This window comes from Tyzzerella sp. An114, assembly GCF_002161055.1.
Classification (GTDB): Bacteria; Bacillota; Clostridia; order Lachnospirales; family Anaerotignaceae; genus Fimicola; species Fimicola cottocaccae.
In genome coordinates this window covers 1-82,960 of record NZ_NFLT01000008.1, presented here as the reverse complement: position 1 = coordinate 82,960, position 82,960 = coordinate 1, and the positions used below count along the sequence as shown (strand labels likewise).

Below are 82,960 nucleotides of genomic sequence, written 5' to 3'. Positions count from 1 at the left end.
AAACTTTTCCTTCATCTGCAACTAGTGTCATTTAATCCCCCCTATCGTACCACAGTCCAGTTTTTGGACTGTGCTATACTTACATCACATTCAGACGCTCCACCTGCACCTGTAATAGTGATAGTTTGTGGTTCTTGACCCGTTAGGTCTGCCAAGCAATAACCAAAAATTCTGTTTAATTCTTCAGCTGTAAATGCTGTACAGTTCGAGAAACTAATTGACTTATTGATACTACCTTTAACAATATTGACTTTTTTTAATGATTTACAATTATTAAATGCGTTAGTATTATTTGTTGATTTTGAAAAATCTAATTCTTGCATTTTCCACATTTTTTCACAGCCAGAAAATAATGATGTGGCATTTGTTGTTGTACCCCAAATTGGTGATATTAGTAATTTAGAACAATTAGTAAATGCATTAGCACAGTTACAATCAGTAACTTTAAAAGGTGTAACATCTTCCAACATTTTACTATTGTAGGCAAACCATGATATATTGTTAACATTAGAAACAGAACCATTTTTAAAATCAACAGATTTAATATTAGATTGACCGATATAATCTTGTAAATTTGTCTTGTTCTTGATGTCTATTTCAGGTACAGAGACAATTCTAACATTACCCTTATAATTTATTACAACATTACATTCGTCATTTATAGTGCCAAAATCAACATAATATAAATTTGAACCGTTTACACTGAGTTCCGTACAATTTTCTAAATTTAATTTAAGAAATTCTGTGTTGTTAGTATAAAAACTACGTACGTCTGTCACTAAATTTGTTTCAGGAATTATTACATTTCTAACGGTATTAGTTTCTAAAAAATATCGTAGAGATGTAAACATTATTTTTCCATACAATTCAAAACTGATTAGTTTTGTGTATCTTAACGACTTCCAAGTAAAATTATTTACAGTTACTAAATACGATATAATTTCATTTATATTTATGATGTAATCAGGGTGGTCTGCGTCATCGCTATTTAATGTTACGTTTGTAATTGTTCCTTTTTCAGCCTGTACTATAATTAACGCCTGTCTATTACCAGTTGTATTATCAAAATACGTTTCCGCTACATTGTTAACAGTAAATTCAAACTTGGCTATCTCGTTAGCTTGAAATGATTGTGTTGTGTTTTCGGTATCGCCCCACGAAACTGTAAAATGTGTGTTGACTGTAAATGCATAAAAACTACCTTCGTCAGGTACAGACATTACCATGAATATTTCATCTTTTGCAGTATCGTGTTCGGGTAATGGTATCCATGTAGACGGTCTTTTCCATGCAAATAATGAATAATCTACACTCTCACCGCCGCCAGTAATACCACTTATTTCACCCGCCATTTCTGACGGCAGTAATAAATCAGTTTTGCCTGTTTTCCCTCGAATAGCTTCAGCAATATCTTTGTAATTTTTATAATCAGTAGTTACTATTCCCATTAATAACCCACCTCATCTCCATTGGGTATCGCATTAAGAACATCTTGCACAATTTCCTGTTTATCGGTTTCAGTAAAATAATCAGTGCCTTTAACAGGTGTTTTCCCCTTTAAACCTGTAAAATTAAACTGAAAACTACGGGCCAATTCTGTTCCACCTACTACAACATTAACTGCCGGTGTTCCTGTTGTATCGTCAACAGTCGCTGTTGCACCTGTGATTGTTGCACTCTGACCTGTTGGTCCTGTTGGTCCCGTTGCTCCCGTTTCACCCTGTGGTCCGGTGTCTCCCTGTGGTCCCATAGGTCCTTGTTCGCCCTGCGGTCCGGTTGGTCCCACTTCTCCTTGCGGTCCTTGAGAACCTTGCGGACCTTGCAGACCCTGAGGACCTCTTTGACCAGTTGGTCCCTGTGGTCCGACAGGTCCACTAATATTTACAGGTTCTGGATTAGGCAATCCACTATTATTGCTCCAGGATAATACTCCCGTAGCAGATACATTAGGATAGAACACGCCTTTTGATGGATTAGCGGCAAAGTAATCTGCTAAACTCTGTTCAATCTGTTCTGGGAACTCAACCTCAACAACAGTATTAATTCTATCCATTATCTGCTCATATACTCCTGGAGCTTCTATCTCCCCCATGCTTTTGGGTTTAATGGACTCATTAAGTCGTATAGTGGCTTTATTTGTGTATATAACAGTATCATCAGATTTTACAATCCCAACACCTACGTTATAGCTGCCCTTTTTTAGCATAGGCAAATAACATTTATTAGTATCAGTTAGAATTATTGGATAGTTGCCGACATATACAGTCTTCTCACCTTCGTTCCACTCATCTGTTAAAAAATTAAAATGAAGTGTTATGTAATTATTGCTATCTGCCACTAACAGTTGTTGATTAGTGGCAATAATAGAGGCTCCGGACACATCAAAATATAGGTCCATAATTTAACACCTCCGTATCCTAAAAATGATTAAAGCATTTTATATGCTTCTGCTAATTTGATTAAAACAGGAGTATTACAAGGAATTGTCTTATATCCTCTACTGTCTTTTGTATCTCCATACTGAACTACAAGACCATTATCTTTTACACCATGAATAATAATGCTATCGCCTTCATACTGTGGGTATCCGTTAGCCACTTCAATTTCATGTTCATCAACTTCAATAGCTTTTCCATCGCCATATTCAAGGGCAAATTTTGCTCCATCAGTTCCATGCATAACATTATCATCTGTTTTATATAAATAATTCTTTTTGCTGTCTTTTGATGTATACTCTTTTCCTGCTTCTTTATAAATAATTCTCATAAATAATCTCTCCTTTTCAATTAATTAAAATCTATAGTCTGCCAGACATACCTCATCAATGTATAAATCTAATTTTTTAGTCATTTCTTTATTAAATCTTATTACCATCTAAATCATACCCTCTTTTGGCAAGAAGGTTTATAACTTCAGCTCTGTAGGTAACAGGAACAAGTGTTATATCTTTGTTTGTATCATCACAAGTTCGCTTTTTATTTATAACAAGATTAAAATACAGCTCTAACATTAAATATTACCTCCTAACTCCAATATAGCTTCATAAAGTGTTGCTTGTACTTCCATGTCGTTTAATCTATTTTCTAAATTTTGCTCGTACTGGTCGGCTTGTGCTGTCATAATAATAAGTTGTTGTTCTTGTATAATATCAAGTTGTGTCGGTTCAAGTTCAGTAATTCCAGGCTTTTCAAACTCATATCGTATTGTATTATTCTCGTCAAGATACATTACTGTCTGATAGCCTTCTTTGGATTGTGTGTAGTCTATTTCTTCATCAATCCATATACAGTAATTTTTTTGTAAATATTTTTGACTTTCAGATTTCGAAATTATGGTGTTATAGGCTGTTATTTTTCCGTTTTCGTTAATATAAACTAGCATTATTCTGTCACCTTGTCATAACAAATTGAAATATCCTCTATAATTACATAGCCATTTTTGGCTGTATTATTAAAAGATATTCTTAAAATTAAACTAGGAATATAATTTTTTATTGAAAATAGTGTAAAATCCGAAAAACCACTAACTTCTTCAGTTGTTGTTGCTTTTATACTTTTTCCACCTAAGGATATTCCAGGCTCGTCTCTATCTGTACTATCTGTAATTGTTCCAGTAGGTTGATTTGAATAAATACCAACAAAAGAATGTTTATTAGTACTGTTTACAAAACCAACATCATAAAAATTAAAAACACATTGATTATATGTTTCGTGAGCTTCTTCAAATTTTAATTTATATTTTATTCTTATTTTAAAAGAGCCACTTTTTAATGGTTGAGAAAATAGGTCAAAATATATTTTCTTATAAGTTCCTAGTCCTGTTATATGTGTAATTTTTAAATTTTGATTTTCAATTATTTTAAATTTAATATTATCACTAGAAATTGAATAATATTTTTTAAATCCGTTATTGATTTTCCCAAAAACCGTATCTGTCCTACTGTCTTCACTCGTCCCAATTTTACTATCAATACCATTTACAGTATTAACAACATTAGCTGTTGAATTTTCCTCCATATACTCAACAAGCCAGTCCCAAACCTGAAACATAGTATTTAAGTTTAACTCTTGAGCCTTTTCCCCTGGTGTTCCTATTTTTTCAACCATTTCTGTCATAAGTGCATAGGCTTCATATAAATTTTGATAGAGAACAACCAAAGCACCGTATTCGTTACTACTTTCAACAGTATTATCAGACATAAGACTTTTAACAACGTGAATTGTAAAAGGCAAAGTTGAAAGAATTTCAGTATTATCCTTAAAAATAACTATCTCAACAGACAAATCCTGTGCAAGGGCAAGAGCCTGTGTTGTAAGTTCAAATTGACATCTGCCTTTTTTAGAGTCTGTTATAACTCCCTCATTGTAAAACTCTTTACCGTCTGCCTTTCTTCCATATATTCTTACCTCATGCCCTGTAAGGTCTAAAATAACACCATTGTCAACAAGAATAACATCAAGATATCTGCTTTTAGTGTCATTTTGTTTTGCTGTAATAATATCGTTGAATTTCCTTTTAACATCAATAGTAACTTTGTTGTAAACCTGCAAATCAAATCCACCTCCATTCAGGCTCTATTTCAATTTTTGAAACATTTCTACTAAATGAAATACTGTTAAAACCTATATTAAACACAGGAAAATCCCTACTTTTATACTTATTATTTTGGCTGTTTAATTCCACACTATCTTTGTATACTTCCATATTTGAACTATCTATTGTGATATAGTCCTCTATACCTTCCAAAACATACTCATTATCATTTACAAAAAGTGTAATATCACCGCTACCATATACAGTTATAACAGGCTCACTTTTTTCTGTACCTTTGTTATATATTTCCGTATCTTCTGTAATTACTAAAAAGTCATCAGTCTTATTTACACTGTACTTTAAAGGGTACACATCAAACTGTATTAGAAAATCATTTATATTTAAAAGAATATTGTTTATAGGTATCTGATTTTTAATAAATGCCCTATAAACAAAATCTTTTTCACTGGAGAATATAACTTCACCATAACCATTAAGCCAAGCATAAACCTCATTTATACGGTTTTTATCAAGTAATATACATTCAATTTCCTTTGTATAATTTTCATAAACTCCCGTATCCTCATGTAATACACCGTTTCGCCCTTCAATTTTAATTTCTTTGACACGTTTTTCAGGTTTTATAATAGGTGGTGCTTTCAGCATTACAACTCCCATATCAAGAGAATTTATACCATTAAAAACAAAATACTGATATTGCATTATGCACCTCCTGTGGCTTTGTCTTTAGACTTTCTTATAAATTCAACTTCTCTTAAAAAGTCTTTTATGCTTCTGTCGTTACTGTTTTCTACTTTATCAATATAAATATTAATATCACCTTGTTTAATGTTTTCTGTTTTTGAATTATAACGGTCAGCTTCTGGCTGTGTTAAAACTCTTTCGCCTTTATGTAAAATAGCTCTGTAACCGTCAAAAGGAACTTCACGAAGCCCTGTTCTATGACTTCCATTATCTTCATCATTTGAAGAACCATAAGCTGATTTTATTATACTTTTTATATTGTCTGCTATATCTCTTGCCTTTAAATATAAACTATCTTCATTATCTTCAAGTCCGTCTATCATAGCAGTTATACTATCAGCTCCAACTTCAAAAGTAGTTTCCTTTATTACACTTAATTCATCATCTAAGTTTTTATTAAAATCTACTGATAATGTTTCCAGTTCTTCTTTATAGAATTTTTCTGCTATTTCTTTGCTTTTTTTCTGTTTTTCGTCCCATAAAGCTATATAATTTTCAAAATCTTCATCAGACATTTTTAAAAGTTTATCAGCATAACCAATAGCGTCATCAATATCCATATCAGCTATTTCAGCCATTAAATCTTCTGAAATATTTTTCTCCTTTAATTTATCCATTGTTTCAGAATATTTATCTAATTTTGATATATAATCCTCAAGATTTTCTATTTTATACTGTATGTTCCCTTCCTCATCTTCTTCCGTATCAAACAAATCAAAGTCAGAAAGGTTTTCACTCATTTTATCTTGCTTATCAATAATATCATCAACAGCGTCTTCATATTCTTGTTTTATATCATCAATAGTAGCTTCATATTCTTTCTTAAAATTTTCAAGATTTTCAATTTGACTTTGAAGTAGCTCTTTTTCCGCTTCTTCTTGTTCCTTGATACGTTCTTCGTTCCACTGTTCCTCTAAGTTAGAAATTTGTTCAAGTATATTTTCTTTTTCCTCTGCTTCTGCTTTAGCTAACTGTTCGTATAAATCTTGTATTTGTTTTTCACGTTCTTTGGCTGTCTTTTCAGCTTGTCGCTTTTGTGCATTTTCCTCAATTTCAGCTATCTTATTATTAAGTGTCTTTGTTTTTTCCATTATAAGATTACCAAGATTTTCAATAGCTTTTAAAGCGTAGCCCTTTCCTTTTTCAACACCTTTAGCTATACCTTGTGGAAGCATAACTCCAACTTCATTCTCCATTCTATGTGACGGAGAACGAATATCAAATACTCCTTTTATTTTGGAAATTACACTTTCTCCTAATCCTCCAACTTTTTCAAGTAGCCAGTCTTTAGCTCCTGTAATACCATTCCACAAACCTTCTACTATGTTTTTTCCTATGTTAAGCATAGTTTCTTTTATATTACTGAATGTATTTGATACACTTGTTTTTATTTCTTCAACTTTAGTTGAAACTGTTGTTTTTATATTATTCCAAACCTCTGAAAGTTTTGTAAATAACTCTTGAGCTTTAGCCTTTACAGTATCCCAATTCATATAAAGGGCAATACCTGCTGAAACAAGAAGTCCTATAAGTGTTGCTATTGCTCCAAAGGGGTTAGCTGTCATAACTGCGTTTAAAAGTCCCTGTGCTGTTGTAACTCCTGTTAAAACTGTTTTAAATGACATAAACAAAGGAACTATTGTACTTATTATCTGAAAGGCAACAAAACCTGCCACAGCTCCACCAAGTACAGGAATTATAATATTAAGATTATCAGTAACAAAATTTACAGCGTTACCAATACCATTAAATACATCATCAGCTACACTTTGTATTGTAGGCATATTTTCATTTACCCAGTTAGCAAACTCATTAAGTTTAGGAAGTAGTTTTTCTCCTATTGGAATTGCAATACCTACTTCAAGTTGTCGCCCTATGCCTGTAAATGCACTTTCTAAGCTATCATATTTAATATTGTTTATTTCTTCCATGGTGGACTTTGTGCGGTCAAACTCTCCATTTGTATTTGTAAGGGCATTTACAGCACTTTGTCCCATATCTTCCCACATAGTACCGAAAAGATTTACACCAACTGTATTTTTTACAACCTCATCATCACAGTTGTTTAATGCTTCCGCTACTTGTCTAAAGGCTTCATTGGCACTCTCTCCGCCTTCGGCAAACTTAACTTGCATTTCATCAGCATTAAATCCAAGTTTTTCAAAGGCTAAAACTGTTGTGTCGCTTCCGTCTTTGGCTTTTATACCAAACTCCTTTAAAGCGTCCCCAAGTTTATCAATATCAAATACACCGCTTTCAGCACCGTTTTTAATCATATTAAACATATCTTCGGCACTAAAGCCTAATTGACTAAAATGTACTGAATACTCATTTATACTGTCCAAAAGATTTCCGTTTTTGTCCAAACCTGCTTGACTTCCCTGTGCTATAAGGTTGAAGGCTTGTTCACTGGTCAATCCAAACTGTTTCATCATCATATCAGCTGTTCTTGTGCTTTCCTGCACTTCAAAGCCGAATGTATCTCTTAATGCAATAGCCTTTTGAGTGGTTTTTTCAAGTTCTTCACCTGTTAGTCCTGTCTGATTTTTAATCTCTGCCATAGCCTGTGCAATATCTTCAAAACTTTCACCAAAATTATTAGCATATATATTTTTAAGACTCTGTTCAAGGCTTTTCATTTCCTCATCTGTTGCACCTGTTTGAGTTTGAAGTGTATTATAAGACTGTTTAAGCTCATCAGCTTTTTTAACACAATCTGCAATAGTATCAACTGTTTTCTTTATAGTTGCACCAATAGCAAAGGCTTTTGCAAGATTTGAAAGACTTGTTTTTAAATTTGTGTTTGAAGTTTCAGCCTGATTTGCTTCATTTCTGAATGTTTGTAAATCTCTTATGCCCTGTGTTCCATTTACAACAATATCTGTAAAAAGAGAACCAAGGTTCACTCCTGCACCTATAAGCTATCACCTCCAAACTTTTTCCTGAGAGCTTTTCTGTCAGGTTCTGTCTGCTGTAATAAATAACACTCTTGAAGGTACTCTCTGCCCTCTTTTGACTGTGACATTTTATATATATAAGCGTCACGTAAAAGGACTTTATATGTATAACAATCCAGTTCTAAAACTTCATTAAAATTAAGTCCTGTATAGTCTGATATATACTTTAATTCATCTGTTTCAGCGTAAAAATATTGTTCTTCTGTTGGTTCATTTTGTGGAATATGGGGGAAAATCACTCCCCCATAATATCAAAGCTATATTGTAAATAGTCCTTTAATATATAAAGGGCTGTTGTAGGTTCTTCAATCATATTTTCAATTTTTGTTTTTGAAAAATGCATTTTATTTATATTTCTATTGAAAATATCAGTAAGTAGGCTGTAAAGCTCATTAAAGGCTTCATCATCTGTTTTTGTATCAGCCTTTGTCATTTCCATTAAATTTATCATCATAGCCCTTGTAGGTGGTTTTATTCTCAAAACCTTGCCATTTGTAAGTTTTATGCTGTAATGCTTATTCTTAAGCTGTCCTAAATCTATCAAATATAACACTCCTTATGCTTCTAATGCTGTTATTGAGTTGTCCTTCTCTTTATAAATAATTAAAGTTCCTTCATCATCATGGGGCTGTCCTTTAAACTCTGCATTTATAACGGTTTCTTTATCTTTTGCAAAAGCAAGCTCAAAACCTGCTTCATTAGAGCCTACAATGGTAACTCTTATATCTCCGTCAACTTTATCTTCATGTACAAAATGAATTACATATTTTTTACCGTTATAATTACCTGCACCACCTATTTTTACAGTTCTTGTTTTCTGTTGTGCTTCCTCTGTGGCTCTTGCTGTACTACATAATTTTTCTAAAGTATTACCGTTCCAAGTCATAATACCGCTTTTAAGCACTGCTTCCTCTGCTGTTATAAGTTTCTTTGAAACAATGCCCAAATCATCTTTAGCTTCATAGAATGTTGGTGTATACGTAAGAGTTGCTCCACCCTGTATAAGTCCCAAGAGCTTTTCTTCTGTTTCAATAGCTGTATCTTCTGGAATTGTTTCTGTAAATTCATCAATGTATAATTTTCCGCTACCAAGTACAATTCTTTCACCCATTTTTATAAATTCACCTCTTTATTTTTAACACTTAATATAAAATATCCTTTAAAGTGATGTGTTTCTGTTCCATAGTTGTATATATTTCCTCCCCCTGATTGAACTACCGACAAAATATTATCAGTCAAAGGCTTATCACCCTTTGTGAGTATTACTTTTTTAACATCATCAAGTATATTCATAGCCTTTACAAAGTCCTTTGATATGGCTGTAATTTCAAGCCTGTATTCTTCCTTTACAGTATCCGCCCTTTGTGGAATTATTGTATATACAACAGTGTCTAAATCATCAATACAAGCACCATAATAATTTACTGAATAGCCTGTACTATTTAATATTTTTGAAATATCCTCTGTTACTTTTTTAATCATTAGTCAAAATCCCTTCAAAATTTTCAAGTATAAAATCTCTGTTTTCTTCTATAGCTTCCCTTAAAAATTGTTTAGGGTGCATACCTTTTGTGCTATGCCACTTACCTTTTCTATCTTGATATGTCCAAGGTACTTCCTTTCGTCCATTTCCTTCTATGGCATAAAGTCCAGTACCTTCATGTACATAAATAGCAATTTCATTATTTGAGCCTACACGACCTGTAAAAACACCGTTTTCATATGTAACTGTATGGTCAATACTTTCTCTTATGTGACCTCTTTCCCCACTTCCGTCACCTATGGGACACTTTTCCTGTGCTTCTTGAACAAGAGTTATGCAAACATCATCAAGAGCCTGTATAATTCTTTCAGGAAGTATATTTTCAATTAAATTATCAATATTTACTGTGATACTGTCATTTGTCAAACTATCATCTCCAGTTCAAGTTGAGTGTATCGTGTTAATTGGTTTATGTTATTTATAAAAAATTCATCGTCCGCAACTAATTTATAATTTTTATGTAAGTTAAAACCCTTATAATTAGTAAGTCCTCTGTATATGTGTTGTAAATACACTAAATCACCATTTAAAGCTGTAACATTTGAATAATTAACAGCAACCTGAATATCATCTACATAAACCCAACTTTCATTTTTTATTCCAAACTGGTCTTTTTCAAAATTCTTTTCGTATAACTCAAAAGTTTTCATCTGTCTGTTTATCACAATATCCCCCACTTTTTATTTTTGCTGTATTTAATAGAATTAAGCTGTTTTAATATATAGTGTGGGTATTCATCAATATAACTTTCAGACACTCCACTATAACTTTGTGAAGAAAGTCCCTCTGTACCAAATCTATTAAGTTTTACAACTGCCATATCAACAAGAACATTTATCATGCTTTGATTGTTTTCATCAAAAGTGATATTTGTATAATCAGATATTTCAATTATTGTTTTATCAATAATAAGGCTGATTAAAGCCTCATTTGTATTTCCTGATAACAATTTTATCTGTTCTAAAATTTCCATTAATCAGCCCTCCTAAATTAATTAATTATCCAGCCTGTTTTGTAAGTTTAACTGAATATGTGTCATCAACAAGAGCCATAACTCCATAACGGTCATAAACAACTGTATTATCTTTGGTTTCAACATCTCTATCCTGCTCAACAGAGCCTTCTTTTTTTACAAAAAGTCTTACAGCGTCCTTTTTTGTTATATATGCTGTTTCTGCTGGTACAAGTTTACTGAATAATACAGGTAAACCACATATTGTGCCAAACTGCCCAGTATAAAGAATTTCTCCTTGTTTACTTGATATAAAATCAGTATCTTTTCTTATTAATGCTCTTAAATCATTACCCATAATAACAAACATATCTTCTTCAACCTCTTTGTTAAGGTCTGCCAAAGCGTCAACAACTGCTGAATAGCCAAAAGCTGTATACTGATAATTATTTGATATTTTAGCTACTTCCTCCATATATTCAGTTTTAATTTCATTTGACATTAATGTTGATGCACCATTTGTAAGAACATCTAAAAGATAAGGGTCTTTCATAATATCCATATCGTTATAAACAAAGGTTTGCTGGTATCTGTTTACTTCATATTCTTTTGGTTCGAATGTTACTCCACCTTTTGTTGTATTTTTTGCACCTTTAGCAAGTTTTTCAACTTTACCTGTGTATGTATACTTATTTATAACCTTTTTCATACCTGCTGTTTCTGCAAGGCTATAATCAGTAGTAAAAAGGCTTCTAACGTCAAGTTTTGTATTGACCAAATCAGTCATTTTATTTTCAATTACAATATTGTCATATCCTGTTATTGCCATTTAAAAATTCACCTCATTTTTTTATAAGTTCCATATATAATTCTTTATTATTTTTAAAAATTTCGTTCTGCTCTGATACAGACATTTTTTTAAACTGTTCTTTTGTAATAGTTCCATAGTCTGTGCTACCCTCAGAACCTTTTATTTTCCCACCAATATTTTTTAATCTTTTATCAACTTCATTTTTAACTGCTTTTTTAAAGAGTTTTTCAAGGCTGTTTATTTTCTCAAGACATTCTTCCTCGTCATCACTTGTCACAATGAAATCTGCAAAACCTGCGTCAAGTCCTCTTGAATTTAAAACCTTGCTTATTTCAGCTTTTGTATTAGCTAACTTATATTTTGAAAGTTCCTCTTGTAAGTCTTGTATAGCTTGACTTGTTTCAGCCTGTCTTCTCTGCTCTGCGTCAAGTCCTTCAAGTCCTTTTTTCTTTTTATCTTTTTCAATGCCTTTTAAGGCTTCTGCTATAAGTTTTGTTACATCTTCTTTAGTAAGACCCTTTTGTCCTTCTTCGGGGTCTGCTGGGTCTGTTACTGTTGGGTCTGTCGGGTCTGTTATTGTTGGGTCTATATCATTATCCATTTTCAATACCTCTTTTCTTCATCTCAAGTTTTGTTAATATTCTTATTCCACATCTACAACGTGGGTGATGTATAGGTTCAAGGTCCTCAAGGGGGATAGGATTTTTCTTTGTTTCCTCTGCCAGTCTTGCACACAAATCACAATGTTTGTCATCATCTATATAAGCATAGTAGCCTAGTTTATAGCCTTTCTCTTTACCTTGATTAATTCGCCCTTGATTTATGGTTCTCATAATTTCAGTTCTTGCCAGTCTGTCGGCTTCATTGTATGCTACACCGTGTCTTGCCATAAGAGTTGCTATAACTCTGTCCATTGTGGTTCTGCCTGCCACAGCAGATGAAATTTCTCTTTGAAGTGTATTTATAAATTTTCTTCTATTTCTTTGTATACGTGTTTTAAAGTTTGCACCTTTAAAATTTGCATTTATAACTTCAAGCATTTTTTCATCATTGGTTAAATTCCAAACAACAGCACCTTCCATATTTGAAGGCTTTCCAAGTACTGAAATATAAGTATCTTCAAGTATTTTTGTTATAAGTGCTATTTCCTTATTTTCTCTTTGACCTGTAATATTTTCTATACTTTTTAAAAGCTCTTTAAATCTCCCATATCTATAAAGGTTTGTAGTGCTTATTCCGTCATCTGAAATCATATTGTAATAAAGATTTAAAATATCATTTTTAATCAATTCTGCCTGCTCTTTATATAGCTTTAAAAGTTCTTTTTTCGCCTTCTTAGATTGACTGTTATATGTATTACCGCCTAAACGCTTTTCCCAATATTCCTTATTAGTCATCTAAACCACCGCCGTATATATCAATACTGTTTGCTTCCTTTACCCTTTCAACTTCCTTATCTACATCGGTGACAAAAGGAATTTGACTTAGTAATGTTTCATCAGAAACAAGATTTCTTAATTGATTTATTGTTTGAGCTGTTTCAAGAACATTTTCAGGAAGGTTAATAGTAAATATAATTTTTATATCATCAGGTACAGTAAGGCTTTTTATTTCCATATATTCAAATATTAATTTATTTCTTTGTCTTATGGATTTTTTAAACTTTCTTTGTTTATTTGAAATATTGTTAAGAGTTCCTAAAAGTTTGTATCTCATAGCAACACCGCTAACATTATTAGCAAAGTTATTATCCGACATATCAGGTGTAAAGCTAAGTTTATGAATATCAGATACAATTCTGTTTTTTATTTCTTCATTGTTAGAGCTTTGTTTTAATATGAATTGTGGGTTTAAGTTTTCACCATAAAAAACCCTGCTTTCTTTCATTTTTTTAATATCTTCTGTATCAACATAATCTGTATTAAAAAACAAATAAGCATTATTAAAATAGTCCTGCTCGTTTATTGTGTCGCTTTCTATATAGTCATAAGCGTCAATAAGACTTACAATATTCTCAAAGTCCCCTCGTCTAATATCGTTGTTTTCATATATCACAATAGGAATATCAGTAAATATATTTGCTGTTTCTTCAATCAAAGAACCGTTTCTGTATTTTCTTATACTTTCTTTATTGTAAATTTCAACATAATTAGTTTGAATATTGTCTACTGTTGTAACTGTCCAAAATCTAACAGCATATATAAGATTTTTTTCAATACTGTTTGAATAAATAAGAACAACTTCTTTGTTGTCGAAAGTATGAAACTTTAATACTCCTTCTTTATCTAAATATAAAAGCTGTATTCCATAGCCATATTCTGCACAGGCTGTGGCTATTTTTATGTTTTCTCCTTCTTCATCAGCTGTATTAAGTATGTTTAAATACTCTGTAATATCCTTTGTATCACTTGAATAAGTTACAGGAGAACCAAGAAATACAGCTGTATTTGTTGTTACTATATAATCAGCGAAAGAATGATACAGTTTATTGTTGGGTTTAGATTTATCATCAAAAGTTCTCATTCTTATTTTTTGATTTTTGTTTTTATAGTAATCATCAAGTTTTTTCAATCGGTTAAGCTCACTACTACAAAAAGCCTTTATATAATAATCAGCGTCAGAATAATTTATACTTTTATCCTCATCAATGTAATACACTCTTTCACCTCCTTATAAGCCGAAAAGTGTTTTGTCTATTTGCCCCATACCTTTTCTTTTGTCTACAATCTGTATTGCATATCTTAAAGCGTCCATAAAATGATTAAATGTATCTATGGGCTTATTAATATACTCATTTGTGTTTTTGTCTTTCTGCCAAGTATAATTTTCAAACTCTGTTTTTGTTTTAGGGCATTTTGAATGGACATATATTTTATAGTTCTGTAATTTTTGTATGCCATAATTAATACTGTCTTGACCTTTTTCACAGGCTTTTATTTTTCTAACTCCTGCTCTTTTAATTTCTTCAATACTCTTTTTCTCTGCACTATCTGCAATTATTATGTTTTTTCCATAGCCTTTTGCTATTATGATATTTGCTATCTCCTCATTAACAAGACCTGTGTCACCGTATTCATCTATTACATACAATTCTTTATTATTTGTATCTACCAAAGCCACAATAAAAGCTGTTGTGTCATTTACAAAACCAAAATCAAGACCTGCTATTGTAATGAAACGCTTTTCTTTTATAAGTCCATTTATATCAAAGTCAATAAACTCAACATTTGTATATACTCTCTTATCCAAAGAAGCAAACTTCCCAAGGGCATATATACAGTAATAAGCGTAGTTTGTTTTTTTCATATTATTTAGAGTCTCAATATAACTATCAGGAAGAAATTTATTATCTTTATATGTGGTATGAAGTATAAAAGCATTGTTTTTATTTTCCTTAAAAAAATTTAAGTAACACCAATTAGCTTTACTTATAGGATTAAAACTTAATATTATTTGTAAATTGGGTGAATTTGCTCTTAATCTTAAGTCAAGCTGTGTATAGTCATTAACATTAAGCTCTGTTGCTTCCTCAATCCATATATCAGTAATATCTGTTATTGATTTAATTTTTTCAGGGTCATCAATACCACTACAAAGAAAAAAACTTCCATTGGGTAATTTAACAGTTAAATTAGTTTCATTGACTTTACAACGCTTAAGTATTCCCATATCACTAAGTATTGATTTAATAAGAGAAAAGCAACTTTCCCTTAATGTTCTTTGTACTTTCCTTACAACTAATATTTTTCTTTTACCTTTAAGGGCTTTTAATATAATTTTTTGTGCTATAAATACGCTTTTACCACTGCCAGCTCCACCATAATAAACTTCAACTCTGTTTTTATAACTTCCAACATAAGGCTTATATGTACTATTGATGTTTAAATCAACATTCATCAAAATCACCATTTATATTGATATTTATTGTATTGTCTACATCTCTTAACCTATCATCAAACATTCCCAAGTGTTTTCCTAAAAGCTCCAAGGCTTTTAATTTGTTATACATACCTATTTCCTTTTCAGAACCACTTCCATTTTCTCCACAGTATTCTTTTATCTTTACAGATGATATACAGGCTGTATCTTCTCTTGTTGCTGTTTTTAAAAGTCCGCCATTTTGAAAGTCTAATAAATCAGAAGGATTTACAAAAGCAATCTTTGCCAGTTCTTCAAGAACTCTGTCTTGACTTATGCCAGTTCTTACACTTCTTTTTGCCATAGCCTGTGCAATAGCTTTTTTAATCTCTTTATCTTTCATAAGTCTTGTTGCTGTATCTTTAGCAGATAAAGGAGAATACCCAGCACGTATAGCTGATTGTGTCTGATTAAGGTCAATCAAATATTCCTCAACAAATCTTTTCTTTTTATCTGTCATTTTTGTTTCCCACTTCACCACCTTGTATTTTTATACAGTCTTTTTTACACTTTCTTATATATGTATTTTTATTGATTTTTAAAGTCTTAGAATAAATCAACAAAACATACTTCTTAAATAAAACTTTGTATAATACTGTATATTTGCCTTTATATTGTCTTTTTAACTTTTACATAATACAGATAGTGTCAATTTCATATATAAGCCTTAAAGCCTTTATTTTAGCCTTTTTTAAAAACATTAATTTTTGAATTTCACCTCTACTCAATATGTAAATGTTATTTTTTTAATATTTGAATTTTTTCATAGCCTTATCCTTTTCAGCCTGTTCAATTCCTATATAAATAAGGGTTTCTCTAGGTGTTGAGTGATTAAATATTTTTTGTAGTGTGGCAATATCTCCTGTATTTTTGTAGTAGTGATAGCCAAAAGTTTTCCTCATTGAATGGCAAGCAATATTATCTTCTTCAAATTCAATAGCAACTTCTTTTAATATTTGAAAAGCTCTCTGTCTTGTAATAGGCTTTTTTCGTCCTTCCTTTGTAACTCTTGAAGGTATAATATAATCATCTGGCATCATATTTTTGCAGTACCATTTCAATTCTTTTTTAAGCTCATCACAGATTATAAGTTTTTGAGTTTTACCTGTTTTTCCTTCTTTTAATATAAAATGGCTTTTACCTGTAACATCTTTAGCTTTTAACTTAAGTATGTCAGATACTCTAAGACCGCTATAAATACCCAGCATAAAAAGAATGAAGTTTCTTTCATTTGTAAGTTTTAAAAACTTGCATATCTCCCTTACTTTTTCCCTTGATTTTATAGGGCTTACACTGTTTATTTCTATCACCTACCTTTAAATTTAAAAGGGAGGTTTTCACCTCCCAAGTTGAAAAAAATAATTAAGGAGTTTTTATGGCAATTAATACCATTGAATGAGAACTGGCTTTGTTCCTCACTCAAGAAGGAATATATCATACCTAAAACGAACAAAACGAACAACTTTTATTTTTTTTGCAAAATAAAAAAAGCCCTTTAACAGGACTTTTTAATATTATTTTTATGAAAAAATCTTTTTGCAGTCATTCTTATACTATCCCTTGTATTATATCCCCCCATTTTTCTTGCTGTTCTCTCCCAGCTCATACCGTCTACATATTTATATCTTATTATTTGTCTTATAAAACTGTCAGGAATTGCACTTATATAATTTTCAATCTCAACTGTTTTTTTAATAAGTTTCTGTTCTAGGTCTGTAAGCCTGTCTATATATTCCGCTCTTAAGACTTGCTTTTCAATATATGTATTTGTATCAGCTGATATAATACCGTCATTTCTCATTTTATTTACTTCATTTTTAAGGTGAAAAATCCTTTTTTTAATATCTTCTGTTTCCTTTTTAAGATTTACATACTGTCTTAGTGTTTTCTCGTCCATTTAATACCTCTTTATTTTATTAAAAATTAAATTTGTAAAATTTCATCAATTTTCTTATTATATTTACTCCATTCTTTTTCTTTCTTTTGTAATTTTTTGTTTAAATCCTTCAATTCTCTTTCTAGTTTAACACCTTTATTTAAAACGTCTTTAGGTATATCAATTATAGAAATATTATCGTAAGGCTTTAAAAACTCTATATATGCAGAAAGAGTTTCCGAATATCTTGCAAATAATTCTTTATGTTCCTTCGAATTTTTTTGAATTCGATAAAACAATATATCCTTTTCAAATCCTTTTAGTTTAGAAGCTAATTTCCATTCATGAAGTTCAATCCAATATATTAGTTCTTCTTTTGTTGCTTCTTCCAATTTCATTTTTTCTCCCCTTCTAGTATTTTTAAGTATTCATATAGTGCATATATTATAGTTAAATCTAATGTAGATATTTGTTGTGGCTCGTGCTCTTTTCGATAATTATATTTATATATTTCAGCTTTTAACGCAAATCCTATTTTCATAGGTTCTAGACAACTCGGTTTTTTATTATCAGGTTCAGGAATTTTAATTATCATACTATTATCTATCAATCTATCTTCTTTAAAATCATAATTAGTCATAAGCTACTTAAAGGCTTTTAAATATTCTTTTTTTGTAATAATTTTATAAAAAAAGTTATTAAAAATAGTTTTTTCTATAGCTTCTATTTTCTCGGCAACACTTACTTTTCTAGAATTTATATTACAGAAAATTTCTAAAGCTTCTAAATCTTTCATTTTTTGCTACCTCCTACACAAAATCAAGTCTATAATTCTTTTCTTTTTCATTTTTGATATTTATAATATTTTCTCGGCTCATCTCTGCAATTCTTCCACCAACAGCCACATCAATATTAAATATTTCTGAAATATTTTTCTCTGTTGAAATTATTGTCATTTTATTGTTTATGTATCTGAAATTTAATATTTCCATAGCAATTCTAACATCAGCACTTGAAGGAATTTCGTTTCTATCAGTCTTAAACAAGTCATCAATATATAAAACTTCAATACTTTTAAGAGTTTCTCTCAAGTTTTCACCTTCTTCATCAAACTTTTTCAGTTTATACACATCATCAAGCCAAAGCATATATTTGACATTATGACCTGTTTTTATAAGCTCTCTACATATGCCAGTACAGATATGAGTTTTTCCTGCTCCGCTCTGTCCTGCTATAAAGAACCAACCTCTTTTATTTTCTAAAAACTCATAGGCTGATTTTTTAATTTTGCCTTGCCACTCACTGGATACCTTATAATTATCAAGTGAATATTTTTTAAGTATAGCTGAAAGACCGCTTTTGTTTGCTTTATTCATATTATTTCTTAAAGGCATACAGGAACAATCAACATATCTAACAGCACCGTCAATTATTTCAGCTGTCCAACCTCTATTATTGCATTTTGTACAGTTATAGCCGTCATTTAATAAATTCTTAACTCTGCTGTTTGTTCTGTCACACTCAGCTTGCAACAGCTTAGTAAGTCTGTCCGATGTATCCATATTCTTGTTCATTTCCTTGATTTGTTTCATTTTCTCCTGTATATCCATAGTTTGAAACCTCCTTCTTTAGTGGAAAAATACCTGTCCAACCATTAACCATAGACTGTTCAAGTATCTTAATTCTATTTTCAACAGATACAGGTTCAAGTTTTTCAAGTTTACTTACAATCAATTTTAAACCGTGTTCAGTTAAAGGCTTTTTAAGTGCTTTTCTATGGTCTGTAAAATCAACAAGGGCTTGTTCAAAAGGCGAAAGTTCTTTTTCTTTTTTATTATTTTTCTTTTTAATATTGTTTTGTTTAAGCTCGTCTTGTTTATTAATAGTCCCTTTCTGTGGTTCTGTCTGTGTCCCTATTTGTGTTCCCTTTTGTGGTTCTGTTTGTGTTTCTTTAAGAACCACAAAAGAATTCATTTTATATATAGCAGACTTATTTCCTGTTCTACTTATAAAGTCTATAAGACCTGCTTGTTTTAAATTATTTCTGGCATTAATTATGGCTTTCTTTTGTAAACCTGTCTTAATTTCAAGCACCGCAATAGCTACTGTAAAATTATCCTGCCACCCTGTTTTATTTGCTATGTGCATTAATGCGTGCCACAAAACAATACCAGCAGTAGACAGTTGATTTACTTCCAGCCAATCGTAAAATGCTTTAATTTCCAAGATATAATTCAATGCCCTATACCTCCTGCAATATTAAATTTTTAAATAAAAACTGCAATATAAAATAAAACAATTAATACAACTGTAAATATACAAAAAATGTATCTTAAAGCCTTATACATTTTTAAACTTGTCTCTGAAACTTCATCTAAAAAGTTATTAGAGTCCTTAGCTTTTTCTAATGCTTCATCACTTACTTTCTGTGTATCAAAACATAATTTTTCTAGTTTCAAAAATTTAGTGTGATACTCCTCATTTGTCTTAATAACCACTTTTTCAAGAATTTTATTTCTCACTTTTAAAATATTACATTCCTTTTTAAGCTGTCTTATCTTTTTGTTTTTTCCGTTTGTTCTTGCTCTGTAACCCATTTTTAATTCCTCCATAATAATTAATCTAAGTAAAATCTTTCATTAAAATATTTTCTTGGAACTCGTCCTGCAACTGTAATAAAGCCTTTTTTCTTTAATTCATCATTTAATTGACGTATTATAGCATAGGCTTTACCGTCTGAAATATGTAATATTTCCATAACTTCTTTCACTTGTATGTACTTATCACTAATCATAAAAATTTCACTCCAAACTAAAAAAATCTTTTAAAAACTCAATTTATAATGTATAATATATTTATGTTTGATTTTGTTTTTGCTCCTTTTGGGAACTGCAATTCCCTTAGGGGCTTTTTATTTTCTTCTTTTTCTCTCCCTTCTTTTTTTACTTTCAATATTCTGTTCCATTGTCAACATACCTAAAAAGAACATTGAAACAAAAGAAATAATTAAATCCATTGACATATTAACCACTCCTTATTCAACATTATTTTTTTGTTCCCATTGCCATAATATTTGTAAAACAAGAGAATTTCTTGACATTCCTCTTTTTTGTGCAATATCCTTTAATATTTTTTGCAAATCTTCAGGTACCCTTATTGTCATAATATTAGCCATTTTTTCACCCCCCTCACCATATTTCTAAGTGACATCACTTTTAAAAAAATATATCATACATTCAAAGTGATGTCAACTAGCAATATTGTTTTATCTTCAAAAATATGTAATAATGAAATCATTAAGAAACCATTTTGAAGGAGTGACATATATGGCAACAGATAAAAGAGCTTTTACAATGCGTATGCAACCAAAAAACTTTGAAAAAATAAAATTTATATCAGAACACAATAAACGCTCAATAGCAATGCAAATTGAATATCTTATTGAAAAATGCATTTTGGAATACGAAAAAGAAAATGGAGAAATATTAAATATTCCTAACAATCAAAATATTAAAGAAAATAAAATTGATGATACAATAGAAAAAGAAATTGAAGCCTATCGTCTTGAACTGGAGGCTGAAAGAAAGGTAAAAACATCATCAGTATCAGAAGATACAAAAAGAAAAAACGCTTAAAGAAAAAACATTTAATAAAAAAATAATTTTCAAAGGAGTGTATATACCATGAAATTAAAATTAATTACAACAACATTACTTTTATCAGCAACAATGGCTGTAAATGCTTTTGCTGGAATTAGTCTCAACATTGACAATGTACCTCTTGTAACAGATGTACCGCCTGTAATTGTTGACGGAAGAACTCTTGTACCTGTAAGAGCAATATTTGAAAAATTGGGAGCTGTGGTAAACTGGGAGCCTACAACTCAAACTGTAACAGCTACATCAGGAGAAAAAACAATAACATTAAAATTAAATGATACATCAGCTTATGTGAATAACGAACTTAAAACTCTTGATGTGCCTGCACAGATAGTTGAAGGAAGAACAATGGTTCCTGCTCGTTTTGTAGCTGAAAGCCTTGATTGTCAAGTTTTATGGGAGCCTACAACTCAGACTGTAAATGTAAATACAGTTCCACAGCCTGTTGAAAATACACCTGTTGAAACTGTACCTGAACAGCCACAAACTACACCTGAACAGCCACAGACTGAGACAGTCAAAAAAACTGGTGTTTATGTAGGTAGTCTTGAGTCTGATAAATATCATCGTCCAACTTGCCGTTGGGTAAAGAAAATAACACAATCAAATCTTATAGGATTTGACTCAAAATCAGAAGCTGCAAGCAAAGGCTATTCACCTTGTGGAACTTGTAAACCTTGATTTTTAAAATCTTGGCATATATAAAATTAATAAAGGAGTGTATATACTATGAAAAAAAGATTATTAATTGTACCTTTTGTTTTAGCTTTATCGTTAACAGCTTGTAACTCATCAGATAGTAATACTACACAAAATACTTCTGATACACAGCAACAAACTGAAACTGTACAAAATGAGACCACAGAAAACGAAGCTACACAATCCGAAAATCAGGAAGTAGAACAAGAAGAAACTGTTCCTGAGCCTAATACAAGTGAAATGGTTGATTATATATACTATCAAGCAAAAGATGAAATTGAAACAAATGGTCTTTCTGAAGAAAAAAGAGATGAAGCCGTAAAATTCTTAGTAGACAACTATCCTAATTATTTTGTTGATAATGAAACAATGGAAAAAACTATGTATTATGGCTGTTATCTTGATATAGGTTGTAGAGATGACGAACTTCCTTATAGTGATTTAGGTACTGATGCATATCAAGTTATAAAATATGTATATCGTGGTGCAGAAAAAATTGAAGATAACGCTACTCAAGAAAATCTTAAACAAATAAAAGAAAGTCTTGAAGAACTTGGTTTTTCAATATCATAATTAATTGTAATTCCCCCTATTAATTAGGGGGAATTTAAAAGGGAAGTGATTTAATGCCTGCATATAAAGATAAAAACCGTGGGACATGGTTCTGTAAATTTTATTATACAGATTGGACAGGTAAAAGAAAACAGAAGAAAAAAGAAGGTTTTAAGACTCAAAGAGAAGCTAAAGAATTTGAAATGGAATTTATAAAAAAGTCTAACGCTGATTGTTCAATGTTATTTAGTAGTCTTATCGAACTTTATTTCAAAGATTGTGAAAGCAGACTTAAACCAACTACACTAGAAAATAAAAAATATATTATAAACTTAAAAATACTACCATATTTTAAAGATATGCCATTAAATAAAATAGATACAACCACCGTCAGGAACTGGCAAAATGAATTAATATTACATAAAGATGATAACGGTAAATCCTACTCACAAACCTATTTAAAGACTATAAATAATCAATTATCCGCTATATTTAATTTTGCTCGTAAATATTACAAATTATCAGAAAATCCCGTTGTTATATGTGGAAGTATAGGAAAAAATAACGCAGACAGTATGCAGTTTTGGACACTTGAAGAATTTAAGCAGTTTATTTCTGCTGTTGAAGATAAACAACTCTCAAAAGTAATTTTTGAGCTTTTATTTTGGACTGGTATGCGTTCAGGTGAATTATTAGCTCTTACATTGAATGACTTTGACCTTAAAGAAAAAACCGTAAGTATAAGTAAAAATTATTCAAGACATAATGGTCAAGATTTAATACTTACACCAAAAACACCAAAAAGTAAAAGAATAATAACTATACCTAACTTTATATGTGATATGATTGAAGAATATTTAAAAACTTTATATGATTATAAACCAAGTGAAAGGTTATTTCCTGTAACAAAATATTATCTTAACCATGAAATGAACAGGGGCTGTAAGAAATCAGGTGTAAAACACATCAGAGTACATGACTTAAGACATTCACACGCAAGTTTATTAATAGAACAAGGTTTCTCACCGTTAATAATATCTGAACGACTAGGACATGAAAAAATACAAACTACACTACAAACATATTCTCATTTATACCCAAACAAACATAATGTTGTAGCTAACAGATTAGATGAATTAAACAAATAGTACGCTTTTAGTACGCTTAACAAAAATAAAACCGCTAAAAACCTTTATTTTAAAGGCTTTAGCGGTTTTAATCATTTTATTCGAACTCGCTGTGGTAATATTTACCATTAAATAAAACAGCTGTTTACTCTATAAAAAAGATAACATTTGTATTAAGGTTATTATTTTAATTTAGCCATAGATTATCCAATATACTAATCCATACATCTGACAGTAGAAGTTTGCTAAAAGCAGACTTCTTTTTTATTTGAAAATTCGAAAGGAGAATATAAATTGAATGCTAAAATAATAGCTGTTACTAATCAAAAAGGCGGCGTAGGTAAAACAACAACATGTGCAAATCTCGGTATAGGTCTTGCACTTTCAGGCAAAAAAATTTTGCTCATTGATGATGACCCACAAGGAAGTTTATCAATAAGTCTTGGATATTCATATCCAGATAAATTAACAACTACCCTTTCAACCATAATGAGCAAAATTATTACAGATATTAAATTTCAATCCAATGAAGGCATACTTAATCATCACGAAAATATTAGTTTGCTTCCAGCTAACATAGAACTTTCAGGAATGGAAGTATCTCTTGTAAATATAATGAGTCGTGAAACAATTCTAAAACAATATATTGATAAAGTTAGAAATCAATATGATTTTATAATTATTGATTGTATGCCTTCTCTTGGAATGTTAACAATAAATGCCCTTGCCGCAGCAGATAGTGTAATAATCCCAGTACAAACACAATATCTTCCGGCAAAGGGACTTGAACAACTTTTGCAAACAATATCAAAAGTTAGAAGACAGATAAATCCAAAATTAAAAATTGATGGTGTACTTCTTACAATGGTTGATAATAGAACAAATTTTGCAAAAGATATATGTTCACTTATAAGACAGACTTACGGAAATAATATAAATATATTTAAAACCGAAATACCATATTCCATAAGAGCTGCTGAAATAAGTGCCGAGGGTAAAAGTATTTTTTCTCACGACCCTAAAGGTAAAGTGGCATTAGCTTACAAAAATCTTACAAAGGAGGTGTTAGAAATTGAAAAGCTCTGCAAAAAACATAAGTCTGACATCATTAGATGATTTATTTTCTACAGAAGAAAGTAGAATAGATAATAATCGTGAAAAAGTTTGTGAAATACCATTAACAGAACTATTTCCCTTTAAAGACCACCCTTTTAAAGTCATAGATAATCAAGAAATGTTTGATACTGCTGAAAGTATAAAAGAATATGGTGTTCTTGTTCCGGCAATAGTTCGACCTCGAATAGAAGGTGGATATGAGCTTATAGCAGGTCACAGAAGAAAAAGAGCTTGTGAAATTGCAGGGCTTGAAACAATGCCTGTTATTATCCGTAATCTTGATGATGCTGCTGCAACAATAATTATGGTTGATAGTAATCTGCAAAGAGATTCCATACTTCCAAGTGAACGTGCTTTTGCTTTTAAAATGAAATTAGAAGCAATAAAAAGACAAGGTTCACGAACCGATTTAACTTCTGTCCAAGTTGGACAGAAGTTAAATGCAAAAAGTGCAAGAGAAACGGTTGCTAAAGAAGCTGGAGCAAGTGCTGTTCAAGTACAGCGATTTATTCGTCTAACGGAACTCATACCCGCCCTTCTTGAAATGGTAGACCAAAAAAAGATAGCTTTCAACCCTGCCGTTGAACTTTCATATTTAAAGAAAGAAGAACAGGAAAATTTGATTGAAATAATAGAAATGGAACAGTCAACACCTTCTCTTTCTCAGGCTCAACGTCTCAAAAAACTTAGTGCTGAAGGTAAATGTTCCTTTGAAGGAATATATGCAATTATGAGTGAAGAAAAAAAGGCAGCTTTAAATAAAGTAACTCTGACAGGTGAAAAAATTCAAAAATATTTTCCTAAAAACTACACACCACAGCAAATGGAAGCAACTATTATTAAACTTCTTGAGAGTTGGCATAAAAAAAGAACACATCAACAAGAACGATAAAATTTTGAAAGGATTTGATAAATATGGCTGTTTTCAGAGTTGAAAAGACTAAAGATTACACAGTTATGGCAAATCACCATTTAAGAAATACAAAACTATCTTTAAAAGCAAAGGGATTATTGTCTTTAATGTTATCTTTACCAGAAGATTGGGACTATACAACAAAAGGACTTTCTATGATATGTAAAGACGGAGTTGACAGCATAAACGCAACAATTAAAGAACTTGAAAAAAATGGATATATTGTGCGTAAAAGACTTAGAAATGAAAAAGGTCAACTCTCTTCAACAGAATATACTATATTTGAAAGACCACAAAATATTGATAATTCAGATAATAAAAATGATGATGATAAACATAAAAGGGATTATCCTGAATTGGATAAACCTATGCTGGAAAAACCTGTACTGGAAAAACCTATATTGGAAAATCCAATCTTGGATAAACCTATACAGGATTACCCTAAACAGGAAAAACCTATTTTGGAAAATCCCGCACAATTAAATACTTATATATCAAATACTAATTTATTAAATACTGATTTATCAATTACTAATCAATCAAATCCTAATCAATCAAGTATAGATAAATCAGAAACTGAAACTAAAGATATGATAGGATATGATGATATTGGATTTAAAAATATACAAGAGATTAGAAATACTATTTTAAATAACATTGAATATGATTTTCTAAAAAAACGATATAACAACGAACGTTTAGATGAAATTGTTGATTTAATGGTTGAAACATTATGTTCTTCAAAAGCTGTAATGAGTATTGCTGGAAATAAACACCCTTCTCAGCTTGTAAAAGATAAATTTTTGAAAATAAATAGTTCTCATATAGACTATGTTTTTGAGTCTCTTTCAAAAACAACATCATATATCAGAAATATTAAAAGCTATTTATTAACAGTATTATTCAATGCACCTTCAACAATGGGTAATTATTATAGTGCTCTTGTTAATCATGATTTACATAATACATTATAAAAATTAAAATTTAACACGCTTTTTTTAAAGCGTGTTTTTTAATAAAAAGGAGGTAGTCAATAGTGCAGGAAGATATAGAAAATAGGTCAATAGCCCTTGCAATAAAATCAACTAAACTTACTACACAAATTTTAAAAATTGCTATTTTAAAATATCTCCAATCAAGAAAAGAGAAACATTCTAAAATTCCTCATGGTAAACAAAGCATTAAAAAACTTGCAAGACAAAATCAAGGAATGAGCAATATTCAAGTAAACGATAAAAATATTAAATCCTTTGAACGTATTGCAAAAAAATATGGTGTTGACTTTGCAATAAAAAAAGATAAATCAACTCTTCCACCTAGATATCTTGTTTTTTTCAAAGGTAAAGATGCAGATGCTATAAATTCAGCTTTTACAGAGTTTACAGCAAAAAATTTTAATAAAAGTCAAAAACCATCTGTTATTTCACAGTTAAGAAAATTTATACAGCTTGTAAGAAATTCCTCACATAATGTTGTCAAAAATAAAAACAAGGAACAAAGTCTATGAACACTAAAATTAAAAAAATTATAATATTAAATTTACCTTGTTTTGTATTTGGACTTATGTCAACAAAAGTATATAAGGCTTGGAGACTTTCTGAAGGCTATGAAATATCTGATAAGTTTTTAAATTTTTCAGATAGTTTTTCAAAAGCATTTCAAAGTCCCCTTCCCAGCTTTAATATAAAAGATTTAATGTTTGGTATTTCAATAGCTGTTATACTACGTTTTGTAATATATGTTAAAAGCAAAAATTCAAAAAAATATCGTAAAGGAATTGAATATGGTTCAGCTCGATGGGGAAAATCAACAGATATAGAACCTTTTATAGACCCTGTTTTTCAAAATAATATAATACTTACACAGACCGAAAGACTTATGATGTCTAACCGCCCAAAAAATCCAAAATATGCAAGAAATAAAAATGTTATTATTGTCGGTGGTTCAGGTAGCGGAAAAACAAGATTTTGGCTAAAACCTAATCTTATGCAGTGTCATTCAAGTTATGTTGTCACTGACCCGAATGGTAATTTACAATAAGGATAAAGGGAGTGCGCACCCTCAAGAAAGGAGGTTACACCCCATGAAGAAACAGCCGGACAAGGGAAAAATCACAGCCCTGTACGAGCGTCTTTCCCATGACGATGAACGAGCCGGGGAAAGCGTTTCGATAGAAAACCAAAAGCGCATTTTGGAGGACTACGCCCAAAAGAACGGCTTTACGAATATCCGGCACTTCACCGATGACGGAGTGCGGGGAACTACTTTCAAGCGTCCGGGGCTGGACGCTATGCTGGAAGAAATCCGGGCGGGAAATGTGGCTACGGTCATTATCAAAGACCAAAGCAGGATTGGCCGTGATGTTGTCGAAGTGGGGCTTTTGAAGCGCACCTTTGACGAGTACCATGTACGCTTTATTGCGGCAAATGACAACCTTGATACCGCCAACGGCTTTGATATAATGTCAATTTTCCGAGATGTGATAAACGAGTGGTATGTTGCCGACACCAGCCGGAAAATCAAGAGCGTGTTCAAGTCGAGAATGGAAAAGGGCTTGCGCTGCTCCGGCAGCGTCAGCTATGGCTACCTTGCGTCCAAGGAGAACAAGGGCGAATGGGTAATCGACGAGGAAGCCGCAGCCGTTGTGCGCCGTATCTTCCACAGCGTTGTTGCCGGGGAGAGTATCGCCAGCATAGCAAGGGCACTCCGCGCCGAGAAAATCCCTATCCCGTCCGAGCATTGGAAGCGGATAGGCGCACCCGTCCGGTCGGCGAAGTACACAGACCCCTACGCATGGTCAACAACAACTATCAGCTATATCCTCAAACGCCCGGAGTACACAGGGCGCAAGGTTTTAGGGAAAACCGTCTGCGAGAACTACAAGACCAAAAGCACCCGCAAGACCGCGCCGGAGGAACAGTATATTTTTGACGGGGAAATCCCCGCCATTGTGGACGAGGAAACATGGAACACCGTCCAGCGGCTTATGGGAACAAAACGCCGCGCCCCCAAGCGGCAGAACACCACAAACCGCTTGACCGGGCTTCTCTACTGCGCCGACTGCGGCGCGAAGCTGACCCACCGCAGCAGCCTTGTGCAAGGCAAGTATCTGGACGACGCTTTTGTGTGTTCCAGCTACCGCCAGCTTACCCGCGACTGCACCATGCACTATATCCCCACCGCGAAAATGGAAGCCGCCATTCTTGCCGCAATCCAGCGCGTGAGCTGGTATGTACGGCACAATGAAGCGGAGTTTATCGAGCGTGTGCGGAAAGCCACCGACCAGCACCAAGAAAATGCCGTCAAGGAGTACCGGCAGAAAGTGAGCAAGGCGCAGCGGCGGTATAAGGAGCTGGACGGGCTTGTAAAAAAGCTGTACGAGGGAAACGCCACAGGCAAGATACCCGATAAGCACTTTACCCGTCTGCTTGCCGAATATGACGAGGAACAGACCGGGCTGGAAGCCGCTATCGCACAATGGCAGGAAGCAATCGAGAGCTGGAACGCCGACAGGCTGAAAACAGATAAGTTTATCGAGCTTGTGAGCCGCTACACCGACTTTTCCGAATTGACAACGCCCATGCTCAACGAGTTTATCGAGAAAGTGGTTGTCCATGAGGGCGAGGGGCGCGGGAACAGCCGCCGCCAGCGGATAGATATTTACCTCAACTTCATCGGCGCGTTTGAAGTCCCCGCCCATATCGTTACCCCAATGGAAGCCGAGGAACAACGCCGCCAGCAGGAGGAACAGGCGGCAAAGGAAGCCCGTTCACAGGAGCTTGCCAAAGCGCGGGAGGAAAAGCGCAAGGCAGAGAAGCGGGAGTTTACCGCGAGGAAGAAAGCGGGCTTGCTGACCCCGGAGGAACAGGCGGCAGACGAAGCGCGGTTAGCCCATAACCGGGCATGGCAAAAGGAATGGCGGAAGAAACGGAAAGCCGCCGAGCCGCCCAAGTCCCCAAAGCCGAAATCCTTAAAGGAGCTTGCCGCGCTGCAAAAGGCCGGAGCCGACCTCACGCCGGAGGAAGCAGAACGCCTTGCCGCTTACCGCGAGAGGAAAAACCGCCAGCACAAGGCATGGTATGAACGGCAGAAAGCAGCGCAGCCGCCCAAGCCCCGGACGCTCAAAGAGCTTGCCGCCGCGCAAGTCGCGGGACAGCCCCTCACGCCGGAGGAAGCGGAACGCCTTGAAGCCAGCCGGAGCCGGAAGAAGAACGCCTACCAAGAACTGAAAGCCCAAGCGGAAACCGACCCCGCCGCAGCCGCCGAGCTTGCAAGGCGGCGGGCTTACCACTCGGAAGCCACCAAGAAATCCCGCCAGAAGATGTACGAGGAAGCCGCAGCCGGAAACCCCGCAGCCCAAGCCCGGTATGAGAACTTCCTTGCTGCAAGGCGGGAGAACTACCACAGGAAGAAGCACGACGAGAAAGGAGAACAAATCGCATGAGAAGATTGATTGATAACGGGAACCGCCCCATTACCCCAAAGCCCCATATCGGCCACTACGGGCGGCTGCGGAAAGCCTATCTGGAACAATACCGCCACCGCCTTTATACCGCCCTTGTAGCCAGCGAGAAGTTATATCCCCACCTTGCGGAAACAGACCGGGCGGTGCGGGATATGCTGGACTACCTCATGCCCCGCCTTGCCAGAGAAGCGGGAGCCACCGAAACCCTTAAAGCCGCCGACCCGATGAAATGGGTAGGATTGATGAACAACTGCAAGGCGAGAGCCGAGGAAATCATCAGGCATGAGCTAATCTATGTCTGACGGTCAAGAGCCGGAAAAATCGGAAATCTTGCGATAACAGCCGCCCCGACGAACCATTCCCCGTCCGGGCGGTTTTTATCGTCAAAAACGCTGTTTTCTCCAAGTCAAGAGCCGGAGAAAACACCCGAAAAATGCCCCTATTGCGTAACAGGGGCGCAGAAAGGAGCTTGCATGAGAACAGGGCTTACCAAGCAGGAAAAGACCACCGATATTTGGTTTGACGAGAAAGACCCCCTTATCCATATCCGCACCCACAACACCGCCTTGAAAAAGCGTCTGCTTGCATACAGCCGCCGTTATCCGGCGATCTGCCAGCAGACTGACGCAGACCCGGAAACGGGCTGCATGGAGTTTGACATTGAGAAAGGCCGCTTCTCTTTCCGTCTGACCGCCCCATACAGCGAGGAACGGCGGGAAGCGGCGCGGCGGTATGCCAGAGAGAGCAACGTCGCCGACAGGCTGAAATAGAGTTGAAATGTTCATAGTTTTGTGCTATACTTTTTCTAAAAGCAGAGTAATACTGCGGAATTGATTGGAGGACAACACAATGGTTACATTTATGAGATTAAGATAAAACCGCGAGTTATGTTGCGGTTATCCGTATTGCATAACTCGCTTATTGAAGCAGAGATGTAATTACGGAGGAAAAACAAATGAATAATAATTTATCACGCTTTGCAGACAGCAAGGTTTATTTTCAATGCCCAATTTGCACAAAATCAATGGATATACAAGGCAATAGCCTAATTTGTAGACATGGACATTGCTTTGATATTTCAAGATATGGGTATGTAAATTTGTTGTTAAAATCATCGCCCAAAACCAACTACAGCAAGCGGTCTTTTGACAACCGGCACCAAATTTTGGAGTATGGCATGTATGATGTTGTGTTGGAGAAAATCATACAGTTTATTTCTGATACGCCATCTATAAGAAACATTTTAGATGTTGGTTGCGGCGAGGGTTTCTATGCAAGGCAGATACAGCAAAGAACAGAACGAAACATCTTTGCCTTTGACTTGTCAAGGGAGGCAATACAGATTGCATCAAAAAAAGACAAGCGCAAAGCAGTGAAGTGGTTTGTTACTGACTTATCAAAAATCCCTTTGAAAGACGGAAGTATGGATTGTATTTTAGACATATTTTCGCCTGCACACTACAAAGAATTTCAGCGATTGCTATCTCCTAACGGATATGTTGTGAAAGTAATTCCTACGAAAAATCATTTGAGGGAAATCAGGACTAAAGTGCAAGCACACTTGAAAAATCCAGATTATTCAAATGAGTCTGTCGTTGAATATTTTGAGAAATATCTTAAAACCATTTCAAGAGAAACGGTTTCAGCCACCGTACAGTTGTCATCAGAACAAAGAATGTCGTTTATTGAAATGACGCCGCTTCTCTTTTGCGTTGAAAAAGATTGCGTTGATTGGCGTACTCTCACACATTTGACAATCGAAGCTGATGTTTTAATAGGAATGTATTAAAGGGCGTATTGATATTTAATATTCCCATTTATTGAGCAGAACGGAGTAAACCAAACACCCTAATCAAAAGGACAGCCGAGGAAATCGACTGTCCTTTTTCTATGCCGACAGGTAGAAAGGAGTGACCACCCATGACGAAACCGAGAGAAAAAAAACGCGAGGAATTGCAAGCCGAGATTGAGGACGGGAAGAAGAAAATCCGGCAGCTTGAAAATCGGGAAAAGGTGTTGCGGCAAAAGTTATCCCAAGAGGAACGCCGGACGCGCAGCCACCGGCTGGTCGTCCGAGGCGCAGTCTTTGAGAGCATTGTGCCGGAAGCCAAGACCATGACCGATGAGGAAGCCGCCGCCTTTCTCCGGCTTGCCCTGACGAGCGAGGAAGCGCGGGCTTATCTGAAAAAACGCACCGAGGGCGGGAAAAGCGAATAATCCCTTTCACTTATACACCCTTGCGGGCGTGTGCGCTCTGCCGAGGGCTTATCTCTCCACACAGCACCTTGCTATGTTCCGAGATTGGCGGCTTTGCCGCAGACAGGGGAAGCTACACTTCCCCTGCGACAGCTTGCGCTGTCTACCCCTTTGTGTACTTGTCGGAAGCAAACACCTTGCGTTGCAAGCTGTTCACTTCCGACAAGTCTGAATGACGCTCTAACGGAGGTGATACCCATAGCCATTTACCATTGTAATATCAGCATAATCAGCCGGGGCAAGGGCAAGTCAGCCGTTGCCGCAGCCGCCTACCGAAGCGGCGAGAAAATCACAAACGAGTGGGACGGAGAAACCCACGACTTCACAAGAAAGCGCGGCGTAGTCCATACGGAAATCCTGCTGCCGCCCCATGCCCCGCCCTCTTTCTCTGACCGCGCTGCCCTCTGGAACAGCGTGGAGCTTTACGAGAAAGCCGGGAACGCCCAGCTTGCAAGGGAGATTGACGCGGCACTCCCCATAGAATTATCACGAGAGGAACAGATACGGCTTGTCCGGGAATACTGTTCCTCTCAATTTGTTTCCAGAGGAATGTGCGTTGACTTTGCTATCCATGACACCGACAGCGGCAACCCCCATTGTCATATCATGCTTACCATGCGCCCCCTTGACGAGCGCGGCGCATGGGCGGCAAAATCCAAAAAGGAATATGACCTTGACGAAAACGGCGAGCGCATACGACTTCCAAGCGGCAGATACAAGACTCACAAGATAGACCTTACGGGCTGGAACGACAAGGGCAACGCCCTTTTATGGCGCAAGGCGTGGGCGGATATTTCAAACGCCTATCTGGAACGCGCCGGAAATGCGGAGCGTATCGACCACCGCAGCAACGCCGAGCGCGGCATTGATGAAATCCCCACCGTCCACATGGGCGTGGCGGCTTGCCAAATGGAGAAGAAAGGCATTGTGACCGAGAAAGGCGAGCTTAACCGGAATATCCAGAAAGCAAACCGCCTTATCCGGGAAATCCGGGCGCAGATCGGCAAGCTCAAAGAATGGCTTGCCGGACTGCTTACCGCGAGGGAAACCGCGCCGGAGCAGCCCCCGCAATCCCCCGGCCTTGCAAATCTGCTGATGAAGTATTTGAGCGTTCAGAGAGAAAAGAGCCGGAAGTATTCGCAGAGTTGGCAACGGCAGCACGCAGCCGACGAACTGAAAACCGTAGCGGCGGCGGTCAACTACCTTTCCGAGCATGGTATCTCTACCCTTGACGAGCTGGACGCAGCCCTTTCCTCTGTCAGCGAACAGGCCGACGCTATCCGGGCGGGAATGAAAACCGCCGAGCAACGCATGAAAGAGCTGCAAAAGCTCATTGAGTACGGCAGGAATTATCAGACCTACAAGCCCGTACAGGACGAGTACCGGCAAATCCGCTGGAAAGGAAAACAGGAGAAGTTTGCGGAAGCCCGCCGCGCCGAGCTTACCCTTTGGAACGCGGCAAACCGCTATCTCCATGCCCATTTGCCGGAGGGCGTGAAAACCCTGCCGATCTCCGCATGGGAGAAAGAATATGCTGCCCTTAAAGCACAGAGGGAAACGGAATACGCCAAGCTGAAAGGCACCCGCAGCGACCTTTCCGAGCTTCAAAATATCCGCAGGTGCGTGGATATTGCGCTCCGCGCCGACCAGCCGGAACAGACGCGGACCCGCACCAAGCGGCACGAACAGGAGCGATAAAGAGAAGGACGGGCAAGCTATCCGGCTTGTCCGTCCTATGTACCGCCTGACAAATAGGGAGTTCATTATCGTTTTATTTCCAAGCAATAGAATGACGGCCTATTCGGATACATTTTATCGGGAGTATTCCAAATCTCTGCATCATCAATTTCCTTGATATGTTTTGTAGTAAGTTCATCAATGGAAACTGTTTGCTTATGAATTACAGGTCTGTCCTCAAATTCATAGTAGTCCATTAACCATACATGCCAGAGTTCTATTGAAGTCGTATTCTGCAAGGCATTTTTTATATATTCAATAATTTGCTTTGCCCGACCCTCTGTAAAGTAGTTCCATTCCAGACAAACCCCATTTTTCTTGTCAGAATAGTTCTGAACATCTTGAAAGGAATGCAGAAAATAGTTATCATCTGCACCACCGTCATACATTGTGCCATTATCAAGATTTATTTCAAATGGATAGTCCTGAACGGGCGAAACTTCCGTCAAGAGAAAATCCGAAGCAATAAATGTGCATACGCTCATAGAATTTCTTCACCAACTTTCGATTTATTGTTATTGTACTTCAAAACCATGAATACTTCAACCACCGGAGGTATCAATCATGTATTACACCCAAGAACAGATAGACCGGGCGAACCAAGCCGACCTTGTTTTGTTCCTGCAATCGCAGGGAGAACCGCTGGAACGCGCCGGACAGGAATACCGCTGGAAACGGCACGACAGCCTGACCGTCCGGGGCAACAAGTGGTATCGCCACAGTCAGAGCAAGGGCGGCGGCCCCGTTGATTTTGTTATGGAGTTTTTCGGAAAGAGCTTTACCGAAGCCGTGGAACTTCTCACGGGAGAAAAGGGAGCCGCACTGCCGCAGGACTCCCCGCAATTCCGATTGCCGCCCCGCAGCCCCGACAACCGAACAGCGAGGAACTACCTCACAGCCGCCCGCCGCATTGATAAAGATGTGGCGGGCTTTTTCTTTGCCAGCGGCGATATTTACGAGGACGCAGCCTACCACAACGCCGTATTCGTGGGGCGGGACGAGGACAGAATACCGCGCTACGCCCACAGCAAGGGAACGGCGGGAAACTTCCGGCTTGATGTGAAAGGCAGCGACAAAGCCTTTAACTTCTGCTACCGGGGCGAGGGCGAAAGATTGTTTGTCTTTGAAGCCCCCGTTGACCTGCTCTCTTTCCTCTGCCTGTTCAAAAAGGAATGGCAGAAGCAAAGCTATCTGTCATTGGGCGGCGTGGGAGAAAAAGCCCTGCTCCGCTTTCTCTCTGACCGTCCGAACATCAAGACCGTTTTTCTCTGCCTTGACAGCGACGAAGCCGGAAACGACGCTTGCAGCCGCCTTGTGAAGCTCATGCCGGAGGGCTATACCGTCCACCGGCTTATCCCTCTTTTCAAGGATTGGAACGAGGTATTGCAGCACCGGGCAGAAATCACAGACGGGAAGTATTTGCGAGAAGCGGTCTACGGCTTGAAAGAGCCGCCGCAGGAAGAAACCGTTGAGATTATCCGCATGAGCGAGGTGGACACGCAGACCGTCGAATGGTTATGGGAGCCGTATATCCCCTTTGGGAAAGTAACCATTGTGCAGGGCAACCCCGGCGAGGGCAAGACCACCTTTGCCCTACGCCTTGCCGCCGCTTGTACCAACCGCAAGCCGTTCCCCCACATGGCAGTGCATGAGCCGTTCAATGTGATTTACCAGACTGCCGAGGACGGTTTGGGCGACACCATCAAGCCCCGCCTTATGGAAGCCGAAGCAGACCTTGACCGCGTTCTCGTGATTGACGAGAGCAAACAGGGGCTTTCCCTTTCCGATGAGCGCATAGAGAGAGCTATCCGGCAGACCGGGGCGCGGCTGATTATCCTTGACCCCATACAGGCGTATATGGGCGAGAAAACCGACATGAACAGGGCAAACGAAGTGCGCCCCATGTTCCGCCGCCTTGCCGATGTTGCCGAGCGTACCGGGTGCGCCGTTATCCTTATCGGGCACTTGAACAAAGCCGCCGGAGGGCAGAGCGCATACCGGGGCTTAGGTTCTATTGACTTCCGCGCCGCAGCAAGGAGCGTCCTGCTGATCGGGCGCGTGAAGCGGGAGCCAAATGTGCGCGTTATCGTCCATGACAAATCTTCCCTTGCGCCGGAGGGCAAGCCCGTTGCCTTTTGCCTTGACCCGGAAACAGGCTTTTCATGGATAGGCGAATACGACATAACCGCCGACGAGCTGCTATCCGGCGCGGGCGGGAACACCGCCACCAAGACCGAGCAAGCCGAGAAACTGATACTTGACTTACTCGCAGACGGGAAAGAACTTGCCAGCGAGGACATTGATAAGGCCGCAGCCGAAGCCGGGATTTCTGCCCGTACCGTCCGGGCGGCAAAGAAAAACCTTGACGGGCGCATTACCTCAAAGCGTATCGGCGCGGCATGGTATCACGCCCTCAAAAAATGAAGTGGCAAAATCCAAGTGGCAAAACCCAGATACCTTGCCACTTTGCCACTTCGCCACTTCAACCCTCAACCACCGCCCCATGTGCTGCCGCATGGGGCTTTTCTCATAGAAAGGAGCAGCCTATGAACAATGAAACCAGCAAGACCAGCGCCCCCGCAGCCGCTTCCCCTCTGACCGCCAAACCCGACCTTGTGAAGAACATCGGCGGCACGACCTTTGACATTCATATCCATTTCAGCGAAACCAGCCGGGAAACCTTTACGGACAAGGTTGTGCGCCTTATCAAGAACGACAGCGGCGATGAAACCGCTTAAAAGCAAGATACTTTTTTCTTGTTCCTTATTGACAAAACCCGAAAGGTACTGTAATAAATGAATGTGGGAAATTATTACAACTTAAAGGCTATAAAATTAAAATACTTAATACAATAAATTTCAAAAAATCTATGCATTACAATCCATTTTCATATATAAAAAGTGAAAAAGATATTTTAAAACTTGTCAATGTTCTGATAGCAAACACAAAAGGTGATGGAAAGACTGGTGAAGATTTTTGGATTAAAGCTGAAACTCTTCTTTATACAGCATTGATAGGATATATATACTTTGAAGCTCCTGAAAATGAACAAAATTTTTCAACACTCATTGAATTTATAAATGCAATGGAAGTACGTGAAGATGATGAAGATTTTAAAAATCCAGTTGACATTATGTTTGATGTTCTTGAAGCTAAAAATCCTGAACATTTCGCAGTTAGGCAATATAAAAAATATAAACTTGCTGCTGGAAAAACAGCAAAAAGTATACTTATATCCTGTGGTGCTAGATTAGCTCCCTTTGATATTAAAGAACTTCGTGAATTAACTTCTTATGATGAAATGGAACTTGATACTTTAGGAGATAAAAAAACAGCTTTATTTTTTATAATAAGTGATACTGATGATACATTTAATTTTATTGTATCAATGGCATATACTCAGCTTTTTAATCTTTTATGTGATAAAGCTGATGATGTATACGGTGGAAGGTTGCCAGTTCATGTAAGATGTTTAATAGATGAGTGTGCAAACATTGGTCAAATACCAAAATTAGAAAAACTTATGGCAACAATTCGTTCAAGAGAAATATCAGCTTGTATTTTTTTACAAGCACAAAGTCAACTTAAAGCAATATATAAGGATAACGCTGAAACAATTATAGGAAACTGTGACAGTATGGTTTTTCTTGGTGGTAAGGAAAAAACTACTTTAAAAGATGTTTCAGAAAGTTTAGGAAAAGAAACCATTGATATGTTTAATACTTCTGATACCCATGGAAATCAAAGAAGTTATGGAATAAACTATCAAAAACTTGGAAAAGAACTTATGTCTATTGATGAACTTGCTGTTATGGACGGAAATAAATGTATATTACAACTTAGAGGTGTACGCCCTTTTCTTTCAGAAAAATATGATATTACAAAACACCCAAACTATAAATATTTATCCGATTTTGATATAAAAAATACTTTTGATATAGAAAAATATCTATCCACAAAACTAAAAATTAATGATAATGATATTTATGATATATATGAAATAGACCTTACAGATTACTGATATCCTTAAATATTGTTAATAATAAGTAGCTTTGTTATAATTTTATAAAATCACTTTATTATTATGGAGGTCAATATAATGAATGTTGTTTATAAATATCAATCTACAATACCATACAGCTTGCATGATATGTTTGTATCTAAAATAGAATTTATAGATAATAATATAAAATTCTATTTTGAAAATGGATACATAGAATTAAAAGAACCTTATAAACAAGTTGACGGAAATATTATAATTGAAGATTTTGATTTAGATTTTTCTTGTGTATACTTTTTAAGTGAAAATGGACAATATGGCGATTTTAAAGGAAAAAAGATGGAGTTTTTAGACTTTATCAAAAACTATAATAATTTTTATTTTGAAGTGTTAAATGAAATGTATGGATATAACCAAGTTAATTATTCAGGTTATTTATCACTTCCTGATAAAGAAAATTTAATTGATATATGTATTTCAATATACTATAAGGGCAATATAATTTATGAATTAAAAGACTAATCTATAAATATTAAGTAATAAAAATAATAAAAAGCTGGAAAAGAAAATCACTCTTTTTCAGCTTTTTTATTTATAAAAAAATATAATTTTAAAGGAGAATGATACTATGGAATTTTTTAACTCAACAATTGATGTATTGCAGACACTCGTTGTCGCTCTTGGAGCTGGTCTAGGCATTTGGGGTGGAATTAATCTCTTAGAAGGATATGGAAACGACAATCCCGGTGCAAAATCACAAGGCATGAAACAGCTTATGGCTAATTAGATGTAATAAAAAAGCGAAGAAAGGGAAAACACAATCCAGACGGAACCGGCGGTGCGGTCAAGAAATATTGTGGAAACGCAAGATTTCTGCTATAATGGGTGCAGAACACTTGACGATGGAAAGAGGGACGGGAAGCCTATGAACATCAGCTATCAGCCATTATGGAACACCCTGAAAGAGCGTGGCATGAGAAAAGAGGACTTGCGGCTTGCCGCCGGTCTGACAACCAACATGATTGCCAACATGGGCAAGGGCGAGCATATCAGTATGAAAACGCTGCTGCGTATCTGCGAAGCCCTGAATTGTGAGATTACCGATGTGATTGAGTTAGTATCAGACGAGCCTGCTTCCACAGGAGGTAAGGAACATGAGCGAATTGAAACCAAGAATAACAGAAAACAGAATTGACTATATCCTTGTCGGAGATTACTACATCCCGGATTTGAAACTTCCGGAAGAACACCGCCCCATCGGAAAGTATGGACGGATGCACCGGGAATATTTAAGAGAAGTCCACCCATCCAGATTGAATACATTGATACTGACCGGAGAATTGTGGACATATCTTGTAGACATGAACGAACAGGCACAGGAACGGTCAGACACTATCATGGAACAGCTGAAAGCTGCCGAGGGCGTGACAGAGGAATTAAAGCGTACCTGTCAAATGGAATGGGTGCAGCGTTGCAATAACATTCACAACCGGGCAGAAGAAATTGTTTTGCATGAGATGATTTATTCATAACGGTATGGTAGAATGATTATTACAAATTAGAAGTTGTAAAGGAGACTTTGTATGGGTAGAAAAGAAATAACAACAAAAGAAGATTTAATGAAAGTAATAGAATTATTCGAAAATACTGGAATTACATACTGGTTGGATGGCGGATGGGGTGTAGATATTTTAGCTGGTAAACAAACAAGAATTCATAGAGATATAGATATAAATTTTGATGCTCAACATACGGAAAAATTGTTAAATGTGCTTTTGAATCTGGGCTATAAAATTGATACAGACTGGAAACCGGTTAGAATAGAGTTATATAGTGATGAACTTGGTTACTTAGACATTCACCCGTTCGTTTTAAATGAGGACGGAACTTCAAAACAAGCTGATTTAGAGGGTGGCTGGTATGAGTTTGAAAAAGATTACTTTGGTAGTGCTTTTTTTGAAGGAAAAACAATTCCTTGTATATCCTTAAAAGGTCAAAGAGTTTTCCACTCAGGTTATGAATTAAGAGATAAAGATAAGCATGATATTTCAATTCTTGAAAGTTTATCAAAATAACATTGCTGTAATTTCTAAGATAAATTCCACTTTATCGCTTTGAAATTTTAACTGAATAACCACAGCACAAACCGCTTCTACATGGGAGCCAACAAACCATGCAACAGCGGTTTTTCCTTACCTTTTTTTCCTCTGGCTGATAGGCGTTCCCATTTTCTTTGATTTTTTGAGAATCCGAATCAGCCAGCGAAATTCTTCGTCTGACAGATTTTTATAGTTGATGCCGAGCTGCTTGCAGTAAAGGACAACCAACTTTTCATCCCGGCTGCCCTTGAAATTTTCGACCGCTTCCAGATTTTCTTTCAGTTCATCGGCAACAGTGGTCTGGGGCGCACTCTCACTGTCCTTTTTGTGGGCTTCCCGAATATCACGGATAATCCGGTTGAGGTCATCCAGAACCATGTGGCTGAAATACTCATCATCGCTGATATGGGCAGCTTGCAGCACCTTCAAATGCGGGTCATCTTCGCCGGGGCGATACCGTTCAATGATTTCATGCCGGACGGTATCGACAAGGGCGTTGAGGTTTTGAATCTGCATGGTGGCAATCCCGTCCACATAAATCTCAATATCTGCAAGAAACTTGATAAAATCTTTATGTGTGGCAAGCTCACAGAGCAGACGGTTGTTAATCCGACCGCTTTTCAGAAGTGCGACCATCTCATCATTCAAATGCAGCTCCGTCAATGGCGTGTTGATCTGCTCCCTGTTCTCTGTCCGGCACAGCAGATAATCAACGGAAACTCCATAGAAGTCTGCCAGCGCGATAAGGTTGCCATGATTGATTTCCTTATAATCCTCTTTTTCATAACTTCCAAGAGCTGATTTGGAAATACCCGTCAACTCTGATAATTCTTCCAGATTTAAGCCTTTGTCCTTGCGGAGTTCCCAAAGGCGTTCCTGTATGCTTGTCGCTCCTTTCATGGGCACACGCTCCTTTCCGGCGGTTTGATTGCTGCCGCTTAACTGGATTATATCACACTTTCCGCAATCGTGGAAATTTCTGATTTTTACCCTTAATTCCTACTTTGTGGACATACGGCACAGGGTACAAAAATGTTCTATGATACAGGTAGTTCATCGATGGATTATTCCAATCGAATGACCAGCCTGTGTGGGATATGCTTCCCCGGCGATGTAGTGCCATGACTTTTGGCAGGGATGTGGAGGAATCCTGACCAAAACGAGCGTACCAAAGGGAGCAATACGCCGCTGTGAGATTCAGGGGAGGAACGACACCAGGGAGAACTGGCGAACTGACACCGAAATGATACCGAAACACGACAATCTGATAGGGGGATAGTCTACCCTATCGCTGATACTTCGGGAGATTTTAAGCGGCTCTATGACCGTAATTTTGCCGAAAAGCGCCCCGAAACCATACACTAAAACGGGAGGAAGCGCAATATGCCGAGAATGAGCAAAAAGAGGAAGTATGAGCTTTCCTTTTACCTCAATGACCGGGGGCGTGTCACTTACAACGAATTATGCCGGAAATGCCAGCATGGGTGCAAGCAGAGCTTCCGGGCGGTTGTGATTGACTGCCCCCGTTATTTATCCAAACGAGCAAAGAAAAAGGAGGAACACACAGAATGAATTTTGAATTTATGACGATAGACACACCATTGCCGCCATGTATGCCATTTCCCAGAGCGTTGACAGGGTTTCCAGTTAGCAGCACCGCAAAGGTTATGTACTGCCGGATGTTGGACGCTATGCTCTCCAAAGGGCAGGAGGACGAGAACGGAATCCTGTTTGTTTGCTTCCCTGTTACAGCCATTGCCGCAGTCCTGTCCCGCAGCCCCATGACGGTCAAGCGTTCTTTGAATGAACTGGAAACCGCCGGACTTATCATGCGGGTGCGTCAGGGCGTGGGAGAACCGAATAGGATTTATGTGCTGATACCGGGAAAGGAGGACGCCGCCCTTGCCTGATACCTCAAAGCTGGAAAAGCTCAACCGGGAGCTGGAGAAAAGCGAAAAGAAACTGCGGAAAGCTATCAATGATGAAAAGGCATTGCAGCACCAGTTAAAGCAGCTTACCCGAAAGGAACGGACACACCGGCTCTGTACCCGTGGCGGTATGCTGGAAAGTTTTCTGCAAGAGCCGGAACGCCTGACAGATGATGATGTCATGCTGTTGTTGAAACTCATTTTTCACAGACAGGACACGCAGGAACTATTGAAAAAAATGCTGGAACGGGAGAAGCCGGAAACCCCTTAGTTTACTAAGGGCGCAATTATACACCACCCAGAGGTTGGTGCATTGCGTTCTCCGAAGGCTCCTCGCCGGAGGGCTGTGATTTTCCGCAGTCATGGTCTGCTTCAAATCAAACAGGGGACGCTACGCTTCCCCTGCGCTGGCTGCCGCCAGCTACCCTTTTGTGGACTTGCCATCTGGGGACACCTTGCATTGCAAGCTGTTCCCAGCCGACAAGTTTCATAAAATATGCTATCTTTTCGATAGCCAATGAAGTATAATGAAGATGACAACAAATCGGAATTTGAGGGGATAAATAAATGGAAAAAGGAAGAATTGTTATAGTCGCCGGAGCACCTGGAACAGGAAAAAGCACAGTATCAGCAATCATTGCTGAAGAATCTGATATGGAAAAATCTGTGTATATGCATACCGACGATTTTTATCATTATCTTAGAAAGGGAGCAATTCCTCCCCATTTACCGGAATCAAACGAACAAAACTTGATTGTAATAGAGGCTTTTTTAGAATCAGCAAAGCGTTTTGCCCGTGGTGGATACGATGTAATTGTAGACGGTATTATCGGCCCGTGGTTTTTAAAGCCGTGGTTAAAAATTGTGCAAGAGGGTTATGAAGTACACTATATCGTTTTGAGAGCTAATAAAGAAGAGACCATGAGAAGAGCGATTAACCGCTCAAAATTAGACAGGAAGACTAACATTGAATTAGTTGAGGTAATGTGGGAGCAATTCCATGATCTTGAAACATACGAAGTGAATGTTATAGACACAACAAACCTGTCCGTTAAAGATACAGTTTTGAAAGTAAAAGAAAGAATTACAACCAGAACCGCATTACTTCATTAGATTTTTTCAAAGAAGGCATACAAATCCCAGTTTGTCAGCTTCACATCGGGTCAACTTGCCCCGAACTTTTACAACTAAATACCAGCCGCCCACACAGCGGCACACCGAGCAGGAAATCTGAAAAAGGTCTCCTGCTTTTTTTCTGCCCAAAATGAGGTGGTAAAACGCCACCCCATCCACCAATTACCGAAAGGAGGGACACGAAATGCCCTGTCCACACAACGAAATCACGATTGTGCAGCGCAGCCAGCGACAGTCTGCGGTTGCCGCCGCTGCTTACCAGAGTGGCGAAAAGCTGTTCTGTGAATACGACCAGCAAGTGAAGCACTACCCGGAAAAGCGTGGTATCGTCCATAATGAAATCCTGCTCCCGGCAAATGCCCCACGGTCATATGCAGACCGCAATACCTTATGGAACGCCGCCGAAGCGGTGGAAAAACAATGGAACTCCCAGCTTGCAAGGCGGTGGGTGCTTACCATCCCAAGAGAGATACCGCCCGACCAGTACGCTGTCCTTGTCCGGGAGTTTTGCCAGCAGCAGTTTGTTTCAAAAGGCATGATTGCTGACTTTGCCATCCATGACCCCCATCCGCCGGGACACAATCCCCACGCCCATGTCCTGTTGACTATGAGAGCAATGGACGAACATGGGAAATGGCTTCCCAAGAGCCGCAAGGTTTATGACCTTGACGAAAACGGGGAACGGATAAAACTTCCGTCCGGCAGATGGAAAAGCCACAAGGAGGATACGGTTGACTGGAACGACCAGAAATATTGTGAAATCTGGCGGCATGAGTGGGAAGTCATCCAGAACCGCTATCTGGAAGCCAATGACCGCCCGGAGCGTGTGGACTTGCGTTCCTATGCCAGACAGGGGCTTGATAAAATCCCCACTATCCACATGGGGCCAGCGGTCAGCCAGATGGAGAAACGAGGGATACAGACCAACATCGGCAACCTAAACAGGGACATTACCGCCGCCAACCGGCTCATGCAGTCGATCCGTCAGATAGTGCGCCACCTGAAAGGCTGGATCGCAGACCTGAAGGAGAAAAAAGCCGTCCTGCTGGAAGCCTTGCAGGAAGCGAAGGAACCCACCCTGCCGGAGCTGCTGGGCAAATATCTGGATTTGCGCCGGGAGGAGCGCACCGGCTGGACGAGCAAAGGCCAGCTCAAAGGCACTGTAAATGACTTCAATAAGGTTATGGATGCCATTCGCTATCTGCGGGAAAAGGAGCTGTCCACCGTGGAGAGTTTGGACGCCTATCTGGATACCGTCAGCGAGCAGGCCGTTTTCATCCGGGCAGAGATGAAGCCGAAGGAAAAGCGCATGAAGGAGATCGACACCCTGCTTTCCCATATCGCCAACTTTGAAGCCCACAAGCCGGTTCATGCGGAATATGCCGCCATCCGGTTTAAGAAGCCAAAGGAACAGTTTGCCGCCGCCCATCGGGACGAGCTGGACGCCTACAATGCCGCTGTCCGCTATTTCAAGGTGCATTTGGAGGGAACCAAGTACAGCACCAAGAAATTGAACGAGGAACGGACGCAGCTTGCCGGAGAAGTGGCCGAGTACAGGGAACGCCTGTCGGCGGTGCAGGAGGATGTAAAAATTCTCCGGGATGTGCGCCACTGGCTCAATCAGGTGCTTCCGTCCGAGCAGTACCGCCAGACCGCCGAGCCGGGTAAGAAACCGTCCATCCAGCAGGCAGTCAAAGGCCGGGCGCAGCGTATCCGGGAGGAACAGGCCGAGAAACGCCAGCAGCCCCGCACAGAGAAAAAACAGGATATGGAACTTTAACAGGCGCTTGCCATTTTCTTTTCGAGAATGACAGGCGCTTTTCTTATTTTCAGGAGGATTTAGTTGAATGTATTTGAAGCTGTCAAGCAGTCTGTTACCACCCGGCAGGCTGCCGAGCATTTCGGAATCCGGGTGGGCCGGAACGGGATGTGCGTCTGTCCCTTCCATGCCGACAAAAACCCAAGCATGAAGGTTGACCGGCGCTTTCACTGTTTCGGCTGTCAGGCAGACGGGGATGTGATCGACTTTGTTTCCCGTCTGGAAGCTGTCAGCCCCAAGGAAGCCGCCCTTATGCTGGCGCAGGCGTTTTCCGTCCCCTATGAGGACAAGGAGCTGCCCCACAGGAACCAGAGGACGCCCCGACAGGAACCCCCCGAACAGCGGTTCCGCCGCATGGAGCGTTACTGCTTCCGGGTGCTGTGCGACTACCGAAACCTGCTGCGCCGCTGGAAACAGGACTATGCCCCCAAGACGCCAGACGAGGACTTCCACCCGCTGTTTGTGGAAGCCCTGCAAAAGCAGGACTATGTGGATTATCTGCTGGATGTGCTGCTCTCCCCGGACATGGAGGAACGGGCAGCCCTTATCATTGATTGTGGAAAGGAAGTGAGCAATCTTGAAAGACGAATGGCAGAGCTTGCCGCCGGAGATACGGCAGGCCGCAGAACAGACCATACAAGAAGCACCGCCGCCCCGGAGCGTTGAGGAAGTCAAAGCCATGCTGGAAAGCACCGAGAAAGGGGGCGTCCGCAACAGTATCCGAAACTGCCTGACCGTCTTTCAGAATGACCCGCTGCTTTCCGGGGCAATCGCAAAAAATCTGCTGACCGAGCGAACCGACATCATCAAGCCCATCGGCTACCACCGTACCGGCACCGCCATCACGGACACGGACATGAATTATCTGCTCCTGTATCTGGAAGAAACCTATGGGCTGACCAGCGAAAAGAAGATTGCCGCCGCCATCGGGATCGTTGCCAACGAAAATGGCTATCACCCCATCCGGGACTACCTGAACGGCCTGACCTGGGACGGAACCGAGCGTATTTGTACCTGCCTACACCACTTTTTAGGAGCCGACAGCGACCAGTACACCTATGAAGCCCTGCGGCTGTTCCTGCTGGGAGCCATCCACCGGGCATTTCGTCCCGGCTGCAAGTTTGAGGTCATGCTCTGTCTGGTGGGCGGTCAGGGAGCCGGAAAATCCACCTTTTTCCGGCTGCTGGCCGTGAAAGACGAGTGGTTTTCCGATGACCTTCGCAAGCTGGACGATGACAATGTGTACCGCAAGCTGCAAGGCCACTGGATTATCGAGATGTCGGAGATGATCGCCACCGCAAACGCCAAGAGCATTGAGGAAATCAAGTCTTTTTTGAGCCGACAGAAGGAGGTCTATAAAATCCCATACGAAACCCACCCGGAGGACAGGCTGCGGCAATGCGTGTTTGGCGGCACTTCCAACGCCCTTGACTTCCTGCTCCTTGACCGTTCCGGCAACCGGCGCTTCCTGCCGGTCATGGTGTACCCGGAACAGGCGGAAGTTCATATTTTGGACGATGAAGCCGCTTCCAGAGCCTACATGGAGCAGCTATGGGCGGAAGCCATGACCATTTACCGCAGCGGGGATTTTAAGTTGTCTTTTAGCCCCGAAATGGTGCGCTATCTCAAAGAACACCAGCGGGATTTCATGCCGGAGGACACCAAAGCCGGGATGATCCAAGCCTACCTTGACCGCTATACCGGCAGCATGGTGTGTTCCAAGCAGCTTTTCCGGGAAGCCCTGAACCACCCCTTTGACGAGCCAAAACAATGGGAAATCCGGGAGGTCAACGACATTATGAACCATTGTGTCACAGGCTGGCACTACTTTTCCAATCCCCGGATGTTCCCGGAATACGGCAGGCAAAAGGGCTGGGAGCGTGAAACCCCGGCAACGGATAGCAGCAACGGAGCCGAAAAAATCCCGGAGGGATTTGTGGAGGTCACAGAACAGATGGAGCTTCCTTTCTGAAAATCCCACCCCGTTGCCGACTTTGTTGCACTCCCGTTGCCGGGCTGGTTGCCGGGGAAAGCCCCATAACTGCGGGCTTTTTCCCCTATCAGCAACCAAAGCAACAGAAAAATAAAAGAAAATATAAATTGTAACCAAACCGCCAGACAGAGATGGTTTTGAGGTTTTTTGAAGCCCGTTGCCGGACTTCGTTGCCGACCTTCTCCTTGTCTGGCTATTCTATTATGGAGGATAACTGCCTATGGCAAAAACGAAAACAGAGATTCATGTTACCACAGTTTTTGATGGCGAACTGGACGCAGCGGATGTCTTTGTGAGCCTGATTGCCCAAAAATATGGGCAGAATACCGGCAAGGAAAATCTTGCGAAAACACAAGATTTAGGATATAATAAAGACGAGGTTCAGAAGAACCGTGTTCCGTCTGGATTGTGCGGGTAAACGGTTATGATGAACGGATACGAATACACAGGCATGGACGCAATTCTGGCGGGCAGCTTCCGGGCGGCCATCTATTGCAGGCTTTCCAAAGACGATGACCTTGACGGGGAGAGCGCCAGTATTGCCAACCAGCGAGATATGCTGGAAAGCTACTGCGAAAAGCAGGGATGGGAGGTTGTGGCAGTCTATCAGGACGATGGCTACACGGGGCTGAACATGGAGCGCCCCGACCTGAAACGGATGTTAAAGGCCATCGAGCGCAGGCAGATAAATCTTGTGATAACGAAAGATTTATCGAGATTAGGCCGAAACTACTTGCAGACCGGCACACTGATCGAGGACTTCTTCCCCCGTCACGGCGTCCGCTATATCGCCATGAATGACGGTATCGACACCATGCGGGACAACAACGACATTGCGCCGTTTAAGAACATCCTGAACGAGATGTACAGCAAGGATATTTCCAAGAAGGTACATTCCTCGTATCTTCTGAAAGCCCAGCAAGGCCAGTTTACCGGCTGTGTGGCTCCCTTTGGGTATCGGAAAGACCCGGAGGACAAAAACCACCTGCTGGTGGACGAGGAAACCGCCCCTATTGTCCGGCAAATCTTCCTTTGGGCGCTGGAAGGACACGGCCCCAACTTCATCCGGCGCAGGCTGGAAGAACAGAAAGTGCCTTGCCCGACATGGTGGAACCGGGAACGGGGCTTCCGCAATGTCCGCACCAAATGGGAAAAGAAAGACCCGGAAAACGGGCGGTATATGTGGGACTTCTCCGTGATAAAAGACATCTTGATGAATCCCGTTTATACCGGGGCGATAGCTTCCCAAAAGAAGGACTACCGCTTCAAAATCGGCACCATTGGCGAGAAGAAGCCGCAGGACTGGATCGTGGTGGAGGAACGGCACGAACCGTTGATTGACGGCAAAAGTTTTGCCATCGTGCAGGACAAGCTGAAATCCCGCCAGCGCCCCCGGCAGGACGGGGAAACCAGCCTGTTTGCCGGGCTTATCAAGTGCGGCGAGTGCGGCAAGTCGCTGACCATCCGCACCACCCACGCCAAGCACCCGCAGCAGATTTATGCCTGTAAGACCTATGGGGCGTTCGGCAAGAACCACTGTTCCCAGCACCGGGTAGAGTACGACACCCTTTACTACCTTGTCCTGAACAAAATCCGGGAGTGCGCCAAGGCTGCCCTGACCGATGGGGAAGCCATTGCCGGGAAGCTGACCAACACCTGCGAAGCCGAACAGAAAGGCCAGCGGGAAGCGTTGGAGCGTTCCCTGACAAAAGACGAGGAACGGATTGAGGTTCTGGAAAAGATGGTGCTGCGGCTCTATGAGGACATGGTTGCCGGGCGGATCAGCGAAGCCAACTTCAATCTCATGCTGGACAAGACGCAGAAAGAACAGGCCGAGTTGAAAGAACGGGTTGCACAGGGGCGCAAGAAACTGGCTGATGAAATGCGGCTGGCAATGGACGCCAAACAATGGGTGGACGCCATTCAGGAATATGCCGACATCACGGAGCTGGACGCAGCCACCCTAAACCGCCTGATTAAAGAAATCGTTGTCCATGAACACATCGACAGCGATAAGACACGACACATTTCTATCGAAATTCACTTCAATCTCAAACCCATCCCGGAGGTGGAACAGGTCAAAGGATGACCTGTTCCCGCCGGGGCGGTTCTAAAACAATTCCATATATTTTTTGACACGCCGCCGCCCGCCATCGAGCAAAGTTTTACTCCTAATTAGGGATAAAACAACTTATGGCTGGAGGTGGTGTCGCCCTTATAGGTATGACTCTTGTTCCTCTTCTCTCTGGATTATTTGGATAAAAGGTAATATATTATGCAAAGTATACTGGAAAGCATTACAAAATGGCTTAAAGAACTACTGATTACCGGAATTACTGGAAATTTTTCTGGTTTATTTGATAATGTAAATCAGAAAGTTGGTGAAATAGCTAATGATGTTGGAAGAACACCTTCACAGTGGAACAGCAGTATTTTTTCAATGATACAATCATTATCAGAGAATATAATAATACCTATTGCAGGTATTATTTTAACTTTTATTATGTGTTATGAGCTTATACAAATGATTACAGAAAAAAATAATCTACATGATATAGATACATTTATATTTTTTAAATGGATATTTAAAACTTTTGTTTCTGTAATAATAATAACAAACACTTTTAATATAATTATGGGTGTTTTTGATATGGCTCAACATGTTGTATCCCAATCATCAGAAATAATAACAAGTCAAACAAGCATTGATATTTCTACTGTAATATCTGACTTGGAAACGAAACTTGAAGAAATGGAACTGGGTATTCTTATAGGACTATGGTTGCAAAGTTTTTTTATAAATTTTACAATGCATATTCTTTCAATATGTATTTTTATTGTTATATATGGTCGTATTATAGAAATATACTTAATGACATCACTTGGACCTATACCCTTCTCCACTATGGCAAATCGTGAATGGGGAACTATGGGACAAAATTACATAAGAGCATTATTTGCTATTGGATTTCAAGGGTTTCTTATTATGGTATGTGTAGGAATTTACTCAGTACTTGTTCATTCAATATCAATCAGTGATGATACTATATCATCAGTATGGACTTGTATGGGATATACTGTTCTTCTCTGTTTTAGCTTATTTAAAACTGGTACATTATCAAAAAGTATATTTAATGCCCATTAATTAAACTCACGCCTGTCTTTTGGCAAGCGTTTTTATTTTTTAAGGAGGTTTTTTATGGCATATGTACAGATACCAAAAGATTTAAGCAAAGTAAAGACAAAAGTTATATTCAATCTTACAAAAAGACAACTTATATGTTTTTCTTCTGCTCTCATTATAGGAATTCCTATATTTATATTACTTAAAAATAGTATAGGTATAACTTCATCAACATTTATAATGATTTTTTCAATGATGCCTTTCTTTTTAATTGCAATGTATGAAAAACATGGTCAACCTTTAGAAGTAATATTAAAACATTATATATATGCTCGTTTTATAAATCCAAAAATAAGACCTTACAAAACTAATAACTTTTATACAGTTATGATAAAACAATACGAAATTGATAAAGAAGTTAGCAATATTGTTAGAAACAGAAAATCTCTAAAAAAATAATATACCAGATAATATAAGGAGGTTAAAAATATTGTCAGAAAGTAATAACAAAATAAAATTAACAAGAAAAGAAAAACAAAAATTAAATACAATTATTTATAAAGCAAAATATAAAAACAAAAAAGAAAAATCCGCTCAAGATACTATACCATATATATCTATGTATCCTGATGGTATATGTCATGTTAAAGATAATTTTTATACAAAAACAATGGCTTTTCAAGATATAAACTATCAACTAGCTCAAAATGAAGATAAAACAGCTATATTTGAAAGTTGGTGCGATTTCTTAAACTACTTTGACAGTTCAATAAAATTTCAATTTTCTTTTGTTAATATGAAAGCTGATTCAAATAAATACAAAAAAAGTATTGAAATAAAATCTCAAAAAGATGACTTTGACAGTATTCGCAAAGAATATACAGAAATGCTATATAATCAGCTTTTAAAAGGAAATAATGGTTTAACAAAAACAAAATATCTAACCTTTGGACTTAATGCTGATAATATAAAAACTGCAAAATTAAGACTAGAAAGAATTGAAAATGATTTATGGAATAGTTTTAAGAGACTTGGAGTTTATTCAGAAACTTTAAATGGTAAAGAACGTTTAAAACTTATACACGATATTATTAGAATGGACGGAAGTGAACCTTTTATATTTCAGTGGAACCAACTTGCAAATTCTGGATTATCAACTAAAGATTTTGTTGCTCCCTCTTCCTTTGAATTTAGTGATGGAAGAACATTCAAAACAGGAACAAAATATGGTGCTGTATCTTTTCTTCAAATACTAGCACCAGAACTCAACGATAGAATATTAGCTGATTTTCTCGATATAGAAAATAGTTTAGTAGTAACAATGCACTTACAATCTGTTGACCAGACAAAAGCAGTTAAAACAATTAAAAGAAAAATAACTGATTTAGATAAAATGAAAATAGAAGAACAGAAAAAAGCTGTCCGTTCAGGTTATGATATTGATATTATTCCCTCTGACCTTGCCACATACGGTTTAGAAGCAAAAAAACTTCTTTCTGATTTACAAAGTCGCAACGAAAGACTTTTTGTTATGACATTTACTATTGTAAATACAGCAGATACAAAAAAGGAACTTCAAACAGCTATTATGCAAACATCTGGAATAGCACAAAAACATAATTGTATGCTTGTTCGTCTTGATTTTCAGCAAGAACAAGGCTTTATGTCTGCTCTCCCTATTGGTCTTAACACAATAGAGATACAAAGAAGTCTTACAACTTCAGCCACAGCTATTTTTGTTCCCTTTACAACTCAAGAACTTTTTCAGACTGAAGGAGAACCTCTTTATTATGGTCTAAATGCTCTCTCAAATAATCTTATAATGATAGACAGAAAAAAATTAAAAAAGGTCAAGTAATAAAGATATCTCCATTAAGTAATCAGTATATCAATCCTATGGATATTAATCTAAATTATTCTGAGGAAGATAACCCTTTAGCTTTAAAAAGTGATTTCATACTTTCTTTATGCGAGCTTATTGCTGGAGGAAAGGAAGGTTTACTTCCTGTTGAAAAAAGTATAATAGATAGATGTGTAAATATGATTTATACAGATTATTTATCAGACCCAAAGCCTGAAAAAATGCCAATTCTCAGTGACCTATATAATGCTTTGGAAAAACAAGAAGAAAAAGAAGCAAGCCATATAAGAGCAGCTCTTGAAATTTATGTGAAAGGCTCTCTAAATATTTTTAATCATCGCACTAATGTTGATATAAATAATAGACTTGTATGTTTCGATATAAAAGAACTGGGAAAACAACTAAAAAAATTAGGAATGTTAATTGTTCAAGACCAAGTCTGGAACAGAGTAACTACAAATCGTGCTGAAAAAAAGTCAACTCGTTACTACGTTGATGAATTTCATCTTCTTTTAAAGGAAGAACAGACAGCTAACTATTCTGTTGAAATATGGAAACGTTTTAGAAAATGGGGAGGCATACCAACGGGTATAACCCAAAATTTAAAAGACCTTTTATGTTCAAGAGAAATTGAAAATATATTTGAAAATTCTGATTTTATATATATACTCAATCAGGCAGCAGGAGACAGACAAATTCTTGCAAAACAACTTAATATATCACCTCATCAGCTTTCATATGTAACACATTCTGGAGAAGGTGAAGGTTTACTTTTTTATGGAAATGTTATATTGCCATTTATTGATAAATTCCCTAAAGATACTGAACTTTATCGTATTATGACAACAAAACTTTCTGAAGCATCAACCCAATAATAAGGAGGTGTTTTATGTCTGTAAAGAACAAAAGATATTATAATTCTTTTAGAAAAATATCTCCCCTTAAATTCACAGAAGAAGAAAGAAAGGACTCTACACTTTCAAAAGATATAGAAAAAATAGAAAAGAAATATGATAAACTTAATAAAAAACACTCTAAAATTCCCAAAAAGAAAACAGCTAAAATAAATCATTACTTTGACTTGAACACAGGTACAAATAAAGTACGCCTTTATTTTGAAGAAACCGAAAAACAAAAACCCAATTCAAAAATTTACACTAATGTCAAATCAATACCAAAAAGATTTTTCAGAAACAAAATAAACAATGAACTATCAAAATATGAAAAAGATAATACAGCTCTGGAAGCTACAACCACATCAGAAAAAATTATTGAAACCACATCAAAGCATACAAAAAATACATTTCATTCCCATTCTCTTAGACAATATAAAAATTTTGAAAAAGCTGAAAAAGAAACTATAAAAGCCGAAATAGATTATATTTATAAAAAAGATATAAAAAAAATCCCTCAAAATATTAAAATCCTATTTCTAAAATGTATCAAAAAAGGGCTTTAAAGAAAAAATATATGGCTTATCGTTATGGAAATCAAGGAGAAAATACAAACAAAAATATAATAATAAACTCTATATCAAATTTTAAAAATGCTACCCTAAGACTTTCTAAATGTATTATAAATAATAAAAAATTACTTCTAATATCAATATTTCTAATTTTTATTATTTTATTTGTTAGTAGCATTATATCTTCTTGTTCAATTATATTTAAAGGAGGTATTAATAGCATAATAAGTACATCTTACACTTCAGAAGATGAAGATATAATAGCAACAGATAACGCTTATACAATACTTGAAAATAAACTAAAAGAGCGTATTGACAATATAAAAACAGAATATCCTGGATATGATGAATATCGTTTTGATGTTGATGTTATAGGACATAATCCCCACGAATTAGCCTCATATCTTACAGCACTTCTCCATTACTATAAAAAAAGTCAAGTTAAAGAAGAATTACAACGTCTTTTTGATTGTCAATATAAACTGACAATAACAAAAACTGTTGAAGTGCGATACAGAACAAAAAGAAAAACTGATAATAACGGTAATTCATATAGTGTTAGAGTTCCCTACAATTATTATATATTAAATATAAAACTTGATAATTTTTCAATATCTAAAGCCGCTGAAAATTTTCTTACAGATGAACAGTTTGAAATGTACACTGTATATCTTGAGACAAAGGGAAATAAACCTTTAATTTTTGGTGGTGGAACATCAGATTTATCACCTTCAACAGATTTGAGTGGTGTAATATTTGAGTCTGGTTCCCGTGAAGGCAATATTGATATTGTAAATATTGCTCTTTCTCAAGAAGGCAATTTAGGTGGTGAACCTTATTGGTCTTGGTATGGTTTTAAAAGTCGTGTTGAATGGTGTGCTTGTTTCGTTTCTTGGTGTATTAATCAAGCTGGATATAGCGAACCAAAATTTGCAGCTTGTCATGCTCAAGGTATCCCACAGTTTAAATCAATGGGACAATGGGTTCAAGGAAATTATAACTCCCCTGCTCCCGGAGATATTATATTTTTTGACTGGGAAAATGACGGTCATTCTGACCATGTAGGCATAGTTATTGGAACAGATGGCGAAAAAGTCTACACTGTTGAAGGAAATAGCGGTGATGTGTGCCGTGTCAGAAGTTATGATATTAATAGCAATGTTATTTTTGGATATGGTTTAATGAATTAAGGAGGATTATATGAATAATAAGATAAGAAAAATTTGTACACAGATAAATAAAATAAAATTTAAAATTGAAGAAGAGCAAAAAAAACTTAATGACTTGGAAAAACAAAAAATGGAGCTTGAAAATATGGAAATAGTACAAATAGTTAGAAGCACAAAAATGAATACATCAGAACTTTCTACTTTTTTAAAAACATATAAAAATTCTAAAGTATTACCGCCAATCACATATAAACAGGAGGAAAACAGTAATGATTAATATTAAAAAATTAATGTTTTTAACACTATTATTTTCAATATTGATTTCAAAAAATATTTTTGCTGATAATAAACAATATTCCATTACTCCTGAGGGAAATCTTACACTTATTGATGATATTGAAGAAATAGAAACAACTAACAGAGAATTTATAACATTACAATCTAAAAATGGCAATTACTTTTATATTGTCATTGATAGAACAACCGACAAAGACAATGTATATTTTCTTAATCTTGTTGATGAAGGAGACCTTTTATCTCTCATTGATGATAAATCAATAATTGAAGAATATAATAAAAAATGTTCCTGTCAAGAAAAATGTACTGATAAAAACAAAGATAAAAACTGTTCTGTCTGCATTGATGATATTAATAAATGTGAAGGCTTAGAAAAAATTGTTGAAGAACAAAAACCTCAAGAAGAGCCTAAAAATAATAAAATAAGTCCAATACCTATTATAGCATTTCCAATAATATTACTTTTTGTTGGGATTGCTATTTTTTATTTTAAGTTTATAAAATATAAAACTCCAAAGGATAATAGAAAAAGCACTCTTGAGGAATATGATTTTGATGAAGATGATGAAGAAAACAATTAATTTTAAATAAAGGAGGTATTATATGAACCCAAAATTTCAAATGTATTCTGAACTTTCAGAAAAAATACAATCTGAAATAATCAGAAACTTTGAAAACTGGACTGGATTTCTAAATACAGTCAGTCGTTTATACAAATATTCTTACTACGACCAAATTATGATTTATGCTCAACGTCCTGATGCAAAGGCTTGTGCTGAATATAGTCTTTGGAATAGAAGAATGAACAGATATATAAAATATGGCTCAAAAGGTATAGCATTAATAGATACAAGAAGCTATGTTCCAAAATTAAGATATGTTTTTGATATTTCTGATACGGGCGAGAGAAAAAAATCTCTCTCCCCTTATTTTTGGGAAATTAACGAATACAACAAAAATTCTGTAATAGATATGTTAAATAATGAATATGACACTGATAAAAACAATCTTCCAGACCTTTTTTACAACATTGCAAATATTATTTCAAAAGATTATTATGATAATAACAGAGAAGATATATATAACATTACACAAAACAGTTTTCTTTCTGAATATGACAATGAAAATATAAAAATATCTTTTGAAAATGCCCTTTCATCAAGTCTTTACTATGTTTTTATGAAAAGATGCGGATTTGATACTGAAGAATATTTTGACAACGATGATTTCAGAAATGTTTTTGAATTTAATACAGCTGAGGCAACTTGTCTTCTCGGTACAGCAATAAGTGAACAATCGGAGAAAATATTAAGAAAAATAGCTATTACAGTTTATAAATCAGAACAAGAAAGGAGAAAAAACTATGATAGAAATAACTTACTCAATGAAAGGTCGTTACATGATACCAAATATAACAGCAGAGAAAACAGAAACAACATTTCCGGGGAAATATGGCAGAATGAGAATGGACTATCTGAAAAATCACAGGAAAACTCTATTCAATATATTAGTTCTGAAAGGGAAAATTTACAGCCATATAATGGAAATAGACAAGACAGCCACAGAACGCTTAAATCAAATAATGGAAGAATTACAGAAAACACAAATACCACCAAGCAAAATGAAAAATCAAAGAGAGTGGATAGCTCACATGAACAATCTAAAATCTCAGGCGGAAGAAATAGTTTTGACAGAGCTAATTTACAGTTAAATCTTTTTACACATAAGGAACCGGATAATATATCCGGTTCTTTATCTTTTTTTGAGAAAGAAATTGAAAACGAAATACTTTCTGGAACAGGAACTGAAAATGGTAAAAATCGCATATATGACTTTTATAAATCAATGCCCTCAGAAGAGTCTGCAATACAATTTATAAAAAATGAATATGGAATTTATGGACATAGTCATACATTTTCTGACAATACAAAAGGGTTTATTGAATATAAACCTTCTCTTGGAATGTGTATTCATAACTATGACAATAATTATGCTAAAACTATAAACTGGCAAACAATAGAAAAATATATAGCTAAATTTATAAAAGAAAACAGATATATTGATAATACAATTAATAAAATTACTGAAACTGTGCCAGAAGATATTAAAAAAGATACTGTTAAAACTGATATATATGATAATTTTGTTATAACAGATGACTATTCCGAAGATAGAAGTAAAAAAGAGAAATTTCAAGAAAATATAAATGCAATAAATGTTTTAAAAACTATTGAAAATGAAAAACGTTATCCCTCAAAAGAAGAACAAATTATACTATCAAAGTATAATGGTTGGGGAGGTTTGGCAGACGCCTTTGACTCTAACAATAGTAGTTGGTCTAAACAATATGAAGAACTTAAAAATATACTTGATGAAAATGAATATGAGAACGCCTTAGCTTCAACACTAAATGCCCATTACACAGACCCTTTTATAATAAAATCTATTTATAAAGCTATTGAAAACATGGGATTTGAAAAAGGAAATATTCTTGAACCTGCTTGTGGTACAGGGCGTTTTTTTGGAATGCTTCCTGAAAGTATGAATAAATCAAATCTCTATGGAGCAGAACTTGACAGTATAACAGGAAGAATAGCAAAATATCTTTATCCAAAGGCAGATATTCAAATTAAAGGCTTTGAAAAAACAGATTTTCCTGATAATTTTTTTGATTTATGTATAGGAAATGTCCCTTTTGGCAATTACAAACTTACAGAAAAAAGATATGATAAATACAACTTCCTTATACATGACCATTTTTTTGCAAAAGCTATTGACAAAGTTCGTTCTGGAGGAATTATAGCTTTTATAACATCAAAAGGTACCTTAGATAAACAAAATACAAGTGTAAGAAAATATATTTCCCAAAGAGCGGAACTTCTTGGAGCTATAAGACTTCCTAACAATGCATTTTCCAAAAATGCCGGTACTGAAGTTACAAGTGATATTATATTTCTCCAAAAAAGAGAACAATTAATTGATGATGAAAAAGACTGGATAAATATAGGACAAACACATGATGGTATACCTATAAATATGTACTTTGAAAAACACCCTGAAATGATACTTGGCAAAATGGAAATGAAAAGCGGACCTTTTGGACAGGAAAGTGTATGTGTTCCAATACCAGATAAAAGCCTATCTCAACAACTGGAAGAAGCTATCAAAAATATTAAAGGTTTTATAGAACCTATTGAAATTCCAAATATTGAAAATGATATGGAAGTATATATTCCAGCAGACTCAAATGTAAAAAATTTTTCTTATACAATAATAGATGGAGATGTTTTTTATCGTGAAAACTCAGTAATGATAAAACAAGATATAAATCAAACTGTAAAGGAAAGAATAAAAGGTCTTGTTGAACTTCGTGATTGTGTAAATAAACTTATATATTATCAATTAGAAGATTATAGCGATGAGATAATCAAAGAACAACAAACAAAGTTAAATAATATTTATGATACTTTTACATCTAAATACGGTCTTATAAATAGTCGTGGAAATAGTAATGCCTTTAGTGATGATAGCTCCTATTATCTATTATGCTCCCTTGAGGATATTGATGAAAAAGGAAAATTAAAATCAAAGGCTGATATGTTTACAAAACGCACAATTAAAAAGCATACACCTTTATTGTCAGCTGATACAGCCAGCGAGGCTTTAGCTCTTTCAATATCAGAGAAAGCCTGCGTTGATATTGAATATATGATTAACCTTACAGGTCTTTCAAAAGAACAAATTGTACAGGATTTACAGGGAGTTATATTTAAAATTCCTATAATTGATAATACAAAAGAAAGTGAACATTATGTTACAGCCGATGAATATTTATCGGGAAATGTACGTGAGAAACTACAAAAGGCTAAAACTGCCCTTATTAATGACTCTTCTTATGAAATAAATGTAAAAGCTCTTGAAAAGGCACAGCCAAAAGACCTTGACGCTTCTGAAATAGATGTACGTCTTGGTGCAACTTGGATTAATAAAGATTATATACAACAATTTATGCATGAAGTATTTTCAACACCTTATGCATACAAAAAACATATTGAAGTTAAATATTGCCCCTTTACAGCGGAATGGAATATAACAAATAAAAATTCTATTAGTAGCAATGATGTTGCTTCATATGTAACTTATGGAACAGATAGAGCTAATGCATATAAAATATTGGAGGACTCTTTAAATTTAAGAGATGTAAGAATATATGATACAGTTACAGACATAGACGGTAAAGAACATAGAGTTTTAAATAAAGATGCCACTACCCTTGCCCAAGAAAAACAACAACTTATTAAAAATGAATTTCGTGATTGGATTTTTAAAAACTCTGAAAGACGACATACATTAGTTAAAAAATATAATGAAATTTTCAATTCAATTAGACCTCGTGAGTATGACGGAAGCCATATAAATTTTGGTGGTATTAATCCTGAAATATCACTAAGACCACATCAAATAAATGCAATAGCCCATATTCTTTATGGTGGAAACACCCTTCTTGCCCATGAAGTTGGAGCTGGAAAAACTTTTGAGATGATAGCGGCAGCAATGGAAAGTAAAAGACTGGGATTGTGCAATAAATCATTGTTTGCTGTACCAAACCATTTGACAGAACAGTGGGCAGGAGAATTTTTAAGACTATACCCTTCAGCTAATATACTTGTTGCTACAAAAAAAGATTTTGAAACAAAAAACAGAAAAAAGTTTTGTGCCAGAATAGCCACAGGAGAATTTGACGCAGTTATAATAGGTCACAGCCAATTTGAACGTATTCCCGTTTCTTTTGAACGCCAACAAAATTTTATTAAAGAACAGATAAATGAAATAGTTGAAGGTATTAAGGACTTAAAATTTAAAGACGGAGAGTATTTTACTGTAAAACAACTTGAAAGAACTAAAAAAAGTCTTGAAGAAAAACTTAAAAAACTTGAGGCAACAGAAAGAAAAGATGATGTTGTAACTTTTGAACAGCTGGGTGTTGATAGACTTTTTGTAGATGAAGCACACAGTTATAAAAATTTATTTCATTATACAAAAATGAGAAATGTAGCAGGACTTTCAACATCAGATGCCCAAAAATCCAGTGATATGTTTTTAAAGTGTAGATATATGGACGAACTGACAGGAGGAAAAGGAATAATTTTCGCCACTGGTACTCCTGTGTCTAACTCTATGACAGAACTTTACACAATGCAGAGATATTTGCAATATAACACATTAAAACAAAATGGTCTTGCACATTTTGATTGTTGGGCTAGTACATTTGGTGAAACTGTAACAGCAATAGAGCTTGCTCCTGAGGGTACAGGATATAGAGCAAGAACACGTTTTGCTAAATTTTTTAATCTTCCTGAGCTTATGAATATGTTTAAAGAAATAGCCGATATAAAAACTTCTGACCAATTAAACCTCCCTACTCCCAAAGCAATATATCATAATATAGCTGTGAAACCAACAGAAATACAGAAAGAAATAGTTGAAGATTTATCAAAACGAGCCAATGAAGTTCACTTAAATAAAGTTGACTCATCAATAGACAATATGCTAAAAATAACATCAGACGGTAGAAAACTTGGACTTGACCAACGTATTATAAACCCTATGTTGCCTGATGATGAAAATAGCAAAGTAAATATCTGTGTTAATAATATATATAAAATATGGGAGGAAGGAAAAGACGAAAAACTTACACAACTTGTTTTTTGCGACATATCAACACCAAATAAAAAGCATAATTCTTTTAATATATATGATGATATAAAAAATAAACTTGTTAAAAAAGGAGTTCCTGCCAATGAAGTGGCATTTATACATAATGCTGAAACAGAATTTCAAAAGAAAGAGTTATTTTCAAAAGTCAGAAATGGAAATGTTCGTGTGTTAATAGGAAGTACACAGAAATGCGGTGCAGGAATGAATGTACAAGATAGACTAATTGCCCTTCATGATATAGATTGTCCTTGGCGTCCGGGAGACCTTGTTCAAAGAAGCGGAAGAATTATAAGACAAGGCAATAAAAACAAGGAAGTTCATATTTTTAGGTATGTTACAGAGTCGACATTTGATGCCTATCTATGGCAAACTGTTGAAAATAAACAGAAATTTATATCACAGATTATGACCTCAAAAAGCCCTGTACGCTCTTGTGAGGATATTGATGAGTCAGCCCTTTCCTATGCTGAAATAAAGGCTCTCTGTGCCGGAAATCCTAAAATTAGAGAGAAAATGGATTTAGACATTGAAGTTTCAAAACTTAGACTTTTAAAGGCTAATCATTTAAGCAATCAATACCGATTAGAAGATAAACTTTTAAGATATTTCCCTGAAAATAAAGAAAAAACAAAGGTTTTAATAAAGGAATTAAAAAAAGATATTGAAACTTTTAATAAAAATACATTGCCTGAGGGTAAATTTTCTCCAATGACAATAAACAATATAGTATATGATGACAAAGAAAAAGCGGGAAATTCACTTCTTGAAATGTGTTCTCAAATAAAAAACAGTAATCCTATTGAAATAGGAAACTATAAAGGATTTTCTATGTATATATCCTATGATGTATTTTGTGATGAATTAAAACTCACTCTTAAAGGTTCTGTAAGTCACAATGTAAATTTAGGTACAGACTCAAGAGGAAATATAACTCGTATTGATAATGTACTATCCTCACTGCCTAAAAGACTACAAGAAACAGAAGAAAAACTTGAAAATCTTATAAAACAGGAAAACTCTACAAAATTGGAAATTAGAAAAGTTTTCCCTAAAGAACAGGAATTGAAAGAGAAATCAGCAAGACTTTCAGCTTTAAATCTAGAATTAAACATGGATACAAAAGAAGATATTGAAACAAATCAGCAGAAAAATAAACCTTCAGTTATTGAAGCACTAAAAAAATCTAGCAATATTGTAAAAGAACCTAAAAGTATAAATATAAAATCTAAGGAGGTATTATTGTGAATGGAAGGAAAAGAAAATCCCAAATACATTTCAGAGTATCTGAGTATGAACGCTCTATTATTATTGAAAAAATGAATGAAGTCGGTATATTAAATATGGGGACATTCCTTCGTAAAATGGCTTTAGAAGGATATATAATCCATATTGATTTATCTGATATAAGAGAGCTTTTAAGACTTCTTAGACGTGTTTCTAATAACTTAAATCAATTTACAAAGCGTGCCCATGAAACTGGAAATATTTATATTGATGATATAAATTACTTAAATACACAGTTTAAAATTTTATGTAAAAATTCAAACGATATTCTTATAAGACTATCTTCTCTATAAATTTATAAAACCAATACCGGAAGCCTTTTAAATTGTTGGCTTTCGGTATTTTTTTATTTTGGAGGTATTTTATGGCAACAACACGCTTTATAGCAATGCATATAAATAAAGGAAAAAGTATTGCTCAATGTATAAAAAACAGAATAGATTATGCAATAAATCCTGATAAAACAGAAAACGGGAAATATATAAGTTCTTATGGCTGTAACCCTGAAACTATACAGGGAGAATTTTTACTTTCAAAAAGTGTATATGCAAGTAAAACAGGCAGAGAACAGAAAAATGATGTTATAGCTTATCAGATAAGACAATCTTTTAAACCGGGAGAAGTTACACCACAAAAGGCAAATGATATTGGATATAAACTTGCTATGAAATTTACAAAAGGCAATTATGCTTTTATTGTGGCAACTCATATTGATAAATCTCATATACACAACCATATAATATTTAACTCTACATCTCTTGATTGTAATAAAAAATTTAGAGATTTTTTAGGCTCTGGAAAGGCTATAAGAAAAATATCAGATTATATATGTATTGAAAATGGTCTTTCAATTATACAAAATCCAAAGAAAACAAAAAGTAATTATGGAAAATGGTTAGGTAATAAAAAACAAACATCTCATTCCGAAAAATTGAGAATTAAAATTGATGAAGCTCTACAACAAAAGCCTAAAAATATAAATGAGTTTTTTAATATTATGAAAGAATTAGGTTATGAAATAAAAACTGGAAAACATATAGCTTTTAAGAGTAGTGAACAAAAGAAATATATACGTCTTAATTCTTTAGGAAAAGGCTACACTCAACAAGATATATTTAATAAAATTGAAGGAAAAACACAGTATTTTAACAAAAATATTTATGAAAAAAATATTAATTTTATAATTGATATACAAGAAAAAATTAATGAAGGTAAAGGTGAAGGCTATGCCCATTGGGCAAAAATTTTTAATGCAAAACAAATATCAGCTACTTTAAATTATATCTCTGAAAATAACATACAAAACTATGATGTTCTTGATGAAAAAGTTAAAAAAATAAGTGAGTCCTTTAATAATATTTCTGATGAAATTAAGGACAGAGAAAAACACATGAATGATATAAACCAACTTAAAAAACACATAATAAATTATTTAAAAACAAAAGATATTTATAACACTTATAAACAGAAAAATTTTTCAATAAAATTTTATGAAGAACATAAAGAAGAACTTATTATTAATAAATCATCAAAGGAATTTTTTGATAAATATAACATAAAAAAATTACCTTCAATTAAATCTTTACAATGCAAATATACGGAGCTTTTGTATGAAAATAAAAAGGCTTATAAACAATATCATAAATTAAAAAAAGATATGAAAGAATTACTTATTATAAAATCAAATATAGATTATATTTTAAATGGTCAGTGTTCAAAAAAAGAGCTTAAAAAAACAGAAAAAGAAATATAATTATTATACTAAATTTAATATATGAGTATGTTTTTCGCCACATAATTTATTATGTGTTTTTAGGGGGATTGGGGCTTAGTCCCCAACAAGCAGAAAGGCAAAGTGGGTACCACTTTGCCCTGCTTGCCAATACTTTTAGATAAATTTTAATATAATTATAACATCAAAATAGTTTGTATATTATGATTTAGGCGAACCTATGAAAAACAAGGGTATTTTTAGAGTCAAAAAAAGGGGGTTCGCCTGAAAAAAACAGGTCTAAAATAAAAAATATTTATAAAAAACAAAAAAATATTGATATATATGTATATTTAATATATAATATGTAGTAAATATAGATAGGAAATATAATGTTTTTGTATTGTAAATAGTATATTTTCGCTATTGCAACTTGCACCCCTCACGGGGACGGAAATCTTACTGAGTCGGCTGTTTTTTCGGCAAAAGGGAATTGCAACTTGCACCCCTCACGGGGACGGAAATTTGAAGAAGAAAGAGCAATAGTCACAGATATACCGGATTGCAACTTGCACCCCTCACGGGGACGGAAATATGTATTGCATTGTGTCGCTAATATCTAATTTTTATTGCAACTTGCACCCCTCACGGGGACGGAAATTCAACATCAACTTTATCCGTTGCAAATAACATATTATTGCAACTCGCACCCCACACGGGGACGGAAACACATTCTTAAATGAATTTATAGAACTACCAGAAACGAATTGCAACTTGCACCCCTCACGGGGACGGAAACTTCTGTATTAGTCATACATATTTCAGTTTTTTTCAATTGCAACTGGCACCCCATACGGGGACGGAAACCCCCAAGATACTGTACAATCGCCTGTTGTTTCAAATTGCAACTCGCACCCCATACGGGGACAAAACAAAAAGACACATATTTATGAAAAACCTTTCGGTCAACATAATATGTGTCTTTTAATTTTTTTAGTATTTGTATATAAATATTATATACATAAATTTTCAATTATAATTTCATTCATATCATCGTATGAATTCCAATACTCTTTTTTTATATTTAGCTTTGCTTTCAATGCTATTTTCTTTAACAATTCCATTATATCATAGGAATTTAAAGAAACAGTTTTTTCTATCCATTCATCTGTCACAGATATAATTTTATGTGCTGTAACATTTCTTACATTAGTTTCAATATTTTTTAAAGTTTCCAAAGTACTTATAAAATCAGTATCATTTGAAAGACTAATTAATATAATATACAACTGTGCAGATGTCAAAAATGTTTCTTTTATCTCTTTATATTCTTGTGATAAAATTTCTTTAATCATTTTGCCTTTTTCTGTTTTTTCCATTTGTTCAATATTTATTCTATAAACAGATTTATTATCTTTAATACAGAAATCTTCTTTTTTTATGTTATGATTTATTGAAAGACATTCTTCAAGTAAATTCATAATAACGGGAGTTATACCCCTTATAAAATCAGAATAATTTCCTTGTCTTTGCCTTAACTGTAAGTATAAAAGATATTCAAAAATATCTTTTTTTGTGCCATTTGTCTGTATAGGCATAATATTGAAATCTTTATTTTTTAGTGCTTTTGACACTCCACTTTGATTTAACATTATACGATTATATCCTGCATTGATAAGTGAATAGGCATCATCAGAAATAAATTCTTTAATATCTTCTGCAACTGACAAAGCACCTTTATAGTCGTATGATTTTATTAAACGGACTATCATTTCTTTTTTTATTTTCGCCATTAAATTTAACTGCTTAACCTCAACACATCTATTTTCAAAATCTATTTTATTATCGTCATTTGTTTCCCACCATAGTTCCAAATCAAAACTTTTAGGGTCTTCATTTTTAGGATTTTCTTTTTTATTTGGTGAAGATACTTGTATAGCTGTTATTTTATGTTTCGCCAATGTGGCAATAACATTTAAAGCACTTTTCATAGCTGGTGTCCCTGAAGATATATTCAAAAGTATTTCATAATCTTTATATTTATTTTTTATATCATCAATTATATTTTCAAAATCTTCATAAAAAGCATCAAAAATCTGTACATCGGTTAATTCTCTTCGCTCAATTGGCGGTTCAATTTTAAATTCATATCCCAAAAACTCTTTTAATTTATTGAGAGATTCTATATATCTATTGTCTTTGTCATGTCTTTCTGCCATTTCTTTTGACAAATATATATACACAACTTCCGGCTTATAACAACGGCATATATGAAGTAATGCACCGTCATGGCAACTTGCAATAGGGTCATGTCCCCCTACCGGTGAAAATAAAACGTATTTGCTCATTATATATTAACCTCCACAATATCTATGCTACAAAGACCAAAACTATATATTTTTTTATTATATTTTGTCTTTTTTATCATATGTGGTGAAACACCCATAAGAAAATCTTTATTGTGTTTATGTTTATTTCTAATATCTTTAGATAAAGTTTTATCTATAATTTCACTAACTGTTTTTACAGCATTTTCACCAAGTAATGGATAAGTTATTGTCTTTGATACAAAACCACTTCCACCACCCATATAGAACATTGTACCGTCAAGTTTATCACCTGATTTGAATTTATTGTTAAAACATTTCATATAATTTTTACCAAATGTATTTATTGCTTCCATTATATAATGTTTTATATTATTCTCTTTAAAAATAGTAGTGTCAACAGTCATATCAAAAATTATTTCTGTGTCTGGTTTTATACATTCTCTAAGTAATTTTAATTTATTAATATTCCCCTTTGGAGTTTCATCTATTTTTCTACATAAAATTAAATTATCTGTTGAAATAGGTCTGCTGTCGCTTATTCTTATTCCTGCCATAATATCATTAACCATATTATCAATACGTTTTTTATCTTTTTCAGCCTTATTAAATACACTCTGCTCGATAATTTTCATTTCTTTTTTTAGATATGAATTTTTATGCTTAAATTCAGCTTTTTGAACATCACTTTTATATTTATTAAAATTACTATTATTTTTTAATATTTCACTTCCAAGTATAATCGTTCTTAAAGCCCCCTTAAGGCTACTACCTGGAATATACACATCGCCGAAACTATCCTTTATAAAAGTGCTTATTTCAGTTTCTGTTCCTTTTATAATATCTGATGTTTCAGAACAGTCTAATATATAGTCTGTCCATTCTTTCCATACATTAGGTGATATTTTGTTTATTCCAAGCCATGTCATAAAATCAACAGATTTTTCAGATAACATATAATTATCAAATTTATCCTGAAAGTTATTTTTAAAAAACCAAGTATACATTTTATTTATATTGGGAATATAGACCTTATTTTTATCTCTATCAAGTATATATTCTTTTTTATTTATACTATTTCCCGAACCTATGAAAAGAGGTCCTATAACTTTAAGTTTTATTTGATATGTTTTTAAATAATCCCTCATCATTTCACCTCCAAAAATAAAGGCTTACAATAGCGATATACTTTATGTCCGGAATTATATGAATTTCCTGAAACATCAAAAATACCGCCCTCAAAGGGTTTTGAAAAACATGAACCGCTTTGAAAAACAAAAAAATCACGTTTTTTTCTATACTCATTGCTGTAAGTATCAGAATATATAAACCCGCTACGTTTTATCAATTTATAATAAGAATTATATACTGCCTCTTTAATCTCATAATCCTTTGCCATAGATATGGATAAGGATATATAAAAAGGATTTTCTGCACCAACAGATACAGACAACATTTCTTCTTTAAAAGAAAAAATTCTAAATGTAAATCTTCCAAATCCGGAACTTCGTTTTCCACCTATGCCTGCAAATGATAAATTTTTAAACAAAATATCAAATTCTTCTTTTATTTCTTTAGAGCCAAAACCAACTATTATATAAAGTCCGCTATTTTCAAAAAATTTATATGTTCCTACAAAATATGGTTCTGCTTCATCTTTATTTCTCAAAGCTGACAATGTTCTGACTTCTGATTTACCCATATTTTTGATATATTTATTCTCAGAAAAAGGATTTATATTGCCTTTAAAATATTCGTCTATTTTCTTAAAAGGTATATATTTAAGTTTTTTAAACTGTTTTTTTATTACAGAGTCCCCTTCTTCTTCTGATTTTACAGGAAATATAGGTTTAGGTATATACATTTTATTATTTACATAAGGCATGGCATCGGATATTAAAAGTTTGTTATTCTCAACATAATTTACAAGTTTTTCAGGTGTCACAATACCACTATCCACAGCTTCACAACAAAGGGCAGAAAAAAGTGTATCAGCCATAATCATATTTGTGCTATCACTTAAAGAACCTTCACCAAAATGTACAGCTGTTAAAAAAGTAAGTTTATAAATATAATAATCCATAAATTACACTTCCCTTAATTCTTTTCTACATTCCTCAATTATATCGCTATTTATTACATTACCTGTTACTTCTTTTATATCAAGGTTTGTAATATTTACTTTTCCATATCCTCTTGAACCATTACCGCCTAAATAATCATATTTTAAAAGTTTGAAACCTTCTGAAAGCAATTTAATATCATCTATAATATGTTTTATTTCATCAACATTATAAATTATTGAAAAATTAAAGACAGAACCTCTTATAACTCTTTCAATCTGTCTTGGAGTTGCAACAGCATTTAATCTATTTATATTATTTTCTATTTTTATCTCTGTTGCATTATGTATTCCCATTTCTTTGAAATATTCCATATTTGACAATGTCATATCCGAAAATATAAGTCTACTTTTTTGTATATTACCTTTTTTTGATGAACCAAAAACTCTCAATATTTTTTCGTCATCTTCATCATGATTTTGAGTTATAAGATATTCATTATGTTTTCTTGCTAAAAGATAGCGGAGTTTTCCTTTAAGACTACTTCCTGGAATAATGGGAAGGTCACTTTCCAAATCTCTTATAACTGGTGAGTCTATGGCACCAATAGCAGAAAAAGGGGCAGAACCTCCTATATGCATACCTGTCAACACTTCAATTTTTCCTGTTATTTCAAGTTTTGTATACATTCAAATTCCCCCTCAATCTTTACCACCATAAAATTTATGATATGCAACTAATGCTTCCATATAATTACAAAACAATATAAGATTATCTTTACTTGTGCCTATTTCTTTAATCTCTCCCATAAGATTTGCCTTATTAACAAAGTTTTTAACTAAAGGTTCTCTTCCTGCTTCATAGGCAATACGCATTTTTAAATATTGTATTCTGCTTAAAAATTCTTCTGAAAGTTCTTTTTCTTTATATCTTTGAACATCATTATATAAAGCTGAAACCATAGAAAGAATATTTCTTATTTTTGAAGTTGTAAGATTAATAACCAATTTTCCATTTTTATTTTTTTCTCTTAAACTACGTATTACTTCTTCAGCTTTATCTGTATAGTTCAATTTATTAATAGCCATAACTTATTCCTCCTCGCTTCTTATGCTATACACATACAAATATATTGCTGTTATAAGCTGTTTTCTATCAGTATCATTTTTAATCCAATTAAACATATTTTTAGCAAATTTATTATATTTTTCAATTGATTTTTCATTTCCTTTTCTATTTGAAGGTTCAAGTCTTGCAAGAGTATAAGCAAAACGAGGGATATTTATTTTTTCTTGACTATTTCTTATATATTCCAAAAGATTATAAATAAAGGATTTTCCTCTCTCGTTTCCACTATCGTCAAAAAATTCTGATATACATTTATATTTTTCGTTAAGTACAGAGTTTTTAAATTCATTCCAATTATATGTGCCTGTCTCATCAAAAATTGTAACTGCGTTTTTATTTTCATAAGACTTTGAATATTCTTCTAAATATCCCGTTTCTTTAGCCATGGCTGATATAGGATATTTTGAAGGATATATTCCTATACCGGCAGATAAAGTCAATGTATTTTGACTGAATTTTGAAAAAGCTGTATTAAGGTCGACAGCAAATTCTATAACATCATTCCAAGCACCAACAACAAAAACATCATCTCCACCACTATATACAATAGCTATATTTCGCTTTGGATTTTCCGATTTCGATATTATATTACAATCACGATTTTTTAGAATATTATTTATATTAAGTTTAAAAAATAAAGCCAATTTTCTTGAAAATGTGGCTGTTCTTGATATAGTTACATATTTATTGTTATTCTCAACATTATCAAAACCATTTACAAAGGCTTTTCCAAGATTATCAATATCAGCTCTTAAAACAGCTAATCTTTTAATACCCTTTGAGTTATTAGCTAAATCTTCAAATGTATCTCCATTTTTATAGTCCCCTACCCAAAGTTTAGACGCTATATTCAAACCTGTATATCGCTCATTTTTACAGTAGGCTCTTACATAGCTTTCTTTATTTTTTATTCTTATTAAAAGTTCCTCTTTACTTTCAGCAACTAAAAATCTATTTGAAGGTAAAGGAAGACCGTCATTTGTTTTATTATTATCCACAACAACAAAAAATGGTTTTTCTTGAATTTTTATAGAAAATTTATTCAGTCTATCACAAATATAACATATATCATCTCTGTTTAAATTGTCTGTTCTTTTACAAATCTTACATTCCCTTGTTGAATTAAATTCATTACTATTATTAAGTTTCAATATATCTTCAGCATTATATCTCATTGATTTACTCTTTGAAATCATATTTGATATAGTTTTAAAAATATTGCTGTAACTTCCTTTTGGTACGTTCTTTAAATCATTAGCAGAACATTCAGCCATACCACCAGCAATATATAAAGCTGTTGAAAAATTATCAATAAAAAATTTATTCATACTTTTTTCAAAATCAATTATGGCTTTTTTTGTTCTATCTGTATTATCAAGTAATATATATGCGTGTCCACCACCACAATATATTAAATTAGTTCTGCAAAGACCTGTCATTTCTAAAATTTCATCGGTCATATATTCCATTAAAAGTTCTATATAAAAAGACCTTGCCCTAAGACTTTTTAAAGCACCTTTACTTGTTATAGTATATATAAAATCCTGTATTCCTGAAATATCCATACTATAAATAATAAATGCTTTTTCATTATAAAACTTTTCAGCATTTTCAAATAAATAGCTTTTATAATCTACAATATTATTTTCTTTCAAATAATTATAAATACAGTTTCCAAAGCCTGCTGTCATCTTTACATGGTCAAAAAGAGATATGTCCGCTCTCTCTGCTGTTGATGTTGAAGAAGGAACAAAGGAAAGACAACTTTCCAATATTTCCAACATAGAATTTGAATAGCTATTATTATATTCAATAGATTTTAATGCTTCCTTAATTCTTTGAATACAACTGTTGTAAAAACTCTCAGTATATTGAATATCTTCTTCTGTTGGATATTGTATTTTATCAGTATCCATAAGAGTACATCTATATTTAAAATTTTGATTGTTTCCGTTAAGTATATTAAAAATACTTTCAAGAGGGAGATTTCTTACAAAACCCCCTGTCCCGTCATATTTATCCCTTCTATCAATAGATGCTGAAATATTATCCGCTATATATGATATATATGCAAAAGAGTCTTTTGAAACATTACTACTTTTTAACAGTTTACCGTGATGAAAATTTACTTGTTCCCAAATATCTTTATCATAAATTTTACATACATCTTTTAAAAAACCTGTACCGCTTACAGAGTGATTTCTACGGTCATTATATCTATAAAGCACCTTTCCTATATCATGAAGCAAACAACCTATTGTTATTTTAACATTACTTTCATTCATCAACTATTCAGCTCCTTTTCTCTATTGCCAATGCTCCCATTCCAATGGCGGATTTTATACCAACACCGCTATATTCACCAAAATATAGAAGCAAATTTGCAAGATTTACAAGCTGTTTAGGGCCTGTTATTTTTAATGTTATTTCACCTGAAAAAGAAGGTATTTTTGCACCTTTAAGATGAAAATACCTACTTTTCAAATTGTACTGTATAACAGAAATATATTTTTCAAAATCTTCTATCAATTCAGGAGTAAAAACAGAATAATTATAGCCTGCACTGTCAAATTTTGATACTAAACTATGAAATATATGTTTTACAGTGGGATAAAATATATATTCATTCTGACTTTTAAAAGAACAAGGTGAAATAAATTTCAATTTTAAATATCTTTCTTCTTTGCCTAAAAATTTATCATCAACAAAAGAATTAATATCAATACTTTCAAATTTTTTTGATACAATTTCAAAACAACAATCTATATTTTTTATATATACCCTGTCAAAACTATCTTCCAATAAAGGTAAAATTATATTTTTATATGCTTTTTGATTTAGAGTAGATACAATCCATAATATTTTATCATCAAATATCTGTAAAAACTGGGAATAAGGTCGTATATTTGATATATGCATTTCCTCGCCATAATCAAAAGATATATTCTCCATTATGATACCTTGAAAAAAATATGACATATTCTGTGTAATATACTGATTTTTATCTTTTTTCAGTTCAATAATAATTTTTGAAAGCATTTTTTCACCTTTTTTCTGTATAAATATGGTTTTATTTTACCATTTTAAATTACTATGTACAATAAACTTACAGTATATTTTTGTAATTAATTGAATATTATATAATATTTAGGCGAACCTATAAAAAACAAGGGCATTTTTGGAGTCAAAAAAAGGTGGTTCGCCTGAAAAAAACAGGTCTAAAATAAAAAATAGTTATAAAAAACAAAAAAATATTGATATATATGTATATTTAATATATAATATGTAGTAAATATAGATAGGAAATATAATATTTTTGTATTGGGAATAGTATATTTTCGCTATTGCAACTCGCACCCCTCACGGGGACGGAAACAGAAATTTTAAGATGCTTAAGGTGGTCCCACTTGTATTGCAACTCGCACCCCTCACGGGGACGGAAACTCTTTATAAGAATTATAAATAGTTTTTGAATTTTCATTGCAACTCGCACCCCTCACGGGGACGGAAAGTTTAAAGCAACCATTAATTGTTTTTTAGGCTTAAATTGCAACTCGCACCCCTCACGGGGACGGAAACATTATTTTAGAAAATTGAGCTGTTGTCATTTTCGATTGCAACTTGCACCCCTCACGGGGACAAAACAAAAAAGACACATATTTATGAAAACCCTTTCGGTAAACATAATATGTGTCTTTTTATTTGTTCATTATTTTATATAATTGTTATTCTACTCCTAAAGCTTTAAAAACAGCATCTTCTGCACTGTTATAAAATATAAGATTGAATGAACCTATAAGCTCTGCCGGTACAGCTCCCAAATCAACAGCCGAAGTTATAGGAATAAGAATTTTTTCGCCCCACTATCAAGACATACTTGTAAAGCATTTGCCAATTCATCTACTTTTATTATAGAGCCACTTATACTTATTTCTCCCAATACAGCAAGGCTACTTAATACAGGTTTTTCCAAAGCAATAGAGCAATAACATCTTTATCTTTAAAATTAATTCCGGCAACTTCATCAAAAGCTACACAATCCCATAATCCAACTAATCCAACTGTTTTTCTTGCCATATTGTAAAAAAGATTTGCAACTAAAGGCAACATACGAGCTAAAAGCAACCATTTTTCACTCTCTATAAGTTTATCTGATTCCATTTCTATGGTGTTATAGTATTGTCATTATTTATCTCAATATTATCAGGCAAAGAAATAAAGCCTATTTCAAGATTAAAACAACTATTAGTTTAATATTAATTCTTATTGGAAGTTCATTGAGTTGAAAAGAACTGTTTTGAGTATGATTAGAAGTACGTTCACTATATTCTTTATCATGTTCCCCTCTACTATGTTTAAAATACGGTTTTCTAATATCATCTTTAGCAATAGAAACATTTTGACCACATATATCACGAATAAACATACCACATTTTGAAGAAATCTTTCAACAATAATCTTTATATATTTTCGACAAATATTCTTTTCCAACCATGTTCTGGACACATAGAAACTTGTGTTAATGGCATGAAAATTCTAACTCCTTATTAAAGAAAATCATATTTATTTAATAAAAAACTATTTTTATATAATTTTATGTATATCTAATTTTAAGTAAACAAAAAAGGTAGAGTGATAAACACCCTACCTTTTTATTATAGCTTATATTTTTGAGCCTTGAAAAACAGAAATTCTGTGTGCAAGTGATGCTAATTGAGCACGAGTTACAGTTCCTTTTGGATTCATTGTATTATTTCCTTCTCCATAGAATATACCTATATTTGAAAGAATTTTGAAAGCTTCAGCTCCTTCTTTTGACATAGCATATTCATCAGCAAACTGCAATTCTTTTAATTCTGTTTCATAAGATACATTTAATGCATCAAAATATTTTACTATCATTATAGCAATATCTTCACGAGTGTATGGCAAATCAGGATTAAATTCTTCTTCTGAAATTATAGATTTTGATTTAGCCCAGTTGACATCTGCACTGTACCACTGTCCATTTTCAACTTTATATCCACTTAAATCTTCTTTTGATATTCTTGCTAAAACAGCCACACACATTGCTCTTGTACTTATTAAATCAGGTGCAAAATTACCATTTCCTACACCATACATTATTCCTTCTTTATATGCCCAATCAATATCTGAATTATACCAAGATTTTTTAAGAACATCTTTAAAGTTTTCGTTCAATTCTTCTTTAGGTATTGAAGGTGTTGGATTTAAAGGAATTTCTTCTGGTTCTGTTGGTTTTACATTATTATTTGGATTACTTGGTTTTGTTATAGTTCCACTACTTGAACCACCTGAACTTCCACCACTTGAACCGCCTGAACTTCCACTACTTGAACCGCCTGAACTTCCACTACTGATATTCATAGTATAATTCTGTGCAGTACGTTTCAAACTATTATTTTTATCTCCACCAACACGGAATTCAGCAGCTATTGTATGTGTTCCATTTCCTGCATTTTTGAATGTTTGTGATGATATTGTAATTTTTGTACTTCCTTCTTCTGCTATATAGTCCACATCTCTTTCAAGTCTATAACCATCAAGCCAGAAATCTATAAATTCAACTAACTCACCTTTAGATTCAAATACATAATCTTGATAATTTGTAATTTCCTCTGGAAGTGATGTTTCAATTTCATATCCTGGGTCAATAGAATTCATTACGTTTTCATCTGTATTATCAAGAACTTCTAAAGTAAATTCAGCAAAAGCATCTGGAAATTCGTATACTTCTCCATCATTTCCATAATATGAATCTGTACTAAATAAAGCTTTAACTTTAAATTTGAATGTTCCAAATTCTCTAGGAACACCATAAACTTCGCCAGCTTGAGTAAATGTAACCCCCTCTGGAAGTTCACCTTCTACAAGTTCAAATTTTGTATCTACATCTTCATATTTATTTGTTGTCTGTATTATAGCTGAATAAGGAACATATTTAACAGCCTGTGGTATTTCTGTTGTATATATTGCAGGGTCTCCCATAAGACCTGATAATTCTATAACAACATCTTCTTGTCCATCAGCTGATATTGTAAGTTTACCGCTGATTTCACCATTTCCAACCATTTCTTCAATAGGAACAGGAAGTAATCTTATTTTAGCACCATTGTCAAAATATCCATATATATTTTCTCTTATACTCTTTTCTGTAAAAGCTGAAAGTGTATCGTTATTTTCACCACCAACAGTCCAATAATCATCTAATTTTACATTTACGGCATCTGTAAGAGTTACATTTAATCCTGTTAAAGGTGCATCTCCAATATTAGCTATAAAAATGTCATGTTTATTTCCATACTGGCTATTTAAGAACATTTCTCTTTTTGCACCATCATGTCCATTTATTCCATTTACAAAAAGTTTAGGACCACCAACAAATTTTTTAATAACACTTATACAGAAGTTTCTCTGATTTTGATGATTTTTAGATGTAGTTGAATAGAATAATCTTCCTTCTGAGAAATCTTGAGAGCTAACTTCACTCTCTTGAAGTTCACTAGAACCTTCAACATAAACATTTATATCATCGTCTTTACTAAAGTTTAAAATTGTATTTGAAATATCAAATGTTTCATCTTCTACAAAAACAGTCTGAAAGCCATTATAATAATAATCATCTTCATATGAACTTAACTCTATTGTAGGAACGTCCGTTATTCCCCAAACCCTAAATTCTGTTTTTTTATCATTATATTTATTACTTGTAAATGTTTTTATTTTTATATTTGAAATTTTACCATCTTTATATAATATAGTAAAATCAACACCATCTCCGCCAAAATTATCTGTATAACCAGTATTTAAAAGTTGAGTTTTAATATCCTCTTTGTTCTCAATTTCAGAATAATCGTTAAATTTCCCTTTAACAATTTTTGTTATTACATTATCATAACGTGACTTTAATGTTAATATATATTCTGCATCAACAGGATATTCTTTGTAAAGCTCCATATTTATTAAAATACTATTATCAGAAATAATATTTATTGAAGAACTTTCTACATATTCATATTTGCCTTCTTCATTAATAAATTCTAAGGAACCATCTATTTTTTCAATAATAGATTTATTTCCTGTAAATGCTCTTACATTTATGTGCTCAATCTCTCCATTATCATAAAATACAGTAAAATCAACACCATTTCCACTAAAATTGTCTTGATAACCTTTATAACTAAAAATTTCATCACTTATATCTTTTTCATTTTCTGCATCAGATAGACTATTAAAATTACCCTTAACAATTTTATCTATATGTAATGGAGGTTGACTAAAATTGCTAAACCACAAACCATACTTATCATCAGCTGAAAACTCTTTATAAAGTTCAAATTCAAAATATATACAACCATCATTATAATAGTGTCCTTTTACTTCATTAATCTCATTAGCAAATCTATAATAATAATAACTATTTTTATCAATAACTAGTAAATTTGCATCACCTCTATATTCTTGAGTATCACAAAAATACATAATAGGACATAACGAAATTATGTCACCATTAAAATTTTTTGAAACTATAGTAATAATATTATCTTTTTTTGATTTATCAATTTTATATCCAGCATTGATATCAGACATATTTTGAATATTAAATACTTTATCTGTAATATTTTTAGAAGAATCTAAATCTTCAACTTTTTCAAAATAACCTTCATAAAATTCAATATTGGCGTTCTCAGTTATTTTATTATTAAGTCCCACACTTAAATAATAATCTTTATCTATATGATAATTTGAACTTATATAAAACTCATGTGTTATATAATTTCTTATACCTATATCTTCTAAATAAGAATTAATATTACTCATATTATTAATATAATCATATAAATAATTAAGTTTAGTTCTATTATTATTAAACTGTTCATATAATGAATATTCTATTGAATCTCTTAAATTAGTCATTTTAACATTTATTTCATAACGTTTATTATTCAAATCAATCTGTTTTCCGTTGCCAACTATAATTTCAAATAATAACGAATCTCTATATATATCTATAAAATTGTCTTTAACTCCATAAAACATAGATTCTTCAATCAAAGATACATTAAGTCCTTCGTCATCTCCAAGTAACCTAAATTCTTCTCCCTCGCGTAAATTTATTTTTTGTCTAACAAAAACTTTATCTTGAGGTTTTACATCTAAACCTGCTATGGCAGAGAGTTCAACAGAGTCTAAAAGAAGTGGAAAATACCCTGTTAAATCTAAGTCTAATTTTGTTTTCTCTAAAGGAAGAAGTGACATAGGACTTATACCTAAATTATTTGTAAATTCTTTAGGTTCTGGATATGCCGGAACATATTCTCCTCCAACATATACACCAAATTGTCTTAACATATCATCTCTTGTCACTTCTGAATGTACCCTAAATACATGACCGCCTATTTCAACTGTACTTTCAGGTGTATCAAACCATTGTACAGTTGTATCGCCATTATACTTAAATTGTACTTCATAAGGGAAAAAAGCATTGTCCTCAAGCTCTATTGTATACTCTCCATTTTCATCAAAAAGTTTATAGAGATAAGGTGACTCTAAAGCCTTTTCCTCATCGTTTCCTACTGTAATTTCTGTATTTAACAGATTATATATTACAGTAGTTTTCTCAGCTACTACTTCTTTAGGAATTTCTTCTTTTAATTCTTCCTTAGTAGTATCTTCGATTTGAGAAGTATCTTGATTTGAAGGTTCTTCTTTTGAAACTTCTTGTTCAAAATTCTCCTCTGTTTCGGAATTGCTTTCCGTATCAGAAATATTTTCTTCTGTTTTTTCAGTTTCAATTTCTTCAACTTCAGTTTCTTCCAAAACTTCTGAATTTTCTTCCTCGTTTACAGCTTCAATAGGAATACTATTTTCTTCCTCAGCAAAAGCTGTAACAGGAACCATTGAAAATATCATTGTCACAGTAATAATAATAGACAACCATTTTTTCAATAAATTCATAAACATCTCCTCCTTTTTTTATTTTACAAAACAACTATAAATAAATTTATAGTTGAATTTTGTCTAAATAAAACAATATGTACAATCATACATTGTTTGCCATATCAATAAGCTCATCTATTGAATAAATTTTACTTTCTCTTATATTTCCGTCCATATAATCAAAAATAAATTTGTTATCAATAATATCAAATAAATTAGGTAATTTTGCTATTGTATTAAAATCTTTATCCAATAAAAGACCGTATCTATTTCCTTCTGAGGATATGTATTCTGTTATTATATAATCTCCTACTTCTGTTACATATGTAAGATAAGCATCTTTTTCAAGTTCTTTTATTTTTTCTCCAGTTTTTAGGTCATATACTATCGGAGTATCATGCAAATCTGATGTAATTTTTGCATTTTTAGTAAAAAATTCTTCATACAATGTTAAGTCTGGTTTTTCTCCCTGTCTTTCATCAATAACACTTCCGTCAACAGCAGAGTATTCTACAATTTTTCCATCATTGTATATAACCTCTAAATAAGAACCTTTTTCATTTCTTCTATATTGTTGGTCATAAACTTCACTTGAATTTGGTATATCAACATCACAGATGATTTCGCCACTATCCATATTATACAAACGGAATTTGTCATATCTAAATAACATAATTGTAGACCAATCTTGGCTTATTCTACTTTCATCGTGAACATACATAGGGTCATATTTAAAAATTTGAGTATCTTCATGAGTTTCTTTTTTCATCACCTTTATAACAGGTGTATTTCTGCTGCCAATAATAGCATTATCATTAGCTAAATAAACAAAATCACAATTATAGTCATTTTTGTTATCTGATATTTTTACAGCTTGAGAATTAAAGAAATTAAATTTATTTTCTTTATTTGAAGTAATAACATCAGATTTTCCTATTGAAAATCCTGTTATATCTGTATCTGTATATGCAACTTCTGTTTGTTCTCCTGTTTCTGGGTCAATTTTAACAAGTATATTTTCCATTGAAATATATATACCCCTTTCATCTGCTTGTACAGAAAAAGGACTTGTAGACTCAAAACCTCCTGTTTGAATATATTCTTCTGTATCTATAACAGCAAATACAGAATTTTCACTATTAGTAGCTGAAAAGGCAAAGTATTTTCCAAAAAATCCGCCTTCAAAATGTGTAAAATCAGAATTTTCAAAAAGTTCTAAATTTTGGTCATTACTGTCTATATTGAATATAGTTAAAGAACCATCAGCAAAACTAGCTGCTAACCATTTTCCGCTATAATCCAAAGCAAATATATTATCATTAGGATTTGCAAATCTATCATTTGAGGCTACTTGTTGATGATGATTTTCAAAAGATATAACTTTTTTAATGTTTCCCGTTGAAACATCATATATAGTAGCTATATTTTCATCTTTATACACAGCAGCAACAGTTTTTCCATCTCCTGATAATGATATTTCTGTTGCATGATTACCCTTCCATATTTCAGATTTTTCTGAAATATTATAAGCTGTTATTCCTTCTTCTCCGGCATATATAATTATATCTTCATTTACAAAAACAACATCTGATAAAGCAGACTCCTCAACTTTTAAAGATACTATTAGCTCCTCTGTTTTTAAATCATATATAGCCAACTCATAAGCATATATAACACCCATATATGTGCCATTTGGAGATGTGGTAATTCTTAATGGTTCTGATGGTAAATTGATTGTTGAATGAGATTTATATCCATCAGATAAATCATATACTCCTAAAGCATCTGTGAGAGCTTTCTGTGCTTCCGGTATATATGGTAAAGAAAATATATTTTTTTCATGTGGTAATGCTTTCAATGCATAATCTATTGCCTCAATAACATTTCCAGAATTAAGAGAATTAGCCGAATACTCTGAAAATACATAATAACTTTTTAGCTTTTCCATTTGTTTTAACCCTGTGAAAGTTAACAATCCGCCCAAAATAAATAAAATAGAAATTAATAGTCCAGTTATCACACATAAATGTTTATATCTTTTGGTTCTTTTATCATTATTATGAAGATTTTTAAAATCAAATAACATTTCTTCGGCTGATTGATAACGTAAATTAGGATTAGGGTTCATAGCCTTTTTTATAATATCAGCAACAGCAGGGCTTACATTATAATTAGAAATAGGAATTATATTTTCAATATTTTTATCTGGTCTATTACCAGTAATCATATGATATAAAGTAGCTCCAAGACTATATATATCAGAACGTGCATCTATTAATACTTGATTTTTATTGCTAGTAAAAGATATATTGGATTTTTGTTTATCCTGCATTATTTCTGTTGTATAGCTATCCATATCAGCTGTTTCTAATAATTCTGTTTTTTCGTCATTTTTAATTCTTTCTGTAATATCTTCTTCAGAATAATCAATACCATAATGTTCAGGTGAAGCATATCCTTTACTATATCCTACCTTAACAGCACCATCTTCCCCTAAAAAAAGAGCGATATTAAAATCTATTAAACGTATATCATTTTCAGGTGTAAGCATTATATTAGCTGGTTTTATATCTCCATGTAAAATTCCATGAGGAGGTCTACTGTGAAGATAACAAAGAGCTTCCAAAAGCTCACGTGCCCATTCTATAACTTGTGGTTGACTAAACCTTTCTCCCCTTTTTAATATTTTGTCAAAACTCTCACCCTCTATGTAATCCATAACAGTATATACAAATCCATCTTCTTCAATGAAATCATATACCTGTGGTATATATGAGTGACTAAGATTTTTTAAAGTGTCAACTTCTCGTCTTAATACTTCTGGCTTAGCTGTTAAACGTCTTTTATCTGCTTTTAAAACTACATATTTACCCAAACGAATATGTTTTGCAAGATAAACCACTCCACCTCCACCTGAACCTATTTCTTTTTCTATTTCATAAATAGAAGAAATGACTTTTTTCATAACTCCTCCAGTCTATGGTATAAAATTAATTTAATTTCGTTTTTTACCATATTCCATTTCAAGATTTTTTTTGAGTCTTTTTTTTAATAATAAAAGTGAGATAATAGATATTATCAATACAATAAAAGTGATTATGATAATACTTATTCCCAAATAAAATATTATTTCGCTATTATATAACTCCATAATTAAATCACCTATAATTATTATTTAAATTTAAATATGTAAAATATTAATTTTGTTACAAATATTTATGTTAAAATTATATCATTACATTTTTTTCATAACAATATGTGCCAATATATGTGACTTTTTTAGGTTATATTTATGTCACATATTATCAAAAAAAGCTACTATTTAAAAATAGCAGCTTTAATTTTGTTTAAAATACAGTTTTATTAACATAAATATAAATACTTGTAATATTATCTCTACTACCCCTATTCTTTGCAATATTTACAAGAGTTTGAGAAATATTTTCAGGTTTGCCCATATAACTTTTTATATCTTCATCAGAAATCATATTATATAATCCATCACTACATATTAAAAATGTATCTTTATTCCTTAACATTCCTTTTTTAAAATATTCTTCAGGATTTTCAAATACTCCAAGACAATTATATAAAATGTGACTTTTATTGTTATTTTTACTTTGTTCAATTGTTATTTCACCATTTTTAATAAGCATATTTATTAAAGTTTGGTCTTCAGTAAGTTTTTCAAAATATCTTTTATTTTTAATATAAATTCTACTATCACCTGCATGAATAATAAAATATTTTTTATTATATATAAGGAGTAATGAAAATGTACTACCGCTTTTCTTAACATTTTTTTCATGGCACATATTAATTATTTTATCATTTATACATCTAAATAAATTTCTAAGCTCGTTTTCCCAAAATTCATCTTCAATTTTGTAAGAGTATTCTGATAAAATTTCTATTTTGCTATCCCACCACAATAGTACAGTTTCAATGGCTATACTACTTGCAACATCTCCACAGGATAATCCTCCCATTCCATCTGCAACACAGAATACACCTATATTTTTTCCATTTATACTTCCAATTTTAAAAATATAATTATCCTCATTGTATTTGCGAAAATTACCTATATCAGTAGAGCAGTCTACATAAAAGCTAACCATTCCATTACCACCTTAAATAAAAAATATTATATATATGTAGTAAATAATACTACCCATAAATATACCTATTGCATATCTAAAAAGTCCATCTCTTTCACCGTCAATTCCATTATATTCAACAAATTCTTTAAAAAACACACATGTCTTGAGCCAATAATATATTTTCTTAAATCTCAATAAAAAATTTTTTCTAAAAATCATTATAATAAGAGCTATTAAACCATTTAATATTATTGATATAATTGTAATGTACACTATATTAGGAAACCCTGTAACAGCTCCAAGTGCAAATAATAATTTTATATCTCCTGCACCCATCATTCTTAATTTAAAAAAAATTAATAACCATATAGGAAAAATAAAACCTATTAAAGAATTTAGTCCATTATTTATTAAAATATTATATATAAAACCTAATAATATAAATGTAAAATTAAGTTTATTCTTTATTTTACAATATTTTAAATCTTGATATAAAGCAATGCTTATAAGTATAAAAGTCAGTATTAAAATTACATAATTGTAGTATCCATTATATATGTACAATAAATTCTTCATTTGCCATTCTTACCTTATATCCGTCAAAAAGTTCTATACTTTGATTTGATGGAATTCTTTCTAAATTATCATTTATATATGTACCATTTTTACTTTCAAGGTCTATTATATATAAACTATTATTTTCAATAAAAACATCTGCATGAATTCTACTAACTTTATTATTATTTATACTGTAACCATAAGCACCAGGAGTTTTACCAAATCTCAATTTTCCTCTTATATAAATTTTTTCACCTATTATATTTTCAAAATATGGATATATACAATTATAATCTTCCATAAGTTCTGTCCCATCAGAAAAATCATCTATAAAAATATCTG

The 82,960-nt window shown here is 34.4% G+C and carries 85 protein-coding genes, 5 pseudogenes and 1 CRISPR repeat array; of the genes and pseudogenes, 43 read left to right on the top strand and 47 right to left on the bottom strand.

Features of this window, described 5'->3' with window-relative positions; all coding sequences use genetic code 11:
* Positions 1-41: 41 nt before the first annotated feature.
* The 31 genes from B5E58_RS09145 to B5E58_RS13360 all read right to left on the bottom strand — a co-directional run bounded on the left by B5E58_RS09145 (position 42) and on the right by B5E58_RS13360 (position 20,530).
* On the bottom strand, positions 42-1,448 hold the full coding sequence (locus tag B5E58_RS09145; RefSeq protein ID WP_088109365.1) for a hypothetical protein: 1,407 nt from the start codon (positions 1,446-1,448) through the stop codon (positions 42-44).
* On the bottom strand, positions 1,448-2,338 hold the full coding sequence (locus tag B5E58_RS13890; protein ID WP_275532723.1) for a hypothetical protein: 891 nt from the start codon (positions 2,336-2,338) through the stop codon (positions 1,448-1,450). Before B5E58_RS13890 ends, B5E58_RS09145 begins: the two co-directional genes overlap by 1 nt.
* Before the next feature lie 89 nt (positions 2,339-2,427).
* The gene (locus tag B5E58_RS09135; protein WP_088109364.1) at positions 2,428-2,766 is read right to left on the bottom strand and encodes a hypothetical protein; all 339 of its coding nucleotides are present in this window, start codon (positions 2,764-2,766) and stop codon (positions 2,428-2,430) included.
* 91 nt (positions 2,767-2,857) lie between these two features.
* On the bottom strand, positions 2,858-3,010 hold the full coding sequence (locus B5E58_RS13465) for a CD1375 family protein (RefSeq protein WP_158097720.1): 153 nt from the start codon (positions 3,008-3,010) through the stop codon (positions 2,858-2,860).
* Positions 3,010-3,381 carry a hypothetical protein gene (locus B5E58_RS09130; protein WP_088109363.1) on the bottom strand — a complete coding sequence of 124 codons (372 nt, stop codon included), beginning with the start codon at positions 3,379-3,381 and terminating at the stop codon, positions 3,010-3,012. Before B5E58_RS09130 ends, B5E58_RS13465 begins: the two co-directional genes overlap by 1 nt.
* Positions 3,381-4,550 (bottom strand): BppU family phage baseplate upper protein, encoded by a 1,170-nt coding sequence (locus B5E58_RS09125; protein WP_158097719.1) that lies wholly within the window; start codon positions 4,548-4,550, stop codon positions 3,381-3,383. The genes B5E58_RS09130 and B5E58_RS09125 overlap by 1 nt, the downstream gene beginning before the upstream one ends.
* 1 nt (position 4,551) lies before the next feature.
* On the bottom strand, positions 4,552-5,256 hold the full coding sequence (locus B5E58_RS09120; protein ID WP_088109361.1) for a phage tail domain-containing protein: 705 nt from the start codon (positions 5,254-5,256) through the stop codon (positions 4,552-4,554).
* The gene (locus B5E58_RS09115; protein WP_158097718.1) at positions 5,256-8,204 is read right to left on the bottom strand and encodes a phage tail tape measure protein; all 2,949 of its coding nucleotides are present in this window, start codon (positions 8,202-8,204) and stop codon (positions 5,256-5,258) included. Before B5E58_RS09115 ends, B5E58_RS09120 begins: the two co-directional genes overlap by 1 nt.
* A gap of 8 nt (positions 8,205-8,212) precedes the next feature.
* Positions 8,213-8,494 (bottom strand): hypothetical protein, encoded by a 282-nt coding sequence (locus tag B5E58_RS09110; RefSeq protein WP_242956639.1) that lies wholly within the window; start codon positions 8,492-8,494, stop codon positions 8,213-8,215.
* Positions 8,491-8,799: a hypothetical protein gene (locus B5E58_RS09105; RefSeq protein WP_088109359.1), complete on the bottom strand. Its 309-nt coding sequence runs from the start codon at positions 8,797-8,799 to the stop codon at positions 8,491-8,493. Before B5E58_RS09105 ends, B5E58_RS09110 begins: the two co-directional genes overlap by 4 nt.
* Positions 8,800-8,811: 12 nt before the next feature.
* A complete protein-coding gene (locus B5E58_RS09100) occupies positions 8,812-9,366 on the bottom strand; it encodes a hypothetical protein (RefSeq protein ID WP_088109358.1) in 555 nt (184 codons plus the stop codon).
* Between the two features lie 2 nt (positions 9,367-9,368).
* On the bottom strand, positions 9,369-9,737 hold the full coding sequence (locus tag B5E58_RS09095; protein ID WP_088109357.1) for a hypothetical protein: 369 nt from the start codon (positions 9,735-9,737) through the stop codon (positions 9,369-9,371).
* Positions 9,730-10,164 carry a hypothetical protein gene (locus tag B5E58_RS09090; RefSeq protein WP_088109356.1) on the bottom strand — a complete coding sequence of 145 codons (435 nt, stop codon included), beginning with the start codon at positions 10,162-10,164 and terminating at the stop codon, positions 9,730-9,732. The genes B5E58_RS09095 and B5E58_RS09090 overlap by 8 nt, the downstream gene beginning before the upstream one ends.
* On the bottom strand, positions 10,161-10,463 hold the full coding sequence (locus B5E58_RS09085) for a hypothetical protein (protein ID WP_088109355.1): 303 nt from the start codon (positions 10,461-10,463) through the stop codon (positions 10,161-10,163). Before B5E58_RS09085 ends, B5E58_RS09090 begins: the two co-directional genes overlap by 4 nt.
* Positions 10,460-10,771: a phage head-tail connector protein gene (locus B5E58_RS09080; RefSeq protein ID WP_088109354.1), complete on the bottom strand. Its 312-nt coding sequence runs from the start codon at positions 10,769-10,771 to the stop codon at positions 10,460-10,462. The genes B5E58_RS09085 and B5E58_RS09080 overlap by 4 nt, the downstream gene beginning before the upstream one ends.
* A 25-nt stretch (positions 10,772-10,796) precedes the next feature.
* Positions 10,797-11,579, bottom strand: coding sequence for a phage major capsid protein (locus B5E58_RS09075; RefSeq protein ID WP_088109353.1), 783 nt, complete (start codon positions 11,577-11,579; stop codon positions 10,797-10,799).
* Positions 11,580-11,592: 13 nt separating this feature from the next.
* Positions 11,593-12,162, bottom strand: a complete 570-nt coding sequence (locus B5E58_RS09070; RefSeq protein ID WP_088109352.1) for a capsid assembly scaffolding protein Gp46 family protein — start codon at positions 12,160-12,162, stop codon at positions 11,593-11,595.
* Entirely contained in the window at positions 12,155-12,958 is an 804-nt protein-coding gene (locus tag B5E58_RS09065; protein ID WP_088109351.1) for a phage minor head protein, read from the bottom strand. Before B5E58_RS09065 ends, B5E58_RS09070 begins: the two co-directional genes overlap by 8 nt.
* Positions 12,951-14,219: a phage portal protein gene (locus B5E58_RS09060; protein WP_088109350.1), complete on the bottom strand. Its 1,269-nt coding sequence runs from the start codon at positions 14,217-14,219 to the stop codon at positions 12,951-12,953. Before B5E58_RS09060 ends, B5E58_RS09065 begins: the two co-directional genes overlap by 8 nt.
* Positions 14,220-14,231: 12 nt before the next feature.
* Positions 14,232-15,458 carry a PBSX family phage terminase large subunit gene (locus B5E58_RS09055; RefSeq protein WP_242956641.1) on the bottom strand — a complete coding sequence of 409 codons (1,227 nt, stop codon included), beginning with the start codon at positions 15,456-15,458 and terminating at the stop codon, positions 14,232-14,234.
* Positions 15,448-15,957: a terminase small subunit gene (locus B5E58_RS09050; RefSeq protein WP_242956638.1), complete on the bottom strand. Its 510-nt coding sequence runs from the start codon at positions 15,955-15,957 to the stop codon at positions 15,448-15,450. Before B5E58_RS09050 ends, B5E58_RS09055 begins: the two co-directional genes overlap by 11 nt.
* Positions 15,958-16,225: 268 nt before the next feature.
* Entirely contained in the window at positions 16,226-16,789 is a 564-nt protein-coding gene (locus B5E58_RS09045) for a site-specific integrase (protein ID WP_330395631.1), read from the bottom strand.
* 185 nt (positions 16,790-16,974) lie between these two features.
* Complete coding sequence (locus tag B5E58_RS09040) at positions 16,975-17,376, bottom strand: hypothetical protein (protein WP_088109347.1); 402 nt, start codon at positions 17,374-17,376, stop codon at positions 16,975-16,977.
* A gap of 26 nt (positions 17,377-17,402) precedes the next feature.
* Entirely contained in the window at positions 17,403-17,753 is a 351-nt protein-coding gene (locus B5E58_RS09035; RefSeq protein WP_088109346.1) for a hypothetical protein, read from the bottom strand.
* The gene (locus B5E58_RS13460; protein ID WP_158097717.1) at positions 17,750-17,995 is read right to left on the bottom strand and encodes a hypothetical protein; all 246 of its coding nucleotides are present in this window, start codon (positions 17,993-17,995) and stop codon (positions 17,750-17,752) included. The genes B5E58_RS09035 and B5E58_RS13460 overlap by 4 nt, the downstream gene beginning before the upstream one ends.
* Before the next feature lie 3 nt (positions 17,996-17,998).
* Complete coding sequence (locus B5E58_RS13455; protein WP_158097716.1) at positions 17,999-18,151, bottom strand: hypothetical protein; 153 nt, start codon at positions 18,149-18,151, stop codon at positions 17,999-18,001.
* 13 nt (positions 18,152-18,164) lie between these two features.
* Positions 18,165-18,965 carry an ATP-binding protein gene (locus B5E58_RS09025; RefSeq protein WP_088109344.1) on the bottom strand — a complete coding sequence of 267 codons (801 nt, stop codon included), beginning with the start codon at positions 18,963-18,965 and terminating at the stop codon, positions 18,165-18,167.
* On the bottom strand, positions 18,892-19,593 hold the full coding sequence (locus B5E58_RS09020) for a helix-turn-helix domain-containing protein (RefSeq protein WP_088109343.1): 702 nt from the start codon (positions 19,591-19,593) through the stop codon (positions 18,892-18,894). Before B5E58_RS09020 ends, B5E58_RS09025 begins: the two co-directional genes overlap by 74 nt.
* 29 nt (positions 19,594-19,622) lie before the next feature.
* Entirely contained in the window at positions 19,623-19,952 is a 330-nt protein-coding gene (locus B5E58_RS09015; protein ID WP_088109342.1) for a hypothetical protein, read from the bottom strand.
* Between the two features lie 20 nt (positions 19,953-19,972).
* Positions 19,973-20,149, bottom strand: a complete 177-nt coding sequence (locus tag B5E58_RS09010; protein ID WP_334293190.1) for a DNA-binding protein — start codon at positions 20,147-20,149, stop codon at positions 19,973-19,975.
* Between the two features lie 240 nt (positions 20,150-20,389).
* Positions 20,390-20,530, bottom strand: coding sequence for a ribbon-helix-helix protein, CopG family (locus B5E58_RS13360; protein ID WP_143597249.1), 141 nt, complete (start codon positions 20,528-20,530; stop codon positions 20,390-20,392).
* Positions 20,531-20,681: 151 nt separating this feature from the next.
* Here B5E58_RS13360 and B5E58_RS13705 point away from each other — a divergent pair, with 151 nt between their 5' ends.
* From B5E58_RS13705 to mobQ (B5E58_RS08935), 15 genes and pseudogenes are all read left to right on the top strand, one after another.
* Positions 20,682-20,990 carry a hypothetical protein gene (locus B5E58_RS13705; protein ID WP_088109341.1) on the top strand — a complete coding sequence of 103 codons (309 nt, stop codon included), beginning with the start codon at positions 20,682-20,684 and terminating at the stop codon, positions 20,988-20,990.
* A gap of 48 nt (positions 20,991-21,038) precedes the next feature.
* Positions 21,039-21,695: a copper amine oxidase N-terminal domain-containing protein gene (locus B5E58_RS09000; protein ID WP_088109340.1), complete on the top strand. Its 657-nt coding sequence runs from the start codon at positions 21,039-21,041 to the stop codon at positions 21,693-21,695.
* A gap of 48 nt (positions 21,696-21,743) precedes the next feature.
* Positions 21,744-22,286 carry a hypothetical protein gene (locus tag B5E58_RS08995; protein ID WP_088109339.1) on the top strand — a complete coding sequence of 181 codons (543 nt, stop codon included), beginning with the start codon at positions 21,744-21,746 and terminating at the stop codon, positions 22,284-22,286.
* A 53-nt stretch (positions 22,287-22,339) separates the two neighbouring features.
* Positions 22,340-23,413, top strand: a complete 1,074-nt coding sequence (locus B5E58_RS08990; RefSeq protein WP_088109338.1) for a site-specific integrase — start codon at positions 22,340-22,342, stop codon at positions 23,411-23,413.
* A gap of 273 nt (positions 23,414-23,686) precedes the next feature.
* On the top strand, positions 23,687-24,508 hold the full coding sequence (locus B5E58_RS08985) for a ParA family protein (RefSeq protein WP_088109337.1): 822 nt from the start codon (positions 23,687-23,689) through the stop codon (positions 24,506-24,508).
* Entirely contained in the window at positions 24,465-25,400 is a 936-nt protein-coding gene (locus B5E58_RS08980; RefSeq protein ID WP_088109336.1) for a ParB/RepB/Spo0J family partition protein, read from the top strand. Before B5E58_RS08985 ends, B5E58_RS08980 begins: the two co-directional genes overlap by 44 nt.
* Before the next feature lie 23 nt (positions 25,401-25,423).
* Entirely contained in the window at positions 25,424-26,395 is a 972-nt protein-coding gene (locus tag B5E58_RS08975; RefSeq protein WP_088109335.1) for a DUF6017 domain-containing protein, read from the top strand.
* Between the two features lie 62 nt (positions 26,396-26,457).
* Entirely contained in the window at positions 26,458-26,928 is a 471-nt protein-coding gene (locus B5E58_RS08970; RefSeq protein ID WP_088109334.1) for a PcfB family protein, read from the top strand.
* A pseudogene (locus B5E58_RS08965) lies at positions 26,925-27,455 on the top strand (type IV secretory system conjugative DNA transfer family protein); the annotation flags it as partial. The gene B5E58_RS08970 and the pseudogene B5E58_RS08965, both read left to right, overlap by 4 nt.
* 49 nt (positions 27,456-27,504) lie before the next feature.
* Entirely contained in the window at positions 27,505-29,865 is a 2,361-nt protein-coding gene (locus B5E58_RS08960) for a recombinase family protein (protein WP_088109332.1), read from the top strand.
* Complete coding sequence (locus tag B5E58_RS08955) at positions 29,862-30,188, top strand: TnpV protein (protein ID WP_088109331.1); 327 nt, start codon at positions 29,862-29,864, stop codon at positions 30,186-30,188. The genes B5E58_RS08960 and B5E58_RS08955 overlap by 4 nt, the downstream gene beginning before the upstream one ends.
* A gap of 171 nt (positions 30,189-30,359) precedes the next feature.
* On the top strand, positions 30,360-30,656 hold the full coding sequence (locus tag B5E58_RS08950) for a hypothetical protein (protein ID WP_002592868.1): 297 nt from the start codon (positions 30,360-30,362) through the stop codon (positions 30,654-30,656).
* Between the two features lie 185 nt (positions 30,657-30,841).
* A complete protein-coding gene (locus B5E58_RS08945) occupies positions 30,842-31,675 on the top strand; it encodes a methyltransferase domain-containing protein (protein ID WP_002584969.1) in 834 nt (277 codons plus the stop codon).
* 131 nt (positions 31,676-31,806) lie between these two features.
* Entirely contained in the window at positions 31,807-32,103 is a 297-nt protein-coding gene (locus B5E58_RS08940) for a DUF3847 domain-containing protein (RefSeq protein ID WP_002592867.1), read from the top strand.
* A 237-nt stretch (positions 32,104-32,340) separates the two neighbouring features.
* On the top strand, positions 32,341-33,840 hold the full coding sequence (gene mobQ, locus B5E58_RS08935; protein ID WP_443080062.1) for a MobQ family relaxase: 1,500 nt from the start codon (positions 32,341-32,343) through the stop codon (positions 33,838-33,840).
* A gap of 65 nt (positions 33,841-33,905) precedes the next feature.
* On the opposite strand, the gene B5E58_RS08930 is transcribed toward mobQ (B5E58_RS08935), so the two are convergent.
* Positions 33,906-34,364, bottom strand: a complete 459-nt coding sequence (locus tag B5E58_RS08930) for a hypothetical protein (RefSeq protein ID WP_088109329.1) — start codon at positions 34,362-34,364, stop codon at positions 33,906-33,908.
* A 79-nt stretch (positions 34,365-34,443) separates the two neighbouring features.
* Between B5E58_RS08930 and B5E58_RS08925 the strand changes: the two genes are divergently transcribed.
* The 8 genes and pseudogenes from B5E58_RS08925 (at position 34,444) to B5E58_RS08890 (ending at position 39,954) form a co-directional block, all read left to right on the top strand.
* Positions 34,444-36,303, top strand: a complete 1,860-nt coding sequence (locus tag B5E58_RS08925) for an AAA family ATPase (RefSeq protein WP_088109328.1) — start codon at positions 34,444-34,446, stop codon at positions 36,301-36,303.
* 122 nt (positions 36,304-36,425) lie between these two features.
* The gene (locus tag B5E58_RS08920; RefSeq protein WP_087385489.1) at positions 36,426-36,617 is read left to right on the top strand and encodes a transposon-encoded TnpW family protein; all 192 of its coding nucleotides are present in this window, start codon (positions 36,426-36,428) and stop codon (positions 36,615-36,617) included.
* A gap of 35 nt (positions 36,618-36,652) precedes the next feature.
* Positions 36,653-37,900: pseudogene (locus B5E58_RS08915) on the top strand (VirD4-like conjugal transfer protein, CD1115 family); the annotation flags it as partial.
* A 78-nt stretch (positions 37,901-37,978) separates the two neighbouring features.
* Positions 37,979-38,401 carry a hypothetical protein gene (locus B5E58_RS08910; protein WP_088109327.1) on the top strand — a complete coding sequence of 141 codons (423 nt, stop codon included), beginning with the start codon at positions 37,979-37,981 and terminating at the stop codon, positions 38,399-38,401.
* Between the two features lie 106 nt (positions 38,402-38,507).
* A complete protein-coding gene (locus tag B5E58_RS08905; RefSeq protein ID WP_088109326.1) occupies positions 38,508-38,666 on the top strand; it encodes a Maff2 family mobile element protein in 159 nt (52 codons plus the stop codon).
* A 138-nt stretch (positions 38,667-38,804) separates the two neighbouring features.
* Positions 38,805-39,074 (top strand): helix-turn-helix domain-containing protein, encoded by a 270-nt coding sequence (locus B5E58_RS08900; protein WP_075877045.1) that lies wholly within the window; start codon positions 38,805-38,807, stop codon positions 39,072-39,074.
* Positions 39,034-39,411, top strand: coding sequence for a TnpV protein (locus tag B5E58_RS08895; RefSeq protein WP_075877044.1), 378 nt, complete (start codon positions 39,034-39,036; stop codon positions 39,409-39,411). The genes B5E58_RS08900 and B5E58_RS08895 overlap by 41 nt, the downstream gene beginning before the upstream one ends.
* A 51-nt stretch (positions 39,412-39,462) precedes the next feature.
* Positions 39,463-39,954 (top strand): nucleotidyltransferase domain-containing protein, encoded by a 492-nt coding sequence (locus B5E58_RS08890; RefSeq protein ID WP_009266803.1) that lies wholly within the window; start codon positions 39,463-39,465, stop codon positions 39,952-39,954.
* Positions 39,955-40,071: 117 nt separating this feature from the next.
* Here the strand turns inward: B5E58_RS08890 and B5E58_RS08885 are convergent, their stop codons facing one another.
* Positions 40,072-40,878, bottom strand: coding sequence for a helix-turn-helix domain-containing protein (locus B5E58_RS08885; protein WP_075877043.1), 807 nt, complete (start codon positions 40,876-40,878; stop codon positions 40,072-40,074).
* A 483-nt stretch (positions 40,879-41,361) separates the two neighbouring features.
* Between B5E58_RS08885 and B5E58_RS08875 the strand changes: the two genes are divergently transcribed.
* From B5E58_RS08875 to B5E58_RS08770, 20 genes and pseudogenes are all read left to right on the top strand, one after another.
* Positions 41,362-41,550 carry a hypothetical protein gene (locus tag B5E58_RS08875; RefSeq protein ID WP_020989947.1) on the top strand — a complete coding sequence of 63 codons (189 nt, stop codon included), beginning with the start codon at positions 41,362-41,364 and terminating at the stop codon, positions 41,548-41,550.
* Entirely contained in the window at positions 41,547-41,888 is a 342-nt protein-coding gene (locus tag B5E58_RS08870; RefSeq protein ID WP_003020305.1) for a DeoR family transcriptional regulator, read from the top strand. Before B5E58_RS08875 ends, B5E58_RS08870 begins: the two co-directional genes overlap by 4 nt.
* Positions 41,881-42,177, top strand: a complete 297-nt coding sequence (locus tag B5E58_RS08865; protein WP_009296086.1) for a DUF3847 domain-containing protein — start codon at positions 41,881-41,883, stop codon at positions 42,175-42,177. Before B5E58_RS08870 ends, B5E58_RS08865 begins: the two co-directional genes overlap by 8 nt.
* Before the next feature lie 296 nt (positions 42,178-42,473).
* Entirely contained in the window at positions 42,474-43,019 is a 546-nt protein-coding gene (locus B5E58_RS08855) for an AAA family ATPase (protein ID WP_088109324.1), read from the top strand.
* A gap of 205 nt (positions 43,020-43,224) precedes the next feature.
* Entirely contained in the window at positions 43,225-44,820 is a 1,596-nt protein-coding gene (gene mobQ / locus B5E58_RS08850; RefSeq protein ID WP_088109323.1) for a MobQ family relaxase, read from the top strand.
* A gap of 63 nt (positions 44,821-44,883) precedes the next feature.
* Complete coding sequence (locus B5E58_RS08845; RefSeq protein WP_088109322.1) at positions 44,884-45,525, top strand: CHC2 zinc finger domain-containing protein; 642 nt, start codon at positions 44,884-44,886, stop codon at positions 45,523-45,525.
* Between the two features lie 13 nt (positions 45,526-45,538).
* Entirely contained in the window at positions 45,539-46,831 is a 1,293-nt protein-coding gene (locus tag B5E58_RS08840) for a virulence-associated E family protein (RefSeq protein ID WP_088109321.1), read from the top strand.
* 241 nt (positions 46,832-47,072) lie between these two features.
* Complete coding sequence (locus B5E58_RS08830; protein WP_015536493.1) at positions 47,073-47,270, top strand: hypothetical protein; 198 nt, start codon at positions 47,073-47,075, stop codon at positions 47,268-47,270.
* 6 nt (positions 47,271-47,276) lie between these two features.
* Positions 47,277-48,941, top strand: coding sequence for a recombinase family protein (locus B5E58_RS08825; protein WP_088109320.1), 1,665 nt, complete (start codon positions 47,277-47,279; stop codon positions 48,939-48,941).
* A gap of 89 nt (positions 48,942-49,030) precedes the next feature.
* Positions 49,031-49,114, top strand: a pseudogene (locus tag B5E58_RS08820) (Maff2 family mobile element protein); the annotation flags it as partial.
* A gap of 13 nt (positions 49,115-49,127) precedes the next feature.
* Positions 49,128-49,997, top strand: coding sequence for a VirB6/TrbL-like conjugal transfer protein, CD1112 family (locus B5E58_RS08815; protein ID WP_088109319.1), 870 nt, complete (start codon positions 49,128-49,130; stop codon positions 49,995-49,997).
* A gap of 54 nt (positions 49,998-50,051) precedes the next feature.
* On the top strand, positions 50,052-50,435 hold the full coding sequence (locus B5E58_RS08810) for a PrgI family protein (protein ID WP_088109318.1): 384 nt from the start codon (positions 50,052-50,054) through the stop codon (positions 50,433-50,435).
* A gap of 31 nt (positions 50,436-50,466) precedes the next feature.
* Positions 50,467-52,712 (top strand): annotated as a pseudogene (locus B5E58_RS08805) (VirB4-like conjugal transfer ATPase, CD1110 family).
* A 14-nt stretch (positions 52,713-52,726) separates the two neighbouring features.
* Positions 52,727-53,296, top strand: a complete 570-nt coding sequence (locus tag B5E58_RS08800; RefSeq protein WP_088109317.1) for a hypothetical protein — start codon at positions 52,727-52,729, stop codon at positions 53,294-53,296.
* Positions 53,275-54,492, top strand: a complete 1,218-nt coding sequence (locus B5E58_RS08795) for a CHAP domain-containing protein (protein ID WP_088109316.1) — start codon at positions 53,275-53,277, stop codon at positions 54,490-54,492. Before B5E58_RS08800 ends, B5E58_RS08795 begins: the two co-directional genes overlap by 22 nt.
* Positions 54,493-54,502: 10 nt before the next feature.
* Positions 54,503-54,748, top strand: a complete 246-nt coding sequence (locus tag B5E58_RS08790; RefSeq protein ID WP_088109315.1) for a DUF4315 family protein — start codon at positions 54,503-54,505, stop codon at positions 54,746-54,748.
* A complete protein-coding gene (locus B5E58_RS08785) occupies positions 54,741-55,349 on the top strand; it encodes a DUF4366 domain-containing protein (protein WP_088109314.1) in 609 nt (202 codons plus the stop codon). The genes B5E58_RS08790 and B5E58_RS08785 overlap by 8 nt, the downstream gene beginning before the upstream one ends.
* Before the next feature lie 22 nt (positions 55,350-55,371).
* Positions 55,372-61,731, top strand: coding sequence for an SNF2-related protein (locus B5E58_RS08780; protein WP_088109313.1), 6,360 nt, complete (start codon positions 55,372-55,374; stop codon positions 61,729-61,731).
* Positions 61,728-62,063: a plasmid mobilization protein gene (locus B5E58_RS08775; RefSeq protein ID WP_242956636.1), complete on the top strand. Its 336-nt coding sequence runs from the start codon at positions 61,728-61,730 to the stop codon at positions 62,061-62,063. Before B5E58_RS08780 ends, B5E58_RS08775 begins: the two co-directional genes overlap by 4 nt.
* 71 nt (positions 62,064-62,134) lie before the next feature.
* Entirely contained in the window at positions 62,135-63,523 is a 1,389-nt protein-coding gene (locus B5E58_RS08770) for a relaxase/mobilization nuclease domain-containing protein (RefSeq protein WP_088109311.1), read from the top strand.
* Positions 63,524-63,906: 383 nt separating this feature from the next.
* Positions 63,907-64,348: a CRISPR direct-repeat array (repeat unit 33 nt; unit sequence ATTGCAACTTGCACCCCTCACGGGGACGGAAAT).
* A 146-nt stretch (positions 64,349-64,494) separates the two neighbouring features.
* Here the strand turns inward: B5E58_RS08770 and csm6 are convergent.
* From csm6 to B5E58_RS08695, 14 genes and pseudogenes are all read right to left on the bottom strand, one after another.
* The gene (csm6, locus tag B5E58_RS08765) at positions 64,495-65,829 is read right to left on the bottom strand and encodes a type III-A CRISPR-associated CARF protein Csm6 (protein WP_088109310.1); all 1,335 of its coding nucleotides are present in this window, start codon (positions 65,827-65,829) and stop codon (positions 64,495-64,497) included.
* Positions 65,829-66,956, bottom strand: a complete 1,128-nt coding sequence (gene csm5 / locus B5E58_RS08760) for a type III-A CRISPR-associated RAMP protein Csm5 (protein WP_158097715.1) — start codon at positions 66,954-66,956, stop codon at positions 65,829-65,831. The genes csm6 and csm5 overlap by 1 nt, the downstream gene beginning before the upstream one ends.
* Entirely contained in the window at positions 66,956-67,891 is a 936-nt protein-coding gene (gene csm4, locus B5E58_RS08755) for a type III-A CRISPR-associated RAMP protein Csm4 (RefSeq protein ID WP_088109308.1), read from the bottom strand. Before csm4 ends, csm5 begins: the two co-directional genes overlap by 1 nt.
* Positions 67,892-67,894: 3 nt before the next feature.
* Positions 67,895-68,560 (bottom strand): type III-A CRISPR-associated RAMP protein Csm3, encoded by a 666-nt coding sequence (gene csm3, locus B5E58_RS08750; protein WP_088109307.1) that lies wholly within the window; start codon positions 68,558-68,560, stop codon positions 67,895-67,897.
* A gap of 12 nt (positions 68,561-68,572) precedes the next feature.
* Positions 68,573-68,959 carry a type III-A CRISPR-associated protein Csm2 gene (csm2, locus tag B5E58_RS08745; RefSeq protein ID WP_088109306.1) on the bottom strand — a complete coding sequence of 129 codons (387 nt, stop codon included), beginning with the start codon at positions 68,957-68,959 and terminating at the stop codon, positions 68,573-68,575.
* A gap of 3 nt (positions 68,960-68,962) precedes the next feature.
* Entirely contained in the window at positions 68,963-71,284 is a 2,322-nt protein-coding gene (gene cas10, locus B5E58_RS08740) for a type III-A CRISPR-associated protein Cas10/Csm1 (protein ID WP_206608570.1), read from the bottom strand.
* A gap of 7 nt (positions 71,285-71,291) precedes the next feature.
* Entirely contained in the window at positions 71,292-72,038 is a 747-nt protein-coding gene (gene cas6, locus B5E58_RS08735; protein ID WP_088109304.1) for a CRISPR system precrRNA processing endoribonuclease RAMP protein Cas6, read from the bottom strand.
* Between the two features lie 686 nt (positions 72,039-72,724).
* A pseudogene (locus tag B5E58_RS13990) lies at positions 72,725-72,984 on the bottom strand (S16 family serine protease); the annotation flags it as partial.
* The gene (locus B5E58_RS13985) at positions 72,954-73,076 is read right to left on the bottom strand and encodes a BREX system Lon protease-like protein BrxL (RefSeq protein ID WP_242956640.1); all 123 of its coding nucleotides are present in this window, start codon (positions 73,074-73,076) and stop codon (positions 72,954-72,956) included. The pseudogene B5E58_RS13990 and the gene B5E58_RS13985, both read right to left, overlap by 31 nt.
* A gap of 585 nt (positions 73,077-73,661) precedes the next feature.
* Positions 73,662-77,978 carry an S-layer homology domain-containing protein gene (locus tag B5E58_RS08715; protein WP_158097714.1) on the bottom strand — a complete coding sequence of 1,439 codons (4,317 nt, stop codon included), beginning with the start codon at positions 77,976-77,978 and terminating at the stop codon, positions 73,662-73,664.
* A gap of 85 nt (positions 77,979-78,063) precedes the next feature.
* A complete protein-coding gene (locus B5E58_RS08710; RefSeq protein ID WP_088109300.1) occupies positions 78,064-80,925 on the bottom strand; it encodes a WD40 repeat domain-containing serine/threonine protein kinase in 2,862 nt (953 codons plus the stop codon).
* A 382-nt stretch (positions 80,926-81,307) separates the two neighbouring features.
* Positions 81,308-82,078 (bottom strand): PP2C family protein-serine/threonine phosphatase, encoded by a 771-nt coding sequence (locus B5E58_RS08705; protein ID WP_088109299.1) that lies wholly within the window; start codon positions 82,076-82,078, stop codon positions 81,308-81,310.
* 12 nt (positions 82,079-82,090) lie between these two features.
* On the bottom strand, positions 82,091-82,636 hold the full coding sequence (locus B5E58_RS08700; protein ID WP_088109298.1) for an A24 family peptidase: 546 nt from the start codon (positions 82,634-82,636) through the stop codon (positions 82,091-82,093).
* A partial coding sequence (locus B5E58_RS08695) for an FHA domain-containing protein (protein ID WP_143597248.1) occupies positions 82,611-82,960 on the bottom strand: 350 nt, incomplete at its 5' end. The genes B5E58_RS08700 and B5E58_RS08695, both read right to left, overlap by 26 nt.

What these genes read in the sequence shown, in the direction of transcription:
- B5E58_RS09145 (WP_088109365.1), bottom strand. Translation starts at nt 1,448, where the DNA reads ATGGGAATAGTAACTACTGATTATAAAAATTACAAAGATATTGCTGAA.
- B5E58_RS09135 (WP_088109364.1), bottom strand. Translation starts at nt 2,766, where the DNA reads ATGAGAATTATTTATAAAGAAGCAGGAAAAGAGTATACATCAAAAGAC.
- B5E58_RS13465 (WP_158097720.1), bottom strand. Translation starts at nt 3,010, where the DNA reads ATGTTAGAGCTGTATTTTAATCTTGTTATAAATAAAAAGCGAACTTGT.
- B5E58_RS09130 (WP_088109363.1), bottom strand. Translation starts at nt 3,381, where the DNA reads ATGCTAGTTTATATTAACGAAAACGGAAAAATAACAGCCTATAACACC.
- B5E58_RS09120 (WP_088109361.1), bottom strand. Translation starts at nt 5,256, where the DNA reads ATGCAATATCAGTATTTTGTTTTTAATGGTATAAATTCTCTTGATATG.
- B5E58_RS09100 (WP_088109358.1), bottom strand. Translation starts at nt 9,366, where the DNA reads ATGGGTGAAAGAATTGTACTTGGTAGCGGAAAATTATACATTGATGAA.
- B5E58_RS09095 (WP_088109357.1), bottom strand. Translation starts at nt 9,737, where the DNA reads ATGATTAAAAAAGTAACAGAGGATATTTCAAAAATATTAAATAGTACA.
- B5E58_RS09080 (WP_088109354.1), bottom strand. Translation starts at nt 10,771, where the DNA reads ATGGAAATTTTAGAACAGATAAAATTGTTATCAGGAAATACAAATGAG.
- B5E58_RS09075 (WP_088109353.1), bottom strand. Translation starts at nt 11,579, where the DNA reads ATGGCAATAACAGGATATGACAATATTGTAATTGAAAATAAAATGACT.
- B5E58_RS09070 (WP_088109352.1), bottom strand. Translation starts at nt 12,162, where the DNA reads ATGGATAATGATATAGACCCAACAATAACAGACCCGACAGACCCAACA.
- B5E58_RS09065 (WP_088109351.1), bottom strand. Translation starts at nt 12,958, where the DNA reads ATGACTAATAAGGAATATTGGGAAAAGCGTTTAGGCGGTAATACATAT.
- B5E58_RS09055 (WP_242956641.1), bottom strand. Translation starts at nt 15,458, where the DNA reads ATGAATGTTGATTTAAACATCAATAGTACATATAAGCCTTATGTTGGA.
- B5E58_RS09040 (WP_088109347.1), bottom strand. Translation starts at nt 17,376, where the DNA reads ATGGACGAGAAAACACTAAGACAGTATGTAAATCTTAAAAAGGAAACA.
- B5E58_RS09035 (WP_088109346.1), bottom strand. Translation starts at nt 17,753, where the DNA reads ATGAAATTGGAAGAAGCAACAAAAGAAGAACTAATATATTGGATTGAA.
- B5E58_RS13460 (WP_158097717.1), bottom strand. Translation starts at nt 17,995, where the DNA reads ATGACTAATTATGATTTTAAAGAAGATAGATTGATAGATAATAGTATG.
- B5E58_RS13455 (WP_158097716.1), bottom strand. Translation starts at nt 18,151, where the DNA reads ATGAAAGATTTAGAAGCTTTAGAAATTTTCTGTAATATAAATTCTAGA.
- B5E58_RS09025 (WP_088109344.1), bottom strand. Translation starts at nt 18,965, where the DNA reads ATGGATATACAGGAGAAAATGAAACAAATCAAGGAAATGAACAAGAAT.
- B5E58_RS09015 (WP_088109342.1), bottom strand. Translation starts at nt 19,952, where the DNA reads ATGGGTTACAGAGCAAGAACAAACGGAAAAAACAAAAAGATAAGACAG.
- B5E58_RS09010 (WP_334293190.1), bottom strand. Translation starts at nt 20,149, where the DNA reads ATGATTAGTGATAAGTACATACAAGTGAAAGAAGTTATGGAAATATTA.
- B5E58_RS13360 (WP_143597249.1), bottom strand. Translation starts at nt 20,530, where the DNA reads ATGGCTAATATTATGACAATAAGGGTACCTGAAGATTTGCAAAAAATA.
- B5E58_RS13705 (WP_088109341.1), top strand. Translation starts at nt 20,682, where the DNA reads ATGGCAACAGATAAAAGAGCTTTTACAATGCGTATGCAACCAAAAAAC.
- B5E58_RS09000 (WP_088109340.1), top strand. Translation starts at nt 21,039, where the DNA reads ATGAAATTAAAATTAATTACAACAACATTACTTTTATCAGCAACAATG.
- B5E58_RS08995 (WP_088109339.1), top strand. Translation starts at nt 21,744, where the DNA reads ATGAAAAAAAGATTATTAATTGTACCTTTTGTTTTAGCTTTATCGTTA.
- B5E58_RS08990 (WP_088109338.1), top strand. Translation starts at nt 22,340, where the DNA reads ATGCCTGCATATAAAGATAAAAACCGTGGGACATGGTTCTGTAAATTT.
- B5E58_RS08975 (WP_088109335.1), top strand. Translation starts at nt 25,424, where the DNA reads ATGGCTGTTTTCAGAGTTGAAAAGACTAAAGATTACACAGTTATGGCA.
- B5E58_RS08960 (WP_088109332.1), top strand. Translation starts at nt 27,505, where the DNA reads ATGAAGAAACAGCCGGACAAGGGAAAAATCACAGCCCTGTACGAGCGT.
- B5E58_RS08955 (WP_088109331.1), top strand. Translation starts at nt 29,862, where the DNA reads ATGAGAAGATTGATTGATAACGGGAACCGCCCCATTACCCCAAAGCCC.
- B5E58_RS08950 (WP_002592868.1), top strand. Translation starts at nt 30,360, where the DNA reads ATGAGAACAGGGCTTACCAAGCAGGAAAAGACCACCGATATTTGGTTT.
- B5E58_RS08945 (WP_002584969.1), top strand. Translation starts at nt 30,842, where the DNA reads ATGAATAATAATTTATCACGCTTTGCAGACAGCAAGGTTTATTTTCAA.
- B5E58_RS08940 (WP_002592867.1), top strand. Translation starts at nt 31,807, where the DNA reads ATGACGAAACCGAGAGAAAAAAAACGCGAGGAATTGCAAGCCGAGATT.
- B5E58_RS08930 (WP_088109329.1), bottom strand. Translation starts at nt 34,364, where the DNA reads ATGAGCGTATGCACATTTATTGCTTCGGATTTTCTCTTGACGGAAGTT.
- B5E58_RS08925 (WP_088109328.1), top strand. Translation starts at nt 34,444, where the DNA reads ATGTATTACACCCAAGAACAGATAGACCGGGCGAACCAAGCCGACCTT.
- B5E58_RS08920 (WP_087385489.1), top strand. Translation starts at nt 36,426, where the DNA reads ATGAACAATGAAACCAGCAAGACCAGCGCCCCCGCAGCCGCTTCCCCT.
- B5E58_RS08910 (WP_088109327.1), top strand. Translation starts at nt 37,979, where the DNA reads ATGAATGTTGTTTATAAATATCAATCTACAATACCATACAGCTTGCAT.
- B5E58_RS08905 (WP_088109326.1), top strand. Translation starts at nt 38,508, where the DNA reads ATGGAATTTTTTAACTCAACAATTGATGTATTGCAGACACTCGTTGTC.
- B5E58_RS08900 (WP_075877045.1), top strand. Translation starts at nt 38,805, where the DNA reads ATGAACATCAGCTATCAGCCATTATGGAACACCCTGAAAGAGCGTGGC.
- B5E58_RS08895 (WP_075877044.1), top strand. Translation starts at nt 39,034, where the DNA reads ATGAGCGAATTGAAACCAAGAATAACAGAAAACAGAATTGACTATATC.
- B5E58_RS08890 (WP_009266803.1), top strand. Translation starts at nt 39,463, where the DNA reads ATGGGTAGAAAAGAAATAACAACAAAAGAAGATTTAATGAAAGTAATA.
- B5E58_RS08885 (WP_075877043.1), bottom strand. Translation starts at nt 40,878, where the DNA reads ATGAAAGGAGCGACAAGCATACAGGAACGCCTTTGGGAACTCCGCAAG.
- B5E58_RS08875 (WP_020989947.1), top strand. Translation starts at nt 41,362, where the DNA reads ATGCCGAGAATGAGCAAAAAGAGGAAGTATGAGCTTTCCTTTTACCTC.
- B5E58_RS08870 (WP_003020305.1), top strand. Translation starts at nt 41,547, where the DNA reads ATGAATTTTGAATTTATGACGATAGACACACCATTGCCGCCATGTATG.
- B5E58_RS08855 (WP_088109324.1), top strand. Translation starts at nt 42,474, where the DNA reads ATGGAAAAAGGAAGAATTGTTATAGTCGCCGGAGCACCTGGAACAGGA.
- mobQ (WP_088109323.1), top strand. Translation starts at nt 43,225, where the DNA reads ATGCCCTGTCCACACAACGAAATCACGATTGTGCAGCGCAGCCAGCGA.
- B5E58_RS08840 (WP_088109321.1), top strand. Translation starts at nt 45,539, where the DNA reads ATGCTGGAAAGCACCGAGAAAGGGGGCGTCCGCAACAGTATCCGAAAC.
- B5E58_RS08830 (WP_015536493.1), top strand. Translation starts at nt 47,073, where the DNA reads ATGGCAAAAACGAAAACAGAGATTCATGTTACCACAGTTTTTGATGGC.
- B5E58_RS08825 (WP_088109320.1), top strand. Translation starts at nt 47,277, where the DNA reads ATGATGAACGGATACGAATACACAGGCATGGACGCAATTCTGGCGGGC.
- B5E58_RS08815 (WP_088109319.1), top strand. Translation starts at nt 49,128, where the DNA reads ATGCAAAGTATACTGGAAAGCATTACAAAATGGCTTAAAGAACTACTG.
- B5E58_RS08810 (WP_088109318.1), top strand. Translation starts at nt 50,052, where the DNA reads ATGGCATATGTACAGATACCAAAAGATTTAAGCAAAGTAAAGACAAAA.
- B5E58_RS08800 (WP_088109317.1), top strand. Translation starts at nt 52,727, where the DNA reads ATGTCTGTAAAGAACAAAAGATATTATAATTCTTTTAGAAAAATATCT.
- B5E58_RS08795 (WP_088109316.1), top strand. Translation starts at nt 53,275, where the DNA reads ATGTATCAAAAAAGGGCTTTAAAGAAAAAATATATGGCTTATCGTTAT.
- B5E58_RS08790 (WP_088109315.1), top strand. Translation starts at nt 54,503, where the DNA reads ATGAATAATAAGATAAGAAAAATTTGTACACAGATAAATAAAATAAAA.
- B5E58_RS08785 (WP_088109314.1), top strand. Translation starts at nt 54,741, where the DNA reads ATGATTAATATTAAAAAATTAATGTTTTTAACACTATTATTTTCAATA.
- B5E58_RS08780 (WP_088109313.1), top strand. Translation starts at nt 55,372, where the DNA reads ATGAACCCAAAATTTCAAATGTATTCTGAACTTTCAGAAAAAATACAA.
- B5E58_RS08770 (WP_088109311.1), top strand. Translation starts at nt 62,135, where the DNA reads ATGGCAACAACACGCTTTATAGCAATGCATATAAATAAAGGAAAAAGT.
- csm6 (WP_088109310.1), bottom strand. Translation starts at nt 65,829, where the DNA reads ATGAGCAAATACGTTTTATTTTCACCGGTAGGGGGACATGACCCTATT.
- csm5 (WP_158097715.1), bottom strand. Translation starts at nt 66,956, where the DNA reads ATGAGGGATTATTTAAAAACATATCAAATAAAACTTAAAGTTATAGGA.
- csm4 (WP_088109308.1), bottom strand. Translation starts at nt 67,891, where the DNA reads ATGGATTATTATATTTATAAACTTACTTTTTTAACAGCTGTACATTTT.
- csm3 (WP_088109307.1), bottom strand. Translation starts at nt 68,560, where the DNA reads ATGTATACAAAACTTGAAATAACAGGAAAAATTGAAGTGTTGACAGGT.
- csm2 (WP_088109306.1), bottom strand. Translation starts at nt 68,959, where the DNA reads ATGGCTATTAATAAATTGAACTATACAGATAAAGCTGAAGAAGTAATA.
- cas10 (WP_206608570.1), bottom strand. Translation starts at nt 71,284, where the DNA reads ATGAATGAAAGTAATGTTAAAATAACAATAGGTTGTTTGCTTCATGAT.
- cas6 (WP_088109304.1), bottom strand. Translation starts at nt 72,038, where the DNA reads ATGCTTTCAAAAATTATTATTGAACTGAAAAAAGATAAAAATCAGTAT.
- B5E58_RS13985 (WP_242956640.1), bottom strand. Translation starts at nt 73,076, where the DNA reads ATGGCAAGAAAAACAGTTGGATTAGTTGGATTATGGGATTGTGTAGCT.
- B5E58_RS08715 (WP_158097714.1), bottom strand. Translation starts at nt 77,978, where the DNA reads ATGAATTTATTGAAAAAATGGTTGTCTATTATTATTACTGTGACAATG.
- B5E58_RS08710 (WP_088109300.1), bottom strand. Translation starts at nt 80,925, where the DNA reads ATGAAAAAAGTCATTTCTTCTATTTATGAAATAGAAAAAGAAATAGGT.
- B5E58_RS08705 (WP_088109299.1), bottom strand. Translation starts at nt 82,078, where the DNA reads ATGGTTAGCTTTTATGTAGACTGCTCTACTGATATAGGTAATTTTCGC.
- B5E58_RS08700 (WP_088109298.1), bottom strand. Translation starts at nt 82,636, where the DNA reads ATGAAGAATTTATTGTACATATATAATGGATACTACAATTATGTAATT.